A 115,343-nucleotide genomic window follows, 5' to 3' on the forward strand; every position below is an offset into this window, starting at 1 on the left:
CTTGCCGAAATTCTCGGGTTCCTCGATCGCGGCGACAGGCTTGCCGGGCAGCGACGGATGGCCCTGCAACGCATAGCCCGCGAGCCCCAGCATCACCGCCGCCCCCGCCAGCGGCCGCGCCGCGGCGGGCAGCTTGCCGAGCCAGAAGATGCCACCGATCGTCAGCAGCGCGGCGAGAAGGACCCACAGCCAGATCATGCGGCCTCCTCGTCGTCGCCCGCACCGCGGCGGAAACGGCCAAAGGCCAGCCAGCCGCCGAGCGCAAGAAAGAGCAAGGGCCCGAGCCAAAGCAGCGCCGTGGCGCCATCGAACGGCGGATCATAGCTGACCCAATTGCCGTAACGCGCGACGAGCCACGTCTTGATTTCGGCGGGACTCTCGCCCGCCGCGATCTTGCTGCGTACCTCGTGCCGCATATCGCCCGCGAGCGGCGCATCGCTATCCGCAATCGACTGCCCCTGACAGACGAGGCAGCGAAGCTCCTCCATCAACGCCTTCGCCCGCGCTTCCTGCGCCGGGTCCTTGAGCTGTTGATAGGCATAGGGCGCCGGCGGCAGCCGGTCCTGTGCGGCCAGCGGTAGAGCCAGCGCGCCGAGCAGGCAGAGAAGGATCAGCCGCAAGCTCATTTCATCGCCTCGAGCTTCGCGACGATCTCGGGCACTTGATCGGCCAGGATAACCCCTTGGATCTGCTCGCGGATAATCCCCTTGCCGTCGATCAGGAAGGTTTCGGGCACGCCCGACGACCCCAGCGCGATCTGCACGCTGCTCTGCATGTCCGACCCGATGCGGTCGAACGGATTGCCATATTCGCGCAGGAACATCGCGACATCGTCGGGCCGGTCGCGGATCGCGATGCCGTCGATCGGCACGCCCGCCGCCTTCAGGGCCTCGAGCTGCGGCGCCTCGGCGCGGCACGGGATGCACCAGCTCGCAAAGACATTGACCAGCCGCGGCCGCCCGTCGGCGAGCTGGCTGCTCTTCAACCCCTCGACGCCGCCGGTCGCCGGCGGCAGGTCGAACAAAGGCATCGGCTTGTTGATCCACTGCGACTGGATCAGCGTCTCGGCGGGCGTCACCAGCCGATAGACAAAGGCGCCGAACAGCAATCCCATGATCGCCAGTGGTACGAAAAGGACCCAGCGGTTCTTCATGGCGCGAAACGCTCCCCGGACTTGCGGGCGCGACGCGCGCGCCAGATGTTCAGCAATTGCGCGCGGCCGAGCAGCGACAGCGCCGCACCGATCGCAATCAGCGCCCCGCCGAGCCATATCCACCACACCAGCGGCTTCCACCACAGCCGGATCTGATAACGGCCGGCGCTGCCATCGTCGTTCGCGACCGGCTGCCCCAGCACGGCATAGAGCTGCCCGCCGGGCCGCGTCAGCAGCGCCGCCTCGTTGGTTTCGACCGGCGCCGCGCCCATAAGGCCGGGAAAGGTGCGCGCTTCCGGCCGCATGGTAAAGCTGCCGCCCGACGATGTCGTCGCAACCAGCGTGCCTTCGATCGCGGTATAGTTCGGCCCCGCAACCGGCCTCACGCCGACGAACTTCACCGCGAAATCGCCGATCTTGATCACCTCGCCCGGTGCGGCGGCAACCAGCCGCTCCTTGATGAAGGCGCTTTCCGCGCCCATGCCGGCAAGGCACACCGCGACGCCGAAATGCGCAACCATCATGCCCCATGTCGGCAGCGGCGTGCGGCGCAGGTTACGGCCCCACAAGGGCGCGAGGCTCGCCACCGCGACGACGCCCGCGACGGTCATCCCGAGCAAAGGCAATATCCCGACCTTGCCGCCGAAAAGGACCAGACCGAACAACACCACCGCCCCGGCAAAGATCGCCAGCGGCAGCCGCGACCACAACCGCTTCCCGTCATCCTTGCGCCAACTCAGCAGCGGCCCGGCGACCATCACAAGGCACAGGATCAGCGCGAGCGGCCCCGCGACCTTGTTATAATAGGGCGGCCCGACCGATATCTTTTCGCCCATCGCCTCGGCTACGATCGGATAGAGGGTCCCGAGCAGGACCAGCGCGAGAATCGTCGTCAGCAGCAAATTGTTGATGACGAGCGAGCCTTCGCGGCTCAGCAGCGCGAATTTCTTGCCCTCGGCCACGCTCCCGGCGCGCAGCGCGAACAGGGTCAGCGCCCCGCCGATATAGATCGCCATCAGCGCGAGCAGGAAGGTCCCGCGCTCGGGATCGACGGCAAAGCTGTGCACGCTCGTCAGCAGCCCCGACCGGACGATGAAGGTGCCGACCATCGACATCGAGAAACCGATCACCGCTAGCATCACCGTCCACGCGCGCAGCGCGTTGCGCGTCGCGGTCACAGCAACCGAATGGAGCAAGGCCGCGCCCGCGAGCCACGGCACGAGCGACACATTCTCGACCGGGTCCCAGAACCACCAGCCGCCCCAGCCCAATTCATAATAGGCCCAATAACTGCCCGCCGTGATGCCGAGCGTCAGGAAAATCCAGCTACCGAGCACCCACGGCCGCATCGCGCGGGCAAAGGCCGGACCGATCTCGCGCGTGATCAGCGCGCCGACGGCAAAGCTGAAGGCCACCGACAGCCCGACATAGCCGACGTAAAGCGTCGGCGGATGGAAGGCGAGCCCGATGTCCTGCAGGAGTGGGTTGAGCCCCTGCCCGTCGGGCGGCGCCACCGGCAACCGCTTGAACGGGTTCGACGAGAACAACAGGAAGGCAAAGAAACCGAGGCTGAGCGCCGCTTGCGCCGCAAGCGTTGCGACCAGCGTATCCTCGCGCAGCCTTTTCTCGAAAATCGCGATCAATCCGCCCGACAGCGACAGGATCATCAGCCAGAGCAGCATCGACCCTTCGTGATTGCCCCACGTCCCCGCGATCTTGAAGATCATCGGCTTCAGGCTGTTGCTGTTGCGCGCGACCAACTCGACCGACATGTCGGACCGCACGAACAGCGCGATCAGCAGCCCGAACGCCACCGCGGTCAACACGCCCTGCGCAACGCTCGCCGGCCGCACAAGCGCCGCCAAATCCCTCGAGCCGCCACGCAGGAACAAGGTGCCCGCGACGAGCGACAGGCACGCGAGCGCAGCCGCGATCCACAGCAGCGCGAGACCGAGTTCGGCGATCATGTCGCTGCCGGCGCCTTCATATTCTTCGGCATCTCGCCCATCTGCGGCGGCATATAGCGCTCGTCATGCTTGGCGAGGATGCGGTCGGCGACGAATGTCCCGTCGGCGCGCATCCGGCCGTCGGCGACCATGCCGCTCTCCTCACCGAACAGGTCGGGGACGATGCCCTTATACTCGACCGGTACCGACGCCTTGCCGTCGGTCGCGACGAACCGGATCGTCAGCCCATCGGATTGGCGCTCGATGCTGCCCTTGGCCACCACGCCGCCCAGCCGCATCGGCTCATCGACCGCCGCCTTACCGCCCTCAATCTCGACCGGCGTGCGAAAATAGGCGGCCTCATCGCGCAGCGCGCTCGCCGCGAGCACGCCCGCACCCGCGACGCCGCACAGCGCGACGAGCGCCAATATCAGCCGTTGATGCTTGGGCTTCACTTACGATCCTTCCGTAGCGCGTCGCTGCGCTTCTCGGCCTTTTTCATCGCGCGCCAGCTCGCCCACAGCACCGCGCCGGTCAGCACGACGGTCAGCCCATAGGCCGCGGCGACAAATGCCCATTGTCCGCCCCCGCTGATCACCCCCGTCACGCGTCAAATCCCCTCGTCGTCCGCAAGCCGCCTGAGCCGCGCCGCAACGCGATTGTCGGCAATGATCCGCCGCATCCGCATCAGCACGATCGCACCGAATAGCAAAGAAAAGCCGAACACGGTCAAGCCCAGCGGCCACAGCAAAGCCCCGTCGATGCTCGATCCGCCCAGCGTGATGCTCGGCCCTTGGTGCAGGCTGTTCCACCACACCACACTGCGGTTGATGATAGGGATGTTGATCGCGCCGACCAGCGCATAAATCGCCGCGCCGCGCGACAGCGAGCCGCCCTGGCGCTGTCCGTCATCGCCGCTCGTCAGCGCGATAAAGCCGGCATAGAGGAACAGCAGGACGAGCATCGACGTCATCCGCCCGTCCCATTCCCACCAGGTCCCCCAGGTCGGACGCCCCCAGATCGATCCGGTGGCAAGGCACAAGGCGCAGAACAGCATCCCCGGCACCGCGATCGCACGCGCCGCGATGCCCGACAGCGGATGCCGCCACACAAGCTGGATCAGCCCGGCGATCGCTAGCGATGTCCAGCCACCCATGCCGAGCCACGCCGAAGGAACATGGACGTAAAGGATGCGCGCGGTTTCGCCCTGCTTGTAGTCGCCCGGCACGACCGCCAGTCCGGCCCAGCCGCCCGCGAGAACGAGCACCAGCCCAACGCCCAGCAGCCACGGCGTTAGCGGCTTGGCAATCGCAAGAAAGCGCGTGGGATTAGCGTAGGCGTGCATCGGGTCGCGTTGTCCTTAGGCGAGCCGACGAAAACGGTCCAGCGATTTGCCCGGCGCGGCCTGGGCGTCCTTCTAGGGAACGAAGCAAATTCACCCCTCGGGCCGCGTCCAGATCCAGCTGCCCGTGACGGCAGCGGCGATTACCGGCACCATCACCCACGGCCATGGCGAAAAGATCGCGGCCAGCACGATACTGAACGCAAAGGCCACGGTCGCGGCGATCTTGCCCTTCCGGCTGATCGCTCCCTTCTCGCGCCACGCGGCGATATGATGCCCGAAATGCGGATGCGTCAGCAGCCAGGCCTCGAGCCGCGGCGACGATCGCGCAAAGCAAAAGGCCGCAAGGATCACGAACGGCACCGTGGGCAGCAGGGGCAGGAATGCGCCGATCGCGCCAAGCCCCAACGACGCCCAGCCCGCGACCAGATAAAAATGCCGTTTCATCGGGGGCTGGCTTAGCGGAAATCGGAACCCGCGCCAGCCCTCGAAGATATCAACCGCGCCCGATCAGCTTCTGCGCCATCCGGTCGGCCACCGACGATGCCGGCGTGCCGCTTGCCTTGCTCTCGGCCCAGATCTCGGCCAGCCGGCCGGGAATCTGGTGGATGCGGCTCTCGACTTCCTCGCGGCTGCCCTGCCCCAGATATTCGAGCGCGACATTGATGATGCCGCCCGCGTTGATCACATAGTCGGGGGCATAGACGATCCCGCGATCATGGACGCGCTGGCCGTCGAGCGCCGTCGCAAGCTGGTTGTTCGCGCCGCCCGCGATGATCGGCACGCGCAGCTTTTCGATGCTTTGCTCGGTCAGGATCGCACCGAGCGCGTTCGGGCTCAGCACGTCGGCCTCGATCTCCATGATGGCTGCCGAATCGGCAAGCTCGGCACCAAGCTCTTCGGCCAGCGCCTTCGCACGCGCCAGATTGACGTCGGCGAGGGTCAGCTTCGCCCCTTCGGCCGCCAGCCGCCGCGCAACGCCGCCACCGACGCTGCCGACACCCTGGATCGCGATACGCACATCCTTGGCACTGTCGGTGTTCAGCCCTTCGCGAATCGCCGCCTTGATGCCCAGATAGACGCCCAGCGCCGTGAACGGCCCCGGGTCGCCGCCCGCATCGGCGCCGCTTGCCACGGGCAGCCCGCTGACATGCTTCGTCTGCTTCGAAATCTCGACCATGTCGGCATCGGTGATCCCGACGTCCTCTGCGGTCACATAGGCGCCGCCGAGCGAATCGACCGCACGGCCGAACGCCGCGAGCAGTTCGGGCGTCTTGGCGCCATTTTCATCGGCGAGGATCACGCCCTTGCCCCCGCCCATCGGCAGGCCCGCCATCGCATTCTTGTAGCTCATGCCGCGCGACAGGCGCAGCGCATCGGTAATCGCCGCCGCACGCTGCGGATAATGCCAGTACCGCACGCCGCCGGCGCCGGGGCCGAGGTGCGTCGAATGAACGGCGATAACCGCCGTAAGCCCGCTGGTGCGATCGCGGAACATGTGGACATGCTCATGATCGTCGAAATCGGCGAAATCCCAGACAGCGGACATGTTTCATCCTCACGTTAAAAAATTACGTGGGTGAGCAATAATGCAACGGGCGCGGCGAGTCACCCCAAAAGCGTCTATACGCGACGATAGAGAAAATGGGGCGACCAACGGGGCTCGAACCCGCGACCTCCGGTACCACAAACCGGCGCTCTAACCAACTGAGCTATGGTCGCCACATAAACGAAGAGAGCCGCACGAAGCGGCCTCGACAGCGCGCGGCGAATAGGCGCGCATCCCCCCGCTCGTCAAGCATTGTTCGCACGCGCTTCCCTGCTAAAAAGCGCGCCATGGCTGCGAATGAACATGTCGACATGGCGACCTCGGGCGCCGACCGGACCGCAGAGCGGCTCGCCGCCGTACCGGGAATCCGCCGCGCGCCGACACAAAAACTGCAACAGTTCATGCTGCCCGGCTTTCTCGACGCCGAAACCTGCGCCGCGCTGATGGCGCAGATCGACCGCGATGTCCGGCCTTCGACGATCGCCGATCCGAACGGCGACGAAGCGTTTCGCACGAGCACGACCTGCGACCTCGATCATCGCGACCCGCTGGTCATCGCGGTCAACAACCGCCTCCACGACCTCACCGGCATCCCGCGCGAATATGGCGAACCGATGCAGGGCCAGCGTTACGACGTCGGGCAGGAATTCAAGGCACACACCGACTATTTCGACCCGCACGGCGCCGACTGGGAAACCTATTGCGCGATCCCCGGCCAGCGTAGCTGGACGCTGATGATCTATCTCAACGAGCCCGCTGCCGGCGGCGCGACGCGATTCCTCGCAACCGGCAAGATGCACCAGCCGGAGGCGGGCAAGCTGCTCGCATGGAACAATATCCATCTCGACGGCACCGCGAACCCCGATACGCTCCACCACGGGATGAAGGTGCGCAAGGGCCGCAAATATATCATCACGAAATGGTTTCGCGAACGCCCTTGGCCATGGGCCGAAGGGGAGCTGGCCTAGCCAGCCACTAAAAATCCGTTCGCATCGAGCGAAGTCGAGATGCCCATCGGCATCTTACACCTTCACGGTGTCTCGACTTCGCTCGACACGAGCGGAACAGGTCAGTTCTTACTTCACCAACCGATACTGGAAGTTCAGCGTCAGCGTGTTGGCGACGCGGCCCGGCTCGACCGGGGTTGCCTTCGCCGAACCGGCATCCATCGCCATGCGAACCATCGGCATCGGCGGCTGCGGGCCAAAGCTGCCGCCCTCGCTGATCGACACCAGCTCGACGCCGCGGAAGCCCGCGAGACGCGCATAGTCCTGCGCTTTCGCCTCGGCCGCCTTGATCGCGGTGCCGCGCGCGCCGACGAGCTGCGCATCGGGGTCCTTCATGCCGAACGACGGGCCATCGATATTGGTGCCGCCGGCAGCGACCAGCGCATCGAGCAGCGAACCGATGTCTTCGATCTTCGACGTCGTCACGCGCACGCTGTTCGACACCTGATAGCCCAGGAAGCGCGGCGGCTGGCCGTCACCGCGGTTGTTATAGTCATATTGCGGCGATAGGTTGATACCGCTCGTCTGGATATCCTCGGCCTTGATCCCACGCGCTTTCACGGCGGCGATCAGCTTGTCCATCGCTGCGGCGTTCAGGCGCATCGATTCGACCGCGGTCGGCGCGGTCGTCGTCACACCGGCGCCGACGGTCGCCTGATCGGGACGCGAACGCACTTCCTCGCTGACCGAGAAGGTCAGGATCGGTCCTTGGGTCGTTGCTGCTGTCACCGTCGAACCTCCCTGCTGCGCGAGCGCGGGCGTTGCCGCCATCAGCGCCAGTCCGGTTGCCATAACGGCGAACAATTGCTTCGTCATTTCATTCTCCTGCGAACCGGGCTTCCGGCCCTTTGTGATCTCCGCCCCGTAACGCAGACGGAGCAGACCCGTTCCGGCCTTTGTGCGCAGCGCGCTTGCATGATGCTGAACGCGCCAGTAGCGAACCGTTCATCATGGCAGCACCGATTTTATCTTATGAAGGCCTCGGCCTTGTGCAGGGCAGCGGCTGGCTGTTCCAGGACCTCGACATTTATGTCGGCGAACGTGATCGGCTGGCGCTGATCGGCCGCAACGGCGCCGGCAAGACGACCTTGCTCAAGCTGCTCGCCGGCCAGATCGACGCTGACAAGGGCAAGCGCGTTATCGTGCCGGGCACGCATGTCGTGATGCTCGAACAGGAACCCGATTTTTCGGGCTTCGCGACGCTGATGGATTTCGCCGTCGCGGCGCCCAATGCGCCCGAGGCGCATGAAGTCTCCGCGATCGCCGACCAACTCGGTATCGACATGAGCCGGACCGCCGCCAGCGCCTCGGGCGGCGAACGCCGCCGCGCTGCGCTCGCCCGCGCGCTCGCCCAGAATCCCGACGTGCTGCTGCTCGACGAACCGACCAACCATCTCGACCTCGCCGCGATCGACTGGCTCGAAAGCTGGCTCGCGCGTTATACCGGCGCCTTCGTCGCGATCAGCCACGACCGCACCTTCCTCACGCGGCTCACGCGCCAGACCCTCTGGCTCGACCGCGGCAGCATCCGCCGCAAGGAAATCGGCTTCGGCGGCTTCGAGGAGTGGAGCGACGCCGTCGCCGCCGAGGAGGCGCGCGCCGCGCAAAAGCTCGACTCAAAGCTCCGGCTGGAAGCACATTGGCTAGAACGCGGCGTCACCGCGCGCCGCAAGCGCAACCAGGGTCGTCTCGAGAAGCTCAAGGAAATGCGCGCCACCCGCGCCGCGATGATCGGCGGCCCCGGTGTCGCCAAGCTCGGCCTCGCCAACGACGATGTTCGTTCGAAATCGGTGATCGTCGCCGAGAACGTGTCCAAAAGCTTCGGCGACCGTACGATCATCAAGAATCTCGACTTCCGCGTCCAGCGCGGCGACCGCATCGGCATCGTCGGCGCGAATGGCGCGGGCAAGTCGACCCTGCTCAAGCTGCTCACCGGCGAAATTCAGCCCGACAGCGGCAGCATCACCCTCGCCCCGACACTCGACGGCATTATCATCGACCAGCAGCGCAGCCTGCTCTCGCCCGACAAGCGCGTGCGCGACGTACTGGCTGACGGTGGCGACTGGGTCGAGGTGCGCGGCGTCAAAAAGCATATCCAGGGCTATCTCAAGGAGTTCCTCTTCGACCCCGGCGTCGTCGAGGCGAGCGTCGGCGCGCTGTCGGGCGGCGAACGCTCGCGCCTCCTCCTCGCGCGCGAGTTCGCTCGCGAATCGAACCTGCTCGTGCTCGACGAGCCGACCAACGACCTCGACCTCGAAACGCTCGACCTTTTGCAGGAGGTCATCGCCGATTATGCCGGCACCGTGCTGCTCGTCAGCCACGACCGCGACTTCCTCGACCGCACCGTCACCGTCACGCTTGGCCTCGACGGATCGGGCAAGGTCGACATCGTCGCCGGCGGCTATGCCGACTGGGAAGCGAAACGGGTCAAGCCGAACGCTGCCAAAGCCAAGGCTGCGACCGCCGCACCGCCACCTCCGCCGACCGCGCGCAAGAAATTGAGCTACAAGGACCAGCGCGACTACGATCTCCTCCCCGCCCGGATCGAGGAGATCGAAAAGGAAATGGCGAGCATCGAAACCGAGCTTTCCGACGGCACCCTGTTCACCCGCGACAATGCCCGCTTTACTGCGCTGACGGCAAAACTCGAGAAACTGCGCGAGGAAAAGGCCGCGGCAGAGGACCGTTGGCTCGCGCTGGCCGAAGAGGTCGAAGCGCTAGGATAAGCAAAGCTGAGCGTGTCCGTTTTGGGGTGGTGAGCCGCCCTATGTGAACCCCGGCGAAAGCCGGGGCCCAGTGCGGAAAAGCGCAAACTTGGTATTGGAATTCCTGGGCCCCGGCTTTCGCCGGGGTTCACATTTTCATCGGCCGAAACCGGTCGATACTATCTCACCGTCCCCTCACCCCGTCCTGTAAAACCGCGCCAGCCGGTCGAGCGCCAGGCCAAGCACCAGCTTGCCCGACCGCGCTGGCCACCCCAGCGCCTTTTCCGCGCCACCAATCCCCTCGCCGGCACAGATCACGCGCCAGCAGATGTCGGCGAGACCCGGCCCCGCCGCATCGAGCGCCGCATGAAAGCGCCGGTGTGCATCGATCCGGGCCAGCGATGCATCCGACGCCCGTGCACCACCACGACTTTTTCCCGGCGGCGCGGCATCCCAACGCATCGTAACGCGTGCCGACAGTCCGGCACGCTCATAATCGCGGCGCAGCGTTTCGCCCGCACCCAACTGCGCCGCCGTCAACAAACCGCGCGACGCCAGCCAAGCGATCGGGCTTTCGCCGATATTGACCGTTACGTGCCGCATCACCTGCGGCCCCGCCTTGCCCGGGTCGATCCGGTCGTCGGGATGAAGGCGCGTTTCGAGGCGGCGTGCAGTCATGCGATTCTCCTTTGCTTCACGCCGGGCTTGACACTGGATTATTTTGTAGGAAAGAAGAAACCGATTTGGTTATTTGAAAGCTATTGCAATGATCAACAGCATCCGTTCGGTCCGCCGCGCCAAGGGGCTGACGCTCGAAGAGGTCGGCCAGCGCTGCGACCCGCCGACCACCGCCCAGACGATCGGCCGCCTCGAAACCGGCACGCGTACGCTCTCGCTCGGCTGGATGAACCGCATCGCGGCCGCGCTCGGCGTCGACGCCGCTGAACTGGTGCAACTTCCCCAAGATACCCAGCTCACCATCACCGCGCACCTCGGCGCCGAGGGGGCACAAGCGCCGACGCGGGTCGAACAGGCGCTCACCGCGCGCCCGGGCGAGGATATGGTCGCGGTGCGCGTCACCTCGTCGATCGGCGACTATCGTGCGGGCGACGAAATCTGGTGCCGCCGGATCGAAGGCGACTGGGCGAGCGCGCTCAATCGCGACCTGCTCGTCCCGCGCCCCGCCGGGCGTTTCTTCTTCGCGCGCCTGCTCAACGTCGACGGCGAAAAACTCCACCTTCTCCCGCTCGGCACCGGCCAGCGGCAGCAGGTCGTCAGCAACCCGCCATGGGCCGCGGTTGCCGTCCGGCTGCTCCGCAGTCTCTAATCCCTGCCGTTCGTCCTGAGCTTGTCGAAGGACCGTCCTTTTCCCGGACGCCGAAAGGAAGAACAGTGCTTCGACAAGCTCAGCATCAACGGATGAGAGGGTGAGCATGAACACCTCCCTTCGCATCATCAGTATCGCAACGCTGTTCCCCGACGCCGCACGGCCGAACTTCGGCCTGTTCGTCGAGAAGAGCCTGCGCGCGCTTGCGGCGCAGCCGGGCATTGAATTGACGGTCGTCGCGCCGGTCGGCCTGCCCCCTTTCCCGCTGTCGCTCCACAAGCGCTATCGCGCGCTGCGCGATCTACCGCGCACGGAAGACTGGAACGGGCTCACCGTCCACCGCCCGCGCTTTACCCTGGTCCCGCGCATCGGCGCGCGCTTCAACCCTGCCAAGGTCAGCCGCGCCGTGCTGTCGGCCGTGCGCGGCCAACCCTTCGACGTCGTCGACGCCCAATTCTTCTATCCCGATGGGCCCGCCGCCATGCGCGTCGCGGACGCGCTCGGACTGCCCTTCTCGGCGAAAGCCCGCGGCGCCGACATCAGCCATTTCGGCCACGATCCGGCGACCGCGCCGCAGCTCCTCGCCGCAGCGAACCGCGCTGCGGGCCTGCTCGCGGTATCCGATTCGATGCGCGGCGAGATGGCCGCTATCGGCATCGATCCAGCGAAGATCGTCGTCCATTACACCGGCATCGACAGCGATCGCTTTTCGCCCGGCGACCGCGCCACGGCCCGCGTCGCGCTGGGAATGGATAGTGCCCCAGCGATCCTGACTGTTGGCGCGCTCATTCCCCGCAAAGGGCAAGCGCTGGCCATCGAAGCCCTACCCGCGCTTCCCGGCGTTCACTATTGGCTCGCGGGCGCGGGCGAGGCAGAGGGCCGCTATCGCGCGCTCGCACAGGAACTGGGCGTCACCGACCGCGTCCATTTCCTCGGCCCGGTCGCCAACGCCGACCTGCCGCAACTTTATCGCGCCGCCGATGCCGTCGTCATGCCGTCGGTCAGCGAAGGCCTCGCCAACGCTTGGGTCGAGGCGCTCGCCTGTGGCACCCCGATCGTGATCAGCGATGCCGGCGGCGCGGCCGAACTGGTGAGTTCGCCCATCGCCGGCCGGATCGCCCAACGCACGCCGGGCGCGATTGCCGAAGCAGTGCAAGCCATTCTCGCGAACCCTCCGTCACCGTCGGACGTTGCGGCCAGCCTCGGCGGCCGCTTTGATTGGGACCGCAACGGTCGCGAACTCGCCGCGCATTTTCGTCGCTGCGCCGGGCGCTAGATACGGCAACGCCGGCCCACTCTGCAGAGCGGGCCGGCGCCGATTTTACCGAAACGAAACCGCCTCAGACGACCGCGCCGTCGTCCTTGCGCTCGACGCGTTCGCCGCCTTCGATCCCCGCCGTCGTGCGCGGCACGAAGCTGTGCGGACCGACCTTCAGCCACACCAGCACCGGCGTCGACATCAGCACCGACGAATAGCCGCCGATGAACACGCCGAACAGCATCGCAGCGGTAAAGCCGAAAATCACGTCCGGACCGAAAATCAGCAACATTCCGAGCGCCAAGACCATCGCAACCGTCGTCATGACGGTGCGCGACAGCGTCTCGTTGATGCTGAGATTGAGGAGCGGAACGATCTCCATCTTGCGGTATTTTTTCAGATTCTCGCGAATACGGTCATACACAACGATTGTGTCGTTGAGCGAATAACCGACGATCGTCAGCAGCGCCGCGACGCTGTTCAGGTCGAACTGCATCTGCGTCACCGCGAACAGGCCGAATGTCAGCGACACTTCGTGAAACAGGCGGCCGAGCGCACCGACGCCGAACTGCCATTCGAAACGTATCCAGATATAGATCGAAATGCCGAGGATCGCGAGCCCGAGGCTGATCGCCCCGGTGCGGATCAATTCGCCCGACACCTTGCCCGACACGGTTTCGACCGATCCTGTCTTTGCGGTCGGAAAGGCCTTTTGAATGCCCGAGACCAGCTGCTGCCCCGCGCGTTCGGCAACGGACTTGTCGCCGTCGGGAAGCGCGGTGCGGATCGACACGGCCTTGTCCGACCCGAACTGCTGGATCGTCGCTTCGCCAAGGCCGATTTCGCCGACCTTTTCGCGAATTTCGTCGATTGGCGGCATCCCCTGGGTGAATTCGACGCGAACCGACTGGCCGCCGACGAAGTCGACGCCAAGGTTCAGGCCCTTCACCGCGACGAGCGCGATCGACACCGCCACGAGGAAAAAGCTCATGAAGGACGCCAATTTCCGCCACCGCAGGAAATCGATATTGGTGTCGTCGGGGACGAGTTTCAGCAAGCGCATCGTTTCGCTCCCTTAAATATTGATCGACGTCGGGCGCTTGGCCCGCAGCCAATGGGCTACGAACATGCGCGTGACGGTAACGGCGGTGAAGACGCTGGTGACGATGCCGATGGTCAGAACCACCGCAAAGCCCTTGATCGGGCCCGAACCGAACCAGAACATCAGCGCGGCGGCGATAACGTTGGTGACGTTCGCGTCGAAAATCGCGCGGCTGGCTTCCGAATAACCAAGCTCGATCGCCTGAAACACCTTTCGCCCGCGCTTCAATTCCTCGCGTATGCGTTCGTTGATCAGCACGTTCGCGTCGACCGCGGCGCCGATCGTCAGCACGAAGCCCGCAATACCCGGCAGCGTCAGCGTCGCATTGAACGCCGCCATCGTTGCAAGGATCAGGAAGACGTTAAAGACCAGCGCGACGCACGCATAGACGCCGAAGCGGCCATAGACGACGAGCATCAGCACCAGCACCGACACCGTTGCGATGATGCCCGCGATCGCGCCCTTGCGGATCGAATCGGCACCAAGCTCCGGCGTCACCGTGCGTTCTTCGACCACGGTCATCTTCACCGGCAGCGCGCCCGAACGGAGCGAAATGGCCAGCGCATTCGCGCTCGCAACGCTGAAGCTGCCCGAAATCTGCGCGCTGCCGCCGAGGATCGGTTCGTTGATCGATGGCGCCGACAACACCTTGCCGTCGAGCACCATCGCGAAGCGCTTGCCGACGCTCTGCGCGGTCACCTTGGCAAAGGTGCTCGAACCGCCCGAATCGAAACGGATCGAGACGACCGGCTGGTTGTTCTGCGGGTCATAGCTCTGCTTGGCGTCGATCAGCTGCTCGCCGCTGATCATCACCTGACGGCGCAGCACCTCGAATGCAGCGCCATTGCCCTCGCCTTCGGCATAGGGAACGATTTCGCTGCCGACCGGAACACGGCCCGCGGCCGCCTCGGCCGGGTCGGCGTTGGCGTCAACCATGCGGAACTCGAGCCGCGCGGTCTTGCCGATCAGCTCCTTCAGCGCCGCCGGATCCTGCAGGCCGGGGACCTGCACGACGACGCGGTCGTCGCCTTCGCGGATGATCGTCGGTTCGCGCGTACCCAGTGCGTTGACGCGCTTGTCGATGATGTCGCGCGCGGTATCCATCGCATTCGCCACCGCCTGTGCCTGTCCGGCGCCGGTCGGCGTCATCTCGATCCGCGTCGAATCGACGACGGTGATGTTCCAGTCGCGCTGACCCGTCAGCTGCGCGCCGCGCGTCTCGCTGAACAACCGTTCGCGGGCTTCATCGAGCTTCGCCAGGTCGCGGACAAGGAAGCTAATCTTGCCGCCTGTGGTCGACAGCTCACCGATCGCGATATCGTCGTCGGGCCCGCTTTCACCGCGCATCGCGGCGCGCACCGTCTTTTCCATGTTGGCGAGCTGCGTCTTGCGCAGGTCGTCGATGTCGGCTTCGAGCAGCAAGTGGCTGCCGCCGGCAAGGTCGAGGCCCAGATTGACCTTCGCCTGCAGGAAGGACGGCAGGCTGTTCACCGTCTTTTCGGGCAGGAAGCTTGGGATGGAGAAAATGATACCGAGCAGCAGGATGATGCTGATGCCGATGGTCTTCCAACGCGGGAAATCGAGCATGGTCTATTGATCCGATAGCAGGAGCGGACCCGCGACGGACGCGGGCGCCGCCGCGTCAGTCGTTGGCGGGCTTGCCGCCGGGCTGCAGAACGTCGGCGAGGGTCGACTTGACGACCTTGATCTTCACCCCCTGCGCGATTTCGACATCGACGAAATCATCGTCGACGCGCGTGACCTTGCCGACGATGCCGCCGCCGGTCACGACCTGGTCGCGCGGCTTGACCGCCGCGACCTTGTTGCGATGTTCCTTGGCGCGAACCTGTTGCGGGCGGATCAGGAAGAACCAGAACACCGCAAAGATCAGCAGATAGGGAACCAGCATCAGGAAACCGGCAGCCCCGCCGCCCGATCCGGCCGCCTGGGTCAGAAGCAATTGCGTCGACATGAATGAAAAACTTTCCGTTCGTAAGCAGCGCCGAATTCCCCTCCGGAACCGGCACGCAAATATGGCGCGGCGCCTATCACGCAGGGAAGATGCGCGCAACCGGTCGCTGCGCCCCGCCCCCACGGCAAGCGCGGCCGAAATGGGAATGATGCCCGCCAGATCAAGCCCGCGGCCCCGATCGATCGAAAGCGAGCCATCGCCGCTTGCATCGCCCGCCAACCCGCGCTAGGGGCCTCGCCTGCCCAACAGGGCCGGTCGGGACGTAGCGCAGCCTGGTAGCGCATCACACTGGGGGTGTGGGGGTCGGAGGTTCGAATCCTCTCGTCCCGACCAATTTACCTGATACTCTGACAGCGTCCTGACAGGATAGCGCGCCATCGGGGCCGGGCGCGGCGCGCCCTTGCGCCGCCGGCCATCAACGCGCGACATCGCGCACGAGCGGAGGGCGCACCGATATGCAGGCAGGCCTATTGATCGTTGCCGCCGCCTTCCTGACCTCCATCCTTTCGGGCATTTTCGGCATGGCGGGCGGCCTCGTCTTCATGGGCGTGCTCGCGTGGATTCTGCCGGTGACAACCGCCCTCGCGCTCCACGGCGTGATCCAGTTCGCATCGAATCTCTGGCGCGTCATACTCCACCGCGCGCATGTCGCCTGGCCGGTGCTGCTCTGGTTCGGGATCGGCGCCGCCGCATCGACCGGCTTTTTCTCGCTGGTGATCTTCACCCCGACCAAATTCTACGTCTTCCTCGGGCTCGGCCTGATGCCGATTCTCGTGTGGCTACCCGAACGCTGGCTCGCGCTCGACGCCAGCAACCGCTGGCACGCACTCGGCGGCGGCTTCGTCTCGACCGGCCTCGCGCTCGTCTCGGGCGTGTCGGGCCCGGTGACCGACCTGCTCTTCATCCATACGAAGCTGAACCGGCATCAGGTCGTCGCGACCAAGGCGGTGATGCAGGCGATCGGACACGCCTCCAAGATACTCGTCTATGGCGCGCTGCTGCTCAGCGCCTCGGCGCGCGAGATCATCCCGCTGTCGGTCACCGCGATCGCAGTGTTCGCGTCGATGGCCGGCATCATGGTCGGCGGCGCCATCCTCGACCGCATCAGCGATGCGCATTTCCGCGCCAGCCGCCGCTGGATCGTCACGATCATCGGCGCGACCTTCCTGTTTCAGGCGATCCAGATCGCGCTCGCCTGACGAAGGCGGGAAGCCCAAAGGCTCCCCGCATATCGGTTAATTTGCGTCCTGCGGCGTATCTTCGGCCGGCGGCGCTTCTGCCCGCGCCTTTTGCTTCGCGGCGAGTTCGGCCTTGTCGACCACGCCGTCGCCGTTGGCATCGAGGAACTTGATAAAGGCATCGATCCTTTCCGGCGACGCCTTCGCCGGATCGCCCTGCTGCTGCGCGCGCATTTCGGCCATTTTGGTGATTTCGGCCTTGTCGAGCTTGCCGTCGCTATTGGTATCGATCGCCGCGAACATGCGGCCATCGTCCTGCGGCGGCTGCGCGGCCGCGATGGCAGGAACCGCCAGGCCGATCGAAGCGGCAATCATCGTCAATTTCTTCATTCCATGTCCTTTGGTCATATCGGCAATAGCGCCGGGACGCCCCGGAGCGGACATGGCAGCTTGCGCGTCGCAAAACTATGGCGGCCACCTCGGCTCGTCACGGTTTCAGCACGACCTTGCCCACCACCTCGCGCCGTTCGAGCATGGCAAAGCCTTCGCGCCAGTCGGCAAGGTCGAGCGACGCATGGACGTGTGGGCGGATTTTCGCCGCCGCTGCCAGAGCGTCGATCGCCGCGACATTCTCCGCGCCGCGGTCGGGAAAGCGCCTTCCATATTCGCCGGCGCGCACCCCGACCACCGAGAAGCCCTTGATCAGCGGCATATTCACCGACACCTCGGGAATGCGGCCCGACGTGAAGCCGATAACAAGCAGGCGCCCGCCGAACGCGATGCAGCGCGTCGATTCGTCGAAGATGTCGCCGCCGACGGGATCGAAGATCGCATCGGCGCCCTTGCCGCTCGTCAGCGCCTTCACCTCCTCGCGAAACCCCGGTCCGGCGGAAATCACGGCATCGGGGACGTAGAGCCGCTCGATCGCTTCGCGCTTTTCCGTGCTGCTTGCCGCAGCGATCACGCGTGCGCCGAGCGCCTTCGCCAGATCGACCGTCGCCAGCCCGACGCCGCCCGCGGCGCCATGAACCAGCACCCACTCGCCCGGATCGACCCGCGCACAGCGGACGAGCGCGACATAGGCGGTCAGATACGCGACCGGATAAGCCGCCGCCTCGTCCCAGTTCAGCCGTTCGGGCTTCGCGCGCAGCGCTTGCGCCGGAACGACGCAATATTCGGCCATCGCACCGAAGCGATTGCCGCCCGCCACCGCATCGCCCGGGCTCCACGCGGTCACGCCCTCGCCCACCGCATCCACTTCGCCGGCAAATTCCAGCCCCGAAACAAAGGGCAGTTCGGGTTTCAACTGATAGTCGCCGCGCGTCATCAACAGGTCGGGAAAATTGATTGCCGCCGCGCGCACCCGCACCCGCACCTCACCCGCGCCCGGTTCGGGCAGCGGCACATCGGCCAGCCCTGCGCCGCGATGATCGGGCAGCAATTCGCGCACTTGCAACGCCCGCATGGCGAAAACCCTTTCCTACAATATTCCAATATGGTTCGTTTTTGTCGTTCAACCAACCAGAAGGAGCGAATCATGCCAAGACGCGATCCATCGACCTGCACGGCCGACGTTTTGATCGACGCCGTCATCGACCGCGAAGGGCGATATGTAAACCACCCTGCCGACCGTGGCGGGCCCACCTGTTGGGGCATCACCGAGGCGGTCGCCCGCGCACGCTGTCGGCGCTCGACGGCTTCCTGAAAGCGCGCGGCAAGGGCGGCGAAACCGTCCTCCTTCGCGCGATGGAGGCGCTGCAGGGCGAACGCTACATCGCGCTCGCCGAACGCCGCCCGAGCCAGGAGGCCTTTCTGTACGGCTGGCTCGCCAATCGCATCGGCGATGCCTGAACCCCTGAAAGAGGGGAGGTATGTAGCGTGACCTTTGTGACCTTCCGACCCAATAGGAGACACTGAAATGAGCATCATCGAAGGCCTGATCGGCCCGATCGCAAAGCTGATCGACAAGATCATCCCCGACCCCGAAGCGCGCGACCGCGCCAAGCTGGAACTGCTGAAGATGGAGGGCAGTCAGGAAATGGAAGCGATCCGCACGCGGATGACCGCGATCGTCGCCGAGGCGAACAGCGCCGACCCGTGGACCAGCCGCGCGCGGCCGAGCTTCCTCTATGTCATGTATGCGCTGCTGCTCTGGGCGATCCCGATGGGCCTGATCGCCGCCGCACGGCCCGAGATGGCAAAGGGCATCGCCGACGGCATGAACGCCTATCTCGCGGGCATTCCCGAGCCGCTCTACGCGCTCTTCGGGACGGGCTATCTGGGCTACACCGCCGCGCGGGCGTGGGGGAAAGCCAAGGGCGTCGAGGGCTAAATCAGCGTTCACATCCGTTCGTGCCGAGCTTGTCGAAGCACCGTTCTTCTTCAACGCCAGACGAAAGAACGGCCCTTCGACAGGCCCAGGCCGAACGGATTTAGGAGATCGTGCCTTCCACCACCCCCGCCAGATTGGCGAGCGAGCTATTCAGCCCTTCGACATGATCCTTCGCCGAAATCCCCGGCGGCACGTGATGCGCGTCGATCGTGACCAGCGTGCCGCCGCTCTGCCGCGAGAGATACCAGTGCATCTCCATCGTCCCCGAAAAGCGCGGATCGTCGGACTCGAATTCGACCTGCCATACTACCAGCCGCCCGTCGTCGAGCGTCGGGATATAGACTTCCACAACATCGCTGTCGTCGTCGCTCTTGGTCTCGACATCGGCATCGTCGAAGGTCAGCCGCATCAAAAAGCCGCCGCCCGCGCGCAGGTCGACATGCTCGAACGTCCCCGTCGCCCCTTCGGGCGGCAGCCATCGCGCGAGCTTCGCGGCGCTCGTGAACGCCGCAAAGACATCGACCAGCGGCGCGGCGATCAGCCGTTCGGCATGGTCGATGCGCCGCGTCTTCTTGGTCGGTTTCAAGTTCGTCGGTTTCAGGCGAGCGCGGCTTTGACCGCGGCAACGGCGTCGTTCGCCGCCCCGCCGTCGGGTCCGCCGCCCTGCGCCATGTCGGGCCGCCCGCCGCCGCCCTGCCCGCCGAGCGCCGCTACTGCGGCCTTGACGAGATCGACGGCACTCAGGCTGCCTGTCTTGTCTTCGGTGACGCCGACCGCGACCGAAGCGCGGCCGTCATTGACCGCGACAAGCATCGCGACGCCGCTGCCGACCTGCTTCTTCAGCCCGTCGACCGTGCCGCGCAGATCCTTCGGGTCGAGCCCGTCTACCACCTGCGCAAGGAACGCCGTGTCGCCGACCTGCTCGACCGCCGGTCCGGCGGCCGTGCCACCGCCTCCGCCCATCGCCAATGCCTTCTTCGCATCGGCCAACTCGCGCTCGGCCTTCTTCAGCGCTTCGGCCAGCTGCGCGACGCGCGCCGGCACATCGTCGGGCGACGTCTTGAGCGCCGCCGCCGCCGCCTTCAGCGCCTCGTCACGGCCGTTCAGCCACTGGCGCGCCGCATCGCCCGTCAGCGCTTCGATACGCCGCACGCCTGAAGACACCGCGGACTCGCTGATGATCTTGAACAAGGCAATGTCGCCCAGCGCCCGCACATGCGTGCCGCCGCACAGTTCGACCGAATAGCTATGATCGTCCGCCGCACCCATGCTGAGCACGCGCACCTCGTCGCCATATTTCTCGCCGAACAGCGCCAGCGCGCCCGCCGCGACCGCATCGTCGGGGGTCATCAAACGTGTCGTCACCGCCTCGTTGCCGCGGATCTGCGCGTTCACGTCAGCCTCGACGTCGGCAATCTCTTCGGGGGTAAGCGCCTTGGGATGCGAGAAGTCGAAACGGAAGCGGTCCTCGGCGACCAGGCTGCCCTTTTGCGTGACATGCCCGCCGAGACGGTTACGCAGCGCCGCGTGCACAAGGTGCGTCGCGCTGTGATTGGCGCGAATGCGGTCGCGTCGCGCGGCATCGACCGTCAACTGGACGGTATCGCCAACCTTCAGGCTACCCGCCTCCAGCTTCGCCTGATGCGCGTGCAGGCGCCCGAGCGGCTTGCTCGTGTCGCTGACCGACGCCTTCGCGCCTTCGAGCGTCGCGATCGTGCCGGCGTCGCCCATCTGGCCGCCGCTCTCGCCATAGAAAGGCGTCTGGTTGGTCAGCACGACCAGCTCGTCGCCGGCCTTGGCTTCGTCGACGGGCACGCCATCCTTGACGAGCGCGATGACCTGTCCCTCGCCCGCAGTCGCGCCATAGCCGGTGAATTCGGTGCTGCCATTGGCTTCGGCGAGGTCGAACCAGATTTCCTCCGACGCCTTCTGCCCGCTGCCCTTCCATGCCGCGCGCGCCGCCGCCTTCTGCTGCGCCATCGCGGCGTCGAAGCCCGCGCGATCGACCGCGATATCCTGCGTGCGCAGCGCGTCCTCGGTCAGGTCATAAGGGAAGCCATAGGTGTCGTAGAGCTTGAACGCGACGTCGCCGGGCAGCGTCGCGCCCGCACTCATGTCAACCGTCGCCTCGTCGAGCAGCCGCAGCCCCTTGTCGAGCGTCTGGCGGAACTTGGTCTCCTCGCGCTCCAGCGTTTCGGCGATCAGCGGCTGCGCGCGGATCAGCTCGGGATAGGCGGCGCCCATTTCGGCGGTCAGCGACGGCAGCAGCCGGTACATCAGCGGATCCTTTGCGCCGAGCAGGTGCGCGTGGCGCATCGCGCGGCGCATGATCCGGCGGAGCACATAGCCGCGGCCTTCGTTCGACGGCAGCACGCCGTCGGCGACGAGGAAGCTCGACGCGCGCAGGTGATCGGCGATCACCCGGTGGCTCGCCTGCGTCGCGCCCTCGGCGGGAACGCCGGTCAGGTCAACCGACGCCGCGATCAGCGCCTTGAAGGTGTCGGTGTCGTAATTGTCATGAACGCCCTGCAGCACCGCCGCGACGCGCTCCAGCCCCATGCCGGTGTCGATGCTCGGGCGCGGCAAGTCGACACGGTCGCCGGGACCGCGCTGGTCGTACTGCATGAACACGAGGTTCCAGATCTCGACGAAGCGGTCGCCATCCTCCTCGGGCGATCCCGGGGGGCCGCCCCAGATATGGTCGCCATGATCATAGAAGATTTCGCTGCACGGGCCGCACGGCCCCGTGTCGCCCATCGACCAGAAATTGTCGCTCGTCGCGATACGGATGATCCGCTCTTCGGGCAGGCCCGCGATCTTCTTCCACAGGTCGAACGCCTCGTCGTCGGTGTGATAGACGGTGACGGTCAGTTTCTCGGGCGCCAGCCCCCAGGTCTTGGTGACCAGGGTCCACGCATGATGGATCGCCTGTTCCTTGAAATAATCGCCGAAGGAGAAATTCCCCAGCATTTCAAAGAAGGTATGATGGCGCGCGGTAAAGCCGACATTATCGAGGTCGTTATGCTTGCCGCCGGCGCGCACGCACTTCTGCGACGAGGCCGCGGTGCTGTACGGCCGCTTTTCCAGCCCGGTGAAGACATTCTTGAACGGCACCATCCCGGCGTTGACGAACATCAACGTCGGGTCGTTGTACGGCACCAGCGGCGCCGAGGGTTCGATATGGTGGCCGGTCCCCGCGAAATAGTCGAGGAACGAGCGGCGAATGTCGTTGGTCGATGTCATGCGCGCGATCTAGTGTGGAACGGCGCGTTTCTCAAGCAAGAGATACGCGCCGTGCCGCTCACTTAGCGCTGACAGAGGCGGTTGAGCTCTTCGTCGGTAAAGCCTGCATCGTCGATCAGCGATTGAGAGATATAGCGCACATCATATTGCGAAATCTGATATTCGCCCTCGCGCACGCGGTAGAGCAAGATGCCGCCGCAGGTTCCAGCGACCCCGGGATGCGAGCTCAGCACCGCAAAATAGGCATAGGCGCCAGGATAGCTGGCGTCGGGCGGATTGTTCATCCAGCCATCAAGCCTCACCGAAAATTCGCCCGCCCCCGTCTGATGCATCTTCGCTTCATCGCTGAACCGCTTCATCTCGGCTGTGGTAGCTTCAAGTTGCGGATCCATCAGCTTCGCGAGCAATGCGCCATTGCCCGCGTCGAGATTGTCGACAAAGCGCTGCGCAAACCGCGTCGCCGCGGTCACCTCCGCCGCGCTCGCTTTCCAGTCCGCCGGAACGGGTTTGTACGGATCGGTCGCCGGATCGTAACAGGTGAAGGCCTGCCGGAAGTCCTTGATGATCGTGACACCGCGCTCGACGTCGATCTGATTGTCGAAAAAATAGCGGCCGAAGCGCACCTTTTTGGCTCCGCAGCGTTGCTCGGCGAGCAGCTTGATGCGATCGATAACCGGATCATATTGATCCGCATCGATCTTCGCCACGGTCGCCGAAAACCCCTTTCCCGGCACCGCGTCGATCTTGATTGCAGGCAAGGGCTGCGCGGACGCCATAAGCGCCGCGAGAAAAATAGTCGTCATGTAAATCCCCCAACGATTCCTTCGAACCGCGACCTCATGCCGCAAAGGTCGAAGATCCCCCCTTGCGGCACGCAGCCATCCTGTTGGGGAGAGCGCCGCGATGCAAGCGCAATTCTTAGTAGTCTCAGAAGTTTGTCGCGATTCCCTTGCCCAGATAACAGGGCAGTTGCCGCAGAACGTCGGCCTTGGGCACGCCGTCCTCGATCAGATCGGCCGGAACCTCCGACGTGTCGGTGCGTACGACGGTCCAACCGTCGGCGGGGGTCGCGCGGTGAACGACGACATAGCCGCAGTCCATTGTGCCATCCTTGCGGTCGCCGCGAAAATCGAACGCCGCGTAAAGTCCCGCCGGCTGCCCCGCCGGGTCGAGATACCAGCTCAGCCGCAGCGGGAGGATCTGCCCATCGGCCCACAAGGTCGCCCGTTTGCGCAGGTTCATTTCCCATTCGAGCCGCGGGTTCGCGGCCTGGAACGACAGACGAAGCATCGCATAGGCCGCCGCGAAATCGCGTTTCGCGAGCGCGAGTGTAAATTCGGCGAAGCGGTCTATCGCGCCTTCCTCATCGGACGGCCACGGTTTGAACGCGACGCCATCGGGCGCGACGATCTCGCGCTCCACCTCAGGCGCGAGCGTCGGCGGCGCGGCGATGGCGCTCGACACTCCGGCAACGAGGGCCGCCCCAAGGAAGAAAGCGCGGCCCCGGTGATCAATAGCCATAATAGGCGCCGCCCTTTTCACGCGCGCGCCGCCATGCCGGACGGTCGTGACATGCATTCACGAACGCCGCGAGCTTCGGATAACGCGGCGCCATGCCTTGCATGATCGCGATCTCGGCGGGGAAGCTCAGCATGATGTCGGCGGCCGACAGGCTGTTGCCGATGAAATGGCCATTTTCGCCGACGCGGCTCTCCATATAGGCGAAGTGCGAATCGAGCTGCTGCGCGATGCGCGGCTCGATCGGCGCTGCAGCCTCGCCGAGCCGAGCGGTGTAGATCCGAAGCAGGATCGGCGTCATCGCGGATCCTTCGGCAAAATGCAGCCATTCGAGATGGCTGATGTGATCGTCGGTGCCGCGTTCGGGAACCAATGCGCCGCCGCCGTGCCGCTCGCACAGATATTCGGTAATCGCGCCCGATTCGGTGACGACCCTGCCATTGTCTTCGATCACCGGCGACTTGCCGAGCGGATGGACTGCGAGCAGTTCGGGCGGCGCGAGGTTGGTCACCGGATCACGGTCGTAATATTTGATCTCGTACGGCGCGCCGATTTCCTCGAGCAGCCACAAGATGCGTTGCGACCGGCTGTTGTTCAGATGGTGGACGATCAGGCTCATGGCGCTCTCCTATGTGGCAATCTGCGGGGTTCCGTTGCGGTCGATCAGCGCCGCCAGTTCGCGAACGAGCTTGGCACCAAGGATCGCAGTGACATCGCCAATATCGCGGCCGGGATGAAGCTCGACGATATCGGCACCGACGATCGGCGCGGTCTGCTTGTGGAGCACCGCCAGCACCTCGCGCACTGTCAGCCCGCCGGGCTCGGGATGCGCGACGCCCGGCGCCGCCGACGGGTCGAGCCCGTCGAGGTCGATCGAAATATAGAGCGGTCCTTCCAGCACCGGCACGCGGTCGGGCGTAAAGTCCATCATCGGAATAATCTCGACGCCGAAACGCGCAGCCTGTTCGCGGCAATGATTGTTCAGCGTCCGAATCCCCACCTGCACCAGCCGCTTGGCATGACCCGCCTCGCAGATGCGCGCAAAGGGCGAAGCGTGGCTGCGCGGATTGCCGGCAAAATCGTCATAGAGATCGGGGTGCGCGTCGAAATGCAGGATATTCACGGGCCCGAAGCAGGTCGCCGCGGCCTCGACGAGCGGGAAGCTCACCGCATGATCGCCACCGAGCGCGAGCGGAACTTCCCCATCTTCGCGTACCATGGCCAGATAGCGGCGGATCGCAGCGTCGTCGTTCGGCGTATCTTCGTTCAGCGGCAGGTCGCCGTCGTCGGTGAGCGCGATATCGGTGCCGATTTCGGCGCCGAGCTCGCTCGCCATATTGCCGCGGTCGCTCCAGAGAGCATTGCGGATCGCGGCGGGACCGGCAGCGGCGCCGCGTTCGAAGCTGCTGTTGATATCGGTTGGAAGGCCGAAGAGGCGGATCGCGGACATGCGCAGCTTGTAGCCGCTGGCAGGAGTGGCGCAAGGATCAACGGCGGGCGGGCCGACTGCAGGGGAGAGATGCAGATAACCCCAAAGGGGCAAGGAGGGGGTCGAAGGCCCGCCGCCGTTAGCCGGCCGATCCGACGAAGCGAACCGGCCGGAGGACTATCAATTGTCGTCGTCGCCCTCATCGTCGGGGCCCGCCATCATTTCTTCGGCGACCGCGTCGGTGCGGCTGCGGATCGCGGCTTCGAGCCGCTCGCGCAGTTCGGGATTTTCGGTCAGGAAATTCTTCGCATTCTCGCGGCCCTGCCCGATGCGGATCGAGTCATAGCTGAACCAGGCGCCCGATTTCTCGACGAGCCCGGCCTTGACGCCGATGTCGAGGATCTCGCCGATCTTCGAAATGCCCTGCCCGTACATGATGTCGAATTCGACCTGCTTGAACGGCGGCGCGACCTTGTTCTTCACCACCTTCACGCGCGTCGTGTTGCCGACGATCTCGTCGCCATTCTTGATCTGCCCGGTGCGGCGGATGTCGAGGCGGACCGACGCGTAGAATTTGAGCGCGTTGCCGCCGGTCGTGGTTTCGGGATTGCCGTACATCACGCCGATTTTCATGCGCAGCTGGTTGATGAAGATCACCATGCAGCGCGAGCGGCTGATCGAGCCGGTGAGCTTGCGCAGCGACTGCGACATCAGACGCGCCTGGAGCCCGACATGGCTGTCGCCCATCTCACCCTCAATTTCCGCGCGCGGAACGAGCGCGGCGACCGAGTCGACGACGAGCACGTCAATCGCATTAGACCGCACAAGCGTATCGACGATTTCGAGCGCCTGCTCGCCCGTGTCGGGTTGCGACACGATGAGTTCGTCGATATTGACGCCGAGCTTGCGCGCATAGACGGGGTCGAGCGCATGTTCGGCGTCGACGAAGGCGACGGTGCCGCCGGTCTTCTGCGCTTCGGCGAGGGTGTGGAGCGCAAGCGTCGTCTTGCCCGAGCTTTCGGGGCCGTAGATTTCGATCACGCGGCCGCGCGGCAGACCGCCGACCCCGAGCGCGATGTCGAGGCCGAGCGAGCCGGTCGAGATCGCCTCGACCTGCATGGCTTCCTTCGAGCCCAATTTCATTACCGAGCCCTTGCCGAACGCGCGATCGATCTGCGCGAGCGCGGCGTCGAGCGCCTTCTGCCTGTCCGTGTTGTTCACTGATTTCCCCGATTCGACGAGTGACAATTGTCCGGCCATGACCGTCCCTTTCCAGCTCTAGAGCGACAGCAGAAGCATCGCAACGCCGGAACTATGTGCCACATTTGTTCTCAGTGAACAAGTGGAGAACAAAATAAAATCACGGCAGAAAGAAATCGCATTAATCCGCCGAAAAATCCTCCAGCGCCGCCTCGATATCGCTGATCCGGAACGGCTTCGTAATCAGCTTGCGATGCGCATGCGCGGGCGGAATGACATCGCCGCCGCCCGAGGTGAAGGCAAAGGGGATGCCGCGTTCGGCGAGGGCGTCGGCGACCGGCCAGCCCTTTTCGTCACCGAGGTTGATGTCAACGAGGGCACCAGCGAGCGGCTCGGCGGCGATGAGCGCAAGCGCCTCCTCATTGGTCGTCGCCTGCGCGGGTTCGGGGAGGTCGAGCGCGTCGAACATGTCGACCAGCATCATACCGATCAGAACATCGTCCTCGACGAGAAGGATGCGCGGATTACTGGCCATTCGGCACCCGATGCGCAGCGTCGTCAAGCGCCGCCGATGTCGCCTCGGCGAGCTGCGCGACCGAGAAAGGTTTGGGCAGGAAGGCGACATTGTCGATATCGATCGACTGGCGGAGCTGCTCTTCGGCATAGCCCGACATGAACAGGACCGGCAGGTCGGGCCGCTTGGCGCGCATCGCGCGCACCATCGCGGGTCCGTCCATCGTCGGCATCACGACGTCGCTGATAATCAAATCGACCTTCTCCATCTGTGCAAAACGCTCGAGCCCCTCTTCGCCCTGCGAAGCGGTGACGACGCTATAACCCGCACGCGTCAGCGCGCGTTCCGCGACGGCGCGCACCATATCCTCATCCTCGACCAGCAGGATCGTTCCGGTCCCCCACTGGCTCTTCTTCGGTTTGGCGGGCGGCGGCACGACAACGGGCGCGTCGCCATCTGCGCGATGGACGGGCAGATAGATGAAGAAGCTCGTCCCCTGCCCCGGTTTGCTTTCGGCGAAGATGAAGCCCGCCGACTGCTTGATGATCCCGTAGACGGTCGACAGACCCAGCCCCGTGCCCTTGCCGACGTCCTTGGTCGTGAAAAAGGGCTCGAAAATCTTCGGCAACACGTCGGCGGGAATGCCGGTGCCCGTGTCGCTGACCTTGAGCGCGCAATAATCGGCGGGCGGCATGAATTCATTGCCCATCTGCCGCACATCGGCCGCCGACACCGGATAGGTTTCCATCGTCAACGTCCCGCCGCCCGGCATCGCGTCGCGCGCATTGACCGCAAGGTTGATGATGACCTGTTCGAGCTGCCCCGGATCGGCGCGCACCGCGCCAAGGCCGCGACCGTGATGCACTGCCAGCTGGACCGTCTCGCCGATCAGGCGCTTCAAGAGGTGCGACACTTCGGAAATCACGTCAGGCAGCTGCAAAATCTGCGGGCGTAGCGTCTGCTGCCGCGAGAAGGCGAGCAATTGCCGCGTCAGGCTGGCGGCACGATTGGCGTTGCTGCGGATCTGCTGGATGTCGTCATAGTCGCTGTCACCGGGCGTATGGCGCATCAGCATCAGGTCGCACGCGCCGAGAACCGCGGTCAGGATATTGTTGAAATCGTGCGCGACGCCGCCGGCAAGCTGCCCGACCGCCTGCATCTTCGACGCCTGCGCCACCTGCTGCTTCAGCCGCGATTCCTCGCTCGAATCCTTGAGGCTGAGCAGCACCGCAGCCTCGCCCAGCCCGCGCACGCCGACAATCCGCATCGACACGGGATCGCCGCTTTGCCCGGCGAGCCGGATCGACAGGTCGCCCCCGACTTGCTGCCCGCTGCTGTGACGGCGGATCATATCGGCAAGCGGGCCCTTGTCCTCCCCGACGACGATGTCGCCCGGATAGCGCGGCATCTTTCCTTCGGGAAGGTTGGCCGCCCGGACGAACGCCCGGTTCACATAGAGAAAGCGCCCGTCGCGATCGACCATTGCGAGCCCGAAGGGTAGCAGCGACAGCAGGGTTTCAACATAGGTCTGCGCGGTGCCGCGGTCGGTGGGGCCCATTTCCTCGTCGAGCATCGCGAGCAGCATCGGCGTATTGCTGTCGGCGGGCGCGAGCGGGATCTGGATCAGGCGCACCGGCGTCGCGCGATCACCCTCGCGCGCGAAATAAAGCGCGCCGGCATCGTCGAGCCGAATCATCGGCGCGACGTCGCGGCCGGCATAATGAACCGCATCATCCTCGCCCAGCGCGCGAAGCAGGAAGGCCTGATTCGCAACGCGCAGCCGCCCCTCGGCGCTGACGAGCGCCGCCATCACCCCCGCATGACCCAATGTGCGCCCCGCTGGACCATCGAGATGCCGCACGATCTCACCCGCGAGGTCGAGCCGTTCGAGCGCCGAAAAGCGCCAGACGAGATAGTCGTCGGATTGCCCGGTCCGCGTCACCTGCGCGCGCAATTGCAACGGCCCGATCGCGATGTCGTCGGCATAGCCCTCGCCATCGCGCCATGCGACTCGGCCGGCATTCTTCAGCGTCTCGGCGCCCCGCCCTTCGAGCGGCAGGCCGGGCGGCGTCACAAAACCATTGAACCAGGTTCCGAACAGATCGTTCGCGCAAACCATTCGGCCCCCGCGATCGGTCACGGCGATCGCGATATCGTCGTGATTGACCGCCTGACGAAGCATCGTCCAGTCGGGCGCAACCGCCTCGCCGGTCACCACCGCCGGGAACAGCCGCCGCGCGAGCAGCACACCGCCTACGGCAACGGCAAGCCCGGCAAGGAAGCCTGCCGCCAATACCGCGTCGCCCGTCGCCCAGAACAGCAGTGCGGCGGACAGCAACGCCAGCCCGCCGAGCACTGCCTTGTCGACCGGCGACAGGCCCGCCGGGGCCGACAAAGGCCCGGCGGGGCCTGCCCCCCTGATGAAATCGCCATCAGCGGAAGGCAGGCTTTGCACGGTCAATGACGGACTTTCCAGTTAGCGCATCACCAGATGCGGACGCGATCCTTCGGCTCGAGATAGAGCTTCTGACCCTGCTTGATCTGATAGGCCTTATACCAAGGGTCAAGATTGCGCGAGACCCAAGTCCGCTGGATCGACGGCGAATGCGGATCGGTCGTGATACGCTGCGACAGATTCTGCTCGCGATAGTTGCGGCGCCACACTTGCGCCCAGCCGAGGAAGAAGCGCTGGTCGCCGGTCAGACCGTCGATCACCGGCGCTTCCTTGCCGCCCAGCGACTTTTTATATGCGTCATAAGCGACGGTCAGGCCAGCCAGATCGCCGATATTCTCGCCGAGCGTGAAGGTTCCGTCGAGCTTTTCGCCCGGCAGGACTTCATAGGCATCATATTGCGCGATGAGCGCCTTGCCCGCAGCTTCGAACGCCGCGACATCGGCGGGGGTCCACCAGTCGGCGAGCTTGCCGGTCTCGTCATATTTCGCGCCCTGGTCGTCGAAATGATGGCTGACTTCGTGGCCGATCACCGCGCCGATGCCGCCATAATTTACCGCAGCGTCGGCATGCGGATCGAAGAAGGGCGGCTGGAGGATCGCGGCAGGGAAGACGATCTCGTTCATGCCGAAATTGGCATAGGCGTTGATCGTCATCGGGGTCATGAACCATTCCCAGCGACGGATCGGTCCACCGAGATGGCCGATATTGTCATCGTGCGCGAACTGGTTCGAACGCAGCGAATTGCCGAACAGGTCGTCGGCACGGATTTCCAGCTTGCTGTAATCCTTCCACTGATCGGGATAGCCGATCTTGGTGGTGAAATTGGCGAGCTTTTCGCGCGCCTTGACCTTGGTCGCGGGCTGCATCCACGTCAGCCCGTCGATGCGGCTTCCCATCGAGGCGAGGACGTTCTTTACCAGCGTGTCCATCGCCGCCTTGGTTTCGGGCGGGAAATATTTCGCGACATAGTCCTTGCCGACCGCGTCGCCGAGGCTCCCCGTCGTGAAGTCGACGCCGCGCTTCCAGCGTTCTTCCATCTGCGGCGTGCCCGACAGCGCCGTGCTGTAGAAGGAGAACGCCTCCTTTGCGACGGCATCGGGCAGGACGCCCGCGAAGCTGTCGAGACTCCGCACGAGCAGCTGGTCACGGATCACCGCGATCGGCGCATCGGCAATCAGCTTGGCTTCGCCGGTGAACGCGCTCGGCTGCGACACGATCAGCGTGTTTTCCTTGACGCCGAGACCGCGGATGAAGGTCGACCAGTCGAAGCCCGGTGCCGCCTTGGCCAGCTCGGCGATCGTCATCTTGTTATAGGCCTTGGTCGCGTCGCTGCTGTCATTCTTGTCCCAGTGGACCGTCGCGACCTGCTTTTCGAAATCATAGATCGCCTTGGCGCGCGCCGGGGCATTGGCTTCGCCCGCGAGCGTCAGGACATTCTCCAAATGCTTGAGGTAGGCCGCCTGCAGCGCGGTGTTCCGCTCGTTTTCCTTCAGGTAGAAATCGCGGTCGGGCATGCCGATGCCGCCCTGGAAGATGATGTAGGTATAGACGTCTGGGTTCTTGTCATCCTGCCCGACATAGCCGCCGAAGAAATGCTGGACGCCATTGCGGTCGGCTTCGGCGAGCAGAGCCGCGAGACCCGGCTTCTCGACGGCGCGGATCTTGTTCAGCCACGGCTGGATCGGCGCGAGCCCCTTGGCTTCGACCGTCGCCGAGTCGAGATAGGATGCATAGGCGCGGCCGATCATGCTGTTCGGGTCGCCCTTGGCGGCGTCGAGGATTTCACGCGTGCGCGTCTGCGACAGGTCATTGAGCGCGGTGAACATGCCATAATTCGACTTGTCGGCCGGGATCTGCGTGTTCTTCGCCCAGGTGCCGTTGGCATAGGCATAGAAATCGTCGCCCGGCTGGACACTCTTGTCCATGCCCGACAGGTCGAAACCGAAATCGCCGATCTCGGGCTTGGCGGCGGCTTCGGTGGCAGGCGCGGTCGCGGCCTTTTCCTTGGCGGTCGCCGGAGCAGCGGCGAGCATCAGCGCGCCAAGCGCGGCGGTCGCCATCAGGCGCGAAGAAATATGCAGAGTCATGATATTCCCCAGTTTTCAATTTGAAGCGAAAATCCGCGCCGCGCAGGCACGGTGCGGATCAGCGATGGAACAGCTATACGCCCGCCGTTCGGCGGTTCAACCGGCCGCGGTGTCGCTGGTCGATGCCTCATGTCGTTGGTCGCGCGCACGGCGGATCTTGCGGCGCCAGCGGAGGCGGATCCAATTGTCCCAGATCACCGACGCAAGGAGGTAGCCGACCGCTGCGGACGCCACCGAGATCACGAACAGCCCGGCCAGCCCGCCGAGCAGCGCCGTGCCCGCATTTGCCGTGAACCAGTGCCACCATTCGACTAGCGAGGCACCTTCGTCATAGAGGATATAAAGGTTCGACACATTGGTGTGCATACCAAACAGCGCGCTGCCCAGCCACACCGACGCCGCAAGGATCAGCGGCGTGGTCACGGGGTTCGAAAGAAAGGTCATCGCCGCACCGATCGGGATGTTGGCGCGGAACGGCAGCGCGAGCAGCGCAACGCCCAGGATCTGGACCCCCGGGATCAGGAAGAAGATGCCGACGAAAAGCCCCAGCGCCGTGCCGCGCCGCACCGACGTTCGCGTAAAACGCCACAAATGGCTATGCGCGACCCGATGCGCAAAAGGCTTGATGAAGCGGCTTTCGAGAAGCTCTTCGCGGCTCGGCGAATTGCGGCGAATCCAGTTCATCACCGCCGCCTTGTCCTTCGGCTTGCCCCCGCTCATCCGCGGTCCTTCATCAACCGCTGCTTGTCGCGCTTCCAGTCGCGTTCCTTGATCGATTCGCGCTTGTCGTGCGCCTTCTTGCCCTTGGCGATCGCCAGTTCGACCTTGGCGCGGCCGCGGCTGTTGAAATAGATCGAGAGCGGAACGAGCGTCATCCCCTGCCGCGCGACCGCGGCGTGCATCTTGTTGATCTCGCGGCCGCTGAGCAACAGCTTGCGCGGCCGTTTGGGTTCATGATTGTGCCGGTTTCCGTGGCTGAATTCGGGGATGTTGCTGTTCACCAGCCACACCTCGTGCCCCTTTACCTCGGCATAACTCTCCGCAATCGTCCCTTCGCCGAAACGCAGCGACTTGACCTCGGTCCCTTGCAACGCAATCCCCGCCTCGAACACCTCGTCGATGGCAAAGTCGAACCGCGCGCGCCGGTTCTCGGCGACGATCTTCTTCTTGTCGAATTCGGCGGCGGACTGGGGACGAGCCATTGTTAGACCTAGATTACTCCGGCCGCGGACAGCGCGGCATCGACTGCGGCGCGCGATGCATCGTTCGCCGGGATAATAGGTAGGCGCACTTCGGGCGAAAACCAGTCGTGGACGCGCGACAGCGCATATTTGACCGGCCCCGGCGAGGTGTCGGAGAACATCGCCTTGTGCAGGTCGAACAATTTGTCGTGCAGCGCCAGCGCACGCGCCCAGTCGCCTGCGGCGGCGGCCGCGGCGAAATCGGCGCAGAGGCGCGGCGCGACATTGGCGGTGACCGAGATGCAGCCTGCGCCGCCCATCACGGCGTGCGGCAGCCAGAGGTCGTCGTTGCCCGAAAGCTGGCAGAAGTCCTCGCCCGCCCCGGCGCGCTGGACCGTCACGCGCGCCAGATCGCCGCTCGCATCCTTGATCGCAACGACGCTCGGGATTTCGGCGAGCTTGCACAGGGTCTCGGCGCTGATGTCGGCAACGGTACGGCCGGGAACATTATAGACGACGATCGGCAGGTCGCTAGCATCGGCGAGTGCCTTGAAATGCGCGATCATGCCATCCTGGCTCGGACGGTTGTAATAGGGCGCGACGATCAGCGCGGCGGCCGCACCGGCCGCCTGCGCATGGCGCATATGACGGATTGCCGTCGCGGTGTCGTTCGAACCGCACCCCGCGATCACGGGGACCCGCCCCGCCGCCGCTTCAAGACAGGTGTCGATCACCTGATAATGTTCGTCGAAGCCGAGCGTCGGGCTTTCACCGGTCGTTCCGCATGGGACCAGCGCGCTGCTGCCCTCTTTGATCTGCCAATCGACGAGGCGCGCGAAGGCCGGCGCGTCGAACGCCCCATCGCGGAATGGCGTCACCAAAGCGGGAATCGAACCCGAAAACATGCTCCGCTCCTTTACAATTAACCGCTGTGACCGATAGAATCCGGCCAGCGCGCCGCTATTGGACGTCTATTCAGCGCCCCGCAAGGAGTTTGGCATTACTATGGCCGGTATGATCTCGCTGCCCAGCATATCCCGCCTCGCGCTCGCCGCGGCCCTCCTGATCCCTACCGCTGTCCATGCCAGCGAACTCACTCCCGAACAAATGGCTTGGTACCGCGCCCAGATGGGCCTCGCGGCCAATTCGGGGCCGCCGCCGTCGACGAGTTCGGTCGGCGACGCGGTGATGGAATGGCGGCGCCTGACCGCGAATACCGGCGCCTCTTTCGACCAGCTGTCGCGCTTCCTGATGGCGAACAAGGGCTGGCCTGATAGCGACAAGATGCGCACGCGCGCCGAAAAAGCCATCTCGCTCGACAGCTACGATCCACAGCGCACCCTCGCCTATTTCCAGGCCTATCCGCCGCAGACAGCGAGCGGCCAGCTCCGCTACGCGCTTGCCCTCAACGCGTCGGGACGCCGCGAGGACGCCAATGCCGCCGTCCGCCGCGCATGGACCAGCGGCCCGCTCGACGATTATGAAACGAGCCGCGCGCTCGCCATGTTCCCCGGCGCGATCACCCCCGCCGACCATGACGCAAGGATGGACAGGCTGCTCTGGCTCGGCCAGACATCGGCCGCGAGCCGCCAACTCGCCTACACCTCGCCCGACAAACGCAACATATTCGCCGCGCGGCTCGCGATGCGCAACGCGTCGGTCGACGCCGCTTTTCAGGCATCGGCCGCCGAAAGCGCCAATCCGTCGCTGACGCGTACCGACGCCGGCTATATCACCGACAAGGCGACGTGGCTGCGCAAGGCAGGCCGCGTCGGCGAAGCGCGCGCGCTGCTCGCGGCGCCCCGATCACTCGCCAAGCCGCCGACCGATACCGAGGAATGGCTCGAAACCTTGCTCACCAACGCGCGGCAGGCGAGCGACGGCGGCGATAAGACGACCGCCTATAATATCGCACGCCAACTCGACGACGCCTTCCCGCCCGGGACGGTGATCCGCGAAGCGCCGCTCAGCGTGCGCGACGACTACACCTCGCTCGCCTGGCTCGCGGGGCAACTCGCCTATCGCGACCTTCGCCGTCCGGCCGAAGCCGTGCGCCTCTACCGCGCCTATGGCGAAGCCGCGCGCTCGGCGCAGACGCGCACCAAGGGCTTCTACTGGGCCGGCCGTGCCGCGCTGGCCGCCGGTGACTCGAGCACGGCGAACGCCCATTTTGCCGATGCCGCGCAGCATTACGACCAATTCTACGGCCAGCTGGCGCTCGAGCGACTGAACCGCCCGCAGCCCAAGCCGACGCCGAACCCGACCATCCAGGTGAGCAACGACGATCGCCGCGAATTCGAGGACGACCGGCTGGTCCGCGCCGCGCGCGCGCTGGGTGAAATCGGCGCGTGGCGCGAACAGTCCCTGTTCCTGCGTGCGCTCGCGCAAAAAGCGACCTCGCCCGCCGACCATGTGCTTGCGGGCAAGCTGGCGTCGCAGATCGGGCGCCCCGACCTCGGCGTGATGATCGGCCGCAGCGCGCAGGCGAACAGCCTCGACGCGGTCGAGGTGTCGGGCTTCCCGACCGTCCGCGTTCCTGCAGGGCATGAAAGCAACTGGACCTTCATCCACGCGATCACGCGGCAGGAAAGCCAGTTCGACCGCCAGGCAATCAGCCACGCCGGCGCGCGCGGCATGATGCAGCTGATGCCGGGCACCGCGCGCGAAGTCGCGGGCAAGCTCGGGATGAGCTATGACATGGGCTCGCTGACCACGGACACCAATTACAACATGATGCTGGGCTCGACCTACTTCCAGCAGATGCTGCGCTATTTTGGCGGCAGCTATCCGCTGGCGGTGGCGGCGTACAACGCCGGCCCCGGCAATGTGAACAAATGGCTGCGCGCCAATGGCGATCCGCGCGGTGGCGGGATCGAGATGGTCGACTGGATCGAGGCGATCCCGATCTTCGAAACGCGCAATTATGTGCAGCGGGTGCTCGAAAATGCCGTGGTCTACGACACGCTGCGCGACGGCGGCGGGTCGCGGCAGCAGGCGCCGCTGAGCTTCTACCTCGGCAAGCGCACGCCCGGCTGACGTTTCATGGCGGGGGACAAGACGAACATCATCAGCCCGGCGGGCTATGCCGCGCTGCGCGCCGAATATGACACGCTGCTCGGCGACGAGCGCCCGAAGCTGGTCGAAGTGATCAGCTGGGCCGCGGGCAATGGCGACCGCAGCGAGAATGGCGATTATATCTATGGCCGCAAGCGGCTGCGCGAAATCGACCGTCGGCTGGGCTTCCTTGCCCGGCGGATGAAGGCGGCCCGCGTTGTGGATCCCGCTCAGCAGCCCGACAAGAGCCGCATCTGGTTCGGTGCCACGGTCGAGCTCGCCGACGATGACGATGCGCGGCGGATCGTCACTTTGGTCGGCGACGACGAGGCCGAGGCGGGCGAAGGCCGGATCGGCTGGAACAGTCCTCTCGCCCGCGCGCTACGCGGCGCGGCGATCGGCGATTTGCGCACAGTGCAACTACCCGCTGGGCCAAAGGAATGGGAAGTGATGGCGGTCAGCTATCCCGCGAGCTGATCTTTCCGTCCGCCTTCGACCAATTGCGGCCATTCAGCATGGCTGGGCATTTCTGAGGCCGGCCGCTCAGCGAGCTTCATTCAGAGTATCCTGTGAAGCCTCGCAATCTACCGGTGAAATCTTTGGCGGCCGCGTCCAAAGCATTCAATTTGAATGCTGGGGGTGATGCACAAGTTCGTTTGGCCCGATCCAACCAGATAAGAATGTTCGCGCGCAGCTGCGTCTGAACTTCCTTATCCGTCATCTGCAACCATTCATCTGTTGCCATGGAATAGGATGCTTCGAAGCTCTCCTCTCCCATGCACTTGTCGATATACATCGACACGTTCACTGAAGCGCTGCCTTCGCTCCAGCGAACCTCTAGGTCATTGTGCTCATCACCTTGCGCCAATATCACGGAAGCATCGCCGCCATTTGCGCCATCCACACTTGATATGCCGGCTACAAGCCATGGTCCGTAGTTTTTGCCCGTGGGTATAGATGCTGTTGCTACTGCGCTCACCGACAGCAGGAATAGGCAGGATAGTGATCGCATTTTTCGAGGCTGGGCCAAAAGCTACCGTTCTGCAACCCGCCCCTAGCCAGCCATTCCTCCGGCAAGGCTGTGCGCGTGGTCACCGACAGCGGCTGGACGCCGCGCTAGCAACTGATAATCTGGCCGCGACGGGTGGGAGGATCATGATGCGAAGCTTGGGATGGATCGCCGCGCTTTTATTGGGAAGCGCCACGCACGCAGCGCTTGCGCGCGAACCGATGCAACCGATCTCCGACGCCACATTGAACGACTGGCTCGAGATGGGCGAGGAGATCGAGACACGCATCGACGGCGACCTCAACGGCGACGGCGATCCCGATACCGCCTATGTCGTCGCGAGCCCCGATGTGCGAACGCTGCATGTGCAGCTGAGCTACCGCGCCGAGTTCGACATCGGGCACCAGCCGGCGGGAAGCTTCAAGCTCGAACCCGATCGCCTGGGGCCCGCCGACCTCTCGATCAACAAGGGCGTGCTGACGGTCCGCGACCTCACCGGCGGCACCACCGCAATGTCGGCCGTCTATCGTTACCGCGCCGCGATGACGAAGGACGGCCCACGCATGCGGCTGATCGGGCTCGATGCAAAGGTATACAGCCGGACCTACGCCCACGACGGCGATGAAATGAGCTGGAATGTCACGACCGGCGACACCATCACGACCCTTCTGAAGATCAAGGGGACCGGCGAAGATCGCACCTATGACAAGCTTTACACGCGCAAGTTCAAGCGTCCGGTGCGAACCATCTATATGGAGGATACGCCGGGCGCCGAGGAAGAGCTGGTTAGCGTGACCAAGGCGAAATAGTCGGCGATCAGGGCTGCAACAGCGCGGGAATGATCCAGATCGCGGACAGTACGATAATCACCGCGATCAGCGAAAAGGCCAGCACATAGCGGACATTATGTCCTTTCACCCCGCTGCTTGCCTCGGTTTCGGTTACCTCGACATGGTCATCGACGACTTTCATGGTTCGTCTCCTTTTCTGGTCCGCCTAATACGCGGCCCGGCGCGGCGCGGTTCCCGCGCGGCTTTCAGGGAGAGAATTGCCAGAGGGTCTGTAAGCCGGGTTCTGTCCACCCCTTTCGGGGATGGGCGATCATTCCTCTAGGCAAACGGTTACCCGAACGCTCAAGCAGTCAACCCGGACGGCTGGGCCGGAATCAGCCCTGGATAAATCCGTACCGTCCCTATTCGACCTTGCTCCCGGTGGGGTTTGCCGTGCCGCGCCTGTTACCAGCCGCGCGGTGCGCTCTTACCGCACCCTTTCACCTTTCGCCGGGCCGAAGCCTGTGGCGGTCTGCTCTCTGTGGCACTTTCCCTGAACCTGGCCAAAGCCCGATCCGCCGGACGTTATCCGGCACCGTGATTTCCGTGGAGCCCGGACTTTCCTCCCCTTTCTTGCGAAAGCGGCGATCGCCCGACCCTCTGGCCCTCACCTTATACGCGTCGCGACCCGATTTGACGAGTCAATTGCCCTCGGGTTGCGGCAGCAGCAGCGCGAGCAGGATTGCGCGGCATTCCCCGCAGATCGTGCCGTCGATCAGCTCAGGGCGAAAGCGCCGCTGGAACGCGACCGTCGCTGCGAAGCCGTCGGTCACATCATAACCGAAACGTTCGAGCGCGAGCAGGAAACCGGCGTCGGTCCAAAGTGGATCGGTGAGTTTCTTCGTCGGACGCGGCAGCGCGAGGCGGCGGCGCGCAAGCTCTTCCCACGGGAACAGCTCGCCCGGATCCTGCTTGCGCGTCGGTGCGATATCCGAATGGCCAACAACGTTGCCGCGGGTGATCGCGTGGCGATCCTTGATCAGATGGACGAGGCGGACGACCGACGCGACCTGCGGCTCGGGGAACGGGACATAGCCCCATTCGTGCCCCGGATTGACGATCTCGATCCCGACGCTTGCCGAGTTGATATCGCTGATGCCCCGCCAGTGCGACTTGCCGGCATGCCAGGCGCGCTTGTCCTCGGGCACCATCTGGGTGATCTGGCCATCCTCGCTGACGACATAGTGCGCCGACACTTTCGCTTCAGGATTGGCAAGCCAATCAATGGCTTCGGCACCACTCTTCATACCCGTATAGTGCAGCACGATCATCGAGATGGGCAGCGCGCGCTCGTCGAAATTGGGAGACCAGCGTTCGATAAAATCGCTCATTCGCTTTGGGGGTCCGTCCTGTGCTTGCCAATCCATCGATTGCGCCAGTAGGGCGCAAAAAGCAAGGTCAGGCGGCGATCGGTCGCGAGGAATCGGGGCGGCGCACCTGCTGGTCGGCAGGCTCGTAAAGGCCGCGCAGACGCGGGCTGGCAACGAATTGATCGGTCTGCCCGAGCACTGTTTCGCCGGCGCCGAGTACGAGGAAGCTTTGCGGCGCTGCCATCGCGCGGAGCCGAGCAAAGGCTTTCTGTCGCATCGGGGCCGAAAAATAGAGGAGCAGGTTGCGGCAAAAGATCAGGTCGGCGGGGCTTGCGAGCGGCGGCCGGTCGGTGAGCATATTCTGCACCGAAAAATCGACGCGGCGGCGCAGGTCGGCCTTGGCCAGCCATCCGCCTTCGGTCTGGTCGAACCAGCGCACCATGCGCTGCACCGGCAGCCCGCGCTGGATCTCGAACTGGCTATAGAGCCCGACGCGCGCGCGCGAAATCGCATGATAGCTGACATCGGTGCCGACGATATCGACCTGCCAGCCCGCCCATTTCGTGCCTTGCTCGGCGATCAGCATCGCCAGCGAATAGGCTTCCTGTCCCGTAGACACCCCGCAATGCCAGACGGTCAGCCGGCGCCGCAGCTTGTTGATCTCGCGGATTTGCTCAAGCGCGGTTGCAGCAATTTCGTCGAACACGCTATATTCGCGGTAAAAATAGGTTTCGTTGTTGAGCATCGCATCGACCGTGTCATCGAGCAATTGTCGGCTGTTCGACGTCACGAGCGCCGCGACCAGCGCGTCGAGATCGGCGATTCCGTGGCGCTGCATCACCGGCTTCAGCGACATTTCGATCCGCCAGATGCGGTTCGGCGACAGCGTCTGCCCGGTCCGCGATTCGAGCACCCCCATCAACACGCGATACGCCGACTCGCTGGCGGTCGCGCCCATCATGACTTGCGGCGCCCGGGAAGGAAGCTGCCGAGCATTAGCGCGATTGCGTCGGGGTTGAGCGTCGCCGCGGCAATTCCCGCCTTCGCAACCGCGCCCGGCATACCCCAGATCACGCAGCTCTCCGGTGCCTGCGCGAAGATCGTGCCGCCCGCCTCTTTCAGCCGTGCCGCGCCGATCACGCCGTCCCGGCCCATGCCGCTCAGGATGACAGCGACGCCGCCCTTGCCATAAACGTCGGCCACCGAATCGAGCATCGGATCGGCCGAGGGACAACAGCCATTGTCCATCGCGCGGCGATCGAGCGCGATCTCGCGGCGGCGTCCGCTGGCGACGACGACCAGATGGGCGTCACCGGGGGCCAGATAGATGCAGCCGCGCTCGACGACCATTCCCGCCTCGGCAACGCGCACGCGGCGCGCGGTCATCGTCGCGATCTGCTTGGCGTAAAACTCCATGAAAGCGTCGGGCAGATGCTGGGTGAGCAGGATCGGTGCGGTGATGCGCGGGTCGAGATTGGCGAGGAAATTGGCGAAAGCGGGAATGCCGCCGGTCGATGCTGCGACTGCGATGCATTCGATCGGCTGATCGGTGTCGATCGCGAGCACGGCAGGCGCTGGCGCCGGGCGCTCGGCAACGGGGACCGGCGCGGGGAAATCGCTTTGATGGCCAAGCGTCATGATGCGCTCGGTCAGCACTTCAGCGAAACGTCCCGAGAAACTGCCGCGGCCGGGCTTGGCGAGCGTGTCGCTGGCGCCGAGCGCCAGCGCGTCGATCGCCGCCGGGCCGCCCTCGACGCAGTTCGACGACAGGATGAGCACCCGCGCCTTTTCGGCGCGCGCCAATATATGCGGCAGGGCATCGATGCCGTTCATTCCCGGCATTTCGATATCAAGGATGACGACATCGACCGGCTCGCGCGCCAGATAGTCGAGCGCGTCATGCGCCGAAGCAACCGAAGCGCAAATCTTCAGCCCCGGGCGCTGGTCGACGATCCGCTCGAGGATGCTGCGAACGACCAGACTGTCGTCCACGAGCATCACGCGCACCGTGCGGGCGGTCGGCTCGGGATCTTGTATCAGGGGTTGTGGACGGGCCACTTAAAACACCTCGAACAGAAAACCTTAGGCGATGCCGACGAGCTGCAGCTTTCCTTCAAGCGTTTCGCGGTCGAACGGCTTCATGACATATTCGTCGGCGCCGGCCTCGATCGCCGCGCGGATATGGTCGATGCTGTTTTCGGTCGTGCAGAAAACGACGCGCGGCCGTTCTTCGCGGCCATAATCGAGATCGTTGAACGCCCCGAGGAACTCCATTCCGCTCATGACCGGCATGTTCCAGTCGAGCAGGATGACGTCGGGGCGATTGGCGCGGCAGAAGGTCAGCGCCTCCTGCCCGTCGGCGGCCTCGTCGACGGCAAAGGACATGCTTTCAAGAATATGGCGCGCGACCTTGCGAATGACTTTGCTGTCGTCGACCACCAGACAAGATTTCGACATTCAATTTAACTCCGACCCCCGGGATTTGGGCATGTTTACGGTGAAGGCGTGTGCAGCCCGTTAATAAACGACCGAATTCATGCCGCCTTTAAGGCCGGCAGCGTGATAAAATTGGACGGATCGACAACCAGCAGCGAAGCGCCCCGATGTTCGATCATCGCATCGGCGACGCGCGCCCAGCCGGGCAGGAGTTTGCCGGCGACCCGAGTCTCGGGCGCATCGATGAAACAGACGTCCTCGATTTCGTCGGCAAGCAGCGCATAACCGTGCTCGGCAACGTCGACGACGATCACGCGCTGGCCCGGCGCGACGGGTACCGCAGGCAGCCCAATGACGACATGCGGGTCGATAAGCGTGAAGACACGGCTGCGCAGCGCGAAAAGCCCGGCGACGTGCGGCGGCGCGGCGGGCACTTCGACCGGTATACCGACGGTAACCACCGAATTAATCGCGCGGCTGCGGAGCGCGACGCGCGTATCGGCAATCCGCGCGATCAGATAGAGTTTTTCCATCATGCGCGGTCTCCCCCAACCTGCCGGCGCAACGCGTCGAGCAACGCCTGACGGTCATAACGATAGACGGTTTCGTCTTCGGGCCCCGCTGCGGCTATCGAGGTACGCAGCCGGATCACCGGCACCTCGCCGTTAGCAGCGCCCAAAACCTCGTCTTCTTCGGTGCAGCACAGCAGGACATCGGGCACTTCATCCGACGCGTCGTCGCCCAGGACGACGCGATAGCCGGCGCTACGCAGGATCGGCGCGAGGAAATTGCCGCCCCACCCGTCACGGTCGTCGGCCAGGCGGCAAAGCGGCTGGCGCAGCGCCGGTGCAGGTGCGCCTGCGGCATATTGCTCCATTAGCCAGAAGGGATCGATCAGTTCGACCGGATCGCCGCCGACGAGCACGACGCCCGCGATCAGGCCCGGCGCCGCCGACGGCTGAACGGCATCGGGCAGGCGCACGATGTCGATCACCTCGGCGATCGGATAACAGAGCACAGCGTGACCATCGTAGAGGCGAAGCAGCTTCAGCGTCCCCTCGCCGCCCGGCAGCGTCGCGGCATGGACGGGGAATATATCGTCGCCGATCTGCGCCTGCACGCGGCCCGCGCTTTCGAACAGCGCCGATGCGGGCACTTCCTCGACGCGTTCGATGACCGACAGGCGGACGCCGCGGACACGGCTGTTCATGTCGCGGAACAGCAGCAGCTGGACGGCATTGCGCGCCGCCGCGGCTGCTGCGTCGGCTTCGGCCATCCGGTTATGGCTGCGGCCCGCTTCGCTTGCATCGATCGCCGCGGCGGCCAGCAGCCCCTGGACATCGAGCAGCAGCACGGGGCGGCCATTGTCGGGCAACGTCGTCCCGGCGTAGAGGCCCGTCGCCATGATCATCGGCGCCGCCGGCTTGATCACCAGTTCCTCATGGTCGTGGATCGCCGCGACGCTCAGCGCATAGCTTTGCCCCTGCCCCGGCCGCACGATCACGAGCGCGCGGTCGTCGCTGTCGTCGTCCGCGTCGCGCTCGCGGCCCAATATGTTTTCCAGCCGAAGGAGCGGGAATTGTTCGCCGCGGACGGTCGCGAGCTCGCCGCCGCCAAGCTGGTCGATTCGCACCGTATCGCCGCTTTCGAGCACGATTTCGCGCACAGCGCCACGCGGGATCGCAAAATATTGCCCCGCTGCGCGCACCATCAGCCCCGAAATGATCGTCAGCGTCATCGGCACGCGGAGCAGGATCGAAAGGCCGCGCCCCTCATCATTGCGCAGTTCGACGATGCCGCCGATCTTTTCGACATTCGCCTTGACGATATCCATTCCGACGCCGCGCCCCGAAACCGCGGTCACTTTCGCTGCGGTCGAGAAGCCGGGGCGGAAGATCAGCTCGAGCTTTTCCTTGGGCGTCAACGCGCGCGCGTCGGTCGCGGTAACGACGCGCGACGCGATCGCCTTGGCGACCAGCGCGTCGGGCGAAAGTCCGCGGCCATCGTCGCGCACTTCGATTTCGATCTGGTTGCCCGACTGCCGCGCCGAAACCGAGATCGTCGCTGTGATATCCTTGCCGGCGGCGACGCGATCCTCGAGCGATTCGATGCCATGGTCGATCGCGTTGCGAACGATGTGGATCAAAGGATCGCGGATATTCTCCATCATCTCGCGGTCGAGCTCGACCTCGCCGCCACTCGTCTGGAAGGCAATCTTCTTGCGCATGTCGTGCGCAAGATCGCGAACGATGCGCGGCAGCGGCGCGAACAATTTGTCGATGCGCTGCATGCGCATCTGGCTGACCGACTGGCGCATTCCGGCAATCGAATCGGAGAGGCGGTCGAACGAGGCGATCACCGACAGATCGGCCCCCGACTCGCGCAGCATCCGGGCGAACTCGTTGCGGGCCAGCACGATGTCGGTGACCCCCGTCATCACGCTGTCGAGCAGCGGCAGCGGCACGCGGATCGAGCGCCAGTTTTGCAATTCGGCCTGAAGATCGTCCTCGCGGCGCATCGGGACACCCGCGACCTCGACCACCGGCTCGTCGGCGACATCCTCCACCGCAAGGGCACCGATGACGTCGCGGTCATCGCCCGCGGGCTCGACGCCCTCCTTACCAAGCGCAGTGCAAAGGTCGCCGAGCCGGTCGAGGATGCCGAGCACCCCGGTGACGAGCGCGGCGTTCGCCGGACGGTTACCGCGCCGCACCTGATCGAGCGCATCTTCGGCGGCGTGCGACAGCGCGGTAACGCGCGGCAAGGCGAGGAAACCCGAGCTGCCCTTGATCGTGTGGACGAAGCGAAAAATCGCATCGAGCTGCGCGCGATCGGCGGGGTCCGCCTCCCATGCGACAATGGCCCCGCCGGCTTCGGCAAGGATTTCCGCCGTTTCGGCCAGAAAGTCGTTCAGCAGATCGTCCATCGCGGTACCGGTGCGCCCCAAAAACTGAGGTTCGACCATGCCCGACAATGGTTAAAAGTGGCTTTACCCGCGGCCGCGGAGGACGGCTCCAACCAGCAACGACGTCGGCGTTTCGCGCGCCAGCATCACCGTCCCCTCATTCTGCCGCGCCACCGCTTGCACCAGCACCGCGGGCGCGGTGCGCGACGTCATCGGGCTCGCGCCTTCGCCTTCGGCAAGGATGCGCTCGACGTCGGCGTCGAGGAAGATGCGTTCGGCCTCGACATGCAGCGCGATCTCGATGCCCCCATCCTTGTCGGCACCCTGCTTTTCGCAGCCGACATCGAGCCGCCCGCCACGCACGAGCGCATCGACGAGCAGCAGCGACAGGTTGAGGATGATCTTCACCGCGGGCTTGGGCAGCGGGTCGGTCCCGATCATCCAGTTAAGTTCGATCGCACGGTCACCGATGATGCCCTGGATCGCCGACTTCGCTTCGTCGGCTGGCACAAGCTCACCGAACCCGCCGGCCGAACCGAAAGCGAGGCGGAAGAACTTCAGCTTGTTTGCCGAAGTCCGCGCGCTCTGCTCAAGCAGTTCGAAGCAACGCTCACGCATCGCCGGGTCTTTTTCGTCGGCGAGCAGTTCGAGCCCGTTGGCGAAGGCCCCGACAGGGCTCAGCAGGTCGTGACACAGGCGCGAGGCCAGCATCGAGGCGAAATCGACGCGATCGTCGGACATGGATGAAATGGCTCCCCAGCGCAGCGTCCGGACCTTTCCGGCATGAGCTGCTCCTACGGCACCAACGCCGTCCAGAGCAAGCACGATACGGCGAGCCGCACCCTTGAATTTCGCCGTCCGAAAACCACATTGTCATCAATGCAGGGGGACGACGACATTTTGACCGTAGCGCTGGACAATAGCGCGGCCGGGCTGCGGCTCGACCGGGCCTTGGCCGAGGCGCTCCCCAGCCTGTCGCGCGAGCGGTTGAAGACCCTCATCAAGGGCGGCCGCGTCGTCGACGCGAGCGGCAATATCCTTTGGGATCCGTCGGCCAAGGCGTCCGCACCCGCGACGATCGAAGTCCGCCTGCCCGTTGCCACGCCTGCGCATAATGTCGCGCAGGATATGGATCTGGTCATCGCCTACGAAGACGAGCATCTGATCGTCGTCGACAAGCCGGCGGGCATGGTCGTCCATCCCGCCGCGGGCAATCTCGACGGAACGATGGTCAACGCCTTGCTTCACCATTGCGCGGGTCAATTGTCGGGGATCGGCGGCGTGGCGCGGCCGGGGATCGTCCACCGCATCGACAAGGACACGAGCGGGCTGATCGTCGCCGCGAAGCACGACAAGGCGCACGAAGGCCTTGCCAAGCAGTTCGCCGCGCACAGCATCGACCGCCGCTATCTCGCGATCGCGACCGGGCGGCCGATGCCCGCAAACGGCACGGTCGATGCGGCGCTCGGCCGCTCGAGCACCAACCGCAAGAAGATGGCGGTGGTTGCCGAAGGGCGCGGCAAGCATGCGATCACGCACTACCGCACGATCGAGCCGTTGAAGGGCGCGACTTTGGTCGAATGCCGGCTCGAAACCGGCCGCACGCATCAGGTGCGCGTCCATATGGCGCATATAGGCCATCCGCTGGTCGGTGACCCCGTTTACGGACGCCAACGTAAACCTTTGTCTGATATCCTTCGGGCCCGGAATTTCGTACGTCAGGCGTTGCACGCCGCCCATTTGGGTTTTATTCATCCGGTGACCGGTAACGACATCGCGCTCGACAGCGAACTCCCAGGCGACATGCGGGAACTGATCGATGAATTGCGCGTTTAGGTTTCGAATGAAAATCTATTTTGACCGCCGGACCCAACCGCGGCATATTTCTCCTCTGAAAATAAGGGAAGTCTCTACCCATGGCTAACAAAAGCAATGTTCCGGCAACGGTGCCCGCGCTCGGCGGTGAGGCGAGCCTGAACCGCTACCTGGCCGAAATCCGCAAATTCCCCCTGCTCACCCCCGAGCAGGAATATATGCTCGCCAAGCGATTCCAGGAGCATGGCGACAATGAAGCTGCGGCGCAGCTCGTCACCTCGCACCTCCGTCTCGTCGCCAAGATCGCGATGGGCTATCGCGGCTATGGCCTGCCCGTCAGCGAGCTGATCAGCGAAGGCAATATCGGCCTGATGCAGGGCGTGAAGAAGTTCGACCCCGAACGCGGCTTCCGCCTCGCCACCTATGCGATGTGGTGGATCCGCGCCTCGATCCAGGAATTCATCCTGCGCTCGTGGAGCCTTGTGAAGATGGGCACCACCGCGGCGCAGAAAAAGCTGTTCTTCAACCTTCGCCGGATGAAGAACAATCTCGCGGCGTTCGAGGACGGCGACCTGTCGCCCGAACATCTGACCAAGATCGCGACCGACCTCGGTGTGACCGAGGAAGAAGTCGTCAGCATGAACCGCCGCATGTCGATGGGCGGCGACACCTCGCTCAACGTCCCGATGGGCGAAGATGGCGACAGCCAGTGGCAGGATCTGCTCGGCGACGAAGGTCCGCTGCAGGACGAGCGCGTCGCCGAAGCGCAGGAACGCGATGTGCGCCACTCGCTGCTTAATGAGGCGCTGGAATCGCTCAACGAGCGCGAACGCCACATCCTGACCGAGCGCCGCCTGACCGACGATCCCAAGACGCTCGAGGACCTGAGCCAGGTTTACGACGTCAGCCGCGAACGCGTCCGCCAGATCGAGGTGCGCGCGTTCGAAAAGCTGCAAAAGGCGATGCTGAAGCTCGCGGGCGACCGCCGCTTGGTCGGCGCCTGATTTTTCCCTAAACAGCCGCTTGCCACCCGGTGGCAAGCGGCTAATTTGCGGCGCATGGCAACTCCTCCCCGCGCAAAGAAGCGCAAGCTCCCCTGGTATTTGCGGCCATTCAAATGGCTGCTGTGGTTCATCATCGCCTCGGTGCTGTGGGTGCTGATCTACGCCGTCGTGCCCCCGCCGGTGACCTTCACCATGCTGACCGACAGCAGCGGGATCACCAAGGATTGGGAAAGCCTGTCGAACATCGACCGCAACATGGTCGCCGCCGCGATCGCGGCCGAGGACGGCAAATTCTGTACCCATGACGGATTCGACCGCGACGCGATCGAACAGGCGATCGAGCGCAACGCCAAGGGCAAGCGTATGCGCGGCGGATCGACAATCAGCCAGCAGACCGCGAAAAACGTCTTCCTGTGGCAGGGCAGCGGCTGGACGCGCTATGTCCGCAAGGTGCCCGAAGTCTGGTTCACCTTCCTGATCGAGAAGATCTGGGGCAAGCGGCGGATCATGGAGGTTTACCTCAATGTCGCCGAAACCGGCATCGGCACCTACGGCGTCGAGGCCGGCGCGCAGCGCTATTTCAAGCATGGCGCCAGCAAGCTCACGCCGGCCGAAGCGGGACGCATCGCCGCGATCCTGCCGCTCCCCAAGAAACGCGAAGCGATCAGCCCCTCGGGCTTCACCCGCCGTTACGGCAACACGATCCGCGCGCGCATCGGCGTTGTGAAGCGCGACGGGCTGGATTCCTGCATTTACAAGTAAGAGCTGCTTTGGGGTGGGGAGCGGACATTAGGCGGTTCCCCCGACTCCAAGCAGTAACTGGTCGATGACTTCCAAATCGCCAATGAAGTCGCCATCGAGTGTCCAGAACTGGGCCATCTCTCGAGTGAAGCTCTCCACGCAATCGAAAATGTCCTCGTAATGGCGCAGCGCCTCGCCAGTCTGTCCGTGGAGGACGGCAAGTTGATCGTCAGGCCCGCATATGATTTCGTCCTGACGAAGAACAGAGATGCTACCTACCCGAAAATATCCCTGTCCATGCCATTCCGGGCGCATTGCCCCAAAAACGTAATTATCTTGCTCAATGCTGATCGGAATTTCTCTAGCGGGGTCACGACTAAAGTTTTTTACAAATCCACTAACGCTAACTTGCCCTTCAAAGAGCCGAGCGCCATTGGTTGCCCGGTAAAAATTAAACAGCCGAGGAGGAATAGGTTGACCGACAATATCCTCTATTTCGGTAATCTCTTCCCTGCTCAATCCGGCATATAAGCGGTGCAAATAGGCGTAGGCGCCATTTTGTGGCTGATGGCATATCAGCCGCACTTTTCTATTATCGTTTAGCGACTGGCCACCGGACCAGCGGGAAAGCATTGCCAGCATCTTTTCGGTGGGGTTCTCATCAGTCATCGGCGGCCATCATGCACACCGATCCAATGTCCGCAATGGGGTCGAAACCAGCCCTAAGCCGGCTTCCAACTCTTCCGCTCTTCGGCCTGCTTCAGCACCTCGAACGCCGCCTGCCCCGCCGCAAAGCGCTTGGCGGCCTCGGCATCGCCCGGCTTGACGTCGGGGTGGCATTCCTTGGCGAGGTTGCGCCAGGCCTTTTTCGTCGCCTCGAAATCGGCGTCGGGCTCGAGGTCCAGCACCTCAAGCGCGCGCATTTCGTCGGCGCTGCGGCTGCCGTCGCCCGATCCGCCCCAGGCATAATGCTGCGCACGGGCATAGCTGCGGGCGCCCTGCGCCTCTTCCGCAGCACGCGCAGCGGCATCTTCGGCGGAAAGGCCAGCGAAATAGTCCCAGCCGCGATTATATTCGGCGGCGTGCGTCTCGCAGAAATACCATCGTTCGGGGCTGTTCGGCGATTTCGGCGCGGGGCAGTTTCCCGGGTTGGTGCAGCCGTGGCGGTCGCAAAGCCGCACCTTCTGCGTCTCGCGCGACGAACCATAGGGGCGCCAGCGGGGAAAACCCCAGTCATCGGATCTCTTGGCGCGGCTCATCCATCCCATGTAGCGATTGGCGGACGAATTGGCTAGGCGGCCCGCCGAAAAAGCCGCGCAAAATAGGCTTTCCTACATTGTCGCGCTGTGCCAGCTTCGTGCCTCGGCTCTTTGCAATCGTAATTTCTTCCCGCGACTTTCGCCGCGACGATCGCCTCCGCGTAAAGCGACAAAGGAGACAGTTTCGAGCTGTATGTCCGTATATTTTGTCGCTTTAAGCTCCATCAATCCTTCGGCTTGTAGCCGAACGCCTTGCTCGCCAGCTTGACCACCGCAGGGTCGCGTTCCGTCGGCGTCATCGGCACCGCCGCCTCGAGCGTTTCGGCGATATGCGTCAGCGCCGCGATGCGCGCCGCCTTCTTGTTGTTGCCGTCGATCACCTTCCACGGCGCCCAACGCGTGTTCGTCTGTTCGAACATCTCTTCCATCGCGGCGAGATAGTCCTTGCGCTTCGACCGGTTGCGATAATCCTCGGTTCCCGTCTTCCACCGCTTCCACGGGTCGTCGAGACGCGCAGCGAAGCGCGCGTCCTGCTCGTCCTGCGTGATGTGGATGAACAGCTTGACGAGGTTCGTCCGGCTCCCGGTCAGCTGCGCCTCGAACTCGTTGATCTCGTCATAGCCCTTGCGCCACTCGGCTTCGGTCGCAAACCCCTCGACGCGCTCGACCAGCACGCGGCCGTACCAGCTGCGGTCAAAGATCGATATCTCGCGGTTGCCGGGCAAGCGCTTCCAGAAGCGCCAGAGGAAATGGCGCGCCCTTTCCTCCTCGTTCGGCGCCGCAATCGGCCACACCTCGAAATAGCGGGGGTCGAGCGAGGCGGTCAGCCGCTGGATGATCCCGCCTTTGCCCGCTGCATCCCAGCCCTCGAACATGATGATGCTGCGCTGGCCGTGGATGATATGCGCGGCCTGCAATCGTTCGAGCCGATCCTCGAGCGCCGCGATGGTGTCGGAATAGTCGCCATCATATTTGGCGCCGGTTTCATAATCGGAAAGGGCGATGCTCATATTTATTCCCTAGCCTATTTGCGGCCATCCGACCAAGGGCGACACGGCGCTGTCGCTTTCTGGCACAGGGCCGGCGGGCTTTATTACTGCTGACCGATCAAACGTTTACGCGCGTCCCAATCGGCCAGCGCCCGGCGATTGCGCTCGATGCGTTCGAGGCCCTCGGCTATCGCACCGCTGCGCGATCCCTGCCGCCGCGCCTCGCCATACCAGTCGGTCGCGGCGGTAAAATCGCCCTGCATCTCGGCGCAGAGGCCCAGGTTGAAGGCGAGCGCAGCGGTCGGCTCGGCGTCGCGCGTCAACGCTGTCCACGCCGCGCACGCGCCGCGCTGGTCGCTCTTGGTTAGCCGGACGGCGTTCTTGAACGCCGCCTGCGCCGGTTTCGCGAGCCCCTTGGTGCTTTCCTCGACGCGGACGTCGAGGGCATAGTCGCGCGGCGCGAGGTCGCGGCGGATCGCGACGACATGATCGCGCTGGACGCCCGCGATATAATCGTCGACCGAGCGCGAGGCGGAGCGGTCGGGGCAATATGTCACCTGATCGCGGGCATTAAGTGGGCGCGTGTAGCGGACCGAACCGTCAGCGATCGCGACGAGCCGCGCGGTGGTCGCCACCATGATTGTGCGGCGCCGACAGCGGATGTCGACCTCGATCTCTTTCAGGCATTTCTTCTTGTCGGCGGGGTCATGCTCGACACATTTGTCGCGCTTTTCGGTCACGGCGACCTCGTCGACGCTGGCACGGGTGGTGCCGGTAACAAGGCCGTCGGTCGGTGCGCCCGATTCGGGTGCGACGATGCGATAATAGGCCCGGCCGTCGAACTGCGCGTTGCCGAGTTCGGCCTCAAGCTGCTGCGCCAGCGCCGCGCCACCCTCACCCTCGAAGCGCTCGACCGACAGGCGGAGCAGGTCGCTGACATTGGCCGTGGCGGGATCGCTGCCGGCAATAGTCAATGTCTCGGCTGCCGCGGGCGGTGCAAGGCAAAGAAGAGTAGCGGCCAGCGCCAGTCGCGTGTCGAACATCTCACCCCCCGATAAGAACCGTCGCCGGGCTATCGCAGCCCCGGGCGCCTGTCAAAGCGGGAAAGATCAGAGATGCGCGGCGAGCAGCGCGGCGACGCGCGCCGGATCTTCCATCGGGATGAAATGGCTGTGCTCGGCCCACAGCTCGTCGCGTTCGGCACCGATCGCGGCACCAAGCCCGGTCCACGTCGGGCTCAACGAAAAATCGAGCGGGCCGCCGCGCTCGCCGGTCGGGGCGCGGATCACTGTCGAAGGCACGGTGAGATAATGCAGCCACTCATGCGGACTGGTACGCAGCGCATTCTGGTACACCGACGCCTCGAGTGCCGGCGGACAGGCGAGCTCCAGCCCGTCGCCGTCGACCGCCGGGATCAGGCCATGGGTACAATAGTCGGCAAGCACGCGCGGATCCCAGTTCGCATAAGGTGGCCGGTCGGCGAAACGCGCACGCATCTCTTCGGCGCTGGCCCAGCTATTGCGGCGCCTCGCGACGGGATGATCCGCAGGATCTGGGATCGGACCGGCCTCGCCCTCGTAGAACCCCGGGTCCATGATTACCGGGTCGATCAGCACCAGATGCCGGAAAGCACCCGGCCGCTGCGACGCGAGCCGCGTCAGCACATAAGCGCCCATGCTGTGCCCGCAGCCGACGATCGGGTGGCCGCCCAGCCCGTCGAGCAGCGGCAGCAGCGCATCGGAGGTCGCCGCCCAATTAGCCAGCGTCGCGGGGCGGAAGCTCCGCCCATGGCCGCGATGGTCGGGCGCGATGACATGCGTGCCGGCGGGTAGCGCTTCGACGACCCGATCCCAAAGCCGGGCGTGAAAGCCCGTCGCGTGAAGCAGCAGCAGCGAAGGCCCCTGCCCCCGCTCTCCCCATTCGAACCAACAGATATCGCCCTCCGGCGTTTCCTGCCGGTGCTCCCGGGGTTCGCTCATGCCTTAGCTCTTCGGACCGTCGACGAGCCGGATGCTGAGTTCCTTCAGCTGCTTTTCGCTGACCGGCGCCGGAGCGCCCATCATCAAATCTTCGGCCTTCTGCGTCATCGGGAAGACGATGACTTCGCGGATGTTCGGCTCGTCGGCGAGCAGCATCACGATGCGGTCGACGCCCGGTGCCGAACCGCCGTGCGGCGGTGCACCGAACTTGAACGCGTTGATCATGCCCGCGAAGTTCGTGTCGACATCCTGCTGGCTGTAGCCCGCGATCTCGAACGCCTTGTACATGATGTCGGGGCGATGGTTCCGGATCGCGCCCGACGACAATTCGACGCCGTTGCAGACGATGTCATACTGATAGGCGAGGATATCGAGCGGATCCTTGTTCGTCAGCGCGTCCATCTCGCCCTGCGGCATCGAGAAGGGGTTGTGGCTGAAATCGATCTTGCCGGTGTCCTCGTCGGCCTCGAACATCGGGAAGTCGACGATCCAGCAGAATTCGAAGCGGCTCTTGTCGATCAGGTCGAGCTGGTCGGCGACGCGCGTGCGCGCGAGGCCAGCGAGCTTCGCGGCCTTCGCCTCGACGCCCGCAGCGAAGAAGATGCCGTCGTTGGGGCCGAGACCCATTGCGTCGGCGATCGCCTTCATGCCGTCCTGGCCGTGGTTGTTGGCGATCGGGCCGCCGAACACGCCGTCCTTTTGCGTCGCATAGCCAAGACCCGGGAAGCCTTCCGACTGTGCCCAGCTGTTCATCTCGTCGAAGAATTTGCGGCTCTTCTCGTGCGTTTCCGGCGCGGCGACGGCGCGGACGACCTGCCCTTCGTCGACCATCGTCGCAAAGCGGCCGAAGCCCGAGCCCTTGAAGAAGTCGCCCACGTCATGGACGAGCAGCGGGTTGCGCAGGTCCGGCTTGTCGCTGCCATATTTCAGCATCGATTCGCGGTACGGAATGCGCTTGAACGGTAGCGGCGACACGGTACGGCCCTTGCCGTCGAAGTCCGCGAACTCCTCGAACACGCCGTGCAGGACGGGTTCGATGGCGTTGAAGACGTCGTCCTGCGTCACGAAGCTCATTTCGAAATCGAGCTGGTAGAATTCGCCGGGCGAGCGGTCGGCGCGCGCATCCTCGTCGCGGAAGCAGGGCGCAATCTGGAAATAGCGGTCGAAGCCCGCGACCATCAGCAGCTGCTTGAACATCTGCGGCGCCTGCGGCAGCGCGTAGAATTTGCCGGGGTGGACGCGGCTGGGCACCAGATAGTCGCGCGCACCCTCGGGGCTGCTCGCGGTCAGGATCGGCGTCTGGAACTCGGTGAAGCCCTGATCGATCATCCGGCGGCGCAGCGACGAGATCACGTTCGAACGCAGCACGATATTCTTGTGCAGCCGTTCGCGGCGGAGATCGAGGAAACGGTTGGTGAGGCGGATTTCCTCGGGATACTCGGTCTCGCCGAACACGGGCAGCGGCAGGCGGTCGGCCGACGACTGCACCGTTACCGTGCTCGGATAGATTTCGATCTCGCCGGTCGCGAGCTTCGGGTTCAGCGTTTCGGGCGAACGCGCGGCGACCTTGCCGGTGAAGGTCAGGACGGACTCGGGACCCTGCGCGTTGACGATGGGATAGAGGTCAGAACCGGTTTCGACGACAATCTGGGTGATCCCATAATGGTCGCGCAGGTCGACGAAGAGCACATTCGCATGCTCGCGCGTGCGGTGCACCCAGCCCGAAAGACGGACTTCCTCACCGACGTTGGCGGCGCGAAGGTCTGCGCATGTGTGGGTGCGATAGGCGTGCATTTGATCGTCTTTCAATGAGCAGGGAAATCAACGCAAAGTTGATATTTATGGCCGCGCCTAAGGCAGCGCGGAGAACGATTTGTCAAGGGTTGAGGGCGGAATCAGCGCGTCAGCCCGAGGTTATCGAGTACCTCGCTGCCGAACAGCGCGCGGTGCGCCGGGTCGGGAAGCAGCCGGTCACGCGCGGCACGCCAGCGCCGGAAATCCTCGCCATAGTCGGCGGCGACGCGCGCGGCGTCGAGGTGGCAGCTCTTCGCCCAATGTCGGGTAAATCCGATCCCCTCCGCATCGAGGCATTCGACGACGCGGGCATAGGCGTCGGCTGTGCGCTGGCTGCGTGGGCCGTCGAAATCGATCACGGCATTATGCGTAAAGCGCGCCGGAGCGAGCAGCCCCTCGGCGCGCTCCATGAAGCGCACGGTGACGACGGTCGAGCCGCCGTGCTTGGCGTACACGGCGCAGATGCGCTCAAACGCACGCGCGAGGTCGGTTCGATCGATGGTCACCGACGCGTTGAACAGGTCGGCGAGCGGCCGATGCGTGTCGAGCCCCTCCCCCCAGCTGCCATAGACCGGCGGATCATCGACGTCGGGCCCGCTGGCATAGCCCTGCTTCATCGCGAATTGCAGCAAGGGTCCGCGCGCCCACGGATAGTCGTTGAGCAGGCGGCCCAGCAGGCTGAGCGCGTCATAACCCGCGCCAAGCTGACCGGGCGTCGCGCGCGGATAATCGTCGCGCCATGGCTCGCGATAGAGGAAGCGGAGCATCGCGGGCCGCTTGAACGGCTTGTACGGATTGACGATCATCTGGACGAAATCGGGGTCCCGATCGAGCGCATAGGCCGCCGAGAAGCGCCGGAATTCGCCCGCGGCAAGCCAGTCGAGGGCGGCGCAGTCGACCTTGCGGAGATTCTGGATCGGACGGACGAGGAATTTCGGGACGCTGTCGACGACAAGTGCGGTCACGATGCCGAGCGATCCAACCGGGAGTTGCACCGCCGAAAAAAGCTCATCGTCGCGGAGCGCGGTCGAACCCGTCGCGGCGATGAAAGCGTCGCTCATTACGCCCGCGGCCGGCTCGATCCAGTGGATGCCGGCGGGCGTCACGATCTGAACCGCGCGGATGTGATCCTGGATACCGCCACGTGCGATCATCGAACCGTGGGTGCCGGTTGCCGCGGCCCCCGCGAACGTCTGCCCATTGCCCGCACCGCTGGTCCACAGCGACCGCCCCTGTCCCTCGAGCTTGTCCGAAACCTCGTCGACGAGCGCGCCCGCTTCGACGAGCATCAAAGCGCCCGCATCGATGCCCGGGCGGACATCGCCCGCGCCGATCCGGAAGCAGCGGTTGAAACGGCGCGTGTGGAGCAGCCAGCTTTGCGAACTGATATTGACGTTCGACGGCGACCAGCCCGCGCCGAGTGGCCGGACGCGGCGCTTCGCGACCGCCGCTTGCGCAAGCCAGTCCTGTACCGATTTCGCGGCAATCCCGATCTCGTCGCGTCCGCGCTCTGCATCGCCGCTGCGCAGCGCAAAGCGCGTTGCGGCCTCGCAGGTGCCGGTGCCGTGGTAATTGGTCCAGCGGCCCTCATCCCCCAGCCTGACGATCGGCATCAGGCGTCTCCCAGCGGCAGGATGCCGGCATGCGCACGCCACGCCACCGTCACCGGGCGCAGGAAACCGAAGGTCGCGATCGTGACGAGCATCTGGCGCCGTGTCGCGAATACCCGCACGTCGCACAGGCCATGATCGGATTCGGGCGTCACGAACGGCTGCGCGGCGGCGGCAGCGAAGCCCCAGCCCTTCAGCGTGACCACCATCGATTCTTCATCGAGCGGGCGCGGATTGGCAATCGAGAGGAAGACATCCGCCTGCCCCGCGGCATATTGCCCAAAAAGCAACGCAAAACCGAGCGCGGCGAGCGCCCAACCCAGCCACATCATGCCCATATTCCCTTCGTCTTTTTCCCCGGCCGGTGTTCCGGCTCCGCAACCCGAAGAGCGCGGGCAATTTTTCCTGCCCGTTCCTCTCAACTAGCTGTATAGGCGCGCTATGCAAGTCCATCCGTTGATCGAAACCAACGCCGCGCTCGTCGAATTCTGCGACCTCATTCGGAACAGCGATTTCATCGCGGTCGATACCGAATTCATGCGCGAAAACACTTTCTGGCCAGAGCTTTGCCTGATCCAGGTGGCCGACCGCGACCATGCCGCGGCGATCGACCCGATGGCGCCCGGAATCGACCTCAAGCCCCTGCTCGACCTGCTCGTCGACAATGAGGAGATGCTGAAAGTCTTCCACGCGGGCGGACAGGATGTCGAAATCATCTTCAATCTGACCGGCAAGACGCCGCACCCGATCTTCGACACACAGATCGGACAGATGGCGCTCGGCCAGGCCGAACAGGTCGGATATTCGAACCTGGTCGAGGCGTGGATCGGGCTGCAACTCGACAAGGGAGCGCGCTTTACCGACTGGAGCCGCCGCCCGCTCGACAAGCGCCAGATCGACTATGCCGTTGGCGACGTCACGCATCTCGCCAAGATCTTCCCGATGATGCTCGACAAGCTGATCAAGACCTGCCGTGGTCATTGGCTCGACGAGGAAATGGAAAAGCTTGCCGACCCGGCGAATTACAGTGTCGATCCCGACAAGGCGTGGCAGCGTATCAAGGTACCGACGCGCAAGCTCGACGTGCTCGGCCGCTTGCAGGCGCTCGCCGCGTGGCGTGAGCGCGAGGCGCGCCAGAAGAATTTGCCGCGGGGCCGCATCGTCAAGGACGAGACGCTGGCCGACCTCGCCGCGCATCCGCCGAAGGATCAGGACGGGCTCGGACGCGTTCGCGGGCTGTCGGCGACCTGGCGCACCAACGACATCGGCGGCCGACTGATGGACGCGATCACGAACGCCAAGCCGATGTCCAAAGACGACATGCCCGATCGCGCACCGCGCGGCCCGGGCCTCGGCAAGGAAGGCACGTTGGTCGCCGACCTCCTGAAATTGCTGTTGAAAATCCGTGCGCGCGAATTGAATGTCGCGGCGAGGCTGATCGCGCGCAGCGACGATCTCGAGGCACTTGCGGCCGGCGCCCGCGAAGGCATCCAGATGATGCAGGGCTGGCGCTACGACGTATTCGGCCATGCCGCACTCGACCTAGTCGAGGGCCGGATGGGCTTTGCCGTCAAGAACGGCAAGCTGGTGATGAGCGAAATCGACGCCGCGACCGCGGCCGAAGTTTAAAGCAGCACGAGTTCGGGCTTGGCATCGAGCGCCTGCGCGAGGACGCGCAGGCGGCGTTCGACCGACTCGCCCGCCAGATGGTGCCAGCCCTCAGCAAGACATAGTCGCAGTTTGCCTTCGACGAGCGCGACGCCGCTCGCTTTCAGCGGTGCCTCGACGCCGCCGGTCAGCCGCTGCGCAAGGCGGATCGCAAGGCCCCATTGCCGCGCGCGGGCGAGCCGCTCGGGCGACACGAGGGTCCCCATCGCGGGGAATTCGGCGTCAGCACCGCCAAAGCCCGCGTAAAGCGCGCGTGCGAGCAGAATACGGCCGGGTATGTCGATGCTGCGCCAGTTGCCATGCAGGCCGATCTCGGTTCCGCGCTCGGCGCGGAAATCGGGGTTGGCCGACCAGGCGACATCGCTGAGCAGGCTGGCCGCAAGCCGGACGCGACTGTCGGCGGGCACCTCGTCATCGAACAGCGGCGCAATCCATTCGGCGATCGCGCGGCCGTGCGGCGCGAAGCGCGCGAGGCGCCGCCCCTCGAATTCTGCGGCAACGATCAGCGGGTCCTGCGCGCGCGTCTCGGCATCGAGCGCTTGATACAACAGCCCTTCGCGAAGTCCCGACGACGACACCGTCATTGCGGGGACATCGAGAATATTGACCAGCGCTGCGAGTAAAGCCGCCGCGTCGGGCAGCGCCGCAGCGCGGTTCGATGCCATTCCGGGGATCGCGCGCAATTCCTCGAAGCTCAGCCGCTTCGACGCGCGGACCAGGCGGCGCAGTGCGCTCCGCGGCAACGTATGCTGGTCGAGTACCGCGAGCGGGTCGCGCGTCAGTTCGAGATCGAGACGCGAGAGTGCGCGCCACGAGCCGCCGACAAGATAGAGCGGCAGACCGGTCAGGCCTTTGCCCGGCCAGTCCGCCTCGCGGAGCATCTTGCGGACCGCCCTTTCGAAGGCCTGTTCGCCGTCTTTGCGCAGCGCGGGCAAGCGGAGGACGCCAAGCGGGAAGGAGGCACGACGGCCTACCTCGCCGTTCGATACTTCGGCGAGTTCGAGACTGCCGCCGCCAAGGTCGACCGCGATGCCGTGCGCGTCGGGGATCGCCGCGAGCACGCCATGCCCCGCCGCCTCAGCCTCTTCTTCACCTGACAAGAGCCGGATCTGGAGGCCCGCTTCCGCTGCAGCCGCGATGAAATCGGGACCATTGGCGGCATCGCGTACCGCCGCGGTCGCAACGCATTGCACGTCTGTCACGTCCATATGCTTTGCCAGCAGGGCGTATCGGCGCAGCGCGACGAGGCCGCGTTCGGCGTCTTCGACCGCAATGCGTCCGTCGACCGCGAGTCCGCGGCCGAGGCCAGCGGCGACCTTTTCGTTGAAGATCACCGCAGGCGCGCGCGCGGGTCCTTCATAAACGACGATACGGACCGAGTTGGACCCAATGTCGATCACGGCGGATCGGCGGACCGCCTGTTTGGTGGGACGTGCAGGGCTCAATTTTGTCAATCTTCACGTATGTTGAAGGCGAGGGTCGGGACGTCGTGCCGTTTGTGGAGCGCCGTACCACGGCCCGAAAGCGAAGCGTTCGTCATGAAATAATGATGCAAATTAAATGGCTTATCGCTAGGCGTAACGCGTACCGAAGTCCCATCGGGTTGCAAAATCCAGCTTTGTTCATTGTCGATCAGGTTCGCAACGAGCACCTGGTCCAAAATCTGGTCGTGCACGGTCGGATTCTCGATCGGGATCATATATTCGACGCGGCGGTCGAAGTTGCGCGGCATCCAGTCGGCGCTGCTGATGTAGAGCTTCGCCGCGCGATTCGGCAGCGCCGCGCCGTTCGCAAACGCCCACACGCGGCTATGTTCGAGGAAGCGGCCGACGACCGACTTGACGCGGATTGTCTCCGACAGGCCGGGCACGCCGGGGCGCAGGCAGCAAATCCCGCGCACGATCAGTTCGATCGGCACCCCCGCCGCGCTCGCTTCATACAGCTTGTCGATGATGTCGGGGTCGACGAGGCTGTTCATCTTGGCCCACACGCCCGACGGCTTCCCTACCTTCGCCGCGGCGGTTTCGGCGTCGATCAGCTCCGAGAGATGCGCGCGCATATTGAGCGGCGACATGGTGATGAGGTCGAGCCGTTCGGGTTCGACATAGCCGGTGATATAGTTGAACAGCTGCGCGGCATCGCGGCCCGCGCGCGGGTCGGCGGTAAAGAAGCTGAGATCGGTATAGATGCGCGCGGTCACCGGGTGATAATTGCCGGTGCCGAAGTGGCAATAGGTGCGATATCCCTGCCCTTCGCGGCGCACGACCATCGAAATCTTCGCGTGCGTTTTCCACTCGATGAAGCCGTAGACGACTTGCACGCCGGCGCGTTCGAGCTGGTTCGCCCAGAGCAGATTCTGTTCCTCGTCGAAACGCGCCTTGAGTTCGACGACCGCGGTCACCGACTTGCCCGCCTCGGCGGCTTCGATCAGCGCGCGGATCACCGGCGACTGGTCGCCGGCGCGGTAAAGCGTCTGCTTGATCGCGACGACATCGGGATCGGCGGCGGCCTGCCGCAGGAAAGCGAGAACGACCTCGAAACTTTCATAGGGATGATGGACGACGATGTCCTTCGAGCGGATCGCTGCGAAGCAGTCGCCGCCATGTTCGCGGATGCGTTCGGGAAAACGCGCCGAATAGGCCGGGAATTTTAGGTCGGGGCGGTCTACGTCGACCAGTGCGGAAAGGGCAGCGAGCCCGATGAACCCGCCGATCTTGGCGACGATCGCTTCATGCCCCTGAATATCGGCATTGAGCACCTCGGCGATCTCACCCGGCATGTCGGCTTCGAGTTCGAGCAGGATCACGCGGCCGCGGCGGCGGCGGCGGATCGCGGTGCGGAACAGACGGACGAGATCCTCGGCCTCTTCCTCGATTTCGATGTCGCTGTCGCGGATGATGCGAAAGACGCCGAGCGAGCGGATCGCGAAACCGGGGAAGATGAGGTCGCCGAAAATCTCGATCAGATATTCGATCGGTACAAAGGCGCTGCCCTGCCCCGGCACCGGCACGAAACGCGGCAGCGCTGCAGGGATCATCACCAGTTCGCGCACCGTCTCCCCGTCCGACTTGCGCTGGAGATCGAAGATTACACCGACCCCGCGATTGGGGATGAAGGGAAAGGGGTGCGCCGGATCGAGCACCTGCGGGGTCAGGATCGGGAAAATCTGATCGATGAAATATTGGCGCAAGACGGTGCGCAGCGCTTCCTTGTCCGACCCCGTACCGTGAACGACAATGCCCTGCTCGCCGAGCAATTTGTGGAGCCGCTGCCATTCGCTCTGCTGTTGATCGACGAGGCGGTTCACCTCGGCTTCGATCTCCGCAAGCTGCTGGCCGGGTGAGCGGCCGTCGGCCGAGGGATCGTCGATCCCCTGCAATTGCTGGCCTTTCAGCCCGGCGACGCGCACCATGAAGAATTCGTCGAGATTGCTGCCAGAGATCGACAGGAAGCGCAGGCGTTCGAGCAAGGGATGCGCGGGATTGCGCGCTTCTTCCATCACGCGGCGGTTGAACGCCAGCCAGCTGAGTTCGCGATTGAAGAAGCGTTCGGGACCAAAGCTCGGCGGGGTCGCCGCGGTGACGGCGTCATTGTCTGCGCGTAGGGAGCCGCCGGTTATCGACATGTCGCTTCATCCTGCCTTTCAAGGAGATCGGGATCGATCAGCCCCTGTGACAGTAATGTTTCACGAGTAAGACGAATGCCAATGCCGCCGCCTTTTTCAAGCGAGGCGGCGTCGAGTGCCGCGACGACGCGGTGGATTGCCGCATAGCTGCGCTCCATCCGCGGGACGATGTAAGAGGCGACGCCGGGCGCGAGCGCCATGCCGCGCTGCGCGAAGATCGCCTCGATCAGGTCGCGCGCAAGGCAGTCGTCGGGATCGCCGATCGTCAGCACCGGCACGGCGGCGAGGCGTGAACGAAGGTCGGACAACGCGACATTCCATTCGGCGGGCGGCGCGTCGGCGATGATCAGCAGCGGCGAGCCGCTGGCCTGCGCCGCGTTCCACGCGTGAAAAATCTCTTCTTCCGAAACGCTGTCATGCCCGTCGATCACGCGGCCGCCGGTGTCGCTGGCGAAGAGCCGTCCGATCAGGCTGCGCCCCGACCCGCGCGGTCCGGTAAGCACCGCAGTGCGCACGGGCCATGTCCCGACGTGACGCAGGTAACGCACGGCATCGGCGTTGCTGGTGCCGACGATCAGCGGACCGTCGTTGCTGCCCCCCGCGCTCCAATCGAGCGGCAGTGCGATCTGTCCCGATACACGCGCCATCAGCGGCTGATCCTGAGCGTGCTGCCGCCTTCCTGCACCTTGTAGCCGCGCGCGGCGAGCGCGGCGCTGAGCGCGGCGATATCGCCGCGGAAGGTCACGCGCATCACCGATGTTCCGCCCAGTGCAAGGCTGGTGGTCGACGCCGACTGGACGCCCGCGATGCCGCCGACGGCGCGTTCGGTCGCGGTGACCGAATCGACGTCGGGCGAACTATACTGGACCGTGAAGCTCTGAACACCGACGGGCGCGGTGGTCGGCACGCTGCTGTCGGTTTCGCTGGGCAGCGCATCCTCGTCGGTCGCGACTTCCTCGGGCAGGTCTTCCCGCTCGACCGGCTTTTCGAGGACGAGATAGGTGTCGGTGCGCAGCACACCCGAGGCCAGCGCGTCGATATAGATGCGATCCATCCGCGCGACCGCTTTCTCCATCATGTCGGGCAGCGCGGCGGGGCTCGGCCCGGTCATCGTGAAGCTGGAGATCAGCTTGCTGTCGGGCCCGAAGCGCGCGGTGAAATAGCCTTTGATCGGCCCGCCGGGATAGGAATATTCGACGCGTGCGATCGGCGTCAGCACGTCGGCGGCGCCATATTGGTCGAGGATGACGCGCCACCAGACGCGGCCGCGGCGGCCGGTCTGCCCGGCGTTGATCAGCAGCGTATCGGCACCGGTGCCCGCGGTGCGCACATAGTCGATCGCGCTCTGCCCCGTATTATATTCGGCCCACGCGCGCTGCCATGCGCTGCGCTGTTCGAACACCTGCGGAATGCCGTCGATCGAGTAGACCGGAATCACAAGCAAAGGCGGCGAGCGCAAAGTCCGCCCACTGACGCCGAGGATCTGGCCGGCGCGCACGCGGTCGAATTGGACGCCGAGCCGGGCGACGTAGCGGCGCGGGCCGATCTGTTCTTCCTCGACGACGATCGCAGTGACGATGCCGTCGAGCACCGAATCGCCCAAGGCCGGACCGTCGCTGCCGTTCAGCTTGCGATAAAGCTGCGTCCAGCCCTTGCGCTGTGCCTCGCGCCAGCCCTTTTCGCGCGCATCGTCGGCATTGTCGCCGGTGACGTCGACGAGGATACCGCTCGCAAGAAAGTCGCCGCTGCTGTTGATCGGGGTGATGCCGCGATTGCCGCGTGTGATCTGTCCGTCGACGATACCGGCGATCAGCAGCGCCGCAAAAAGGCCAAAAAACAAAGCCCAGCGGCCGTTACGGCCACGCAGCGCGTCAAAGGAAAGGCTTGGGGCGAAGCGGGGGAAAGCGGCCGAAGTCATATCTTCTCTATGCTTTGCCCAAAAGCTTGGCCCCGGACAAGGAAATCATGGCATTTCGTGGCCAGAGTCGTTAGTCGCGCTGGCCATGGATTCCAAGCACAACCAACCCGGCTCCTACACTTATGCGCAGGCCGGCGTATCGATCGAGACCGGCAACGCGCTGGTCCGTGCCATTGCTCCGCTCGCCCGTGCGACGCGCCGTCCCGGTGCCGATGCCGATCTCGGCGGCTTTGGCGGTTTCTTCGATTTGAAGGCGGCGGGGTTTAACGATCCCTTGCTCGTCGCCGCGAACGATGGCGTGGGCACCAAGCTCAAACTCGCCATCGAATCGGGCAAGCATGACGGGGTTGGGATCGATCTGGTCGCGATGTGCGCGAACGACCTGATCGTTCAGGGCGCCGAACCGCTGTTCTTCCTCGACTATTATGCGACCGGCAAGCTCGACAACGATGTCGCGACCGAAGTCGTCGCGAGCATCGCTGAAGGCTGCAAACAGGCCGGATGCGCGCTGATCGGCGGCGAGACCGCCGAAATGCCGGGCATGTATTCGGACGGCGACTATGACCTCGCGGGCTTCTGCGTCGGTGCGGTCGAGCGCGATCAGGTTCTGACCGCCGACAAGGTCGCGGCAGGCGACGTGATTCTGGGACTCGCGTCGTCGGGGGTGCATTCGAACGGTTTCTCGCTCGTGCGCCGGCTCGCTGCCGACAAGGGCTGGAAGCTGGACCGCCCTGCCCTGTTCGACCAGACTATCCTGCTGATCGACGCACTGATGGCGCCGACGCGCATCTATGTGAAGAGTCTGCTCCCGCTCGTGAAGGCGGGCCAGATCCACGCGCTCGCGCATATCACGGGCGGCGGACTGCTCGAGAATATCCCGCGTATCCTGCCCAAGACCCTGCACGCGCATGTCGACGCGGACGCGTGGGAGCAGCCGCGGCTGATGGCCTTCCTGCAGGCGCAGGGCAACATCGAGCCCGAGGAAATGGCACGCACCTTCAACTGCGGGATCGGCATGGCGGTGGTCGTCGCCGAGAGCGATGTTGCCAACGTGACTACTGCGCTCGAAGCGGCGGGTGAGACCGTGTTCCGCATCGGCCACATCGCCGAGGGCGAAAAGGGCTGCACCGTGACGGGCAGCGCCGAAACCTGGAGCGCGATGGGCGCGTGGAGCGCCACGCATAATGGCTAAGGCGCGTGTCGCCGTCCTGATTTCGGGCGCCGGCACCAATATGGCGGCGCTGCTCTATGCCGCGAAGGCCGCCGACTGCCCATTTGAAGTGGTTTTCGTCGGCAGCAACGATCCGGACGCGCCGGGCCTCAAGATCGCCGAGGCCGAAGGCGTCGCAATCTGGAGCCTGTCGCACAAGGGCATGAACCGTGACGCGTTCGACGCGCTGGTCGACGAACAATTGCGCGCAGCGGGCGCCGAGTTCGTCGCGCTCGCGGGTTATATGCGTATCCTGTCCGACGACTTCGTCGGGCGCTGGGCGGGCAAGATGCTCAACATCCACCCCAGCCTGCTGCCGCTCTACAAGGGGCTGAACACCCATGCCCAAGCGATCGAGGCCGGCGACACATTCGGCGGGTGCAGCGTCCATATCGTGACGCCGGGCGTCGACGATGGCCCGGTACTGGCTCAGACGCCGGTTGCGATTCTGCCGGACGACACGGTCGAGACGCTGGCGCGCCGGGTGCAGTTCGCCGAACACCAGCTTTATCCCGCTGTCCTCGCCGCCTTCGTATCGCGCGAACGCTCGCCCGATTATCTGCGCGCCCGCGTGCGCGACCTCGCGATGGCGCTGCCCGAGGCCGACGAAGTGGTGTCGCACGGCATGCCCTGCTTCGGCATCATGAAGGGCAAGAAATTCGCCTATTTCACCGAGGATCATCATGGCGACGGCAAGATCGCGCTGCTGGTCAAGATCAGCGGCGTCGAGGAGCAGGCGATGCTGATCGAACTCGACGAAGACCGCTATTACCGCCCCGCCTATTTCGGCGACGGCTGGGTCGGCATCCGGCTCGACCTTGGCGACACCGACTGGGATGCGATCGGCGAATGGCTGCGCAAGAGCTGGCTGGCGGTGGCGCCGAAAAAGCTGGCCGGACTGATGGGCGTGGCGGACGAATTCTAACGAAAAAGGCCGCCGGATCGCTCCGGCGGCCTCTTCGGTTCGACTATGCCTTCTGGCTTAGCCGACGATCTCTTCGGGCTTGAAGAAGTAAGCGATTTCGATCGCCGCATTCTCGTCGCTGTCCGAACCGTGAACGGTGTTCGCTTCGATGCTTTCGGCCAGTTCCTTGCGGATCGTGCCGGGCTCGGCGTTCGCCGGGTTGGTGGCGCCCATGATGTCGCGGTTCGCCTGCATCGCGTTTTCGCCCTCGAGGACCTGAACGACGACGGGGCCGCTGATCATGAAGTCGACGAGTTCGCCGAAGAAGGGGCGTTCCTTGTGGACCGCGTAAAAGCCTTCGGCCTGTTCGCGGGTCATGTGGATGCGCTTCGACGCGACGACGCGCAGGCCGGCGTCTTCGAGCATCTTGGTGACGGCGCCGGTGATGTTGCGACGCGTGGCGTCGGGCTTGATGATCGAGAAAGTGCGAGTGACCGCCATGGGGGAAGCTCCTGAGTTATTATTGTCTGCGATGCGCGCGCCTCTAGCCGCGCTTTTGCTGCACTGCAAGGATAGAGCGCCGGACGCCTAGGGCCCTTCGGACCAACGGCCGTTTTCGTCCTGTTTCCAGAAACGGTTGTCGACGTCTTCACGCGCGGCGAGCGTGCGCCAGAGCGCGCGGGCATCGTCGATGCGGCTGTTGTCGAAGAGGAGGAAGGTGCGTTCGAAGCCCAGCGCTTCCTCGCGCCATTCGCCGTCGGCGAGCGCAAGGTGGCTGGCGCGGTTGGGTGGCGACGGGTCGAGCGTGCCCGCGATCAGGATCGGCTCGATCTCCTCGTCGGGCGACCCCGCATGACCGTGCGGCAGGAAGCTAGCCGGGGTCAGCGTCCACAGCGCCTCGTCGATCGCCTGCCGCTGCATCGCGGGCGCGGCGACCACCAGCAGGCGGTCGCCGTTCGCGAGGATACGCGTCGCGAGCGCGGGGAGCACCCGTTCGACCGGGTCGCGGGTCAGCCGGTAAAAGTCGACGCGCGCCATGCTCCCCTGCCCCGCTTCGCTCAGCCTTCGTGGTTGGCGGCGATGTAGCGGTCGAGCAGGCGCACGCCATAGCCCGTCGCGCCCTTTGCCCACACCGGACCGTCCTTGTCGGCCCACGCCATGCCCGCGATGTCGAGATGCGCCCAGGCGACGCCCTCGCCGACGAAGCGCTTCAGGAACTGCGCCGCGGTGATCGAGCCGCCCTCGCGCGGGCCGATATTCTTCATGTCGGCGATCGGGCTGTCGATCAGCTTGTCGTAGGCAGGCGACAGCGGGAAGCGCCACAGCTTGTTGTTGCTGGCCTCGCCCGCCGCGATCAGGTCGGTCGCAAGCGTGTCGTCATTGGCGAAGATGCCCGCATATTCATGGCCGAGCGAGATCACCATCGCGCCGGTCAAGGTCGCGAGATCGACGATCACCTTGGGGTTGTACGCGCTCTGCGCCCAGCTGATCGCGTCGCAAAGGACGAGGCGGCCCTCGGCGTCGGTGTTGAGCACCTCGACCGTCTGCCCCGACATGGTCGAGACGACGTCGCCGGGGCGCATCGCATTGCCGTCGGGCATATTCTCGACAAGGCCGACGACGCCGACGACGTTCGCCTTCGCCTTGCGGCCCGCGATCGCCTTGATCGCGCCCGCGACCGCGCCCGCGCCGCCCATGTCCCACTTCATCATGTCCATGCCCGCGGCGGGCTTGATGCTGATGCCGCCGGTGTCGAAGGTCACGCCCTTGCCGATGAAGACGACGGGCGCATCGCCCGGATTGCCGCCGTTCCAGCGCATCGCGAGCAGGCGCGGCGGGCGGGTCGAGCCCTGCGCGACGCCGAGCAGCGCGCCCATGCCGAGCGCCTTCATCTGGCGTTCGTCGAGCACCTCGATTTCGACGCCAAGGTCGGCGAGATGCTGGCAGCGTTCGACGAAGGTTTCGGGGTAGAGGATGTTGGGCGGCTCGGCGACCAGCGTCTGAGTCAGCGCGACGCCATCGGCGATCGCCTCATTTTCGGCCCAACGGCCCGATAGGCCAGTGTGAGGCGAAGCGATCGTCACGGTCTTGAGGCTGGGCTTCGCGGTATCGGCGAGGCGCGTGCGATAGGTGTCGAGGCGCCAGTTGCGGAGACGCGCGCCCATCGCAAAAGCGAGCACGTCGTCGGCATCGCTTTGGCCGGTGCTCGCGAAATCGACATGGACGGCGGTCGCGCCGCTCGTCTGCAGCTTCGCGACCAGCGCCGCACCGCCGCGCTCGAGATCCTGTTCGCTGCCCTCGCCGATGCCGACGAGCAGCAGGCGCTTTGCCTGCTCGCCGTCGATTGCCGCCGTCTCGGCGATCGCGCCCGCGGCGCCGTCGAAGCGCGCCTGTGCCGCTGCGGCGCCAAGCAGGGCGCCGAGCGCACCCGCCTCGCCCTTGCGGACCGGAAATGCGACAACGTCGGCAGACGCATCGATTTGCGCGACAAACTGAATGTCCATGCCTTAACTTTCTTATGCGATGATTGATTGGAACGTGGCGGACCGATAGGGGTTTCGCTTGCGAGTTGCAAAAACAAAGCTGCCGGTCCAAGCCGGGAAACACTGATATAGGGTTCGGGACAAAGGGATTAAATGAGCTGGGCTTTGTTCCAACAAGCGGCGCGTGCGCGGCCGTTGTGGCTGGCGACGGCTAGCGGCGTTGCGCTCGCCGCCTGCCCCGTCATGGCCCAGACCAGCGAGGAAACGACACGGAGCGAAGAGGTTACGGGCCAACCCGACCTGCAAACGCCCGACGTCGCGCCGACCCCGTCGGACGCCCCCGACGCAAAGGGCGAGGAACAGATCGGTTTTGCGGCCGACAATCTCAACTACGACAGCGATACCGAGGTCGTCGTGGCCGAGGGCAATGTCCAGATGAACCGCGAAGCGATCGAGATGCGCGCGGACAAGGTCACCTGGAACCGGCAGACGGGCAAGGTCTTCGCCGAGGGCAATGTCGTCATCAAGAATCCCGAAGGCGATACTGCCTATGGCGACAAGATCGAGCTGACCGACAGTTTGCGCGATGGTGTCGTCGAAAATCTGCTCGTCGTGCTCGACAATGGCTCGCGCCTCGCGGCGATGAAGGGCACGCGCTTCGACAACGGCAATATCGAGCTGGAGAACGCCGCCTACACCCCCTGCCCGGTCGAAGATGACGAGGGCTGCCCCAAGAATCCGAGCTGGCAGATCCGCGCGGTCAAAGTCATTTACGACCGCGCGAAGAACAAGATCCGCTACAAGGGCGCGCGCGTCGAGATTTTCGGCCTGCCGCTGATCCCGCTGCCGGGGCTCAGCCATCCGGCGAACCAGGAAGCCGGAAGCGGGCTGCTCGTCCCCGAAATCCGGCTCGACCGCAGCAACGGCTTCGAAATCGCAGTACCCTATTATCTGCGTCTCGCGCCCGACCGCGACATCACGATCACGCCGCATATCTACACCAGCGCGGCGCCGATGATGGAGGGCGAGTTCCGCGCCCTGACCGACATCGGATCGTTCCGCATCAACGGCTATGCAACCTATGGTTCGCTCGTCCCGCTGACCGGCGACGATCCCGACAGCCGCAAACGGTTCCGCGGCTACCTGGAGAGTGCGGGCAAGTTCCAGTTCGATCCGCGCTGGAGCCTGACCTATTCGGGCCGCATCGCGACCGATCGCACTTTCATGCGGCGGTACGACATCAGCCGCGACGACCGGCTGCGCTCGACCTTCGAGCTCGAACGGATCGGCGGCAACTCCTACCTCTCGATCGCCGGCTGGGCGACGCAGACGCTGCGCCGCAACGACGAACAGGGCCAGCAGCCGATCGCGCTGCCGATCATCGATTATCGCCAGCGCTTCGCCGACCCGATCCTCGGCGGGCAACTCGAACTGCAGCTCAACACGCTCGCGATCGGCCGGACGTCGGGGCAGGACACGCAGCGCGCCTTTGCCGGCGCGCGCTGGGATTTGCGCGGATTGACCGCGCTGGGTCAGGAAGTCACGCTGACCGCGATGGTGCGCGGCGACGTCTATCACAGCGACGAAAATCTGCTGACCGGCATCCCCGGCTATCGCGGTAAATCGGGCTGGCAGGCGCGCGGGATTGCTGCCGTTGCCGCCGATATGCGCTGGCCTTTCGTCGGCGAATTTGCAGGCGGCACGCAAACACTGACCCCGAGAATCCAGGTCGTCGCGACGCCGCCGATCAAGAATATCGACATCCCGAACGAGGATTCGCGCGCCTTCGACCTCGAAGACAGCAATTTGTTCGCGATCAACCGCTTCAACGGCCACGACCGGTTCGAGGATGGCGCGCGCGTCACCTATGGCGTCGAATGGAACTACAGCCGCCCGGGCTTCAACATCAGTAGCGTCGTGGGCCAGAGCTATCGCCTGTCGGACAAGCCCAGCCTGTTTCCCGACGGCACCGGGCTGACCGACCGGACGTCGGACATCGTCGGACGCACCACGGTTGCCTACAAGGATTTCCTGCGCCTGACCCACCGCTACCGGCTCGACAAGGACAACCTCGCAATCCGCCGCAACGAATTCGACGCGACGATCGGCAGCCGCTCGACCTATGCCGTGCTCGGCTATTCGCGGCTCAACCGCGACATTTTGCTCCTCGGCGAGGAGTTGCAGGACCGCGAGGAAGCGCGTGTCGGCGGGCGCGTTGCGGTAGCGAAAAACTGGTCGCTCTTTGGCTCGGCGATCGTCGATCTGACACAGCGGAGCGATGATCCGCTGAGCGACGCGGACGGCTTCGAGCCGATTCGCCACCGTCTTGGCGTCGCGTACGACGACGAATGCCTGTCGATCGCGCTGACCTGGCGCCGCGACTATGCCGACACCGGCGACGCCCGGCGCGGCAACAGCTTCTCGTTCCGCATCGCCTTTCGCAACCTCGGGTTCTGACGGCTAACCGACCGATTGCTGCCGATAGGGATGTGAACCCCGGCGAAAGCCGGGGCCCAGAATTCCAACACTAACCTTGCGCTTTTCCGCTCTGGGCCCCGGCTTTCGCCGGGGTGCACGGGGGGGGGGGGGGCAGCTCTCCACCCCAATGCCGACATCGCCTCTTCAGCAAAATACCGCTGTCCTACATTGTCGCGCCGTGCCAGCCTCGAGGCCGCTGTTTGAAATCGCCGGCTCTGCCCCCCCTCTTAAAGCGACAAAGGAGACATTTTCGACGCGCACATCCGTATCTTTTGTCGCCTTAAGCCTGTCCTGAGCTTGTCGACGGGGCCACAAGGGACACAAAATCGATGCGCGCATGCGGGGCTTTTGTGGCCTTAAGCCAGCTCCTGCCCCGCTCAGCCTAGGTTCAGCGTCGGTAGGGTACCTGCGTACATCAAATGGTTTCCTTGGCGGATTGCGCTGGACCATCGGGCGTATCCGCTGATACGGAGCGTCCGGACTTTCTCGAATAGGGTAAAGATGACCAAATTTTCGACCATGACCGGCCTGATCGCCTTGGCCGCCGTCGGCGTAACGCCCGTGCTGGCGCAGACCGTTGCCGATAGTGACGTTCCGACGACCAGCCTGAACATTCCGGGCAATGTGCAGCTTTTCGGCGATGCCAAGCCGAACGTCTATCGCCCCTCTGCCACCGTGAATGGCGAGATCATTACCGCGACCGATATCGAGCAGCGCATGGCGCTGATCCGTATCGCGAACAACAATGTCGAACTGCCGCCCGAGGAAATCCAGCGGCTGCGCAGTCAGGTGTTCAGCAACCTGATCGACGAAAAATTGCAAATTCAGGAAGCCAAGGCGGCCGAGATTACGATCGACGAAAATGTCGTCAACGATCAGTTCGCCCGCCTCGCCACGCGGTTCAAGCAGACCCCCGAACAGTTTTCGACCTATCTGACGTCGAAGGGTTCGTCGGCGGCGGCGGTGAAGCAGCAGATCCGCGGTGAATTCGCCTGGGACCGCCTGTTGTCGCGCAATATCCAGTCGACCACCAACGTCTCGACCGAAGAGGTCAAGATCGTCGCCGACCAGATGACCGGGACCAAGGGACAGGACGAATTCCACCTCGGCGAAATCTATCTGTCCGCAACGCCCGAAACCGCCGGTGCGGTCGCCGAAAATGCCAAGAAGATCATCCAGGCATTGCAGGCGGGCGGTAGCTTCGCCGCCTATGCGCGCCAGTTTTCGGAAGCATCGACCGCCGTCGTCGGCGGCGATCTAGGCTGGGTGAAGGCCGGCCAGTTGCCCGGATCGATGGGCGAGGCCGCGACGCAGATGCAGCCCGGCCAGCTCGTCGGCCCGATCGAGGTGCCGGGTGGCGTGTCGATCATGCTGATGATCGACCGGCGTCAGGTGCTGACCGCCGATCCGCGCGACGCAATCCTCAGCCTGAAGCAGATTTCGCTCGATTTCCCCGCAGGCACCACGCCGGCCAAGGCCACTGAACTCGCCGGCGCATTCGCCGAAAAGACGCGCGGCATCGCCGGTTGCGGCGCCGCCGACGCGGTAGCGCAGAGTCTGGGCGCCTCGGTTGTGTCGCGTGACAATATCGAGATGCGCGCGCTGCCCGCGCCGCTGCAAGCGACGCTCGCCAACCTGCAGATTGGCCAGACGACGCAGCCCTTTGGAGCAGCGAACGAAGGCGTCAGCGTCCTCGTGCTCTGCGGCCGCGATTTGCCGCAGACCGCAACCGCCCCGAACCTCGAGCAGATCGAACAGAAACTGCTGGAGGACAAGGTCAACAAGCGGGCCCAGCGCTATCTGCGCGACCTCCGCCGGGATGCCGTGATCGAATATAGCTAAGCTTATGTCTGATCTTAGTCATCGACAGCCGATCGCGGTCACCATGGGTGACCCGGCCGGCGTCGGCCCCGAAGTCACGGCCCGCGCCTGGGCGGCGCGCCGCGAACATGACCTACCCCCTTTCGTTGCCATCGGCGACGCGGCGGCCATTGCCGCCGTCTGGGACGGCCCGGTTGCGCGCGTCGGCGATATGGACGAGGTCGTCCGCGCCTTTGGCGACGCCCTGCCCGTCTGGCATCTCGAGGACAGCGGCCCGCTGACCCCCGGCGTACCGACGGCGGCAGGCGCGACCTGCGCGCTCCACGCGCTCGAGACAGGGATCGGGCTGACCCGTAACCAGGCAAGCTCGGCGCTCGTCACCGGGTCGGTGTCGAAATATGCCCTCCACGGCATCGGCTATACGCATCCGGGGCAGACCGAATTCATCGCCGAACGCTGCGGCGTCACCGCGACCAACGCGGTGATGATGCTCGCGGGTCCGACCCTCCGGGTCGTACCGCTGACAGTGCATATCCCGCTATCCGAAGTACCCGAGCGGCTGACGATCGAGTTGATCGTCGCCAAGGCGCGGATCGTCGCGCGCGGGCTCAAGCGCGATTTCGGGATCGAGGCGCCGCGCATCGCCCTCGCCGGGCTCAATCCCCATGCGGGCGAGAGCGGCCAATTGGGAAGCGAGGAAGAACGCATCATGACACCGGCGATCGCGCAGCTCGCCGAGGACGGGGTCGTCGTCGAGGGTCCTTTCGCCGCCGACAGCCTGTTCGCACCTGCGGTTCGTGCCAACTATGACGCTTTGCTCTGCCCCTATCACGACCAGGCGTTGACGCCGTTCAAGGCACTGCATTTCCACGACGGGGTCAATCTGACGCTCGGCCTGCCGATCATCCGCACCTCGCCCGACCATGGCACCGCGTTCAACATCGCCGGCACCGGCGCCGCCGATCCGGGACCGACGATCGCCGCGATCGCGATGGCGGCAGAGCTCGCCGCCGCGCGCGAGCGCAGCTACGCGCCGGCGAAGTGACGGTCCAACCCCAGGTTCCGCTGCCGCCGCTTCGCGAAACGGTGCGCGCCCACGGCCTGCAGGCGAGCAAGGCGCTGGGACAGAACTTCCTGTTCGACGAACAATTGCTCGATCGCATTGCGGCAATTCCCGGGGATCTGGACGGCGCCACGGTGTTCGAGGTGGGGCCGGGCCCCGGCGGGCTGACACGCGCGCTGCTGCGCGCGGGCGCGAAGGTGATCGCGGTCGAGCGCGACGACCGCTGCCTGCCTTTGCTCGCCGAGCTGGGCGACGCCTTTCCGGGGCAGCTGACGGTGATCGCCGACGACGCGATGGCGATCGACGTCGACGAGCTGACCGGCGGTGCTCCCTACCATATCGTCGCCAACCTCCCCTATAATGTCGGGACCGCGCTGTTCACGCGTTGGCTGGAGCCCGCGGCCTGGCCACCGCGCTGGCTGTCGCTGACGTTGATGTTCCAGCTCGAAGTTGCGGAGCGCATCGTGGCGCCGGTCGGAACAGACGCCTACGGGCGGCTCGCGGTTCTCGCCCAGTGGCGCTCGACCGCCAAGATCGCGATGAAAGTCCATCGCTCGGCCTTCACCCCGCCGCCCAAGGTGATGTCGGCGATCGTCCATGTGACGCCCGCCGATCAGCCCGAAGGCGTCAATCCGAAGCTGCTGTCGAAGCTCACCGAAAAGGGGTTCGGCCAGCGCCGCAAGATGCTGCGGCGGAGCCTGAAGGGCGTCGAGGGAGCGGTTGCCGCCGCCGAGGCGCTCGGGATCGAGCCGACGCGGCGCGCGGAAACGGTCAGCGTTGGCGAATGGGTCGAGCTGGCGCGGAAACTCGGCGCCTGAATCAGTTCTGGTTGCTGGTCGTCCCTACGGTGGCGACGGGCTTCGGCACCAACACTTCGGCGGCAACGACACGCTTCGACGCGCTCGATGCGATCGTCTTTTCCAGCGCGGCGACCTGCGGGCATTTCTCGCCGCACACGCGCTGCGCCTCGGCCAGCTTTTCGCGAGCGAGTTCGAGTGCCCCCTTGTCGGCGAGCGCCTCGCCTTGCCCGGTCAGCGCGACGATATCATTGGGCTCGAGGACGAGCGCCTCGCGATAGAGGCCGATCGCCTTGCCCGGCAGCCCCTGCGCGCGCGCGACCTGCGCCAGCGCGATGATCGCCGAACGGTTGCGCGGGTCGGCGGCGAGCGCCGATTCATAATAACCGATCGCGGCGTCGAGGTCGCCGGCGTCCTGCGCCTTATGGCCTTCCTGCTGGAGCGCGATCGAGCGCGGGAAGATGTCGTTGTCGGCGCGCTGCGCGTCCGATGCTGTGGGCAGGCTGGCGAGGATCAAACCCGCAGTAAGAGCCAAAAAGCCGACGCGCATCGCATTCTCCCATCGCTTCATTGCAGGCGATGCTAACATGGCGCGGTCAACCGTGCGAGAAAAAATCCGTCGCAGCCGTCGCGCGCCGGAGTCAGCAGAAAACCGGCCCCTGCGGCGCGGCCGATGTCGTCCGGCAGATAGCCGGCGTCGACCGTCCAGCCCGGATGCCGGTTCAGAAAATCGTCCACCTGTGCCCGCCCCTCGCGCGTGATGATCGAGCAGACAGCATAGAGAAGTTTGCCGCCGGGCGCCACAAGATCGGCGCCGATGTCGATCAGCTTCGCCTGTTCGGCGAGGTGGCGTTCGAGCCGCGCGGGGGTCAGGCGCCAGCGCAGTTCGGGACTGCGCCGCCAGGTGCCGCTGCCCGAACAGGGGGCGTCGACGAAGACATGCGTCGCCTTGCCGCGCCAGTCGGCGAGCATGTCGGCCTCCTCGCCGGGATTGAGCAGCCGCGTTTCGATGCGCGTTGCCCCGGCGCGTTCGGCGCGTGGCGGCAGCTGCTGGAGGCGCGCGCGGTTGGTGTCGCACGCGAGGATATCGGCGTCGTTTCCGGTGAGCGAGGCAATGGCGAGCGTCTTGCCGCCCGCGCCCGCGCACAGATCGACGATCCGCGCGTCTGTCGTAGCACCGAGCGCGGCCGAGGCATATTGGCTCGCGGCGTCTTGCACCTCGAACTGGCCCTCGGCGTAGGCGGGATGCTGCACCGCGGCGGTTTCGGCCGGCAGGCGCCAGCCGTCGGGCGCGCCCACGATCGCCTCGCCCTCGGGGAAAAGCGCCGCGAGATCGTCGCGCGACGCCTTGATACGATTGGCGCGCAGATCGAGCGGCGCGCGGGCAAGCATGGCCTCGCTTTCGTCTTCGCCGACGAGCGGGTCGAACAGGTCAATCAGCGCCTGCGCCGCGAGTCCGGCTTCGGCACGCGGTTCATCGTCCGCGATCGGCGCGGGACCGTAGGAAGATCCGTCGAAGAGGTCGGCAAGCCCGGGCTGCGTATCAGCGAGCGCGAGCATCGCGGCGCGGCCCGAAGCGGGCGCCGAGCGTACGGCGCGGATCGCGTCATAAACATGGCCGCGGATCGCGCGGCGGTCTTTCGACCCCGCATAGCGGCGCGCGCGCATCGCTTCGGCGAAGATCGCGTCAGCGGGCGCCCCGCCCTCGCGCGCGGCGGCCGCGATGGCATCGAGAATTTCGATCGCGGCCTGAACGCGCGCTGCGGGTGTCATCGCCCGGCCTCAACCGGCCGGATAGTTCGGTGCTTCGCGCGTGATCGCGACGTCGTGGACATGGCTTTCGCGCAGGCCCGCGTTGGTGATGCGCACGAATTTCGCGCGCTCGCGGAAATCGTTGAGCGTGCGGCTGCCGGTGTAACCCATGGCCGCCTTCACGCCGCCGACCATCTGGTGGATGACGTCCTTCGCGGGCCCCTTGAACGGGACCTGGCCCTCGATGCCTTCGGGGACCAGCTTCATCTGGTCCTTGATATCCTGCTGGAAATAGCGGTCGGCCGAGCCGCGCGCCATCGCACCGACGCTGCCCATGCCGCGATAGCTTTTATAGGTGCGGCCCTGATAGAGGAAGGTTTCGCCCGGCGCCTCGGCCGTGCCGGCGAGCATCGAGCCGACCATCACGCTCGACGCACCTGCTGCAAGCGCCTTGGCAACGTCGCCCGAGGTGCGGAGGCCGCCGTCGGCGATTACGGGAACGCCCAGCTTCGCCGCCGCCTCGACGCTGTCGAGAATCGCGGTAAGCTGCGGCACGCCGACGCCCGCAACGATGCGCGTCGTGCAGATCGAGCCCGGACCGATACCGACCTTCACGCCGTCGGCGCCCGCGTCGATCAGCGCGCGCGTCGCGTCGCCGGTGGCGACATTGCCCGCGAGCACCTGGACGCGGTTCGACAATTTCTTGATGCGCGCGACGGTCTCGCCGACGCCCCTGCTGTGGCCGTGCGCGGTGTCGACGACGATCAGGTCGCATTCGGCCTCGAGCAGCGCCTCGGCGCGTTCGACGCCGCTGTCGCCGGTGTTCGTCGCCGCGGCGACGCGCAGACGGCCGCTGGCGTCCTTCGTCGCGTCGGGGAAATTGACCGCCTTTTCCATATCCTTAACGGTGATCAGGCCGATACAGTGATAGTCGTCGTCGACGACAAGCAGCTTCTCGATGCGGCGCTGGTGGAGCAGCTTGCGCGCCTCGTCCTGCCCGACCCCGGCGCGGACGGTCGCGAGGTTCTCGGCGGTCATCAACTCGCGCACCGGCTGGCCGGGGTTGTCGGCAAAGCGCACGTCGCGGTGGGTGAGGATGCCAACAAGCTTGCCGCCGGTCTCGACGACGGGGATGCCCGAGATGCGGTGCTGGTCCATCAGCGCGGTCGCGTAAGAGAGCGGCGCATCGGGGGTGATGGTGATCGGGTTGACGATCATGCCGCTTTCGAAACGCTTGACCTGACGTACCGCCGCAGCCTGTTCCTCGACGGTCAGGTTGCGGTGGAGCACGCCGATGCCGCCGATCTGCGCCATCAGGATCGCCATGTCAGCCTCGGTCACCGTATCCATCGCCGACGACAGGATCGGGATGTTGAGGTTGATTTCGCTCGTGAGCTGGGTCGACAGGTTCGCGTCCGACGGCAGGATATCCGACGCGCCGGGCACCAGCAGCACATCGTCGAAGGTCAGGCCGGTGATGATTTCCATGGGTGCCACTTTCTGCTGCGGGCGGCGCCTGTCCCGGTTTTCCGGGCGGCACACGCGATTCGTTTGGTGGCGGCCCATGTAACCAGTCGCGCGCGGGCGCGCCAGTGGGTGACGAACGATTATTTCGCGTGGTGCGGGATCAATGGCGGGAACACAGAAAAGCGAAGCCGGAAGCCGAAAAATGTAACCGGTTGCATTGCCCCGGACCGCTCGTTAGACCGCTGCGCATACCATAGTTTCGGCGAAGAGGATATTCCGGATGAACGTGCCCAGCCAGGCGACCACCCCTAGCGGCGGTCGCTCCAACGCGATGGCGGCCTTTGCCGCGGTGACCGTTTTGTTTTTCGCCTGGGGCTTCATTACTTCGCTGATCGATCCACTCGTCGCCGCGGTGAAGGGCATCTTCACGCTAAGCGACGCAGAGGCCCAATTGTCGGCCTCGGCCTTCTTCATCGCCTATGGCCTGATGTCCTTTCCCGCCGCCGCGCTGATCGCGCGCTTCCATTCGGTGCCGTCGATACTGACCGCACTGTCGACAATGGTCGTCGGCTGCCTCGTGATGCTGGCCGCCGCGAACCTCGCGATTTACCCGCTCGTCCTTGCAGGCCTCTTCATTCTCGCGAGCGGCATCACGATCCTGCAGGTCGCGGCGAACCCGCTCGCGGCGGCGCTAGGCGATCCGAAGCGCAGCCATTTCCGCCTGACCTTCAGCCAGACCTTCAACAGCTTCGGCACCTTTCTCGGCCCGCTGATCGGCGCGCATCTGTTCCTCGAAGGCGTCGAGGTCAAGGAAGGCACGGTGGTCACCGAAGCCGTGCGTGCACAGGCGCTTGCGGGGATCGATTCGGCCTATTTCTGGATCTGCGGCCTGATCGTCGCGCTGCTGCTGTTCTTCTGGGTCAGCCGCCGCATCGTCAACGAAGCGGTGCCGCCCGCGCCGATGGGCAGCAACGCAAGCATGGGCGAACTGATCCGCGAGGCTTTGTCGTCGCGCTGGACGCTGCTCGGCGGGCTGGCGATCTTCCTCTATGTCGGCGCCGAGGTCGCGATCGGCACGCAGATGGCGCTGTTCCTAAACAGCGATGCGATCTGGGGACAGTCCGACGCCGCGTTCGGCACGTTCGGCTGGATCATGGGCAGTGACGGCGTTCCAGGCGTTTCGTTGCAGGAAGCCGGCAAGGCCGTGGCGCTCTACTGGGGCGGCGCGATGGTCGGCCGCGCGATCGGGTCGGTGCTGCTTGCGCGCTTCTCGGCGTCGAAGATGCTTGCGACCTTTACTGCCATCGCGGCTTTGCTCTGCCTCTATGTCGTTGTTGTCGGCGGTGTGACCGCGGGCTTCGTGGCGCTGTCGATCGGCCTGTTCAATTCGATCATGTTCCCGGTGATCTTCACGTTGACGCTCGAACGCTCGACCGCGCGCGCCGAAGCGACGTCGGGGCTGCTGTGCACCGCGATCGTCGGCGGGGCGGTGATCCCCTATTTCATCGGCCTGCTGTCGGGCTCGGTCGGCTATGCTGCCGCGCTGATTCTGCCGGCCGCCTGTTATGTCGCGCTTTGCATCTTCGCCATCGCAGCGGGGCGGGCGCCGGCGCGGCAGGCGAGCGCGGGCGCGACCGTTCACTAAAGGCCTGAAGAAAGAGGGGGCCATGGCCGGGCTGTCGATCCGCGATGCACGCAAGAGCTTCGGTGCCACCGAGGTTCTGAAGGGCGTGTCGATCGACGTGGCCGACGGCGAGTTTACGGTGATCGTGGGCCCCTCCGGATGCGGCAAGTCGACGCTGCTGCGGTCGGTAGCGGGGCTGGAGGAACTGACCGGCGGCAGTATCGTCATCGGTGACCGCGATGTCACCGGCCTGCCCCCGTCGGAGCGCGGCATCGCGATGGTGTTCCAATCCTATGCGCTTTACCCGCATCTGACGGTGCGGGAGAATATGGCGTTCGGGCTGAAAATCGCGAAGGCGACCAAGACCGAAATAGATGAAGCCGTGCAGCGCGCGGCGGAGATTTTGAATATCGAGGCGCTGCTCGACCGCAAACCCGCGGCGCTGTCGGGCGGGCAACGCCAGCGCGTTGCGATCGGCCGCGCGATCGTGCGCCAGCCGCAGATTTTCCTGTTCGACGAACCGCTGTCAAACCTCGACGCCGATTTGCGCGTCCGGATGCGCTACGAATTCGCGAGCCTGCACCGCCAGCTCGGCACGACGACGCTGTACGTCACGCACGATCAGGTCGAGGCGATGACGCTCGCCGACCGGATCATCGTGCTGCGCGACGGACGGATCGAGCAGGTCGGCACGCCGCGCGAGCTCTACGCGCGGCCGGCGAATATATTTGTCGCGCAATTCCTCGGCACGCCGCGAATGAATATCCTGTCCGCAACGGTAGCCGAGGGTGGCCGTGCGACGCTGGGAGACGGGCGCAGCATCGCCCTGCCCCCGCTTGCGGCGCCGCTGGCCGCCGGCACACCGCTGTCGATCGGTATCCGGCCGGACGATATCATTCTCGGCGACGCTCCGGGCGCGCTGCCCTTTACAATCCGCTTTATCGAGCGGCTTGGCGGGCTCGCGACGCTGCATCTGGGCGGACGCGAAGGCGACGAGCCGATCGCTTGCCAGTTGCGCGACGACGGCAGTCTTGGCGAGGGTGACACGATCTTTGCCGCGCTACCGCCCACCCGACTGCACCTGTTCGGCGCGGACGGTCAGGCGTTGCCGAAGGCGGGGGAATGACCTTGCATTTGGCCAGTGTAACCGGTTACGTTGTGAACGTTTCCGCGCCCGGCAAGGATGAAAATAGAGAGTCGCAACAGCGACTTGGCGCCACATGAGGGAAAGGGGCCCGACGGCATGGCTACATTGAGGGACGTCGCCCGCGAAGCGGGGGTTTCGGTGGCGACGGCATCGCGGGCGATCAACGGGCTCGGCAACGTCACCGCGCCGACGAAGGCCGCGGTGATGGCGGCGGTCAAGAAGCTGAATTTCGTACCCCACAGCGGCGCGCGCAGCCTCACGCGGCGCAAGACCGACACCGTCGGCGTCATCCTGCCCGACCTGTTCGGCGAATTCTTTTCGGAGATCATCCGCGGCATCGACCTCGTCGCGCATGAATCGGGAATGCATCTGCTGCTCGGCAATATGCACGGCAGTACGCACGAAACCGCTGCGGCGATCGCCGCGATGCGCGGGCGCGTCGACGGGTTGTTGGTGATGCCGCCCGACCTGAAGCCCGAACTGCTCGCCGATTATCTCGATCCGGCGCTGCCAACGGTGCTGCTCAATTACGACGCGGGCTCGCTCGACCTGCCCTTTGTGGCGGTCGACAATTATCAGGGCGCCTATGCGATGACCGAGGCACTGCTCGCGCGCGGCGCGCGGCATGTCGTGCATATCGCCGGGCCGAAGCATAACCGCGACGCGCGCGACCGCCAGCGCGGTTTCGTCGATGCGATGACGAAGATCGGGGGCGTGCGCAATCCGGCGATCCTGCCCGGCGATTTCTCGGAAGAAAGCGGTGTGAAGGCCGCGCAGTTGCTCGTGCAGGGACAGCTGCCCGCCGATGCGGTGTTCGCCGCGAACGACCAGATGGCGGTCGGACTGATCGCCGGGCTCGCCGAAGCGGGCAAATCGGTGCCGGGTCATGTCATGGTCGCGGGGTTTGACGACATCCCGCTGGCACGCCACCTCAATCCGTCGCTGTCGACGATGCAGGTTCATATCGACCGGCTGGGTTCGACCGCGATGATGATGTTGCTGCGCATCCTGCGCGGCGAGACGCTGGGCAGCGCGAGCGCGACGATCCTGACCCCGGCGCTGATCGCGCGCGGGACAACCGCGGTGGCGGCCCAGGCGATGACTGCGCAGCCATGATGTGCGCGGGCGCCCGATGGAGGTAACGCGGCGCCAGATGACGGGCGCGCTCGCGGCGCTGCCTCTGCTCCCCGCGCTTGCTGCATGCGGCGCGCGCAGCGACGGTGCGCTGACCGTCTGGGCGATGGGCAATGAGGCGGCCAGCCTGCCCGAATTGCTGAAGATCATCGGCTGGCCGGCAAATGCGCCCGCGATCGAGGTTCAGCCCTTGCCCTGGACCGCAGCGCACGAAAAATTGCTCACCAGCTTTGCGGGGGGATCGCTGCCCACGGTCGGGCAGGTCGGCAACAGCTGGATCGCCGAGCTTGCCGCGATCGGCGCGATCATGCCGGTCCCCGAACGCGCGCTCGCGCTGCTCGACGACCAGTTCGGCGCGGTCGTCGAAACTAACCGCATCGGGGGCGTGGCGTGGGCGATCCCCTGGTATGTCGACACGCGGCTGCAATTCTACCGCAAGGATCTGTTCGCGCGCGCTGGATATGATGCGCCGCCCGCGGACTGGACCGGATGGAAGACGGCGCTCCACAAAGTGAAGCGTCAGGCCGGCACGGGCAATTATGCGCTCCTCTATCCACTCAACGAATATGAGCAGCTGACGACGCTCGCGCTGTCGGCGGGAGCCCGCATGCTGCGCGACGATGGCGCACGCGGCGCCTTTTCGGACCCCGAATTCAAGGCCGCGCTCGCCTTTTACAAATCGCTGTTCGACGAGGGGCTGGCGCCGGTCGCGGCGATGGCCCAAATCTCCAACGTCTGGGACGAGTTTGCGAAGGGCTATTTCAGCCTGTTCCTGTCGGGCCCCTGGACGATCAGCGACCTGAAGAGCCGCCTCACCCGCGACAAGCAGAACGATTGGGCAACCGCCCCAAACCCCGGCCCCGACGGCATCGGATCGGCGGCACCCGGCGGATCGAGCCTGGTCGTGTTCGCGGGCCACGATCATGGCGATGCCGCATGGGATCTGGTGTCGCGGCTGATGGCGCCCGCCGCGCAGCTGAAGTTCCAGCAACTCACCGGCGACCTGCCTGCACGGAGGTCGGTTTGGACGAAAACCGGGCTTGCGGGCGACCCGATCGTCGCGCCTTTTGCGACGCAACTCGACCACGCAACCCCGCTGCCCAAGGTGCCCGAATGGGAACGCATCGTCACCGAAATGCAGATCGTCGCCGAGCGCATGGTGCGCGGCGAGTATAGCGTCGACGCGGCGGCGAAAGAGATCGACGTCCGCGCCGACCGCCTGCTCGAAAAGCGGCGCTGGATGCTCGATAAAGGACAGGCGCGGTGAGCGCCGTCGGCCGGGTCAGCGAAGCGCGCGCGGGTTGGGCGATGTCGTCGCCCGCGCTTGCGGCGATCATCCTCTTCTTCGTCCTGCCGGCGGTCGCGTCGCTGTTTTTGAGCTTCACCGATTTCGACATCTATGCGCTCGCCGACATCGGCAATCTGCGCTTCGTCGGCTTCCAGAATTACGAAAGACTGATCGGTAACCCGCTATTCTGGAAGGCGGTGACGAACACATTGCTGTTTGTCGGCTTCGGCGTGCCCTTCATCGTCGCGCTGTCGCTGTTCGCCGCGATGCTCGTCAATTCGCGTTGGCTCAAATGGAGCCCAGTGTGGCGCGTCGCGCTGTTCGCGCCCTATGTAACGACGCTCGTCGCGACCGCGGTGGTGTGGCGCTATCTGCTCCACACGCGCTACGGCCTCGTCAATTACCTGCTCTCTCTGTTCGGCATCGCGCCGATCGACTGGCTCGGCGACCCCAATGCGTCGCTGCCCGCGATCCTGATCTTCGTCGGGTGGAAGACTTTCGGTTATAATATGATCATCTTCCTCGCCGCGCTCCAGACGGTGCCGCGCGAGCTCGACGAGGCGGCGCGGATCGATGGGGCGAACTGGTTCACGCGGCTCCGCCACGTCACCCTCCCGGCGATTGCTCCCACCGTGCTGCTGGTGTCGGTGCTGACCGTCGCGGGGATGTTCCAGCTGTTCGCCGAACCCTATGTGATGACGCAGGGCGGCCCCGCGCAGTCAACCGTCACCATCCTCTATTTCATGTACGAGGAGGGGTTCAAATGGTGGAACCTCGGATCGGGCGCGGCGGTCGCATTCCTGCTCTTCCTCTGCATCCTTGCGGTGACGTTGGTGCAGCTGCGGCTCGCGAGACGGAGCGGTGCGATATGAGCTTGCGCCGCTGGTCCGTAACCTTGCTCGCCGCCTTCGTCGCGCTGGTGACGATCGCACCCCTGCTCTGGATGCTCTCGGTCAGCTTCATGGCGCGCGGCGAGGCGTCCGCCTTCCCGCCGCCCCTGCTGCCGAGCGACCCCAGTCTCGACAATTACCGCATATTGTTTGGCAGCTTCGGTATCGGGCGCTTCCTGCTCAACAGCCTGCTGATCTCGACGCTCGCGACCGCGCTTGCGCTGCTCTTCACCATCCCGGCGGGTTACGCCTTCGCCAAGCTGCGCTTCAAGGGGCGCGACGCGACCTTTCGCCTGCTCGTCGCGGCGCTCGTCGTGCCGGGGCAGATCGGGATGTTGCCTTTGTTTCTCGAACTCAAGGCGATGGGCCTCGTTAACAGCTATGCCGGCGCGCTCGTGCCTTGGCTCGCGGGCATTTTCGGCATCTTCCTCGTCCGCCAATATTGCCTGTCGATCCCCGACGAGATGCTCGAGGCGGCACGCATCGACGGGGCTAGCGAGGGACAGATCCTCCGCCGTATCGTCCTGCCGATCCTGACCCCGATCATCGTCACGCTGGCGCTGTTCGTGTTCCTCGGCAGCTGGAACGATTTCATGTGGCCGCTGATCATCCTCGCCGATCAGGATCTCTACACGCTGCCCGTCGCGCTCGCCGCGATGAGCCGCCAGCATGTGCAGGACAATGAGCTGATGATGGCAGGCGCGGTCGTCACCACCCTGCCCGTGCTTATCCTCTTCCTCGCGCTCCAGCGCTTCTACCTCACCGGCCTCCTGACCGGGAGCGTCAAGGGATGACCCAATCAACCAAGGACAGACGCATGACATATTGGACCGCGGCGTTGCTAGGGCTTGCGCTCGTCGCTGCTCCGGCTGCCGCGAAGACGAAAGCCGCTCCGCCAGTCGAGGGGCAGACGCCGCAGCAGCCGATCGAGGCGGGCAACTATCCCTATCAGCTGTTCGTGCCAAAGGGCTATCTGACCGACACGGCGAAGCAATATCCGCTGCTGATCTTCCTCCACGGGTCGGGCGAACGCGGCGACGATGTCGCGAAAGTGAAGGTCCACGGTCCGCCGAAGATCGCCGAGCGCGACCCCGCCTTCCCCTTTCTCACCGTATCGCCCCTGCTTGGCACCGATCAGGACTGGGACATCGAGAAGCTCGACAAGCTGGTCGACCATGTCGCCAAAACCTATCGCATCGACCCGGCGCGCGTGTACCTGACCGGCCTCAGCCGCGGCGGCCATGCCAGCTGGCGCTGGGCGATCGCCGAGCCGAAACGATTTGCCGCGGTGACGGCGGTTGCCGGACGCGGCAATCCGGGCGAGGCGTGCCGGTTGATGGACTTGCCCGTCTGGGCGTTTCACGGCGACCGCGACGACGTCGTCGTCCCCGAAGGCAGCTTCGACATGGCGCGCGCGATCCGCGCGTGCGGCGGCCGCAAGGTGCGCCTGACCATCTATCCCGATCTCGGCCACAATGCCTGGGACCCCGCCTATGACGACCCGGCGCTCTACGCCTGGTTGCTCGAACAGAAACTTCCCTCCCCAACGAATACCGACAAGGACAAAAAATGAGCAAGAGTGTCTTCCCCGACGATTTCCTTTGGGGCGCGGCGACCGCCGCCTATCAGATCGAGGGATCGCCGCTCGCCGATGGCGCGGGCGCGAGCATCTGGCAGCGGTTCAGCCACGATCCGCGGCTGATGGCGGTGAAGGGCGACACGGGCGACGTCGCGTGCGATCATTATAACCGCATGCCCGCCGACGTCGCGCTGATGAAGGAACTGGGGCTCAAGGCCTATCGCTTCAGCGTCAACTGGGGCCGCGTGCTGCCCGAAGGGATCGGGCGCGTGAACGAGCCGGGGCTGGATTTCTATGAGCGTCTCGTCGACGAACTGTTGAAGAACGACATCGAACCGCTGCTGACGCTGCACCATTGGGATTTGCCCGCAGCGCTCGACGACAAGGGCGGCTGGCTCAACCGCGATATCGCCAGCTGGTTCGCCGACTATGGTTCGGTGATGTACCGCCGCCTCGACGGGCGGGTGAAGAAATGGGTGACGCTCAACGAGCCGTGGGTGATCACCGACGGCGGCTATCTCCACGGCGCACTCGCGCCGGGGCACCGCAATTTGTTCGAGACGCCGATTGCGAGCCATAATCTGATGCGCGCGCACGGCGCGGCGGTCGAGGCGTATCGCAGCGAAGGCGCGCATGAAATCGGCCTCGTCGTCAACATCGAGCCCAAATATCCGGCGAGCGACAGCGCCGAGGACATCGCCGCGACCGCGCGTGCACACGCCTATATGAATCGCCAGTATCTCGATCCGGCACTCAAGGGCAGCTACCCCGCCGAACTCGCCGAGGTGTTCGGCGAAGCCTGGCCCATATGGTCCGCCGAGGACCTCAAAGCCATCAACCAGCCGGTCGATTTCATCGGCATCAATTACTATACGCGCAACGTCGTGAAGGCCGACCCGCACCAGTGGCCGGTCGGCGCCTCACCGGTGCGGCAGAATGCCACGCACACGACGACCGACTGGGAAGTCTATCCGCCCGCACTGACCGACATGCTCGTCTGGTTCCGCGACACCTATGGCGACATTCCTGTCTATATCACCGAGAATGGTGCCGCCTTCTACGATCCGCCAAAGGCCGGGCCCGACGGGATCGACGATCCGCTGCGCTGCGATTACCTCCGCACCCATATTTCGGCGATCGGCGACGCGATCAGAAAGGGGGTCGACGTGCGCGGCTATATGGCCTGGTCGCTGCTCGACAATCTCGAATGGTCGCTCGGCTTTTCGAAGCGGTTCGGGATCGTGCATGTCGATTATGAAACGCAGGTTCGTACGCCCAAACGCAGCGCGCGCTTTTACAGCAGCGTGATCGCTTCGAACGGAGGAAACCTCGGATGACCCGCAAAATCCTGGTGCTCGCGGCGGCACTGCTTGCCCTGCCCGCCGCGGCGAAAGACCGTGCCGACCATTATGAGGCGATGACCTATAACATCCGGCTCGACGTCGCATCGGACGGCGACAACGCCTGGCCGCACCGGCGGAGCGCCCTTACCGCCCTCGTCGCTTATTACGCCCCCGACCTCGTCGGCATGCAGGAGGTGCTGAAACATCAGAAGCAGGCGGTCGAGGCCGACCTACCGGCCTATCAATTCGTCGGCGTCGCGCGCGACGACGGCAAGGACAAGGGCGAATTTTCGCCGCTGGGGTTCCGTCGCGACCGCTTCGCGCTCGTCGGATCGGGGACCTTCTGGCTGTCGCCGACCCCCGACGCCCCAAACAAGGGATGGGACGCCGCGCTCCCCCGCATCGCGAGCTGGGCACGGCTGAAGGACAAGGCTTCGCTACGTATGCTGCTGGTTGTGAACACCCATTTCGATCATATCGGCACGACAGCGCGGATCGAAAGCGCGAAACAGATTCGCCGCTGGATCGGCGACAATCGCAAGGCCGGGGAGACGGTGGTGCTGATGGGCGACTTCAACAGTCCGGCGACGAGCCCTGCGCATGGCGCAATCGTCGACGATACGCCCGGCCAGATCGCGCTGCACGATACGCTGGCGATCAGCCGTACCCCGCATTTCGGCCCGCTCGGCACCTTCACCGGCTTCAAGATCGAACAGCTCGACCCTAGCCCGATCGACCATATCTTCGTCAATGAAGGCGTGACGGTGCTGCGCCACGCGACGCTGACCCAGCAAACCGGCGGGCGCCTGCCCTCCGACCATTATCCCGTGCTCGCCGACCTTTGCGTCGGCAAGGGCTGCTGAAAATGCGATGGGGGCTGGCAGCGCTGCTTGCGGTGCTGCTGGCCGCCTGTTCGGCTAATCCTGCTCCTGTGCCGCCGCCCGCCGCCCCGGTCGCAGCGCGAACCGCGACCGAACTGGCGACGGGATGGCAGTTCCGTTTCGACGATACCCTGACGCCCGAAGCCGCGGCGGCCCTGGCAGATACAGATTGGCAGACGGTGGCCCTGCCCCACACATGGAACCGGCTGGGCGAATATCGCATCGGCCGCACCGACGCGACCGACAACCGCCAAGGCAAGGGCTGGTACCGTCTGCGCCTCGACGGCGCGACGCTGCCCGTGAGCAAGCGTCATGTCATCGAATTCGACGCCGTCGGCAATCTCGCCGACCTATGGGTAAACGGCCGCCATGTCGGCAGCCACGCCGGCGCCTTTTCGCGCTTCCGCTTCGATGTCACCGATTTCCTCGACCCGGCGGGGCCAAACACCATTCTGCTCCGTGCCGACAATAGCGCGCCCGTTAGCGGCAGCACGACCCAGCATATCGTGCCGCTCGACGGCGATTTCTTCATCCACGGCGGCATTTATCGCCCCGCGCGCCTGCTTCATGTTGCGCCAAGCCACATCGCGCTCGACGACCATGGCGGACCCGGCGTCTATGCGACGCCGACGATCGTGGGCGGCGCGGGCAAGCTCGCCGTGCGCGTCAAGCTGACCGGCGCAATCGCCGGACAAAGCCTTGTCGCGGTCCTTCGCGACGGCGCGGGGCGGACGGTGGCCGAAGGCACGACGCCGCTCACGGCGCGGCAGGGCGAGGTCAGTTTAAGGCTCGATGTCGCCGCCCCGCGGCGTTGGAACGGGCGCGTCGATCCCTATCTCTATCGTCTCGAAACGCGGCTGGCGGACGGTAGCGGTACGATCGACAGCGTCACCGTCCCCGTCGGCTTTCGCGAATTCCGTGTCGATCCGAACACGGGCTTTTACCTCAACGGCAAGCAGCTTCCGCTCCACGGCGTATCCCGGCATCAGGATTATCTGGGCAAAGGATGGGCACTCGCGCCCGAGGATCATGCGCGCGACATGGCGCTGATCGCCGAAATGGGCGCAAACACCGTCCGCTTCGCCCATTACCAGCACGCGCCCGACTGGTTCGATCTTGCCGATCGCGCCGGCATGGTCGTCTGGGCCGAGGTGCCCTTCGTCAACCGGCCGTCGAACGATGGTTCGCCGGGATCGACCGAACTGGTCGCCAATGCAAAGGCGCAGATGGTCGAACTGATCCGCCAGAATTACAACCACCCCTCGATCGTCACCTGGGGCATCGGCAACGAGGTCGACCTCGACGTCGTCACCGGGCGCGCTCCGCCCGCCACCGACGCGCGCCCGCTGCTGCGCGAACTCAACACGCTGTCGCATGCCGAGGACCCGACACGCCCGACCGTGCTCGCCGACTGCTGCGAAGCGACGCACGAGGGCGCGGTTCCGGCCGGCGAGCGGCCGCGCCAGCCGGTGCTGACCGGCATTTCCGACCTGATGGGCTATAATCGCTATTATGGCTGGTATTACCGCGACGTCTCCGACCTCGGCCCGCATCTCGACCGCATGCACGCGCGCTATCCGGCGATCCCGATTTCGGTTAGCGAATATGGCGCCGGCGGCGCGCTCAGCCAGCATGTCGAGGACGGGGCGAAGCACAAGATCGCCCACGCCAGCCGGATGCATCCCGAGGAATTCCAGAACTGGTACCACGAACAAACCTGGCCGCAGCTTCGCGATCGGCCCTATCTATGGGCCAACTGGATCTGGAACATGTTCGATTTCTCGTCGAAGATCCGACAGGAGGGCGACGCCACCGACGTCAACGACAAGGGGCTCGTGACCTATGACCGCAAGGTCAAGAAGGACGCCTTCTTCTATTATAAGGCCGAGTGGTCCGACGCGCCCGTCGTCCATATCACCAGCCGCCGCTGGACTGTACGCACCGAGCCGCTGACGAAGATCAAGGTCTACAGCAACGCGCCCGCCGTCGCAGTGACCTTCAACGGCAAGCCGCTCGGCGACATCGCGTGCGTGGAAAGCATCTGCGAGGTCAGGGATATCCGCCTCACGCCGGGCGCGAACCGCGCCGTCGCCACGGCGCGCTTCGACGGCAAGGATGTGAGTGACGCGGTCGACTGGACGCTGATCCAGCCATAAACGGCTTGGCTATTCCTTCGCCGCGTCGAGCCAGCCGCCCTCGAAACCGATGCGCTTGAGCCCCCGCACAATATGCGGATTCTTGCGCATTACCTTCCACACGAAGCCGCTGCGGTGATTTTCCATCATCGCGAGGATCGGCCCCTGATCGATGCCGAGATAGTCGTTCGCGACCCAGCCGTGGACCGGATCGACCTTTCCGTCGGATGATAGCACGCCGGCAAAAGTGAAGCTGGGGTTGAACGCGTCCTTGAAGCCATAGCGGGTATAAAGCCGCTCACCATATTGCGTCCGCATCGCCATCAGCGCCGGGATCGCCACCTCGGGGGCAAAGGCGACCGAGCCGCCCGCCGCGGTCGGGACGACCGTGCCGTCGTCGACAACGCGGATCGCGCTGACCCCGCGCGCCGTATAGCCGTTAAACGCGCGCGGGGTGCCACTCACACTATATTTCCCTTCCGAATATCCGGGCCCGTCGGACGCGGTCCAGCCCCAGATGTCTGCGCTGTATCCCGCCCATTTGTTCGGGTTTTCGGCGCCATAGGCGCGCTGTGCCAGCGTCGCGCGACGGCTGTTTTCGAAGTAATCGATGCCCTTGCCGCGCATGAAATCGTCGCGGATGCCGCGGAAGTCGACCCAGACGTGACTATACTGGTGCCCGAACAGCGGCTCGAACTGCAGATGCTGCTGTCCGTAATAGCTGCCCCAGTCCTTTTCGAGGTCGGCCGCCCACCCCTTGTCCCACGCGTCCTTGCCGACGGGGTGCGTCGGCGAGCCCAGCGCGAGGATATAGACGAGCATCCCCTCGTTATAGCCGATCCAGTCGTGCGGTTCCCAACCGGCTTCGGGTTTCCAGCCCATCGTGATGCCGTGCGAATTCGGCTGGTTCGTCGCCTGCGTTCCGGTCGTATTGCGCTGCGCCCAGCGCCAGTCGACGCGCGTGTAGATTTTCTCGGCCAGGTCGCGGATCTCGGCTTCGACCGGATCGCGCCGGTCATAATAGCTTTGCGCAAACAGCACTCCGCCAAGCAGCAGGCTGGTGTCGACGGTCGAAAGCTCGACGTTCCGGAAGCGCGTTCCATCGTCATTTTTCAGGAAATGATAGAAAAAGCCCTTGTAACCGGCCGCGCCCGCAACGTCGGGGCCCTGCGGTGCCGTCCAATAAAAGCGCAGGCAATCGCGCGTGCGCTCTGCCGCCTCGGCGCGCATCACATAGCCGCGTTCGGCGCCGATGCCATAAGCGGTGAGCGCGAAGCCCGTCGCGGCGATCGACGAAAAGGGATTGCTCGGCCAGCGATCGGGCGCGAGACACCGCTTGGTATCGGTGGTGTCCCAGAAATAGCGGAAGGTGCGCTCGCTCAATTCTTCCGAGAAAGCCGCTTCGGTCATCGGCGGCAGCGTCGCGGCCGGGGTGGCGGCCGACGGCGCCGGGGTGGCGGCGCAAGCCGCCGTCAGCGCGAACAGGGGCAGGAGCGATGCCCCGATACGAAACGACATTCGATACTCCAAAAAAGTGAGGCGCCCGGCCTGCGGGAGGGGGTGCGGGCCGGGCGCCTGTCAGCCGGTCAGAATTGGAAACCGGCCGAAAGCTTGATCGTCCGCGGCGGCCCGTCAAGAGCCAGGTCGTTCTGGTTGCGCAATCCGGTGAGTGCGTCGAACCCGCCGAAGTTGCGATCGTTGAACAGGTTGATGATGTCGAGACGGAAACGCAGGCGCGCTTCGTCGTTGATGAAACCGATCGGCACATATTTGGTGATCGACAGGTCCATCTGACGATAACCCCAACGATCGCCATTCCCCTCGGTCTTCGTCGAAATTGCGTCACGCGACGGCGGCGTGCCGCCCGTTCCCACGGTATTGACGATCGCGCCGAGATATTTGGGCGAAGCGATCTGGAATTTGCCCGACAGCGTCAGCCCCCACGGAATATCGACCGTCCCGGCCATGACGAGGCGATGTTTGCGCACACCCGTCGCGGTGATGTAGCCATAATCGTCCATATTCGGGAAATCGAGGCTGAACACTTCACCGAATTGGCGGTTTTCCTTCGCATCGGTGTAGGTGTAGGTCGCATCAAGGCTCCACGGCGACGCCTGGGTGTAGCGCTTCGTCAGCTTGAGATAAGCCGTATGCGCCTTCGTCTTCAGCCCGTTGTCGCCGAGGATGATCGACCCGAAAGGCGCCGGGGGCGAGCCGAAAGGTGAATCGGGGCTGCCCGTCGGCGGGAAGAAACTGCCATCGGGCCGCCGGTTGCCGAGCAGGTAGACGAAACCGTCCTTGCTCGTGACATAGCTATACCCGACTTCGGCTTCGAGCAGGTTGAAGCGTCCGCGCACGCCAAGGCTGAACTGATCCGAATAAGGCGTCTTCAGGTCATTCTTGATGAAACGCAGCTCGCGCCCTGCCCCCGGCGGCAGGCCGGCGATCAGGTCTGCGCGCCCCTCGGGCGTCAGATAGACGGGATTCCACGCGATGCAGGTGGCGCTGGGGTCACAGACATTGGTTGCATCGCCCGGATTGTTGAAATTGAAGACGCGGTTGGCGAACAGCCCCTGGCGAAGCTCCTGCTGGATAAAGTCGAACTGGGTCCGGTCATAGGACCGGCCATATCCGCCAAAGATCGCGAAACGCCCCTCGTCATCGAGTTCGTAGGTAAAGCCGATACGCGGCTGCCATGCCCCCTTGAATGCCTTTCGCTCCGAACCGGTCGAGATATAGTCGTTGATGTCGTAATCGGCGTTCAGCAGGTTGGTATAGGCCGGGGTCACCGTGCCGTTGGGCGCCGTATACGCTGCCTGTCCGCTGACGAACGCCGCGATCGCCGGGTCGTGCTCATAGTTGAGGAACGCGGGCGTCCGCTCATAATCCCAGCGCAGACCGACATTGACCGTCAACCGGTCGGTGACCTCCCAGTCATCCTGCGCGTAAATGCCGAACTGGAAATTTTTCGACCGGATATTGGGGTCGCCGTCGGTCACCGGGGCGCTGAATTCCATCCGGTAAGGGATGGTGTCGTTGAAGGCGCCGCCCGCGGGATAGAGGGCATTGTAGATGAAGAGCGGATTGACGCCGCCCTGTTCGTTCGTGTTGAGCTTGACCCACTTCGCCTTCACGCCGACCTTGAACGTGTGGCCTTCCAGGCCCGTGTAGGTGAAGTCGTTCGAAACCTGCCAGCCCTTCTGGCCCTTGTCCTGGAAGTTGCGACCAGCGCCGATGCGCAGGATATCGCCGCGCTGCGTCGTCCCCGGAAGCGCCCCGGGCACGGTGGCATTGAACAGCGTCACATTGCCGAACACGGCCGGCCGCGGCCCCCAGGTCACATCCTCATAGGCGACCTTGAAATCATTGACCCACGTATCGGCCGTATGTTCCCAGCGGGCGAGACCACGCCACTCCGCAACCTTCGCAAGTGTGCGCGTATCGTAGGCGCCAATGCCATTGTTGATCTGGACGCCCGTTTCGTCGCGATACTTGCCCGACAATTCGAACAGGTCGCTCGACGTCGGGGTGAAATTGAGCTTCCCGAAGTAGAGATTCTCGTTGAACGTCTCGCTGGCCGTGCCGAAATTGGATTGATATTCGGTCGGGAAAAAGCTGACCGGCAGATTGAGGCCCGGCGTGATCGTGCGCGGTTCGGTGCGGCGCTTGCCTTCATAGGTCACGAAGAAGTGCAGCATATCCTTGATGATCGGCCCGCCCAGCGCGCCGCCGAACTGGATATCGCGGGTCTTGATCTTGGGAATATAGGTCGGGAAATTTTCCGAAGGGGTGCGGTCGCGCAGGCTCTGGTTGGTGAAGTCGATAAAGCCTTCGCCGTGGAATTCGTTGGTGCCCGACTTGGTCACCGCGGTGATCGCAACCGAACTGACCTGGTCATATTCCGCCTTATAGTTCGAACCGATGACGCGATATTCGCCGATCGCGAGCTGCGGGAACGGGTTACCCTGCGTCGAATCCTGGCCAGTAATGCCGTTCTTCAGCACATAATCCTTCTGGCCGACGCCATCGATGAAGATATTGACCGAATTGCTGCCCTGCGCGCCGCCCTGCAGGCGCGACTGGCCGCTGGCGTTGGTGATGAACTGCACACCCGGCGCAAGGTCGGCAAAGGCAAGGAAGTTGCGGTTATTCTGTGGGAGCTGGTCGATCAGGCGTTGCGAGATGGTGGTGCCGACTTCGCCACCTTCCATCGAACGGATGCGGCTGCCGGTGACGATGATCGCGTCGTCGCCACCCTCGGCGATGTCGGGCTGCGAGAAGTCGAAATCGAGCACCGCGCTTTGCGCGACGTTCAGGTTGAATTCGTCGGTTTGACGCTTGCCCTGCGGCGTCGTCAGTTCGAGACGGTAAGTGCCGACGGGCAAGGAAGCAAAGCTGTACCCACCCTTGGCGCCGACAGTCGAGGTACGCGTCAGGCCGGTGTTGACGTTGACCGCAGTCACTTCGGACACGCCGCCCTCGGCTTTCACCGTCCCACGGAGCGATGCACCGGCGACCTGCGCGTGAGCAGGGGTCGCGACGGCTGCCGCAAGCGCCGCTGCGGCGCTACTCCACGCAAGCGCGGCCGCGAGCCTGCGCGCAGACGACTGGCGCGCGGAAACGGTCTGAAAATTATGCGAAAACTTCACAGCATCCTCCCTTATTGCGAACCCCGACTTTTCCTCGCGCTCGTATCCTTCGCCGACCGGCCTTGCCTCCGGTGCAGCGACGAGTCGCGGGAAACCGCGTCGTTGTTTTTTTGATTTGTAACCGGTTTCACGATCACTGTATAGGGGGAAGCGACACAGACGGATGCAATCGGGGACCAGCCCGTTTCCGGCCGAAAATCGGCCAATCCGCGTGACAATGTATAAGCAGACCCGACCGGGAAGGACGAATCATGCCGCCGATGACGCGCAACCTCACACGCCTGACGCTGGCCACCCTGATGGTGGCTGGAACATTTGCCTCCACACCGTTGTTCGCAAAACCTGCCGCAAGCAGCAGTGAGGCGACGGCCGCCGATTCCGCGAGTTGGATGCGCCCTGATCCGAAGATGGATCGCTTCATCGCGGAATTGATGGCGAAGATGACGCTCGACGAGAAGGTCGGGCAGCTATCGCTGCTGACCAGCGACTGGGATTCGACCGGTCCGACGATCCGCCAAGGCTATCAGGACGACATCCGTAAGGGCCGCATCGGGTCGATCTTCAACGCCTTTACCGCCAAATATACGCGCGAGTTGCAGCGACTGGCGGTCGAGGAAACGCGGCTGAAGATTCCGCTGCTCTTCGGATACGACGTCATCCACGGCCACCGCACCATCTTCCCGATCTCGCTTGGCGAATCGGCGAGCTGGGACCTTAAAGCGATTGAAAAGGCTGCACGAATCTCGGCTACGGAAGCCTCGGCCGAAGGCATCCACTGGACCTTCGCGCCGATGGTCGACGTTGCGCGCGACCCGCGCTGGGGCCGCATGTCCGAGGGCGCGGGCGAGGATGTCTATCTCGGCAGCAAGATCGCCGTCGCGCGCGTGCGCGGATTCCAGGGCGACGATCTGAAACGCGTCGACACGATCCTCGCGACCGCCAAGCATTTCGCCGCCTATGGCGCCGCGCAGGCGGGCCGCGATTATCACACGGTCGATATTTCCGAACGCACGCTGCGCGACATCTATCTGCCGCCTTTCAAGGCCGCCGCCGATGCCGGTGCCGCGACCTTCATGACCTCGTTCAACGAATATGACGGCGTGCCCGCGTCGGGCAGCCATTATCTGCTGACCGACGTGCTGCGCGAGAAATGGGGGTTCAAGGGCTTTGTCGTAACCGATTACACGTCGATCAACGAAATGGTCCCGCACGGCTATTCGCGCGACCTGAAACAGGCCGGCGAACAGGCGATCAACGCCGGGGTGGACATGGATCTGCAGGGCGCGGTGTTCATGGACCACCTCGCCAAGTCGGTCGCCGAGGGCAAGGTCGACGTCAAACGCGTCGATGCGGCGGTGAAGGCGATCCTCGAAATGAAATATCGCCTCGGCCTGTTCGAGGATCCCTATCGCTATTCGGACGAGGCGCGCGAAAAGGCGACCATCTATCGCCCTGATTTCCTCGAGGCGGCGCGCGACGTGGCGCGCAAGTCGATCGTGCTCCTGAAGAACAAGGGCAACGCCCTGCCCCTTGCCGCGACCGCGAAATCGATCGCGGTGATCGGCCCGCTCGGCAACAGCAAGGAGGACATGATCGGCAGCTGGTCCGCCGCGGGTGACCGCAAGACCCGCCCCGTCACCCTGCTGGAGGGCATGCAGGCGCGCGCGCCCAAGGGGACGACGGTCGCCTATGCACAGGGCGCGGGCTATCAGTTCGCCGATGCTGGCAAGACCGATGGCTTTGCCGAAGCGATTGCGCTGGCGCAGAAATCGGACGTCATCGTCGCCGCGATGGGCGAGCATTGGAACATGACCGGCGAGGCGGCGAGCCGCACCTCGCTCGACCTGCCGGGCAACCAGCAGGCGTTGCTCGAAGAGCTCAAGAAGACCGGAAAGCCGATCATCCTCGTGCTGATGAGCGGGCGTCCGAACAGCATCGAGTGGGCGGACGCCAATGTCGATGCGATTCTCGAGGCCTGGTATCCGGGCACGATGGGCGGACATGCCATCGCCGATGTGCTCTATGGCGATTACAATCCGTCGGCCAAATTGCCCGTCACCTTCCCGCGCAATGTCGGGCAGGTTCCGATTTATTACGACATGAAGAACACCGGCCGGCCGATCAAGCCCGAGGATCCGAACGCGAAATATGTCTCGCGCTATCTCGATACGCCGAACACGCCGCTCTATCCGTTCGGTTACGGCCTCAGCTACACCAGCTTCGCCTACTCGCCGGTGACGCTCGACAAGGCGAAAATCCGTCCGGGCGAAAAGCTGATCGCGACGGTCACTGTGACCAATAGCGGCGCGCGCGACGGCGAAGAGGTTGTGCAGCTCTACGTCCGCGACCTCGTCGGGTCGGTGACGCGGCCGGTCAAGGAGCTCAAGGGCTTCGAGAAGATCAGCCTCAAGAAGGGAGAGAAACGGACGGTGCGCTTCACGCTCACCGACGCCGACCTGGCCTTCACGCGGCAGGACATGAGCTGGGGTAGCGAACCCGGCGAGTTCAAGCTGTGGGTCGGCCCGTCGTCGGCGGAAGGATCCGAGGCCGCTTTCGAACTGACCGAATAGCGCCGGCCTTGCCGAGGGTGGCGGGGCGGGTTACCCGCGTCCGAGTGAGTCCCGACACGCCACCCCCGCCCTCCGCGCTCGCACCGTTCCGCTATCCGGCGTTTCGGGCGATCTGGATCGCGAACCTCGCGTCGAACATGGGGTCGATGATCCAGTCGGTCGCCGCCGCGTGGCTGATGACCGAACTCACCCAGTCGCACCTGCTGATCGCGCTGGTGCAGGCGGGCGCGACGATCCCGATCATGCTGCTCGGCATCTTCGCCGGCGCAATCGCCGACAATTTCGACCGGCGGCGCGTGATGCTGGCGGCGCAGACCGGAATGCTGATCGTCTCCGCGTTGCTGACCCTCTCGACCTATCTCGATGCGATCAGCCCGCTGACCTTGCTCTTCTTCACGCTCGCGGTCGGGTGCGGGACGGCGCTCAACGGGCCGGCGTGGCAAGCATCGGTGCGGCTGCAGGTTGGACCAAAGGATTTGCCGCAGGCGATCGCGCTCAACACCATCGCCTTCAACCTTGCCCGTAGTGCCGGTCCGGCGCTCGGCGGCATGCTGGTCGCCATTGTCGGCACCGCCGCGGCCTTCGGCCTCAATGCACTAAGCTATCTGGCGCTGATCGTCGTGCTGCTGCGCTGGCACCCCGAGACCGTGCCTCCACGGCGCACGCCGATGCTGACCGCGATCGCCGCCGGCATCCGTTTCTGCGCCCATTCGGACCCGGTACGCCGCGTATTGATCCGTGGCTTTGCTTTCGGCTTCGGTGCGGCGGGGTTCCAGGCGCTCCTGCCGTCGCTCGTCCGCGACCGGCTGCACGGAACCGAGATCATCTATGGCCTGTGCCTTGCCGCCTTTGGCGCGGGGTCGATCGTCGGCGCGCTGTGGGTAGGCGCGGCGCGGCGCCGCTGGGGCAGCGACCGTGTGGTATCCGCCGCCTCGCTCGTCTTCGCCGCTGCGATGCTGCCGGTCGCGCTGACCGCCAGCCTGCCGTGGATCATCGTCGCGGCGTTCGTCGCGGGCGGCGCGTGGGTGTCGACGCTGACGACGCTCAACGTCGCGATGCAACTGCGGTCGCCCGAGGAAATCCTCGGCCGCTGCCTGTCGATCTATCAGGCGGTGACCTTCGGCGCGATGGCGCTTGGCGCCTACACGCTCGGACTGATCGCCGATCTGGCGTCGCTGCCCGCCGCGATCCTCTTCTCGGCCGGCTGGTTGGTCCTGTCGGCTTTGGTGTTGCACTTCGTCGCGCCGATGCCGCGGCGCGACGAAGGCAGGTTGTTACCTTAGTTGCGGGCGACCGTAGCGCGCATAGAGCGTGGGCAGCACGAACAGGGTGAGCAGCGTCGCCGAAATCAGCCCGCCGATGACGACCGTGGCGAGCGGTTTTTGCACCTCGGCCCCCGCCCCCGTCGCGAGCGCCATGGGCACGAAGCCGAGCGAGGCGACGAGCGCGGTCATCACGACCGGCCGCAGCCTTGCGAGTGCCCCCGCCCTTGCCGCGTCGGCGGGCGCCTTGCCCCCGGCGACCAACTGCTGGATCGACGTCACCATCACCAGCCCGTTGAGCACCGCGATGCCCGAGAGCGCGATGAAGCCCACCGCCGCCGAGATCGAGAAGGGCATGCCGCGCAAAGCCAGCGCGAGCGTGCCGCCAACGAGCGCGAGTGGCACGCCGGTAAAGACGATCGCTGCGTCGCGGACGCTACGCAAGGCGCCATAGAGGAGGAACAGGACCAGCGCGAAGCAGGCCGGGACGACGAGCGCGAGCCGGTCGCGCGCCGCCGCGAGATTTTCGAACTGCCCGCCCCATTCGACATATTGGCCCGCGGGCAGGCGCACCTCTTCGCGGATTGCGCTTTGCGCGTCCTCGACCACACTCGCGACGTCGCGACCGCGAACATTCGCCTGCACGACGATCCGCCTTTTGCCATTTTCGCGGCTAATCTGGTTCGGGCCGTCGACCACCACGAGTTCTGCGACGCTTTCGAGCGGGACGAAGCTCCCGCCCGGGGTCGGCACCGGCACCTGTCCCAGCGCCGCGAAGTCGGCGCGAGCGGCGTCCGAGAGCCTGATGGTGACGGCAAAACGCCGGTCGCCCTCGAAGATCACCCCGGCGTCGCGCCCACCGACCGCTGCCGCGACAGTTTCCTGTAGCACCGCAGCCGTGATACCGAGCCCGGCCATCGCGTCGCGGTTCGGCCGAATATCGAGCATCGGCAGGCCTTCGGTCTGCTCGACGCGGACGTCAGTCGCGCCTTCGGTCTTGCGCAAGACCGCAGCGATGCGGTTAGCGGTCGCGGCCATCGCATCGCTGTCGTCGCCGAAGATCTTGACCGCGACGTCGCCGCGCACCCCGGCGATCAGTTCGTTGAAACGCATCTGGATCGGCTGGCTGATCTCGAAGGCGTTGCCGGGCAGGCCGGCGAGCGTCTTTTCGACCTTTGCCGTCAATGCGGCTTTGGATAGTCGCGGGTCGGGCCAGTCCTTGCGCGGTTTCATGATGATGAAGGTGTCGGAAATGTTCGGCGGCATCGGGTCCGATGCGAGTTCCGCCGTGCCCGTTTTCGAAAAGACGAACCTCACCTCGGGTAGCGCGGCGAGAGCGCGTTCGGCGCGGAGCTGCATCGCCTGGCTCTGATCGACCGAGGTACCGGGAACGCGCAGCAATTGAGCGGTAAGATCGCCCTCATCGAGTTGCGGCAGGAACTCCTGTCCCAGCGTGACATAAGCGCCCGCGCCGAGCAGCAACGCAACAAGCGCCGCCAGCATCGTCTTGCGTGGCGTTCCCATCGCGCGATCGAGCCCGGGTTCGTAGCGTGCGCCGAGCCAGCGCATGATCCGCCCTTCCTTTTCCTCGACCGGCTTTGACAGCCAAATGGCGAGCATCGCGGGCACGAAGGTGAGCGACAGGACGAATGCCGCCACCAGCGCGACGATCACCGTCAACGCCATCGGGGTGAAGGTCTTTCCTTCGACCCCCGTGAGCGTCAGCAGCGGGACATAGACGAGGATGATGATCGCTTGACCATAGACCGATGGCCGGATCATCTCGCGCGCCGCCGCCGCGACGACGCCAAGACGCTCGTCGCGATCGAGCGTACGCCCGAGCTGGTGTTGCCGTTCGCCGATGCGTCGCAGGGTATTTTCGACGACGATGACCGCGCCGTCGACGATCAGCCCGAAATCGAGCGCGCCGAGACTCATCAGGTTTGCCGACACGCCGCCCTTGAGCATGCCGAAGCTGGTCAGCAGCATCGTGATCGGGATGACGAGCGCCGCGATCAGCGCCGCGCGAAAATTGCCGAGCAGCAGGAAGAGGATGACGATGACGAGCAGCGCGCCCTCGGTCAGGTTCTTCGCCACGGTGCGGATCGTCGCATCGACGAGCCCCGTGCGGTCGAGCACCGGCTGAATGACGATGTCGGTCGGCAGCGAGGCATTGATCTCCTCAAGCCGGCCGGCGACGCGTCCCGCAACATTGCGGCTGTTCTCGCCGATCCGCATGATCGCGGTGCCGACGACGACCTCGCGGCCATTTTCGGACGCCGATCCCATGCGGATCGCCTGTCCCGTGCGCACGCTGGCGACCTGATCGAGGCGAATCGGCACTCCGCCGCGCGTCGCGATCACCGTCTGCGCGAGTTGCTCCGCGCCGCCGATGCGCGCGTCGGAGCGCACCGCCAGCCCCTCGCCATTGCGGTCGACGACGCCCGCACCGATAGCTTGATTGTTCGCTTCCAGAGCCTCCGCGAGATCGCTCAAGCTTAGTCCAAGTGCAGCCAAGCGCTGCATGTCGGGCACGACCTGATATTGCTTTACATAGCCGCCGATGGTGTCGACACCCGCAAGACCCGGGATCGGTTTGAGCAACGGCGTGACAATCCAGTCCTGCGTCGTCCGCAAATAGGTCGCCTTTTCGGCATCGGTCGTCAGCCGGTCGCCCTCGGGCGTGATATAGCTACCGTCAGGCTGCATTCCCGGTTCGCCGGGCTTGTGCCGGTCATCCTTCCGGTGCTCCATATGAACGGCCCACATGAAGACCTCGCCCAGTCCCGTCGCGATCGGCCCCATTTCGGCGTCGACGCCCTCGGGAAGAGCGCGTTCGGCATCGCGCAGCCGCTCAGCGACCTGTGCGCGCGCGAAATAGATGTCGGTGGTGTCGGTGAAGACCGCAGTCACCTGGGCAAAACCGTTGCGGCTGAGCGAGCGCGTGCTTTCGAGTCCAGGGATGCCAGCGAGCGCGGTTTCGATCGGAAAGGCGACCTGCCGTTCGACCTGTTCGGGCGACAGCGCAGGTGCGCGGGCGCTGATCTGGACCTGATTGTTGGTGATGTCGGGAACGGCGTCGATCGGCAGGCGCGCCAAGGCCCAGGCGCCGATCACGGTGGCGATGGCGGTGACGAGCAGCACGAGCCAGCGCCGCGCGACCGCGAAATTGACGATAGAGGCGATCATGGTCAGTGCCCCCCATGCTCGGCTTCGCCTTTGGCGAGTTCGGCCTTCAGGGTGAAGCTGCCCTCGCCGGCGAGTTCTTCGCGGCCCGACAGGCCAGTGACGGTCGCCATGCCGCCGACGCGCGACGTGACCGTCACGGACATGGCGCGAAAGCCGTTTTTCGTGCGGACGAAGACGCTTGTCCGACCTTCGACCGTCTGGATCGCGCTGGCGGGGACACTCATCGCCTCGCCAGAGGCACCGATCTGCAGGATCGCCGTGACGGGCTCGCCCGGACGCCAGATTCCGCCGTCGTTTTCGAACAGGGCAACCGCGGGGACGAGGCGCGTCGCGGAATCGAGCACGGGCGACACGAACCGGACGCGCGCGGTGGCGCTGCGCGCGTGCGCGCGCACCTCCACCGGCGTGCCAACACGGACGCGCGACGCATCGGCCGGGGTCAGCGACAGATTGATCGCCACGCGGCCGAGATTGGCGACGCGGAACAGTTCGGCATCGGGGGCGACGGTCTGGCCGAGCACGACGCTACGCGCGGTTACCTGCCCGCCGATCGGCGCGACGAAGCCGATGCGGTTGAGCGAACCGCCGCCGACGCCCGCTGCAGACAGCTGCTGTCCAGCAAGGCGCAATGCGATGTTCGCCTCGGTCATCGCGGTGCGCGCGGCAATCAGGTCGCGTTCGGGCGAGACCTTGAGCCCGAACAGCCGTTCCTCGCGCGCCAAGTTCGATCGCGCGAGGTTCGCACGCGCCTGCGCGGCTTCGACCTCGGCGCGCAGCCCGGCGGCATCGCGGCTTTCGATGACCGCGACAACCTCACCGCGGCGGACGGCCTCGCCCAGATTGCGATTGAGCGCGACGATGCGCCCGCCGATTGCGGCTGAGACGACCTGCGTTGCCTGCGGATCGCTCTCGATCGTTGCGGGAAGACTGAGCGTGCCTACGCCTGCTGTCGGGCGGACGAGGGCTATTCCCGCCGCCTCGATTTGCTGCGCAGTCAGCTGGATGACGCCCTCTGCCTCCTGCGCCTTGGCCTTTTCCGCCGGTGCCGCCGGCTGCTCGCCGCAACCGGCCAGAGCAAACGACAGCGCGAGCGGCAGCGCCGCACGACATTTGAACATGGTCTTCATTTGATTTCTCCCTCGGCGGGTAGCCGGGCCGTCAGACGTTCGAGGCGCGCCGCGGCTTCGTGCCAAGCAGCGCGCGCGTCGATTCCGGCGCGGCGGGTGTCGAGCAGGGTCCGTTCGGCATCGAGCAGGATGAGCTGGTCGAACTTGCCCTCCGCATATCCGATCCGCGCGATCCGGGCGGCCTCGGTCGCTGCCGCCACTGCCGGTTCGGCGGCGCGTACCGCCGTGGCGGCGCGGTCGCGGTCCGCCGCGGCTGCCGCAATCGCGCGTTCGGCCTCAAACAGCGCGATACGCTGCTGCGCCTCGGCGCGGTCACGCTGGCGCGCGGCCTGTGTCACCGCCGCCTTGCCGCCGTTGAACAGCGGCAGCGGCACCGAAACGCCGAACACCATCGCCTGATCGTTGCTCGCCTCGAGCCGCCGCGTTCCGGCGGTGAGCGTCAGGTCGGGCGCCCGCTGGCTGCGTGCCATCCGTAGCTCGGCCTCGGCCGACAATGCGTCGGCAGCTGCGGCGACGAACGCCAGCGTCCCGCGGGCGTCGACCGGAGCTGCCGGTCCCTGCCCCCGCATCCCGATGCTGTCGAACCAGCCCTGATCGAGCGCCGATCCGGCGCCGTCGCCGACATATTGCGCCAACGCGGCGCGCGTCGCCATCGCCGTCCGCCGCGTGGTCTCGGCTTCGGTCGTCGCGCGGACCTGTTCCAGCACCGCGCGCTGCTCATCGATCGGCGAATTGGCGCCGACCATGACGCGGTCGCGCGCGATGCGCAGATTCTCGGTCGTGACCGCGACCTGCGCTTCGGCGATTTGGGCGCGACGTCCGGATGCAATCGCTGCCACATAGGCTTCGGTCACAGCCACCCGGCGGTCGGCCTCTGCTATGGCAAGGTCGATCGACGCGCGCCGCACCTTTGCATCGGCAACCGCGACGCGCGCCGATCTTTTCCCGCCGAGTTCGACCGGCATCGCAAAAGCGATAGTGGTGTCGGATTCGTCGAACCCGCGGTACGGCCCGGTACCGAGCGCATTCTCGGTATCGACGCTGACCGACGGGTTGGGGCGGAGCCCGGCGACGGTTCGCCCGGCCTCCGCAGCCCAGACGCCCGCCTGCGCCGCCTGAGTGAGCGGTGTCGCAACGCCGGCATCGGCAAGCGCTTCGTCGAGGGTCAATATATCGCCGCCCGCCGACGCGGGCGAGCTTTGCGCCTGCGCCGGCAAGACGCAGAGCGGCGCGGCCAACATGGCCGCCCATAATGATTTCATGGTGAATTATCCTGAACAAGCCAAAGTCAGCCGCCGGGTGACCGGCAGCGCGGGCTGTTCAGGCGATCGGCGGGCGCAGGTTGGTGTCGGGGATCAGTTGCGGCACGAAATCGGCACCGGCGGCGAAATTCAGGCCATGAAGCGGCAGGTGGGTCGGTGCATCGTGCCCGCCGACAGCGCCCACCTGATGGTGACCATGGCAGCCGCCATGATTGTGCAGCCCCATCTTGTCGGGATCGTTCGCGGGTTCGCCCTGCGTATCGCCGCTATCTTCGGCGCAGATTTCTGCGGTAGCCCACTCGGGCGCTTCGGCTGCATGCGCGACGCTCCCGAACGCGATCGAGAGCGATACCAGCAAGCCGGTCAGGAGGCGCATCAGCGTCTGCATGTCGCGCCTATAGGCGCCGGCGGGCGCAATGTCACGCCGTGTCCCCCGCCGTCTCGATCGTAAAGCGGCTGTTGGACAGTTGCAGTTCGTCGCCGCAATGGCTGCAGGCGGCGACCATGTTGAGGTCATGACCGCACGGGCGATGGGTGAGCAGCAGCGGCGGCCCCCGTTCGTCCGAAAACCATTTGTCGCCCCATTGCAGGAGCGCGAGAAGCACGGGGTAAAGGTCGCGGCCCTTTGCGGTCAGACGATATTCGACGCGATCCGCATGCGCCGAATAGGGCACCGTCTTCAAAATCCCCTGCCGGACCAGGCGTTCGAGGCGCCCGGTCAGGATGTTCGTCGCCATCAGCGTATCGCGCTGGATATCGTCGAAACGGTTGATGCTCGTGAACATCGCGCGGACGACGAGCGTCGCCCAGCGGTCGCCGAACAGTTCGATCATCGTGTCGACAAGCGGGCGTCCTCCCGGCCGCCGCGCGCCGATCTCGCCATTGAAGCGACGGCGTTCATAGTGCGGGACGACCTGCGCAAGCCCCGGCCCCTCGCGCCAGTCGACGTCGCGCGGATCGATCTCGGCGCGGCAATGCGCGCACACGGGCACCGGCTCGGTCGCATGGCCGCACGTCGCGTGGTGGAGCCGGACTTGGAAATCACGGCTGTCGGCCTCCCACTTATGCTGCCAGCGCAGCATCATCAGGGCGTTCGGGAACTGGTCGCGGCCCTTTTGGGTCAGCACATAGTGAAAGCCGCGGCCGGCCTTTTTAGGGACCTTGGCGAGGCAATCCTCTTCGACCAGCTTCTTCAGGCGGCCATTGACCACCGATCGCGCGAGGCCGGTGCGCGCGACGAACTCGTCGAAGCTGTGCGTGCCGAGGAACGCCTGCTCCATCAGCAGCAGAACCGGGACGTCGCCGACGACATCGAGCGCGCGCCAGATCGAACAGGCCCTGATCGTGCGGTCGTGTTTCAAATCAGCCGTCCTCACCTATCCCCGCCCCCTAAACGAAGCCCGGATCACCGGCAAGGCTGGCACCCGCGACAGGAAGGGCGGCCGGAACCGCCCTTCCCGCTGCATCAAAAGCGCCCGGTCAGCTGCACCGCGATCGTGCGCGGCCGGTCGACGATGCCGTTATAGGCATTGCCAGCGTTGCGCGTAATCGTCGTCGCGAGCGGCATCGAACTCGCGGTCTGCAGGATGCGCTGGTTGGTGAGGTTGCGGCCGATCAGCGCCACTTCCCAGCGATCGTCAACCTGCGCGAGCGCGAGCCGCGCGCCGAGCTTCACATAACCGTCCTGATGCGTGCGCGGGTCGAGGTTCGCCGCAGCGATGTAGGAGGAGGAGAAGTCGGCATTGACGTTGAACGCGACCTTCATGTTGCTCGTCACCGGCGTCGTATAGTCGACGTTCAAATTGCCCGACCATTTGGGGCTGAGCGCGTTGCGCTTGCCCGAATAGTCGCAGAAGCCGTTCGCACCCGGCACCTGCAGATAATAGCATTGGCCGTCGGTGAAATTGGTGAATTTGAAGTCGAGATAGGCGACCGCGCCGCTGACCGTCAGCCCGTCGGCGAGCGCCGCGCGGAAGTCGGCCTCGACGCCCTGCGTGCGCGCTTCGGCGGCGTTGCGGACGTTGAAGTTCAGCGTGCCGTCGAAGATATTGACCTGCAGATCCTTATAGTCCGTCCGATAGACCGACAGGTTGAACGCGACATTACGCCCCTTGTATTTCAGCCCCGCCTCGAAATTGTCGGCGCTTTCATCCTCGAACTCGAACGCGCCGGGCTTCGCGACGGTGGTCGACGTGGGCAACGAGTTCGAACGGATATCGAAGCCGCCCGCCTTCGTGCCCTTCGCATAGGAGGCGTAGAGCATCAGATCGTCGGTCGCGTCGAACTGGACATTGACCATCGGGTTGAAGCTGTCCTCGCTGATCTTGCCCGAGATGCTGTGCGCCTCGATGTTGAGCGCGCGAAACACCGCCGCGACGACGGCAGCCGGCGCGGTGCTGAGCGGGCCCTGCACTACGGCGAGCGTGCGGCTGCCGCTCTTTTTTTCATGATTGAAGCGCGCGCCCGCAGTGATGCGGAGCTGGTCGGTGACTGACAATTCGCCCTGCGCAAAACCCGAAATCAAATCCGACTTCTGCGCATAGTCGCGGTCGTTACGCGTGTCGCCGAGCGCGTTGAAAGGCGCGCCGAGCGCGAGGAAGGTCGGGTTGAACAGGGTGAAGTCCTGCACGTCGAGCTTCGCATGCTGGTAATAGACGCCCGCGATATAGTTGAACGTCTCGCCGCCGGGCGAGGTCAGCCGGAGCTCCTGGCTGAACTGGCGATAATCCTCGCGCAGGTTCGTGCCGTCGAGGAAGCTGATCCCTGAAAAGTCGACGTCGACAATCTCGCGCGTCTTGTAGTCGAGCAGCGACGAAACCGAGGTCAGCGTATGCTCGCCGACTTCGAGGTCTGCATTAAGCGTCGCGCCGAACACCTTGTTCTTGCTCTCATAACCATTGTCCTCGCGGACATAATCGGGGTCGGTGCTGACGAAGAACGGCCCCTGGAACACCGTGTTGTAATTGCCGACCGCACCGAACACGTCGCGCGGCTGTCCCTTCATTTCGAAGTCGGCATATTCGAGCTTAAGTTCGGCGGCGAACGGCCCGCCGCGATCGAGTTCGAGCTTGCCGCGGAAATAATATTCGTCGACGTTCGGTTCGTCGCGGTCGAGCTTCTGGTTATAGAAATAGCCGTCCATCGAGCGGTGATAGCCGACGACGCGCGCCTCGACGCCTTCGCTGAGCGGCCCCGAGAGGACGCCGGTGAGCTGGAATTCCTTGTGGTTGAATTCATAGAGGCCGCTGACCGAACCCTCGAATTCGTCGGTCGGGCTGCGCGTCGTGATGTTCACCGCGCCCGCGATCGCATTTTTCCCGAACAGGGTCGGCTGCGGCCCGCGCAGCACCTCGACGCGCTCCATGTCGACGAGCGGCAGGCGCGAAAGCTGGTCGCGGCCGTAATAGACGCCGTCAACGAACATCGCGACCGACTGTTCAAAGCCCTTGTTATCGCCCGACGCGATGCCGCGGATCGCGATACGGTTGGCAATCGCGGTCTGGGTGATCTTGAGGTTCGGGACCGACGACGAAATCTGTTCGAGGTTGGTCTGGCCGTAGCTTTCGACCTGCTTGCCGCTGACCGCCGAGATCGAGATCGGCACGTCGGAGAGCCCCTCGGCGCGCTTTTGCGCGGTGACGATGATTTCTTCGAGGCCGCCCTGATCTTCGGCGGGCGCCGCATCCTGCGCCAATGCGGCGGCGGGGCTGGCAAGCGCCGATGCAGCGAGCAGCGCGATGAAATGCTTTTTCATGAAACTCTCTCCCTCCCACCATCGTCAGGTTTGCCCCGCGATGCTTTTTCTGGCCTTGCGACTCTTATCGTCTTTAAGTATCGTTATGCAAGTCAGATAATTCGGGAGAGCAGAACGGTGCCGAAAAACGGCCTTCCACCAGCATTGACGCGCAATTTGCGCCTGCCGGCGATCGCCGCGCCGATGTTCCTCGTCTCGGGTCCTGAAATGGTAATCGCGGCCTCGCGCTCGGGTTTGATCGGCAGCTTCCCTGCGCCGAATGCACGCACATCGGCGGACCTTGAGGATTGGGTGAGCCGGATCGATGCCGCGCTCTCGAACGATCCCGATGCTGCGCCCTGGGCGGTCAACCTCGTCGTCCATCCCTCGAACAGCCGTCTCGCCGAAGACCTCGCCTGCGTCGTGCGCCACAAGGTGCCGCTGGTGATCACCGCGCTCGGCAGCCCGGCGCGGGTGGCCGCGGAAATCCACAGCTATGGCGGGCTCGTGTTCGCCGACGTCAATTCGGTGGGCTTTGCGCGCAAGGCCGCGGCCGCCGGGGTCGATGGACTGGTGCTCGTCGCCGCGGGCGCCGGCGGGCACACCGGCGCGACCGCAGGCTTCGCCTTCGTCGAGGAGGTCCGGCAGTTCTGGGACGGGCCGCTCGTCCTCGGCGGCGCGATATCGACCGGCCATGCGGTGCGTGCGGCGGAGATTTTGGGCGCGGACCTCGCCTATCTTGGCACGTCGCTGATCGCCTGCGCCGAGAGCATGGCGGTACAGCCCTATAAGGATATGGTCGTCGCGGCGGGCGCGGAGGACATCATACCTTCAAAGGGCATCACCGGTGTGACCGCCAACTGGTTGAAATCGAGCCTGATCGCCGCGGGCTATGACCCCGCGAACATGCCCGAAGACAAGCGCCCGAACTTCTCCGACGCGCAGGACGACGCCAAGGCGTGGAAGAATGTCTGGTCCGCCGGGCAAGGTGTCGGCGCCGTGCGCGGCATCGAACCCGTCGCGGCGATCGTCGACCGCCTTGTTTCCGAATATGATGCCGCCGCCGCGAGGCCGCGCTTTGCTGCCGCCGAAGGAGTCCCCGCATGACCGCCGAACTCGTCGAGACGATCCGCACCACGATCCAGCCGAACGACCACCCCTATATGAAGGACGCGTGGCGCCCGACTTACAATGAGTGGAACGCGATCTTCGCCAATGGCGATGCCGAGGTGATCGGCAACATCCCGACCGACATCGACGGCGTCTATGTCCGCACCGGCGAGAACCAGATTCACGAACCGATCGGCCGCTATCACCCCTTCGACGGCGACGGCTTCATCCACGCGATTTCGTTCAAGGACGGCCGCGCGAGCTATCGCAGCCGTTTCGTGCGCACCAAGGGGTTCGAGGCCGAGAAGGAAGCCGGTCGCTCGCTGTGGGCGGGCCTTATGGAGCCCCCTCATAAATCCACCCGGCATGGCTGGGGAGCGCAGGAGTGGCTGAAGGATTCGAGCTCGACCGATGTCGCGATCCACGCAGGCAAGATCATCTCGACCTTCTATCAGTGCGGCGAAGCCTACCGGCTCGACCCCTTCACGCTCGAACAATATGGCACCGAAAGCTGGGTGCCACTCGACGGCATTTCGGCGCATTGCAAGGTCGACCTCGCGACCGGAGAATTGATGTTTTTCAATTACTCGAAGCACGCGCCTTACATGCATTATGGCGTTGTCGGGGCGGACAATAAGCTTAAGCATTATATCCCCGTCCCGCTTGCTGGGCCGCGCCTGCCGCACGACATGGCGTTCACGAAGAATTACACGATCCTCAACGACATGCCGCTGTACTGGAGCGAGGAACTGCTCGAACGGAACCTGCATGTGGTGCAGTTCCATCCCGACGAAAAGACGCGTTTTGCGATCATCCCGCGCCACGGCCAGCCCGAGGATATCCGCTGGTTCGAAGCCGAGCCGACCTACACGCTCCACTGGCTCAACGCGTGGGAGGAAGGCGACGAGATCATCCTCGACGGCTATTATCAGGAAGAGCCGATGCCGAAGTCCTATCCGAACGCCCCTGAGGGCTTGGAGCGGATGATGGCCTATCTCGATCAGGGCCTCCTGAAGCCGCGCCTCCACCGCTGGCGCTTCAATTTGAAGACCGGTGAGACCACCGAGCAGCGCCTCGACGACCGCGATCTCGAATTCGGCATGTTCAACCACCGCTATGCGGGGAAGCCCTACCGCTACGCCTATAGCGCGATCCCGGAGCCCGGCTGGTTCCTGTTCCGCGGGCTCGTGAAGCACGACCTGAACGCCGGAACGAGTGAGGAATATGAATTCGGCCCCGGCCGCTTCGGCAGCGAGGCGCCCTTCGCGCCGCGCATAAACGCGAAGGACGAGGACGACGGCTATCTCGTCTCCTTCATCGCCGACCTCGAAACCGATCGCTCCGAATGCGTGTTGATCGACGCGAAAAATGTCGCGGCGGGGCCGGTGTGCCGGATCATCCTGCCCGAACGCATCTGTTCGGGCACGCACACCGTCTGGGCAAGCGGCGACGACATCGGCATGGGTCCGAACAGCGTGCTGGCCGCCTGAGATGATCGTCGCGGGAGAGGATAAAAGGCGGCGGCATCGCGACAACGGCTGGTGGGGCGACAAGAGTTTCGCCGACCTGTTCTTCGCCAATGCGGTGGCGCATCCCGAGCGGCTCGCGCTGGTCGATGCGCCGAACCGCGGCGACTTCGCTTTCGGCGAACCGCAGCGGCTGACCTACGCCGAGCTTGAGGCGGAGGTCGACCGGATCGCGGGCGCGCTGATCGTCGCGGGGATCGGCAAGGACGATGTACTGCTCGTCCAGCTTCCGAATATCAGCGAGTTCGTTGCGCTCTATTTTGCGGCGGCGCAGATCGGCGCGATCGTCAGCCCGGCGGCGGTGCAATATCGCAGCCATGAGCTCAAAGGGATGATCGGCGTCGTCGAGCCCAAGGCGTTCGTCTGCGCGACGCAGGTCAAGGGCTGCGACCATGTCGGCGTTGCGCAGCCGCTTCTGGACGGCATCCGGCTGATGACCTTCGGCCCGAATCCGCCCGAGGGCGCGCTCGACCTGTCGACCGTCCGCGGCGACGAGCGGGCCCTCGCCGCGCATGTCGCGGCGAACCCGGTCGACGCCGACGATATCTTCACCATCTGCTGGACCTCGGGCACCACCGGCGTTCCCAAGGGCGTACCGCGCAGCCACAACCACTGGATCGCGGTCGCGGGCGCGGGGTATGAGGCGATGAAGGTCGGGCCGGGCGATATCCTGCTCAACCCCTTCCCGCTCATCAACATGGCGAGCATCGGCGGCATCACCATGTGCTGGCTGACCAGCGCGGGCACCATGGTGCTGCACCATCCGTTCGATCCCGGCATCTATCTCAAGCAGATCGCGACCGAGCGGCCGAGCCTGACGATCGCACCGCCCGCCGTGCTCAACATGCTGCTGCAGAATGAGGCGCTGCTCGCGTCGGTCGACCTCTCCAGCCTGCGCGTCATCGCCTCGGGATCGGCGCCGCTCGCCCCCGCGATGGTGCGCGGTTTCCAGGAGAAGCTGGGCATCATCATCGTCAACGTCTTCGGATCGAACGAGGGGATGAGCTTCATCACCGGCGAGGGCGACATGCCCGATCCCGACAAGCGCGCGAGCCTGTTCCCGCGCCGCGGCACCTATCAGCGCCCCTATGGCGAGGGCCGCGCGCCCAATATCGAAAGCCGGCTCGTGCCGCCGGGCGGCGGCGATGCGATCGAGGCCGACGGCGTCTCGGGCGAATTGCAAATCCGGGGACCGACGCTGTTCGAGGGCTATCATAACGCCCCCGACCGCACAGCCGAAGCCTTTACCGACGACGGCTGGTTCCGCACCGGCGACCTGTTCGAGATCGCCGAGGGGGGCGACTTCTACCGCTTTGTCGGACGCTGCAAGGATCTGATCATCCGAGGCGGCGTGAACATCTCGCCCGAGGAGATCGACCAGTTGCTCGGCGGCCACCCGCTGCTCGCCGAGGCGTGTGTCTTTTCGCTCCCCGATCCGACGATGGGCGAGCGCATCGGCCTCGCCTATGTCCCGCGCGGCGCCGACGACGTCGGGATCGGCGAAGTCGCCGACTATCTGCGCGGCCACGACCTCGCCGTCTTCAAACTGCCCGAACGCCTGTTCCGCTTCGACGCCTTGCCGCGCAACGTCACCAACAAGGTGATGCGCAGCGAAGTACGCGAAATGGCACTCGCAACCCTCGAAAAGGAAGCCTGACATGGCAAAGGACGTCTTCATCCTCGGCGGCGCGCAGACCGACTTTTCGCGCAACCTCGAACGCGAGGGCGGCGGGCTGTTCGAACTGTTCCGCGACGTCGCCGAAGCGGCGTTCGTTGCGACCGGCATCGAACCCAAGGAGGTCGAAACCGCGCATGTCGGCAATTTCGTCGGCGAACTCTTCGCGGGACAAGGCCAGCTCGGCGGTTTCTTCGGTCACGTCCACCCCGACCTCGCGGGCATCCCCGCGTCGCGGCACGAGGCCGCCTGCGCCTCGGGCAGCATCGCGATCCTCGCCGCCGCGGCCGAGATCGAAGCCGAACGCTACGGCCTTGCTCTGGTGCTCGGCATCGAACTGATGCGCAATGTCCCCGGCCAGTGTGCCGCCGAATATCTCGGTGCCGCTGCCTGGGCGGGGCGCGAGGCGCAGGAGGCGCGCTACCTCTGGCCATATATGTTCGCGCGCGTCGCCGAGGAATATGACGAACGCTTCGGCCTCGACCGTGCATATCTGCGCGGCATTTCGGCGAACAATTTCGCCAATGCGAAGAAGAACCCGTACTCGCAGACGCGCGGCTGGGCGATCACGGATGAGCATCTCGGCGAGAATGACGAGGTCAATCCGCTGATCGAAGGGAGCTTGCGCAAGTCCGACTGCGGGCAGGTTACCGACGGCGCCGCCGCGATCTTTCTGGCTTCGGCGGAAGTTGCCGAAGTTTACGCGCAACGTCGGGGGATTTCGATCGACAGCATTCCGCGGATCAAGGGATGGGGGCATGCGACCGCGCCCCTGCTCTATTCGACGAAGGTCGCGGGGAGTAGAGGCCAAGACTTTGTTTTTCCTAGCGTTCGCAAATCGATGATGGACGCGCTGCGCCGTGCCGAGATGCCCGACATCTATGCCTGCGACGGGGTCGAGGTGCATGATTGCTTCTCGATCACCGAATATATGGCGATCGATCATTTCGGTATCACCAAGCCGGGCGAAAGCTGGCGCGCGGTCGAGGACGGGACGATTGCGCTGGGCGGCAAATTGCCGGTCAACCCGTCGGGCGGGCTGATCGGGCTCGGGCATCCCGTAGGTGCCACCGGGGTACGGATGCTGCTCGACGGCTGGCGGCAAGTCACCGGAAACGCGGGCGATTATCAGGTCGAAGGGGCGCGCAACTTCGCGACCTTCAACGTCGGCGGCAGCGCGACGACCGCAGTCAGCTTCGTCGTCGGCACCTGATTTGACCGACGTTTTTATCTACGATGCGGTGCGCACGCCGCGCGGCAAGGCGCGGCCCGATGGTGGGCTTGCCGGGCTGAGTCCGCAGGAACTGGTGCGCCAGCAGGCGGCCGCGCTCGCCGCTCGTTGCGGCGCTATCGCGTCGGCGCCTGACGCGATGCTGCTTGGCTGCGTCACGCAGAGCGGCGCTCAGGGGGGGCATATCGCGATGCTTGCGAAACTCCACGCGGGGCTTCCCGACACCGCGGCGGCGCACAGCATCAACAATTATTGCGCGTCGGGGCTGTCGGCGATCGGTCAGGCGGTGGCGAAGGTCGCGAGCGGCGAAGCCACGCACATCCTCGCGGGCGGCGTTGAATCGATGAGCGCGAGCCCGTTCCTCGGCGACCGCGCGGGCTTTTACGCCAACGACGAACTGCCACCGCACGCGCGCTTCGTGCCGCCGGTGCTCGCTGCCGACCGGCTCGCCCATGTCGAAGGCATCACGCGCGCCGAGCTCGACGCGGTGGCGCTCAGCTCGCAGCAGAAAGCAGCGGCGACCGAAAATGACGCCGCCCTGCAATCCTCGCGCATCGCGACCGGCGCGCTGGCGGGCGAGGAATGCATCCGCCGACAAACCACAGCGGAATCGTTAGCCGCCGCGCCGGCCGCCTTTGGCGAACTGCAGGCGCAATATGCCGGCGCGCTCGAAGGCGCGACCTTCGAACCGCTGCACAGCATCGCCCACGCGCCGCCGATCTGCGACGGCGCGGGGCTGGCGCTGGTCGGCGGCGCAGGGCTGGGCATCGCGCCGCGTGCGCGCGTTGTCGCCTTTGCCGAGAGCGGCGGCGACCCCGCGGCCTCACTGACCGCAGGTTTCGCGGCGATGGACAAGGTGCTGACGCACGCCGGGCTGACGCTGGACGATATGGACCGGATCGAGTTCATGGAGGCGTTTGCCGTCACCATCGCCAAATTCCTGCGCGACCGCGATGCCGATCCGGCGCGCGTCAACGTCAGCGGCGGACACCTTGCAAAGGGGCATCCGATGGGCGCGAGCGGCGCGATCCTGACCTCGACCCTGCTCGACGCGCTCGACGCGTGCGGGGGACGCTACGGACTTGTCGTGCTGACCGGCGCGATGGGCGTCGGTGCGGCGATGATCGTCGAACGCCAATAGCCATTGCGCAAAAGCGCGATTCCGCTATGGGCGGCGCGTGCGGGGCTTGCCTCGCGCATGATCGCGCCGGTGCCCGAAAGGGCTTAAAATGGGAACGCGGTGAAGGGGCTCGTCCTGAACCCCCGAAGCCGAGGCTGTCCCTGCAACTGTAAGCGGCGAGCGAGATGCACCGGTCCGACGCGTTCGGATCAGCCACTGGGGTCACCTGGGAAGGCGTGCATCGAGCCCTGACCCGCGAGCCAGGAGACCTGCCGGCGTGGGTCGCTCAATGCCAAGGTCCAGGGAAAGGCCGCGGCACGGAGGTTTCCGTCGAGCGACAACCAGGCGGCCGGAGCCGCCTCGGTGACGGGGTCGCAGGCCATGACGCCACTTGCGCCGCCGACATCGGTCGATCGCGCGCGCGTATCGACAGGCTCCGCCTTCGTTGTCGGCGTGCGGGGCCCTACCCATGTTGAAATTTGCGACCATTTCCCTGTTGGCTTTCACGGCGGCGACGCCTGCGCCGGCCCAAACCACCGATAGCGACCGCGACGACATCGTCGTCACCGCGTCGGGGATCGAGCAACCGCGCGACGAAGTCGGTCAGGCGATCACGATCATCGACGCCGACACGATCGAAAAGCGCCAGACGGTCGACATCGTCGACCTGCTCGCGACGACGCCGGGCGTGCGCTTCAACCGCACCGGAAGCACCGGATCGGTCGCGGGAATTTCGCTGCGCGGTGCGGAAACGACGCAAACCCTGGTGCTGATCGACGGGGTGAAGGTCAACGATCCGAGCGGTATCGGCGACGGATATGATTTCGGCCATCTGCTGACCGGCAACATCAACCGGATCGAAGTGCTGCGCGGGTCGAATTCGGTCGTGCACGGCAGCCAGGCGATCGGCGGCGTCGTCAGCCTGATGACCGCGACCCCGGCCGAAGGCTTTGCGGCGGGCGCCTCGGCCGAATATGGGTATAGCGATACGCTCAGTGCCAAGGCCGATGTGTCGGGCACCACCGGGGCGATTTCGGGCGGGATCGGCGGGGCTTATTTTCGCACCGACGGCATTTCGTCGGCAGCGGTCGGCACCGAGAAGGACGGATACAAGAATTTCGCGGGCAACGCGCGGCTGAAGGTCGCGTTCAGCGACGCGCTGAGCCTCGACCTGCGCGGCTATTACATCAACGCCGACCTCGATTATGACAGCTTCTTCGGCGCGCCCGCCGACAGCGCCGACGTTGCCAAGCTCGACCAATATGTCGGTTATGCAGGGCTGAACCTGGGCCTGTTCGACGGCAATTTCACCAGCCGCGCGGCAGTGACGTGGATGCGCAACGAGCGCGATTATTATTTCGTGCGCGGCACCGCGCCCGATTACGGCTATTCGGGCACCAATTTGCGGTTCGAATATCAGGGCGTCGTGACGCCAGTGCAGCAGGCCAAGCTGATCTTCGGTTACGAGCATGAGCGGCCCGACTATGATTTCTTCGGCTTTGGATCGACCGACAGCCAGAAGGCGAATATCGACAGCGTCTATGCGCTGGGGATCGTCCAGCCCTTTACCGGCCTGTCGCTGTCGGGCGGCGTCCGTCACGACGACCACAGTCAGTTCGGCGGCGCGACGACCTTCGGCGCCAACGCCAATTATTCGCCGAATGCGGGCGCGACCAACGTCCGGCTGAGCTATGGCGAAGGGTTCAAGGCACCGTCGCTATACCAGCTTTACGACGCCTTCAGCGGCAATAGCGCGCTGCGCCCCGAACGGTCGAAAAGCTATGATATCGGCATCGACCAGAATCTGGCCGATGGCCGCGCGCTGATCTCGCTGACCGCATTCCTGCGCAACACCGACGACCAGATCAATTACGACAATGCGACCTTCACCTATGGCAATATCGATCGCACGCGTGCCAAGGGGATCGAGGCGACGCTGGCGCTGAAGCCCGTCGATGCGCTGAACGTCACCGCATCATACAGCTATATCGACGCGCGCGACCGGTCGGGACGGCCGGCCTTCGACGGCAAGCGCCTGCCCCGCCGCGCCGCGCATGCGGTCAGCCTGTCGGCCGATTATGACTGGTCGTTCGGCCTGTCGACCGGCGCGACGCTGACGCTGGTCGGCGACAGTTTCGACGATGCGGCGAACGCTGTGCCGCTCGACGGCTATGCGCTTGCGGGCATTCGCGCATCCTTCCCCGTGGGCGGCCATTTCGAGATTTACGGCCGCGTCGACAATCTGTTCGACGCCGATTATGCGACCGCGTTCAATTACGGCACCTATGGCCGCGCGGCCTATGGCGGCGTGCGGGCGCGCTTCTGATGAAGGCGCGCACCGACGCCGAACATACGGCGAAGATGAAGAAAATTCAGGCGGCGCAAAACAAAAAAGTCGCGACCAAGACGGTCGAAAAGGGGCTGGTGATCGTCCACACCGGCCCCGGCA

General features: G+C 64.9%; 102 protein-coding genes, 2 tRNA genes, 1 other RNA gene, 1 pseudogene and 1 riboswitch (2 of these 107 only partly in view). Of the genes and pseudogenes, 40 read left to right on the forward strand and 66 right to left on the reverse strand.

Translation table 11 applies throughout. The features are described 5' to 3' along the window. From GGC65_RS05355 to GGC65_RS05400, 10 genes are all read right to left on the reverse strand, one after another. Positions 1-198 carry the 5' end (the start) of a tetratricopeptide repeat protein gene (locus GGC65_RS05355; protein WP_192646218.1) on the reverse strand. 468 nt of this gene lie to the left of the window's left edge, so the window shows 198 of its 666 coding nt (coding positions 1-198); the start codon lies at positions 196-198; its stop codon lies off the left edge, out of view. Beyond that, positions 195-626 (reverse strand): cytochrome c-type biogenesis protein, encoded by a 432-nt coding sequence (locus GGC65_RS05360; RefSeq protein WP_192646219.1) that lies wholly within the window; start codon positions 624-626, stop codon positions 195-197. Before GGC65_RS05360 ends, GGC65_RS05355 begins: the two co-directional genes overlap by 4 nt. Then, complete coding sequence (locus GGC65_RS05365; RefSeq protein ID WP_192646220.1) at positions 623-1,153, reverse strand: DsbE family thiol:disulfide interchange protein; 531 nt, start codon at positions 1,151-1,153, stop codon at positions 623-625. Before GGC65_RS05365 ends, GGC65_RS05360 begins: the two co-directional genes overlap by 4 nt. Then, entirely contained in the window at positions 1,150-3,120 is a 1,971-nt protein-coding gene (locus GGC65_RS05370; RefSeq protein ID WP_192646221.1) for a heme lyase CcmF/NrfE family subunit, read from the reverse strand. The genes GGC65_RS05365 and GGC65_RS05370 overlap by 4 nt, the downstream gene beginning before the upstream one ends. Continuing rightward, entirely contained in the window at positions 3,117-3,554 is a 438-nt protein-coding gene (ccmE, locus tag GGC65_RS05375; RefSeq protein WP_192646222.1) for a cytochrome c maturation protein CcmE, read from the reverse strand. Before ccmE ends, GGC65_RS05370 begins: the two co-directional genes overlap by 4 nt. After that, entirely contained in the window at positions 3,551-3,706 is a 156-nt protein-coding gene (locus GGC65_RS05380) for a heme exporter protein CcmD (RefSeq protein WP_156419576.1), read from the reverse strand. The genes ccmE and GGC65_RS05380 overlap by 4 nt, the downstream gene beginning before the upstream one ends. 3 nt (positions 3,707-3,709) lie before the next feature. Then, positions 3,710-4,444, reverse strand: a complete 735-nt coding sequence (gene ccmC, locus GGC65_RS05385) for a heme ABC transporter permease CcmC (RefSeq protein WP_192646223.1) — start codon at positions 4,442-4,444, stop codon at positions 3,710-3,712. A gap of 90 nt (positions 4,445-4,534) precedes the next feature. Beyond that, positions 4,535-4,888 (reverse strand): YbaN family protein, encoded by a 354-nt coding sequence (locus GGC65_RS05390; RefSeq protein WP_192646224.1) that lies wholly within the window; start codon positions 4,886-4,888, stop codon positions 4,535-4,537. Positions 4,889-4,937: 49 nt separating this feature from the next. Continuing rightward, positions 4,938-5,990 (reverse strand): Glu/Leu/Phe/Val family dehydrogenase, encoded by a 1,053-nt coding sequence (locus tag GGC65_RS05395; RefSeq protein WP_192646225.1) that lies wholly within the window; start codon positions 5,988-5,990, stop codon positions 4,938-4,940. Positions 5,991-6,086: 96 nt separating this feature from the next. Continuing rightward, positions 6,087-6,163 (reverse strand) — tRNA-His (locus GGC65_RS05400). 114 nt (positions 6,164-6,277) lie between these two features. Here GGC65_RS05400 and GGC65_RS05405 point away from each other — a divergent pair. After that, on the forward strand, positions 6,278-6,958 hold the full coding sequence (locus GGC65_RS05405) for a prolyl hydroxylase family protein (RefSeq protein WP_225940684.1): 681 nt from the start codon (positions 6,278-6,280) through the stop codon (positions 6,956-6,958). Positions 6,959-7,066: 108 nt separating this feature from the next. Here GGC65_RS05405 and GGC65_RS05410 read toward each other — a convergent pair whose 3' ends face one another. Then, on the reverse strand, positions 7,067-7,813 hold the full coding sequence (locus tag GGC65_RS05410) for an SIMPL domain-containing protein (RefSeq protein ID WP_192646226.1): 747 nt from the start codon (positions 7,811-7,813) through the stop codon (positions 7,067-7,069). A gap of 134 nt (positions 7,814-7,947) precedes the next feature. Between GGC65_RS05410 and GGC65_RS05415 the strand changes: the two genes are divergently transcribed. Continuing rightward, a complete protein-coding gene (locus GGC65_RS05415; RefSeq protein WP_192646227.1) occupies positions 7,948-9,723 on the forward strand; it encodes an ABC-F family ATP-binding cassette domain-containing protein in 1,776 nt (591 codons plus the stop codon). Between the two features lie 174 nt (positions 9,724-9,897). Here GGC65_RS05415 and GGC65_RS05420 read toward each other — a convergent pair whose 3' ends face one another. Beyond that, a complete protein-coding gene (locus tag GGC65_RS05420; protein ID WP_413052716.1) occupies positions 9,898-10,380 on the reverse strand; it encodes a DUF6456 domain-containing protein in 483 nt (160 codons plus the stop codon). 88 nt (positions 10,381-10,468) lie between these two features. Between GGC65_RS05420 and GGC65_RS05425 the strand changes: the two genes are divergently transcribed. Beyond that, positions 10,469-11,029, forward strand: a complete 561-nt coding sequence (locus tag GGC65_RS05425) for a helix-turn-helix domain-containing protein (protein WP_192646228.1) — start codon at positions 10,469-10,471, stop codon at positions 11,027-11,029. Positions 11,030-11,135: 106 nt separating this feature from the next. Then, positions 11,136-12,305, forward strand: coding sequence for a glycosyltransferase (locus tag GGC65_RS05430; RefSeq protein ID WP_192646229.1), 1,170 nt, complete (start codon positions 11,136-11,138; stop codon positions 12,303-12,305). 64 nt (positions 12,306-12,369) lie between these two features. On the opposite strand, the gene secF is transcribed toward GGC65_RS05430, so the two are convergent. The 3 genes from secF to yajC are packed head-to-tail and all read right to left on the reverse strand — an operon-like array spanning position 12,370 to position 15,361. Then, positions 12,370-13,350, reverse strand: a complete 981-nt coding sequence (secF, locus tag GGC65_RS05435) for a protein translocase subunit SecF (RefSeq protein WP_192646230.1) — start codon at positions 13,348-13,350, stop codon at positions 12,370-12,372. Between the two features lie 12 nt (positions 13,351-13,362). Then, complete coding sequence (gene secD / locus GGC65_RS05440) at positions 13,363-14,976, reverse strand: protein translocase subunit SecD (RefSeq protein WP_192646231.1); 1,614 nt, start codon at positions 14,974-14,976, stop codon at positions 13,363-13,365. Between the two features lie 55 nt (positions 14,977-15,031). Continuing rightward, positions 15,032-15,361, reverse strand: coding sequence for a preprotein translocase subunit YajC (gene yajC, locus GGC65_RS05445; RefSeq protein WP_192646232.1), 330 nt, complete (start codon positions 15,359-15,361; stop codon positions 15,032-15,034). A 256-nt stretch (positions 15,362-15,617) separates the two neighbouring features. On the opposite strand from yajC, the gene GGC65_RS05450 reads away from it, so the two are divergent. Both GGC65_RS05450 and GGC65_RS05455 read left to right on the forward strand, forming a co-directional pair. Then, positions 15,618-15,694: transfer RNA gene (locus tag GGC65_RS05450), tRNA-Pro, on the forward strand. A gap of 122 nt (positions 15,695-15,816) precedes the next feature. After that, positions 15,817-16,560: a sulfite exporter TauE/SafE family protein gene (locus tag GGC65_RS05455; protein WP_192646233.1), complete on the forward strand. Its 744-nt coding sequence runs from the start codon at positions 15,817-15,819 to the stop codon at positions 16,558-16,560. Positions 16,561-16,596: 36 nt separating this feature from the next. Here the strand turns inward: GGC65_RS05455 and GGC65_RS05460 are convergent, their stop codons facing one another. After that, on the reverse strand, positions 16,597-16,929 hold the full coding sequence (locus GGC65_RS05460) for an EF-hand domain-containing protein (RefSeq protein ID WP_192646234.1): 333 nt from the start codon (positions 16,927-16,929) through the stop codon (positions 16,597-16,599). Between the two features lie 97 nt (positions 16,930-17,026). Then, positions 17,027-18,004: an NADPH:quinone oxidoreductase family protein gene (locus tag GGC65_RS05465; RefSeq protein ID WP_192646235.1), complete on the reverse strand. Its 978-nt coding sequence runs from the start codon at positions 18,002-18,004 to the stop codon at positions 17,027-17,029. A 72-nt stretch (positions 18,005-18,076) separates the two neighbouring features. Here GGC65_RS05465 and GGC65_RS05470 point away from each other — a divergent pair. Together GGC65_RS05470 and GGC65_RS05475 are read left to right on the forward strand one after the other, a co-directional pair. Next, a pseudogene (locus GGC65_RS05470) lies at positions 18,077-18,390 on the forward strand (putative peptidoglycan-binding domain-containing protein). 67 nt (positions 18,391-18,457) lie between these two features. Then, positions 18,458-18,871 carry a holin family protein gene (locus GGC65_RS05475; protein ID WP_192646236.1) on the forward strand — a complete coding sequence of 138 codons (414 nt, stop codon included), beginning with the start codon at positions 18,458-18,460 and terminating at the stop codon, positions 18,869-18,871. 100 nt (positions 18,872-18,971) lie between these two features. Here GGC65_RS05475 and GGC65_RS05480 read toward each other — a convergent pair whose 3' ends face one another. The 13 genes from GGC65_RS05480 to dapA all read right to left on the reverse strand — a co-directional run bounded on the left by GGC65_RS05480 (position 18,972) and on the right by dapA (position 33,403). After that, positions 18,972-19,457, reverse strand: coding sequence for an SRPBCC family protein (locus tag GGC65_RS05480; protein WP_192646237.1), 486 nt, complete (start codon positions 19,455-19,457; stop codon positions 18,972-18,974). A gap of 11 nt (positions 19,458-19,468) precedes the next feature. After that, on the reverse strand, positions 19,469-22,114 hold the full coding sequence (alaS, locus tag GGC65_RS05485; RefSeq protein WP_192646238.1) for an alanine--tRNA ligase: 2,646 nt from the start codon (positions 22,112-22,114) through the stop codon (positions 19,469-19,471). A 62-nt stretch (positions 22,115-22,176) separates the two neighbouring features. Beyond that, positions 22,177-22,917, reverse strand: coding sequence for a hypothetical protein (locus tag GGC65_RS05490; protein WP_192646239.1), 741 nt, complete (start codon positions 22,915-22,917; stop codon positions 22,177-22,179). A 124-nt stretch (positions 22,918-23,041) separates the two neighbouring features. Continuing rightward, positions 23,042-23,635 carry a hypothetical protein gene (locus GGC65_RS05495; protein ID WP_192646240.1) on the reverse strand — a complete coding sequence of 198 codons (594 nt, stop codon included), beginning with the start codon at positions 23,633-23,635 and terminating at the stop codon, positions 23,042-23,044. Next, complete coding sequence (locus GGC65_RS05500) at positions 23,625-24,251, reverse strand: glutathione S-transferase family protein (protein ID WP_192646241.1); 627 nt, start codon at positions 24,249-24,251, stop codon at positions 23,625-23,627. Before GGC65_RS05500 ends, GGC65_RS05495 begins: the two co-directional genes overlap by 11 nt. Before the next feature lie 9 nt (positions 24,252-24,260). After that, positions 24,261-25,082, reverse strand: a complete 822-nt coding sequence (gene speB, locus GGC65_RS05505; protein WP_192646242.1) for an agmatinase — start codon at positions 25,080-25,082, stop codon at positions 24,261-24,263. Positions 25,083-25,241: 159 nt separating this feature from the next. After that, positions 25,242-26,321, reverse strand: a complete 1,080-nt coding sequence (gene recA / locus GGC65_RS05510) for a recombinase RecA (protein WP_093508743.1) — start codon at positions 26,319-26,321, stop codon at positions 25,242-25,244. A 121-nt stretch (positions 26,322-26,442) separates the two neighbouring features. Continuing rightward, a complete protein-coding gene (locus GGC65_RS05515; RefSeq protein ID WP_192646243.1) occupies positions 26,443-26,796 on the reverse strand; it encodes a response regulator in 354 nt (117 codons plus the stop codon). Next, positions 26,786-29,170, reverse strand: a complete 2,385-nt coding sequence (locus tag GGC65_RS05520) for a response regulator (RefSeq protein WP_225940685.1) — start codon at positions 29,168-29,170, stop codon at positions 26,786-26,788. The genes GGC65_RS05515 and GGC65_RS05520 overlap by 11 nt, the downstream gene beginning before the upstream one ends. A gap of 89 nt (positions 29,171-29,259) precedes the next feature. Then, positions 29,260-31,317: a M13 family metallopeptidase gene (locus GGC65_RS05525; protein WP_192646244.1), complete on the reverse strand. Its 2,058-nt coding sequence runs from the start codon at positions 31,315-31,317 to the stop codon at positions 29,260-29,262. Between the two features lie 96 nt (positions 31,318-31,413). Beyond that, positions 31,414-32,037: a DUF2062 domain-containing protein gene (locus GGC65_RS05530; RefSeq protein ID WP_192646245.1), complete on the reverse strand. Its 624-nt coding sequence runs from the start codon at positions 32,035-32,037 to the stop codon at positions 31,414-31,416. Then, positions 32,034-32,519, reverse strand: a complete 486-nt coding sequence (gene smpB, locus GGC65_RS05535) for an SsrA-binding protein SmpB (RefSeq protein WP_192646246.1) — start codon at positions 32,517-32,519, stop codon at positions 32,034-32,036. The genes GGC65_RS05530 and smpB overlap by 4 nt, the downstream gene beginning before the upstream one ends. Before the next feature lie 8 nt (positions 32,520-32,527). Beyond that, positions 32,528-33,403 carry a 4-hydroxy-tetrahydrodipicolinate synthase gene (dapA, locus tag GGC65_RS05540; protein WP_192646247.1) on the reverse strand — a complete coding sequence of 292 codons (876 nt, stop codon included), beginning with the start codon at positions 33,401-33,403 and terminating at the stop codon, positions 32,528-32,530. A 100-nt stretch (positions 33,404-33,503) separates the two neighbouring features. On the opposite strand from dapA, the gene GGC65_RS05545 reads away from it, so the two are divergent. Next, the gene (locus GGC65_RS05545) at positions 33,504-35,534 is read left to right on the forward strand and encodes a lytic transglycosylase domain-containing protein (RefSeq protein WP_192646248.1); all 2,031 of its coding nucleotides are present in this window, start codon (positions 33,504-33,506) and stop codon (positions 35,532-35,534) included. Positions 35,535-35,540: 6 nt separating this feature from the next. Next, positions 35,541-36,029 (forward strand): transcription elongation factor GreB, encoded by a 489-nt coding sequence (gene greB / locus GGC65_RS05550; protein WP_192646249.1) that lies wholly within the window; start codon positions 35,541-35,543, stop codon positions 36,027-36,029. Positions 36,030-36,105: 76 nt separating this feature from the next. Here the strand turns inward: greB and GGC65_RS05555 are convergent, their stop codons facing one another. Beyond that, positions 36,106-36,531 (reverse strand): hypothetical protein, encoded by a 426-nt coding sequence (locus GGC65_RS05555; RefSeq protein ID WP_192646250.1) that lies wholly within the window; start codon positions 36,529-36,531, stop codon positions 36,106-36,108. A gap of 251 nt (positions 36,532-36,782) precedes the next feature. Between GGC65_RS05555 and GGC65_RS05560 the strand changes: the two genes are divergently transcribed. Further along, complete coding sequence (locus GGC65_RS05560; RefSeq protein WP_192646251.1) at positions 36,783-37,370, forward strand: hypothetical protein; 588 nt, start codon at positions 36,783-36,785, stop codon at positions 37,368-37,370. A gap of 7 nt (positions 37,371-37,377) precedes the next feature. On the opposite strand, the gene GGC65_RS05565 is transcribed toward GGC65_RS05560, so the two are convergent. From GGC65_RS05565 to GGC65_RS05605, 9 genes are all read right to left on the reverse strand, one after another. Next, positions 37,378-37,533: a hypothetical protein gene (locus GGC65_RS05565; RefSeq protein ID WP_177175745.1), complete on the reverse strand. Its 156-nt coding sequence runs from the start codon at positions 37,531-37,533 to the stop codon at positions 37,378-37,380. A gap of 75 nt (positions 37,534-37,608) precedes the next feature. Then, an RNA gene (gene rnpB / locus GGC65_RS05570) (RNase P RNA component class A) lies at positions 37,609-37,995 on the reverse strand. A 37-nt stretch (positions 37,996-38,032) separates the two neighbouring features. Further along, positions 38,033-38,722: an N-acetylmuramoyl-L-alanine amidase gene (locus GGC65_RS05575; RefSeq protein ID WP_192646252.1), complete on the reverse strand. Its 690-nt coding sequence runs from the start codon at positions 38,720-38,722 to the stop codon at positions 38,033-38,035. A 67-nt stretch (positions 38,723-38,789) separates the two neighbouring features. Further along, positions 38,790-39,662, reverse strand: a complete 873-nt coding sequence (locus GGC65_RS05580; protein WP_192646253.1) for a CheR family methyltransferase — start codon at positions 39,660-39,662, stop codon at positions 38,790-38,792. After that, a complete protein-coding gene (cheB, locus tag GGC65_RS05585) occupies positions 39,659-40,759 on the reverse strand; it encodes a chemotaxis-specific protein-glutamate methyltransferase CheB (RefSeq protein WP_192646254.1) in 1,101 nt (366 codons plus the stop codon). The genes GGC65_RS05580 and cheB overlap by 4 nt, the downstream gene beginning before the upstream one ends. Before the next feature lie 24 nt (positions 40,760-40,783). Further along, on the reverse strand, positions 40,784-41,158 hold the full coding sequence (locus GGC65_RS05590; protein WP_192646255.1) for a response regulator: 375 nt from the start codon (positions 41,156-41,158) through the stop codon (positions 40,784-40,786). A gap of 77 nt (positions 41,159-41,235) precedes the next feature. Then, positions 41,236-41,673 carry a chemotaxis protein CheW gene (locus GGC65_RS05595; protein WP_192646256.1) on the reverse strand — a complete coding sequence of 146 codons (438 nt, stop codon included), beginning with the start codon at positions 41,671-41,673 and terminating at the stop codon, positions 41,236-41,238. Beyond that, positions 41,670-44,102 (reverse strand): chemotaxis protein CheA, encoded by a 2,433-nt coding sequence (locus GGC65_RS05600; RefSeq protein ID WP_225940686.1) that lies wholly within the window; start codon positions 44,100-44,102, stop codon positions 41,670-41,672. Before GGC65_RS05600 ends, GGC65_RS05595 begins: the two co-directional genes overlap by 4 nt. 24 nt (positions 44,103-44,126) lie before the next feature. Further along, complete coding sequence (locus GGC65_RS05605) at positions 44,127-44,783, reverse strand: histidine phosphotransferase family protein (protein ID WP_192646257.1); 657 nt, start codon at positions 44,781-44,783, stop codon at positions 44,127-44,129. Positions 44,784-44,921: 138 nt separating this feature from the next. Between GGC65_RS05605 and GGC65_RS05610 the strand changes: the two genes are divergently transcribed. From GGC65_RS05610 to mtgA, 3 genes are all read left to right on the forward strand, one after another. Beyond that, entirely contained in the window at positions 44,922-45,878 is a 957-nt protein-coding gene (locus GGC65_RS05610) for an RluA family pseudouridine synthase (RefSeq protein ID WP_192646258.1), read from the forward strand. A gap of 80 nt (positions 45,879-45,958) precedes the next feature. Then, positions 45,959-46,861 (forward strand): RNA polymerase sigma factor RpoH, encoded by a 903-nt coding sequence (rpoH, locus tag GGC65_RS05615; RefSeq protein ID WP_192646259.1) that lies wholly within the window; start codon positions 45,959-45,961, stop codon positions 46,859-46,861. A gap of 54 nt (positions 46,862-46,915) precedes the next feature. After that, positions 46,916-47,623 (forward strand): monofunctional biosynthetic peptidoglycan transglycosylase, encoded by a 708-nt coding sequence (gene mtgA / locus GGC65_RS05620; protein WP_192646260.1) that lies wholly within the window; start codon positions 46,916-46,918, stop codon positions 47,621-47,623. 27 nt (positions 47,624-47,650) lie between these two features. Here mtgA and GGC65_RS05625 read toward each other — a convergent pair whose 3' ends face one another. The 8 genes from GGC65_RS05625 to GGC65_RS05660 form a co-directional block, all read right to left on the reverse strand. Continuing rightward, on the reverse strand, positions 47,651-48,271 hold the full coding sequence (locus tag GGC65_RS05625) for an SMI1/KNR4 family protein (RefSeq protein ID WP_192646261.1): 621 nt from the start codon (positions 48,269-48,271) through the stop codon (positions 47,651-47,653). A 53-nt stretch (positions 48,272-48,324) separates the two neighbouring features. Further along, entirely contained in the window at positions 48,325-48,861 is a 537-nt protein-coding gene (locus GGC65_RS05630; RefSeq protein WP_192646262.1) for a J domain-containing protein, read from the reverse strand. Between the two features lie 224 nt (positions 48,862-49,085). Beyond that, positions 49,086-49,871 carry a polyphosphate kinase 2 family protein gene (locus GGC65_RS05635; RefSeq protein WP_192646263.1) on the reverse strand — a complete coding sequence of 262 codons (786 nt, stop codon included), beginning with the start codon at positions 49,869-49,871 and terminating at the stop codon, positions 49,086-49,088. Positions 49,872-49,954: 83 nt separating this feature from the next. Next, a complete protein-coding gene (locus GGC65_RS05640; protein WP_192646264.1) occupies positions 49,955-50,893 on the reverse strand; it encodes a hypothetical protein in 939 nt (312 codons plus the stop codon). Positions 50,894-50,959: 66 nt separating this feature from the next. Beyond that, complete coding sequence (locus tag GGC65_RS05645; RefSeq protein WP_192646265.1) at positions 50,960-51,829, reverse strand: alpha/beta fold hydrolase; 870 nt, start codon at positions 51,827-51,829, stop codon at positions 50,960-50,962. Between the two features lie 3 nt (positions 51,830-51,832). Next, a complete protein-coding gene (gene aspS / locus GGC65_RS05650; RefSeq protein WP_192649405.1) occupies positions 51,833-53,623 on the reverse strand; it encodes an aspartate--tRNA ligase in 1,791 nt (596 codons plus the stop codon). A 101-nt stretch (positions 53,624-53,724) separates the two neighbouring features. Beyond that, positions 53,725-55,236 (reverse strand): FAD-binding protein, encoded by a 1,512-nt coding sequence (locus tag GGC65_RS05655; protein WP_192646266.1) that lies wholly within the window; start codon positions 55,234-55,236, stop codon positions 53,725-53,727. Further along, positions 55,236-55,565 carry a hypothetical protein gene (locus tag GGC65_RS05660; RefSeq protein WP_192646267.1) on the reverse strand — a complete coding sequence of 110 codons (330 nt, stop codon included), beginning with the start codon at positions 55,563-55,565 and terminating at the stop codon, positions 55,236-55,238. Before GGC65_RS05660 ends, GGC65_RS05655 begins: the two co-directional genes overlap by 1 nt. Positions 55,566-55,674: 109 nt before the next feature. Between GGC65_RS05660 and rnd the strand changes: the two genes are divergently transcribed. Further along, complete coding sequence (rnd, locus tag GGC65_RS05665; protein WP_192646268.1) at positions 55,675-56,862, forward strand: ribonuclease D; 1,188 nt, start codon at positions 55,675-55,677, stop codon at positions 56,860-56,862. Here the strand turns inward: rnd and GGC65_RS05670 are convergent. The 4 genes from GGC65_RS05670 to GGC65_RS05685 are packed head-to-tail and all read right to left on the reverse strand — an operon-like array spanning position 56,859 to position 62,444. After that, on the reverse strand, positions 56,859-58,346 hold the full coding sequence (locus GGC65_RS05670) for a Ppx/GppA family phosphatase (protein WP_192646269.1): 1,488 nt from the start codon (positions 58,344-58,346) through the stop codon (positions 56,859-56,861). The genes rnd and GGC65_RS05670 overlap by 4 nt on opposite strands. A gap of 5 nt (positions 58,347-58,351) precedes the next feature. Next, a complete protein-coding gene (locus GGC65_RS05675) occupies positions 58,352-60,526 on the reverse strand; it encodes an RNA degradosome polyphosphate kinase (protein WP_192646270.1) in 2,175 nt (724 codons plus the stop codon). After that, on the reverse strand, positions 60,517-61,173 hold the full coding sequence (locus tag GGC65_RS05680; RefSeq protein WP_192646271.1) for an HdaA/DnaA family protein: 657 nt from the start codon (positions 61,171-61,173) through the stop codon (positions 60,517-60,519). Before GGC65_RS05680 ends, GGC65_RS05675 begins: the two co-directional genes overlap by 10 nt. Continuing rightward, positions 61,173-62,444, reverse strand: a complete 1,272-nt coding sequence (locus tag GGC65_RS05685; RefSeq protein ID WP_192646272.1) for a heavy-metal-associated domain-containing protein — start codon at positions 62,442-62,444, stop codon at positions 61,173-61,175. Before GGC65_RS05685 ends, GGC65_RS05680 begins: the two co-directional genes overlap by 1 nt. A gap of 85 nt (positions 62,445-62,529) precedes the next feature. Here GGC65_RS05685 and purM point away from each other — a divergent pair, with 85 nt between their 5' ends. Both purM and purN read left to right on the forward strand, forming a co-directional pair. Continuing rightward, positions 62,530-63,636 carry a phosphoribosylformylglycinamidine cyclo-ligase gene (purM, locus tag GGC65_RS05690; RefSeq protein WP_192646273.1) on the forward strand — a complete coding sequence of 369 codons (1,107 nt, stop codon included), beginning with the start codon at positions 62,530-62,532 and terminating at the stop codon, positions 63,634-63,636. Then, positions 63,629-64,579 (forward strand): phosphoribosylglycinamide formyltransferase, encoded by a 951-nt coding sequence (purN, locus tag GGC65_RS05695; RefSeq protein WP_192646274.1) that lies wholly within the window; start codon positions 63,629-63,631, stop codon positions 64,577-64,579. The genes purM and purN overlap by 8 nt, the downstream gene beginning before the upstream one ends. 57 nt (positions 64,580-64,636) lie before the next feature. Here purN and ndk read toward each other — a convergent pair whose 3' ends face one another. The 3 genes from ndk to GGC65_RS05710 form a co-directional block, all read right to left on the reverse strand. Then, positions 64,637-65,059, reverse strand: coding sequence for a nucleoside-diphosphate kinase (gene ndk, locus GGC65_RS05700; RefSeq protein ID WP_056371231.1), 423 nt, complete (start codon positions 65,057-65,059; stop codon positions 64,637-64,639). An 87-nt stretch (positions 65,060-65,146) separates the two neighbouring features. Then, the gene (locus GGC65_RS05705) at positions 65,147-65,596 is read right to left on the reverse strand and encodes a DNA polymerase III subunit chi (RefSeq protein ID WP_192646275.1); all 450 of its coding nucleotides are present in this window, start codon (positions 65,594-65,596) and stop codon (positions 65,147-65,149) included. A 20-nt stretch (positions 65,597-65,616) separates the two neighbouring features. Continuing rightward, a complete protein-coding gene (locus GGC65_RS05710; RefSeq protein ID WP_192646276.1) occupies positions 65,617-67,062 on the reverse strand; it encodes a leucyl aminopeptidase in 1,446 nt (481 codons plus the stop codon). A 132-nt stretch (positions 67,063-67,194) separates the two neighbouring features. Here GGC65_RS05710 and GGC65_RS05715 point away from each other — a divergent pair, with 132 nt between their 5' ends. From GGC65_RS05715 to rsmA, 4 genes are all read left to right on the forward strand, one after another. Further along, positions 67,195-69,498 carry an LPS-assembly protein LptD gene (locus tag GGC65_RS05715; protein WP_192646277.1) on the forward strand — a complete coding sequence of 768 codons (2,304 nt, stop codon included), beginning with the start codon at positions 67,195-67,197 and terminating at the stop codon, positions 69,496-69,498. Positions 69,499-70,020: 522 nt separating this feature from the next. Next, positions 70,021-71,361 carry a peptidylprolyl isomerase gene (locus GGC65_RS05720; protein WP_192646278.1) on the forward strand — a complete coding sequence of 447 codons (1,341 nt, stop codon included), beginning with the start codon at positions 70,021-70,023 and terminating at the stop codon, positions 71,359-71,361. A 4-nt stretch (positions 71,362-71,365) separates the two neighbouring features. Next, complete coding sequence (pdxA, locus tag GGC65_RS05725) at positions 71,366-72,385, forward strand: 4-hydroxythreonine-4-phosphate dehydrogenase PdxA (RefSeq protein WP_192646279.1); 1,020 nt, start codon at positions 71,366-71,368, stop codon at positions 72,383-72,385. Next, the gene (gene rsmA, locus GGC65_RS05730; protein WP_318780123.1) at positions 72,382-73,221 is read left to right on the forward strand and encodes a 16S rRNA (adenine(1518)-N(6)/adenine(1519)-N(6))-dimethyltransferase RsmA; all 840 of its coding nucleotides are present in this window, start codon (positions 72,382-72,384) and stop codon (positions 73,219-73,221) included. Before pdxA ends, rsmA begins: the two co-directional genes overlap by 4 nt. Position 73,222: 1 nt before the next feature. Here rsmA and GGC65_RS05735 read toward each other — a convergent pair whose 3' ends face one another. The 3 genes from GGC65_RS05735 to guaB are packed head-to-tail and all read right to left on the reverse strand — an operon-like array spanning position 73,223 to position 76,440. Continuing rightward, the gene (locus GGC65_RS05735) at positions 73,223-73,771 is read right to left on the reverse strand and encodes a tetratricopeptide repeat protein (RefSeq protein ID WP_225940687.1); all 549 of its coding nucleotides are present in this window, start codon (positions 73,769-73,771) and stop codon (positions 73,223-73,225) included. 11 nt (positions 73,772-73,782) lie between these two features. After that, a complete protein-coding gene (locus GGC65_RS05740) occupies positions 73,783-74,973 on the reverse strand; it encodes an RsmB/NOP family class I SAM-dependent RNA methyltransferase (RefSeq protein ID WP_192646280.1) in 1,191 nt (396 codons plus the stop codon). Between the two features lie 9 nt (positions 74,974-74,982). Beyond that, positions 74,983-76,440, reverse strand: coding sequence for an IMP dehydrogenase (guaB, locus tag GGC65_RS05745; protein WP_192646281.1), 1,458 nt, complete (start codon positions 76,438-76,440; stop codon positions 74,983-74,985). A 259-nt stretch (positions 76,441-76,699) separates the two neighbouring features. Between guaB and GGC65_RS05750 the strand changes: the two genes are divergently transcribed. From GGC65_RS05750 to GGC65_RS05795, 10 genes are all read left to right on the forward strand, one after another. Next, positions 76,700-78,064 carry an MFS transporter gene (locus GGC65_RS05750; RefSeq protein WP_225940688.1) on the forward strand — a complete coding sequence of 455 codons (1,365 nt, stop codon included), beginning with the start codon at positions 76,700-76,702 and terminating at the stop codon, positions 78,062-78,064. Positions 78,065-78,086: 22 nt separating this feature from the next. After that, positions 78,087-79,169 (forward strand): ABC transporter ATP-binding protein, encoded by a 1,083-nt coding sequence (locus GGC65_RS05755; protein ID WP_192646282.1) that lies wholly within the window; start codon positions 78,087-78,089, stop codon positions 79,167-79,169. Between the two features lie 117 nt (positions 79,170-79,286). Continuing rightward, positions 79,287-80,306 carry a LacI family DNA-binding transcriptional regulator gene (locus GGC65_RS05760; RefSeq protein WP_192646283.1) on the forward strand — a complete coding sequence of 340 codons (1,020 nt, stop codon included), beginning with the start codon at positions 79,287-79,289 and terminating at the stop codon, positions 80,304-80,306. A gap of 1 nt (position 80,307) precedes the next feature. After that, positions 80,308-81,591 carry an extracellular solute-binding protein gene (locus tag GGC65_RS05765; RefSeq protein ID WP_318780124.1) on the forward strand — a complete coding sequence of 428 codons (1,284 nt, stop codon included), beginning with the start codon at positions 80,308-80,310 and terminating at the stop codon, positions 81,589-81,591. Beyond that, positions 81,588-82,484, forward strand: a complete 897-nt coding sequence (locus GGC65_RS05770; protein WP_318780125.1) for a sugar ABC transporter permease — start codon at positions 81,588-81,590, stop codon at positions 82,482-82,484. The genes GGC65_RS05765 and GGC65_RS05770 overlap by 4 nt, the downstream gene beginning before the upstream one ends. Further along, the gene (locus GGC65_RS05775) at positions 82,481-83,296 is read left to right on the forward strand and encodes a carbohydrate ABC transporter permease (RefSeq protein ID WP_192646284.1); all 816 of its coding nucleotides are present in this window, start codon (positions 82,481-82,483) and stop codon (positions 83,294-83,296) included. Before GGC65_RS05770 ends, GGC65_RS05775 begins: the two co-directional genes overlap by 4 nt. A 23-nt stretch (positions 83,297-83,319) precedes the next feature. Continuing rightward, positions 83,320-84,075 (forward strand): alpha/beta hydrolase-fold protein, encoded by a 756-nt coding sequence (locus GGC65_RS05780; RefSeq protein ID WP_192646285.1) that lies wholly within the window; start codon positions 83,320-83,322, stop codon positions 84,073-84,075. Next, positions 84,072-85,418, forward strand: coding sequence for a GH1 family beta-glucosidase (locus GGC65_RS05785; protein WP_192646286.1), 1,347 nt, complete (start codon positions 84,072-84,074; stop codon positions 85,416-85,418). The genes GGC65_RS05780 and GGC65_RS05785 overlap by 4 nt, the downstream gene beginning before the upstream one ends. Continuing rightward, positions 85,415-86,287, forward strand: a complete 873-nt coding sequence (locus tag GGC65_RS05790) for an endonuclease/exonuclease/phosphatase family protein (protein ID WP_192646287.1) — start codon at positions 85,415-85,417, stop codon at positions 86,285-86,287. The genes GGC65_RS05785 and GGC65_RS05790 overlap by 4 nt, the downstream gene beginning before the upstream one ends. 2 nt (positions 86,288-86,289) lie before the next feature. Then, positions 86,290-88,461 (forward strand): glycoside hydrolase family 2 protein, encoded by a 2,172-nt coding sequence (locus GGC65_RS05795; protein WP_192646288.1) that lies wholly within the window; start codon positions 86,290-86,292, stop codon positions 88,459-88,461. 9 nt (positions 88,462-88,470) lie between these two features. Here GGC65_RS05795 and GGC65_RS05800 read toward each other — a convergent pair whose 3' ends face one another. Further along, the gene (locus GGC65_RS05800) at positions 88,471-89,958 is read right to left on the reverse strand and encodes a glucoamylase family protein (RefSeq protein ID WP_192646289.1); all 1,488 of its coding nucleotides are present in this window, start codon (positions 89,956-89,958) and stop codon (positions 88,471-88,473) included. Positions 89,959-90,026: 68 nt separating this feature from the next. After that, positions 90,027-93,089, reverse strand: a complete 3,063-nt coding sequence (locus GGC65_RS05805; RefSeq protein ID WP_192646290.1) for a TonB-dependent receptor domain-containing protein — start codon at positions 93,087-93,089, stop codon at positions 90,027-90,029. 251 nt (positions 93,090-93,340) lie between these two features. Between GGC65_RS05805 and bglX the strand changes: the two genes are divergently transcribed. Both bglX and GGC65_RS05815 read left to right on the forward strand, forming a co-directional pair. Continuing rightward, positions 93,341-95,659, forward strand: coding sequence for a beta-glucosidase BglX (bglX, locus tag GGC65_RS05810; protein ID WP_192646291.1), 2,319 nt, complete (start codon positions 93,341-93,343; stop codon positions 95,657-95,659). Between the two features lie 44 nt (positions 95,660-95,703). Then, positions 95,704-96,942, forward strand: a complete 1,239-nt coding sequence (locus GGC65_RS05815) for an MFS transporter (RefSeq protein ID WP_192646292.1) — start codon at positions 95,704-95,706, stop codon at positions 96,940-96,942. Here GGC65_RS05815 and GGC65_RS05820 read toward each other — a convergent pair. The 6 genes from GGC65_RS05820 to GGC65_RS05845 all read right to left on the reverse strand — a co-directional run bounded on the left by GGC65_RS05820 (position 96,934) and on the right by GGC65_RS05845 (position 106,253). Beyond that, positions 96,934-100,110 (reverse strand): efflux RND transporter permease subunit, encoded by a 3,177-nt coding sequence (locus GGC65_RS05820; protein ID WP_192646293.1) that lies wholly within the window; start codon positions 100,108-100,110, stop codon positions 96,934-96,936. The genes GGC65_RS05815 and GGC65_RS05820 overlap by 9 nt on opposite strands. Before the next feature lie 2 nt (positions 100,111-100,112). Next, the gene (locus tag GGC65_RS05825) at positions 100,113-101,237 is read right to left on the reverse strand and encodes an efflux RND transporter periplasmic adaptor subunit (RefSeq protein WP_192646294.1); all 1,125 of its coding nucleotides are present in this window, start codon (positions 101,235-101,237) and stop codon (positions 100,113-100,115) included. Further along, on the reverse strand, positions 101,234-102,499 hold the full coding sequence (locus GGC65_RS05830) for a TolC family protein (RefSeq protein WP_192646295.1): 1,266 nt from the start codon (positions 102,497-102,499) through the stop codon (positions 101,234-101,236). Before GGC65_RS05830 ends, GGC65_RS05825 begins: the two co-directional genes overlap by 4 nt. Before the next feature lie 58 nt (positions 102,500-102,557). Beyond that, complete coding sequence (locus GGC65_RS05835; RefSeq protein WP_192646296.1) at positions 102,558-102,887, reverse strand: hypothetical protein; 330 nt, start codon at positions 102,885-102,887, stop codon at positions 102,558-102,560. Between the two features lie 31 nt (positions 102,888-102,918). Then, positions 102,919-103,860 carry a winged helix-turn-helix transcriptional regulator gene (locus GGC65_RS05840; RefSeq protein WP_192646297.1) on the reverse strand — a complete coding sequence of 314 codons (942 nt, stop codon included), beginning with the start codon at positions 103,858-103,860 and terminating at the stop codon, positions 102,919-102,921. A 104-nt stretch (positions 103,861-103,964) separates the two neighbouring features. After that, positions 103,965-106,253: a TonB-dependent receptor gene (locus tag GGC65_RS05845; RefSeq protein ID WP_192646298.1), complete on the reverse strand. Its 2,289-nt coding sequence runs from the start codon at positions 106,251-106,253 to the stop codon at positions 103,965-103,967. A gap of 117 nt (positions 106,254-106,370) precedes the next feature. Here GGC65_RS05845 and GGC65_RS05850 point away from each other — a divergent pair, with 117 nt between their 5' ends. From GGC65_RS05850 to cobO, 7 genes are all read left to right on the forward strand, one after another. Further along, positions 106,371-107,339, forward strand: coding sequence for an NAD(P)H-dependent flavin oxidoreductase (locus GGC65_RS05850; protein WP_192646299.1), 969 nt, complete (start codon positions 106,371-106,373; stop codon positions 107,337-107,339). Further along, positions 107,336-108,832, forward strand: a complete 1,497-nt coding sequence (locus GGC65_RS05855; protein ID WP_192646300.1) for a carotenoid oxygenase family protein — start codon at positions 107,336-107,338, stop codon at positions 108,830-108,832. Before GGC65_RS05850 ends, GGC65_RS05855 begins: the two co-directional genes overlap by 4 nt. A 1-nt stretch (position 108,833) precedes the next feature. Beyond that, positions 108,834-110,525 (forward strand): class I adenylate-forming enzyme family protein, encoded by a 1,692-nt coding sequence (locus GGC65_RS05860; RefSeq protein WP_192646301.1) that lies wholly within the window; start codon positions 108,834-108,836, stop codon positions 110,523-110,525. A gap of 1 nt (position 110,526) precedes the next feature. Further along, entirely contained in the window at positions 110,527-111,756 is a 1,230-nt protein-coding gene (locus GGC65_RS05865; RefSeq protein ID WP_192646302.1) for an acetyl-CoA acetyltransferase, read from the forward strand. Between the two features lies 1 nt (position 111,757). Continuing rightward, on the forward strand, positions 111,758-112,915 hold the full coding sequence (locus GGC65_RS05870; RefSeq protein ID WP_192646303.1) for an acetyl-CoA C-acyltransferase: 1,158 nt from the start codon (positions 111,758-111,760) through the stop codon (positions 112,913-112,915). A 50-nt stretch (positions 112,916-112,965) separates the two neighbouring features. Further along, positions 112,966-113,186, forward strand: a riboswitch (cobalamin riboswitch). 177 nt (positions 113,187-113,363) lie between these two features. Next, positions 113,364-115,220, forward strand: a complete 1,857-nt coding sequence (locus GGC65_RS05875) for a TonB-dependent receptor plug domain-containing protein (protein ID WP_192646304.1) — start codon at positions 113,364-113,366, stop codon at positions 115,218-115,220. Continuing rightward, positions 115,220-115,343, forward strand: partial view of a cob(I)yrinic acid a,c-diamide adenosyltransferase gene (cobO, locus tag GGC65_RS05880; RefSeq protein ID WP_192646305.1) — the 5' end (the start) only. It continues 485 nt past the right edge of the window; only the first 124 of its 609 coding nucleotides appear in the window; the start codon lies at positions 115,220-115,222; its stop codon lies beyond the right edge, outside the window. The genes GGC65_RS05875 and cobO overlap by 1 nt, the downstream gene beginning before the upstream one ends.

The organism is Sphingopyxis sp. OAS728, assembly GCF_014873485.1.
GTDB lineage: Bacteria > Pseudomonadota > Alphaproteobacteria > Sphingomonadales > Sphingomonadaceae > Sphingopyxis.

Coding starts and splice junctions, on each gene's coding strand:
- GGC65_RS05360 (WP_192646219.1), bottom strand. CDS start 626: ATGAGCTTGCGGCTGATCCTTCTCTGCCTGCTCGGCGCGCTGGCTCTA.
- GGC65_RS05365 (WP_192646220.1), bottom strand. CDS start 1,153: ATGAAGAACCGCTGGGTCCTTTTCGTACCACTGGCGATCATGGGATTG.
- GGC65_RS05370 (WP_192646221.1), bottom strand. CDS start 3,120: ATGATCGCCGAACTCGGTCTCGCGCTGCTGTGGATCGCGGCTGCGCTC.
- ccmC (WP_192646223.1), bottom strand. CDS start 4,444: ATGCACGCCTACGCTAATCCCACGCGCTTTCTTGCGATTGCCAAGCCG.
- GGC65_RS05390 (WP_192646224.1), bottom strand. CDS start 4,888: ATGAAACGGCATTTTTATCTGGTCGCGGGCTGGGCGTCGTTGGGGCTT.
- GGC65_RS05395 (WP_192646225.1), bottom strand. CDS start 5,990: ATGTCCGCTGTCTGGGATTTCGCCGATTTCGACGATCATGAGCATGTC.
- GGC65_RS05405 (WP_225940684.1), top strand. CDS start 6,278: ATGGCTGCGAATGAACATGTCGACATGGCGACCTCGGGCGCCGACCGG.
- GGC65_RS05410 (WP_192646226.1), bottom strand. CDS start 7,813: ATGACGAAGCAATTGTTCGCCGTTATGGCAACCGGACTGGCGCTGATG.
- GGC65_RS05415 (WP_192646227.1), top strand. CDS start 7,948: ATGGCAGCACCGATTTTATCTTATGAAGGCCTCGGCCTTGTGCAGGGC.
- GGC65_RS05420 (WP_413052716.1), bottom strand. CDS start 10,380: ATGACTGCACGCCGCCTCGAAACGCGCCTTCATCCCGACGACCGGATC.
- GGC65_RS05425 (WP_192646228.1), top strand. CDS start 10,469: ATGATCAACAGCATCCGTTCGGTCCGCCGCGCCAAGGGGCTGACGCTC.
- GGC65_RS05430 (WP_192646229.1), top strand. CDS start 11,136: ATGAACACCTCCCTTCGCATCATCAGTATCGCAACGCTGTTCCCCGAC.
- secF (WP_192646230.1), bottom strand. CDS start 13,350: ATGCGCTTGCTGAAACTCGTCCCCGACGACACCAATATCGATTTCCTG.
- secD (WP_192646231.1), bottom strand. CDS start 14,976: ATGCTCGATTTCCCGCGTTGGAAGACCATCGGCATCAGCATCATCCTG.
- yajC (WP_192646232.1), bottom strand. CDS start 15,361: ATGTCGACGCAATTGCTTCTGACCCAGGCGGCCGGATCGGGCGGCGGG.
- GGC65_RS05455 (WP_192646233.1), top strand. CDS start 15,817: ATGCAGGCAGGCCTATTGATCGTTGCCGCCGCCTTCCTGACCTCCATC.
- GGC65_RS05460 (WP_192646234.1), bottom strand. CDS start 16,929: ATGAAGAAATTGACGATGATTGCCGCTTCGATCGGCCTGGCGGTTCCT.
- GGC65_RS05465 (WP_192646235.1), bottom strand. CDS start 18,004: ATGCGGGCGTTGCAAGTGCGCGAATTGCTGCCCGATCATCGCGGCGCA.
- GGC65_RS05475 (WP_192646236.1), top strand. CDS start 18,458: ATGAGCATCATCGAAGGCCTGATCGGCCCGATCGCAAAGCTGATCGAC.
- alaS (WP_192646238.1), bottom strand. CDS start 22,114: ATGACATCGACCAACGACATTCGCCGCTCGTTCCTCGACTATTTCGCG.
- GGC65_RS05490 (WP_192646239.1), bottom strand. CDS start 22,917: ATGACGACTATTTTTCTCGCGGCGCTTATGGCGTCCGCGCAGCCCTTG.
- GGC65_RS05495 (WP_192646240.1), bottom strand. CDS start 23,635: ATGGCTATTGATCACCGGGGCCGCGCTTTCTTCCTTGGGGCGGCCCTC.
- GGC65_RS05500 (WP_192646241.1), bottom strand. CDS start 24,251: ATGAGCCTGATCGTCCACCATCTGAACAACAGCCGGTCGCAACGCATC.
- speB (WP_192646242.1), bottom strand. CDS start 25,082: ATGTCCGCGATCCGCCTCTTCGGCCTTCCAACCGATATCAACAGCAGC.
- recA (WP_093508743.1), bottom strand. CDS start 26,321: ATGGCCGGACAATTGTCACTCGTCGAATCGGGGAAATCAGTGAACAAC.
- GGC65_RS05515 (WP_192646243.1), bottom strand. CDS start 26,796: ATGGCCAGTAATCCGCGCATCCTTCTCGTCGAGGACGATGTTCTGATC.
- GGC65_RS05525 (WP_192646244.1), bottom strand. CDS start 31,317: ATGACTCTGCATATTTCTTCGCGCCTGATGGCGACCGCCGCGCTTGGC.
- GGC65_RS05530 (WP_192646245.1), bottom strand. CDS start 32,037: ATGAGCGGGGGCAAGCCGAAGGACAAGGCGGCGGTGATGAACTGGATT.
- smpB (WP_192646246.1), bottom strand. CDS start 32,519: ATGGCTCGTCCCCAGTCCGCCGCCGAATTCGACAAGAAGAAGATCGTC.
- dapA (WP_192646247.1), bottom strand. CDS start 33,403: ATGTTTTCGGGTTCGATTCCCGCTTTGGTGACGCCATTCCGCGATGGG.
- GGC65_RS05545 (WP_192646248.1), top strand. CDS start 33,504: ATGGCCGGTATGATCTCGCTGCCCAGCATATCCCGCCTCGCGCTCGCC.
- greB (WP_192646249.1), top strand. CDS start 35,541: ATGGCGGGGGACAAGACGAACATCATCAGCCCGGCGGGCTATGCCGCG.
- GGC65_RS05560 (WP_192646251.1), top strand. CDS start 36,783: ATGCAACCGATCTCCGACGCCACATTGAACGACTGGCTCGAGATGGGC.
- GGC65_RS05565 (WP_177175745.1), bottom strand. CDS start 37,533: ATGAAAGTCGTCGATGACCATGTCGAGGTAACCGAAACCGAGGCAAGC.
- GGC65_RS05575 (WP_192646252.1), bottom strand. CDS start 38,722: ATGAGCGATTTTATCGAACGCTGGTCTCCCAATTTCGACGAGCGCGCG.
- GGC65_RS05580 (WP_192646253.1), bottom strand. CDS start 39,662: ATGATGGGCGCGACCGCCAGCGAGTCGGCGTATCGCGTGTTGATGGGG.
- GGC65_RS05590 (WP_192646255.1), bottom strand. CDS start 41,158: ATGTCGAAATCTTGTCTGGTGGTCGACGACAGCAAAGTCATTCGCAAG.
- GGC65_RS05595 (WP_192646256.1), bottom strand. CDS start 41,673: ATGATGGAAAAACTCTATCTGATCGCGCGGATTGCCGATACGCGCGTC.
- GGC65_RS05600 (WP_225940686.1), bottom strand. CDS start 44,102: ATGGTCGAACCTCAGTTTTTGGGGCGCACCGGTACCGCGATGGACGAT.
- GGC65_RS05605 (WP_192646257.1), bottom strand. CDS start 44,783: ATGTCCGACGATCGCGTCGATTTCGCCTCGATGCTGGCCTCGCGCCTG.
- GGC65_RS05610 (WP_192646258.1), top strand. CDS start 44,922: ATGCAGGGGGACGACGACATTTTGACCGTAGCGCTGGACAATAGCGCG.
- rpoH (WP_192646259.1), top strand. CDS start 45,959: ATGGCTAACAAAAGCAATGTTCCGGCAACGGTGCCCGCGCTCGGCGGT.
- mtgA (WP_192646260.1), top strand. CDS start 46,916: ATGGCAACTCCTCCCCGCGCAAAGAAGCGCAAGCTCCCCTGGTATTTG.
- GGC65_RS05625 (WP_192646261.1), bottom strand. CDS start 48,271: ATGACTGATGAGAACCCCACCGAAAAGATGCTGGCAATGCTTTCCCGC.
- GGC65_RS05630 (WP_192646262.1), bottom strand. CDS start 48,861: ATGAGCCGCGCCAAGAGATCCGATGACTGGGGTTTTCCCCGCTGGCGC.
- GGC65_RS05635 (WP_192646263.1), bottom strand. CDS start 49,871: ATGAGCATCGCCCTTTCCGATTATGAAACCGGCGCCAAATATGATGGC.
- GGC65_RS05640 (WP_192646264.1), bottom strand. CDS start 50,893: ATGTTCGACACGCGACTGGCGCTGGCCGCTACTCTTCTTTGCCTTGCA.
- GGC65_RS05645 (WP_192646265.1), bottom strand. CDS start 51,829: ATGAGCGAACCCCGGGAGCACCGGCAGGAAACGCCGGAGGGCGATATC.
- aspS (WP_192649405.1), bottom strand. CDS start 53,623: ATGCACGCCTATCGCACCCACACATGCGCAGACCTTCGCGCCGCCAAC.
- GGC65_RS05655 (WP_192646266.1), bottom strand. CDS start 55,236: ATGCCGATCGTCAGGCTGGGGGATGAGGGCCGCTGGACCAATTACCAC.
- GGC65_RS05660 (WP_192646267.1), bottom strand. CDS start 55,565: ATGATGTGGCTGGGTTGGGCGCTCGCCGCGCTCGGTTTTGCGTTGCTT.
- rnd (WP_192646268.1), top strand. CDS start 55,675: ATGCAAGTCCATCCGTTGATCGAAACCAACGCCGCGCTCGTCGAATTC.
- GGC65_RS05675 (WP_192646270.1), bottom strand. CDS start 60,526: ATGTCGATAACCGGCGGCTCCCTACGCGCAGACAATGACGCCGTCACC.
- GGC65_RS05680 (WP_192646271.1), bottom strand. CDS start 61,173: ATGGCGCGTGTATCGGGACAGATCGCACTGCCGCTCGATTGGAGCGCG.
- GGC65_RS05685 (WP_192646272.1), bottom strand. CDS start 62,444: ATGACTTCGGCCGCTTTCCCCCGCTTCGCCCCAAGCCTTTCCTTTGAC.
- purM (WP_192646273.1), top strand. CDS start 62,530: ATGGATTCCAAGCACAACCAACCCGGCTCCTACACTTATGCGCAGGCC.
- purN (WP_192646274.1), top strand. CDS start 63,629: ATGGCTAAGGCGCGTGTCGCCGTCCTGATTTCGGGCGCCGGCACCAAT.
- ndk (WP_056371231.1), bottom strand. CDS start 65,059: ATGGCGGTCACTCGCACTTTCTCGATCATCAAGCCCGACGCCACGCGT.
- GGC65_RS05705 (WP_192646275.1), bottom strand. CDS start 65,596: ATGGCGCGCGTCGACTTTTACCGGCTGACCCGCGACCCGGTCGAACGG.
- GGC65_RS05710 (WP_192646276.1), bottom strand. CDS start 67,062: ATGGACATTCAGTTTGTCGCGCAAATCGATGCGTCTGCCGACGTTGTC.
- GGC65_RS05715 (WP_192646277.1), top strand. CDS start 67,195: ATGAGCTGGGCTTTGTTCCAACAAGCGGCGCGTGCGCGGCCGTTGTGG.
- GGC65_RS05720 (WP_192646278.1), top strand. CDS start 70,021: ATGACCAAATTTTCGACCATGACCGGCCTGATCGCCTTGGCCGCCGTC.
- pdxA (WP_192646279.1), top strand. CDS start 71,366: ATGTCTGATCTTAGTCATCGACAGCCGATCGCGGTCACCATGGGTGAC.
- GGC65_RS05735 (WP_225940687.1), bottom strand. CDS start 73,771: ATGAAGCGATGGGAGAATGCGATGCGCGTCGGCTTTTTGGCTCTTACT.
- GGC65_RS05740 (WP_192646280.1), bottom strand. CDS start 74,973: ATGACACCCGCAGCGCGCGTTCAGGCCGCGATCGAAATTCTCGATGCC.
- guaB (WP_192646281.1), bottom strand. CDS start 76,440: ATGGAAATCATCACCGGCCTGACCTTCGACGATGTGCTGCTGGTGCCC.
- GGC65_RS05750 (WP_225940688.1), top strand. CDS start 76,700: ATGAACGTGCCCAGCCAGGCGACCACCCCTAGCGGCGGTCGCTCCAAC.
- GGC65_RS05755 (WP_192646282.1), top strand. CDS start 78,087: ATGGCCGGGCTGTCGATCCGCGATGCACGCAAGAGCTTCGGTGCCACC.
- GGC65_RS05760 (WP_192646283.1), top strand. CDS start 79,287: ATGGCTACATTGAGGGACGTCGCCCGCGAAGCGGGGGTTTCGGTGGCG.
- GGC65_RS05775 (WP_192646284.1), top strand. CDS start 82,481: ATGAGCTTGCGCCGCTGGTCCGTAACCTTGCTCGCCGCCTTCGTCGCG.
- GGC65_RS05780 (WP_192646285.1), top strand. CDS start 83,320: ATGACATATTGGACCGCGGCGTTGCTAGGGCTTGCGCTCGTCGCTGCT.
- GGC65_RS05785 (WP_192646286.1), top strand. CDS start 84,072: ATGAGCAAGAGTGTCTTCCCCGACGATTTCCTTTGGGGCGCGGCGACC.
- GGC65_RS05790 (WP_192646287.1), top strand. CDS start 85,415: ATGACCCGCAAAATCCTGGTGCTCGCGGCGGCACTGCTTGCCCTGCCC.
- GGC65_RS05795 (WP_192646288.1), top strand. CDS start 86,290: ATGCGATGGGGGCTGGCAGCGCTGCTTGCGGTGCTGCTGGCCGCCTGT.
- GGC65_RS05800 (WP_192646289.1), bottom strand. CDS start 89,958: ATGTCGTTTCGTATCGGGGCATCGCTCCTGCCCCTGTTCGCGCTGACG.
- bglX (WP_192646291.1), top strand. CDS start 93,341: ATGCCGCCGATGACGCGCAACCTCACACGCCTGACGCTGGCCACCCTG.
- GGC65_RS05820 (WP_192646293.1), bottom strand. CDS start 100,110: ATGATCGCCTCTATCGTCAATTTCGCGGTCGCGCGGCGCTGGCTCGTG.
- GGC65_RS05825 (WP_192646294.1), bottom strand. CDS start 101,237: ATGAAGACCATGTTCAAATGTCGTGCGGCGCTGCCGCTCGCGCTGTCG.
- GGC65_RS05830 (WP_192646295.1), bottom strand. CDS start 102,499: ATGAAATCATTATGGGCGGCCATGTTGGCCGCGCCGCTCTGCGTCTTG.
- GGC65_RS05835 (WP_192646296.1), bottom strand. CDS start 102,887: ATGCAGACGCTGATGCGCCTCCTGACCGGCTTGCTGGTATCGCTCTCG.
- GGC65_RS05845 (WP_192646298.1), bottom strand. CDS start 106,253: ATGAAAAAGCATTTCATCGCGCTGCTCGCTGCATCGGCGCTTGCCAGC.
- GGC65_RS05855 (WP_192646300.1), top strand. CDS start 107,336: ATGACCGCCGAACTCGTCGAGACGATCCGCACCACGATCCAGCCGAAC.
- GGC65_RS05860 (WP_192646301.1), top strand. CDS start 108,834: ATGATCGTCGCGGGAGAGGATAAAAGGCGGCGGCATCGCGACAACGGC.
- GGC65_RS05865 (WP_192646302.1), top strand. CDS start 110,527: ATGGCAAAGGACGTCTTCATCCTCGGCGGCGCGCAGACCGACTTTTCG.
- GGC65_RS05875 (WP_192646304.1), top strand. CDS start 113,364: ATGTTGAAATTTGCGACCATTTCCCTGTTGGCTTTCACGGCGGCGACG.